This is a genomic window from Pseudomonas sp. HS6-2, assembly GCF_049325675.2.
Taxonomy (GTDB): Bacteria; Pseudomonadota; Gammaproteobacteria; order Pseudomonadales; family Pseudomonadaceae; genus Aquipseudomonas; species Aquipseudomonas putida_N.
Genome location: NZ_CM143906.1, coordinates 57,672 through 168,026, shown reverse-complemented (window position 1 = coordinate 168,026; position 110,355 = coordinate 57,672). Strand labels below are relative to the sequence as shown.

The window sequence follows — 110,355 nt, the reverse complement described above, 5'->3', positions numbered from 1 at the left end:
CAAGCGCTCGATGGCCAGCGGCTACGCCGGCCTGGACAACGAACTGTTCTACCTGGACAAGACCATGATGGTGTTCGGCGACGCGAAGAAAGTCATTGAAGACATGGTAAAAGCGGTAGAGTGATAACGGTCGCTGCAAACCCGCTGATATAAAGGAAGCCCCGGTCAGAATCTGCCGGGGCTTTTCTTTTGATGATCCAGATCAACGGCTCTATTTCAATGCTTCTCATACGACCATGGTCGTGGGACGGCAATGGGCGAAATCTCTAGACTGCGCTGCAGTAGTTTCAGTAGCCCGAGATAACAATCCATGTACCGTGATCGTATCCGCTTGTCCTCCCTGCACAGCAAGGTAATGAGTGCGGCAGATGCCGCTGGCCTGATCGAGGACGGCATGACCGTCGGCATGAGCGGCTTCACCCGCGCCGGCGAAGCCAAGGCTGTGCCGCATGCCCTGGCCGAACGCGCCAAGCAGTCGCCACTGAAAATCAGCCTGATGACCGGCGCCAGCCTGGGCAACGACCTCGACAAGCAGCTGACCGAAGCTGGTGTACTGGCTCGTCGCATGCCTTTCCAGGTCGACAGCACCCTTCGCAAGGCCATCAATGATGGCCAGGTGATGTTCATCGACCAGCACCTGTCGGAAACCGTCGAGCAGCTGCGCAACCAGCAGCTCAAGCTGCCGGATATCGCGGTCATCGAAGCCGTGGCCATCACCGAGCAGGGCCACATCGTGCCAACCACCTCGGTGGGCAACTCGGCCAGCTTCGCGATCTTTGCCAAACAAGTGATCGTCGAGATCAACCTGTCGCACAACGCCAACCTCGAAGGCCTGCACGACATCTATATCCCGACCTATCGCCCGACCCGCACGCCAATCCCGCTGGTCAAGGTCGACGACCGCATTGGCAGCACTGCAATCCCGATCGACCCGGCCAAGATCGTCGGCATCGTCATCAGCGACCAGCCGGATTCGCCATCCACCGTGCTGCCACCGGATGACGAAACTCAGGGCATCGCCGACCACCTGATCAACTTCCTTAAGCAGGAAGTGGAGGCTGGCCGCATGACCAACAAGCTCGGCCCGCTGCAGGCAGGTATCGGCAGCATCGCCAACGCGGTGATGTGTGGCCTGATCGAGTCGCCGTTCGAAGACCTGACCATGTACTCCGAAGTGCTGCAGGACTCGACCTTCGACCTGATCGACGCCGGCAAGCTGAGCTTTGCCTCGGGCAGCTCGATCACCCTGTCGACCCGTCGTAATGCTGACGTGTTCGGAAACCTGGAGCGCTACAAAGACAAGTTGGTCCTGCGCCCACAGGAAATCTCCAACCACCCCGAAGTGGTCCGCCGCCTGGGCATCATCGGCATCAACACGGCGCTGGAGTTCGACATCTACGGTAACGTCAACTCGACCCACGTCTGTGGCACCAGAATGATGAACGGCATCGGCGGTTCGGGTGACTTCGCCCGCAACGCCCACCTGGCGGTGTTCGTCACCAAGTCGATCGCCAAGGGCGGGGCGATTTCCAGCGTGGTACCGATGGTCAGCCACGTTGACCATACCGAGCACGATGTCGACATCCTGGTCACCGAGCAAGGCCTGGCCGACCTGCGTGGCCTGGCACCGCGTGAGCGGGCCCGGGCGATCATCGACAACTGTGTGCACCCGGACTACCGCGCAGCGCTGAACGATTACTTCGATCGCGCCTGCCAGCGTGGTGGCCATACCCCGCACATCCTGCGTGAAGCACTGAGCTGGCACGAAAACCTGGAAGAAACCGGGCGCATGCTCGCCAGCTGATCCAGCTGCCTCAACTGTTTTGGCCCTGTCGTCGCCACGCCGACGACAGGACCACAACAGTCAAACCACCCCCGCCTGAACACTTCGCTCACTTTCCTGATTAAAACTGTACTACTGTACTGCTATCTTCAGGCTTTCCTGGCTTGCAAATCCTCCGACCCATGCAGAAACGCACCACATCAGTGCAGACCAGTACAGTTACGCCTATTTCGAGTGCAACAGTAGGGTTAAACAGTTAACTGGCCCATCGCATTGCTGTTGAACTGTATCTACTGTTATGGACAGCAGAGGAGGATCATTGGCATCAGTTAAATCACTACCTAATCCCGCCATAAGCGGAAGGATGAAACATCATGGAACGTACCCTCAGTTCCGGTCTGGTTTTTGAAAGCAACGCCCAGCAGTCCCAGGCTTCCCTGCCACTGCGCGCTATCTCCACTCTGCTGCTGTGGCAGCGTCGCATGGCCAGCCGCCGTCAACTGGCTCGCCTGGATGCCCGCCTGCTGGCCGATGCCGGTATCAGCGAGTCGCAGCGTTACGAAGAGCTGAGCAAGCCGTTCTGGCGCTAAGCTCCGGTTCGCCGGCTTTGGCCGGCACCGCGAATTCCCCAACCCGTTGCAGGCGACTGCAGCGGGTTTTTTATTGCCCGCCAGGCGCGTCCCAGAGCAGTCCCTCGCGAAACCTGTACAGTTATGAATTATTCGAAATTAACCATAACAGTTGTCCACTTCCGCTCTCATTAACATCCAGAAACAGCACCGCGTGATACGCTTCGCTCAGCAGTCTGGTAGAACCCGTTGTCAAACACGTACCGTAACGAGCTGTACCAGCGTCCGATAAAGCAGAACCCTATCCAGGAGTCCAAGAACATGTCCCGTAAATACCTGATTGGTGCCGCCCTGCTGCTCGGCCTGGCCAGCACCGCCCAAGCCAGCAGTTTCGTTGTTACCACCGATGCCGTGGTACGCGCTTTCGCCGCCTCCACCGACGCCACCTCCGACCTGACCTCATCGTTCCGCGATGACAAGATCGTGCAGGCCGCCCGTGACGACGCCGCCAGCTTCGTCGGTACCGAAGGCGCCATTCGTGGTGCGCGGCTGGAAAGTGCCTTCCTGCACATCCGTTCGACCATGCCGCAGCTGCAAGCCAGTGATGCACAGCTGGCCAAGGCCATCCTCGCGATCTGATCAAGGCTATGCAAAGCAGGTGCGTTGGCTAGCGGCCTCGCACCTGGGGTAGCCTTCGCCGTTCACTTCTCCTGACGTCAAGAATGCTCATGCGTTATCTGTTGCCATTGCTCTTCAGTGCCACTGCCATGGCCAGTGCCCACGCCATGGACACCACCACACAAGGCCTGGTCATCACGGGCTACGTCACCAGCCAGGTCACCGCCGCCCCTTTCGACCGCAAACTGGTCAGGCAGGCCCGTGACGATGCTGCGGCATACGTTGCCAGCGATGGCCTGATCCGCGGTGCCCGCCTGGAAGCGGCACTCGATTCGCTGCGCCACAACTGCGCTCGGCACTCCGTCGGCGACCTTGAACTGGCAGAAGCAATTCTCGTCCAATAACTACACCTGACTCCCTGTATTTTTCGGAGATGCTCCATGCGTAAACCGCTGATTGCCGCTTCCCTCGGCATGTTGCTGCTGGCCGACCTGGCCCATGCACAGACCCTGGTGGCCACCAGCAACATCATCGTGCGCGCCTTTGGTCGCTCGATCGATTTCACCTCTGACACCACCACTTCGATCCGCGACGCCAAAGTGGTGCGCGAAGCCCATGACGACGCTGCCAGCTTCGTCGCCAGCAATGGCGATATCCGTGGCGCGCAACTGGAGGCCGCGTTCAGCACCCTGCGCGAGCGCGTACCTGAAGCGCGCGACGCCAGCGACCAAGTACTGGCCGAAGCCATCCTCGCGCTGTGAATCGCGTGCGTGCCTGGCTGCTCGGCTGCGCCCTGACGCTGCTGGGCACGCCCGCCCTGGCCGACCTGCAGCTCGAACTGCAGGAGACAGGCCTCGACCCGCAACAGACCCAAGCCAGCCAGGCCTTGCTCGATGAGGCCATGGCCAAGTTGCCGCCACTGTTCAAGCAACGGCTGGACCGGCGCGTAACGGTCAGCTGGAGCGACAGCATGCCGGCCGATGCCTATGGCCAGGCGTCGCTGGTCTCGACCCTCGAACTCAACCGCCGCCTGCTGCCCAGCCTGACTGACGGCAGTGCCGCCACCGAGCGTACCAACCGCCCCCATGGCACGGTGCGTGAAGAGCTGCTGGCCACCGTCCTGCATGAGCTCACCCATATTTATGATCGTGCCCGCCTGTGGCCCAGCGCCGAGCGTTCGCTGATCGCCCGCTGCGCGCGCCAGCAAGGCACGCTGGGCAAGATCGGCCAGGCGGAAGAATGCCGCGGTCAAGCCGAACGCCGCTTTACCCTCAGCGACGACCCGCGCCTGCTCGACCTGGCTGGGTGGCCGCAATATGTCGGCCGCCGCGGCGAACGTGAGCAGCACAACGCCCAGTTCATGCGCAGCCCCGACAGTTACGAGCTGAGCAGCCCCAAGGAATACATCGCGGTCAACATGGAGTACTTCCTCCTCGACCCGAGCTACGGCTGCCGTCGACCGGCGCTCAACCAATACCTGCGTGACCACTTCGGCTGGGCGCCACAGCAGAACACCTGCGCCAAAGGCCTGCCGTTCATCAATGCCGGCAGCGACTTCGCCCGCCAGCCGCTGGGCGAGATCGACCCAGAACGGGTCTACGAGGTCGACTTCCTGCTGGCTGAAGCCAACCAGAACCTGGTCAGCCGCTGGGGCCACAGCATGCTGCGCCTGGTGATCTGCAAACCCGGCCGCCCACGCGGCCCGGATTGCCGCCTGGACCTCGACCAGAGCCTGGTGCTGTCTTACCGGGCGTTCGTCAACGACGTGCAGCTGTCCAGCTGGGACGGCCTGGTCGGCGCCTACCCCTCACGGTTGTTCGTACTGCCGCTGGGCCAGGTGATCGATGAATACACCAAGACCGAACTGCGCAGCCTGGCCTCGGTACCGCTCAAGCTCAACCGCGACGAGATTGAAAACCTGGTGCGCCAGGCCGCCGAGATGCACTGGAGCTACGACGGCAACTATTGGTTCCTGTCCAACAACTGCGCGGTGGAATCGTTGAAACTGCTACGCAGCGGCACTGCCAACCCACGCCTCAATGACCTCGACAGCATCATGCCCAATGGCTTGCTGGCCGTGCTCAAGGGCAGGGGACTGGCTGATACCAGTGTGCTCGATGACCCGCGAGAGGCCCTGCGCCTGGGTTATCGCTTCGACTCCTATCGCGACCGTTACCAGGCCATGTTCGATGTGCTGAGGAAGCAACTGCCGATCAAGCAGACCGAGGTCGAAGACTGGCTGGCGCTGGATGCCGAGCAGAGGCGCCCCTGGTTCGACAAGGCCGACCTGCGCACCAGCGCAGCTTTGCTGTTGCTCGAGCAGGCCAGCCTGCGCCGGCAGTTGCTGCTGGCTCAGGACGAAGTGAAACAGCGTTACCTGAATGCAGCAGCGCTGAAGGACGGCAGTATCAATAAAGCCGATCAGACCCTGAAGCAGATGCTCGCCAACAGCGGCTTCCTCAGCCGCCCGGCCGAGTTGCTGGATGCCAAGGGTTACGGGTTGCCGCAGCCGCAAGAGCGCAAGCAGCTGGAGCAGGTCAGTAGCGAGCGGCAGGCCAAGCTGCTGCGCTTGAGTAGCGACCTGGACAAGGAGGTGAGGGCACTGCTGGAGCCGTCGCGGGCCAGGGAAATTGCTGCGGTCGAAGCCAATGTGAAGCAGATTGGCGAGCATTTGCGGGCGCTGCACAAGGCGGCTGGCGGCCTGCAGTTGCCTTGATAACCTGTGCCGGCCTGTTCGCGGCTTTAGCCGCGAACAGGCCGGCAAGACCAGCACAATACCTAGAGTTTTTCCTCAGATTCTTCTGGCAGCCCTTCATCCAGGTGCATCCAGGGCAAGCGGCTTGTCGTCCAGATATGTCGCTTGGCCGGCACTCGCTCCGGGTGATCCAGCGTCGCCACCGTCACATCGATGGATCCAGGGCTATGTTCGGTCACCAGTGCCACATGCGCCCCACATTCCCCGCAGAAATACCGCTTGCAACTGGCCGGCGCCACATAGCATTGAGGCCTTCCCGCCATCCAGCGGAAACCCGAGCGGGGCAGGGTGACCCAGGTCACCACCAGCCCGCCGCTGACCCGCCGGCAGATCGAACAATGGCAATGGGCGACATCCGTCAGGTCACCCTGCAGCCGATAGCGCAAGGCGCCGCAATGGCAGCCACCCTCGGTTACATCCTGCATTACCTACCTCCCGTCGCCGTTTTTCCAGCGAAAGCTGGCTGAAAGCTTGCCCCCCTAGGATAGCCGCCACTACCGGCACAAGACCGGTAAGCCAGGGCACCCGGAAATCTCCGCGCCCGGCCCATCAACAACAACAATGGTGATTCTGATGTATTCCTGCGCCCGCCTTCATGTTGCCCCCCGACCCATGCTTCCCGTGCAGCGCCACGCGCGCTGATCCGCCCGAATAGCCATTCCTTTCGCTGCGCCACACCTGGAGTATCGCCATGCTGACCTTCCTCGGCTTTGCCATGGTCATCACCTTCATGTACCTGATCATGACCAAGCGCCTGTCGGCCTTGATAGCGCTGATCCTGGTACCGATCCTGTTCGCCCTGTTCGGCGGTTTTTCCGCCAAGATCGGCCCGATGATGCTCGAAGGCATCAGCAAGCTCGCGCCCACCGGCGTGATGCTGATGTTCGCCATCCTCTACTTCGCCCTGATGATCGATTCCGGCCTGTTCGACCCGGCGGTGCGCAAGATCCTCAAGCTGGTCAAGGGCGACCCGCTGAAAGTCTCGGTCGGTACTGCGGTGCTGGCCCTGGTGGTCTCGCTCGACGGTGACGGCGCCACCACCTACATGATCTGCTGTGCCGCCATGCTGCCGCTGTACAGCCGCCTGGGCATGAGCCCGCGAATCATGGCCGGCCTGATCATCCTCGCCGGTGGGGTGATGAACATGACCCCGTGGGGTGGCCCGACCGCCCGCGCCGCCAGCGCCCTGCACGTGGATCCATCGGACATCTTCGTACCGATGATCCCGGCCATGGCCTTCGGCGTGCTGGCGATCCTCGCCATCGCTTACCTGTACGGCAAGCGCGAACGTGCCCGCCTGGGTGAACTGCACCTGCCCACCGACGACATCGACCACAGCGAAATCAGCGTGTCGCAGTTCCCAGAAGCACGCCGCCCCAAGCTGATCTACTTCAACGGTGCCCTGACCGCCGGCCTGATGGTCGCGCTGATTGCCGGTGTGCTGCCGCTGCCGGTACTGTTCATGATTGCCTTCAGCATCGCCATGATCGTCAACTACCCCTGCCTCCAGCAGCAGAAAGACCGAATCGCCGCCCACGCCGGCAGCGTGCTGGCCGTGACCGGGCTGATCTTCGCTGCGGGCATCTTCACCGGCATCCTGTCCGGTACCGGCATGGTCGAGGCCATGTCCAAGAGCTTGCTGGCGGTCATCCCTGAAGCATTGGGCCCGTACCTGGCGGTGATCACCGCGATCGTGAGCATGCCGTTCACCTTCTTCATGTCCAACGATGCCTTCTACTACGGCGTGCTACCGGTGCTATCGGAAGCGGCCAGCCATTACGGCATCAGCCCCGTGGAAATGGCCCGCGCCTCGATCGTCGGGCAGCCGGTACACCTGCTCAGCCCACTGGTGCCTTCGACCTACCTGCTGGTGGCCCTGGCCGGTATCGAGTTCGGCGATCACCAGCGTTTCACGCTCAAGTGGGCAGTGCTGGTATGCCTATGCATAATGTTCGCCGCGCTGCTGATGGGCATTTTCCCGCTGTTCAGTAGTCTTTAATTAACACGCATCGCCTATATCGTTTGAAGGAATACACATGGAATGGCTGACCAGCCCGGAAATCTGGGTTGCCTTTTTTACCCTCACAGCGCTTGAGATCGTCCTCGGGATCGACAACATCATCATGATCTCGATCCTGGTCAGCCGCATGCCCAAGCACATGCAGCCACGCACCCGGATTTTCGGTCTGGCCCTGGCCATGGTCACCCGCATCATGCTGCTGCTGTCGATCACCTGGGTCATGCGCCTGACCGCCGACCTGTTCGTGGTATTCGGCCAGGGTATCTCCGGTCGTGACCTGATCCTGTTCTGCGGCGGCCTGTTCCTGTTATGGAAAAGCTCGCAAGAGATCTACCACGGCCTGGAGGGCGAGGAAGAGAGCGCCGACGAGCCCAAGGGCGCTGGCGGCAAGTTCCTCTACACCATCATCCAGATCGCCATCATCGACATCGTGTTCTCGCTGGACTCGGTGATCACTGCCGTCGGCATGGTCTCGCACGTGCCGGTGATGATTGCCGCCATCGTCGTCGCAGTGCTGGTGATGATGGCCTGCGCCGGTGCCATCAGCGACTTCATCGACAAGCATCCATCGCTGAAGATGCTTGCACTTTCCTTCCTGATCGTCGTCGGTACCGTGCTGATCGCCGAATCTTTCGACGTGCACGTACCTAAGGGCTACGTGTACTTCGCCATGGCCTTCTCGCTGGCCGTGGAGGCGATCAACATCCGCATGCGCACCGCCATGGCGCGCAAGCAGGGCAAGGAGCACGACCCGGTGAAACTGCGCAAGGACATTCCAGGTCGGTAAGATCAGGACGCGCAGCAAAAAGGGCCCTTCGGGGCCCTTTTTCATGCACCGGTTTTCATGACACAAATATTTCAAATGCTTGCAGAGCGTGCCAAGCTGGCGCGAGGTCCGCAAAACAACTAAAGCTTGAGTAAGCACTGGATCAAAATACCCACCCCCGGGCCAGGCTTACGGCTTCACACAATTTGGCTCCGCTGCTGGAGCCCTAGAACAAAGGGGGGCTCGACCATGCTGACCCTGCTCGACCTGCTTTCCGCCGTGGCCTTGCTGGTGTGGGGCACACATATCGTCCGTACCGGCATCCTCAGGGTATTCGGTTCCAACTTGCGCCGCGTGCTCAGCCAGAACATGAACCGCCGGCCACTGGCGTTCATCGCCGGCATCGTAGTGACTGCCGTGGTGCAAAGCAGCAACGCCACCGCCATGCTGGTCACCTCCTTCGTCGGCCAGGGCCTGATGGCCATGACCCCGGCGCTGGCGATCATGCTCGGTGCCGACGTGGGTACTGCGCTGATGGCCAGGGTGCTGACCTTCGACCTGTCGTGGCTATCGCCACTGCTGGTGTTCCTCGGGGTTATCTTCTTCCTCTCGCGCAAACAGACCCGTGCCGGCCAGTTGGGCCGCGTGGGGATCGGCCTCGGCCTGATCATCCTGGCCCTGCAGCTGATCGTGCAGGCGGCAGCGCCAATCACCCACGCACAAGGCGTGAAGGTGCTGTTCGCGTCCTTGACCGGCGACATCATGCTCGATGCTCTGGTCGGTGCGCTGTTCGCCATGGTTTCGTATTCCAGCCTGGCAGCCGTGCTGCTCACCGCTACCCTGGCCGGCGCCGAAGTGATCAGCCTGCCGGTGGCCATCGGCCTGGTGGTTGGTGCCAACATCGGTAGCGGCCTGCTGGCCTTCATCAGCACCAGCATGCAGAACGCCGCAGGTCGCCGCGTGGCCCTGGGCAGCCTGCTGTACAAGCTGATCGGCCTGGTGCTGATCATCCCTGTGCTGCACCCACTGGTGGAGTGGATGGACAGCCTGAGCTTCAGCCCGCAGGAGCTGGTGATCGGCTTCCATCTGCTCTACAACACCCTGCGCTGCCTGATCATGTTGCCGACAGTCAAACCCATGGGCCGCCTGTGCAATGCGCTGTTGCCCGAACGCGAGACCAGCAATGGCCAGATACGCCCGCGCCATCTCGATGCCTCGGCATTGGCCACGCCCAGCCTGGCCCTGGCCAATGCCGCCCGCGAAACCCTGCGCCTGGGCGATATCGTCGACAGCCTGCTGGAGGCCATGCTCGGCGCCCTGCGTGGTACCCACACCGCCATGCCCCAGCAAGTGCGGGCCTTGAGCGAGGATGCCGAAGCGTTGTACAGCGCGATCAAGCTGTACCTGGCGCAGATCCCACGGGAAGACCTCAGCGACCAGGACAACCGGCGCTGGGCTGAAATCATCGAGCTGGCGATCAACCTGAAGCTGGCCTGCGACCTCATCGAACGCATGCTGCGCAAGGTACAACAGCAGAAAACCAGCCAACGCCGGGAGTTTTCCCAGGTCGGCCTGGAAGAACTCACCGGGCTGCAGGAGCAGCTGCTGGCCAACCTGCGCCTGGGGTTGTCGGTATTCCTCAGCGCCGATCCGGAAAGCGCGCGTCTGCTGCTGCGCGAAAAGCGTCGCTTCCGCGCCCAGGAACGGCGCCTGGCGCATGCCCATGTCAGCCGTTTGCAGCGTAAGGTGGTGCAAAGTATCGAGACGAGTTCGCTACACTTGGAGCTGATCGCCGACATGAAGCGGTTGAACTCTTTGTTCTGCAGCAGTGCCTATGTGGTACTGGGTGGCTCGGACACTGGCGGGCTGCTGCTCGACAGCGTCCCGGAAGATGCCCACCTGTCCTGATCTCGCACACCTGGAGACCGTCGCTCGCCCATGCGTTGCCTGATGTTCGTTTGCCTGCTGATCTGCAGCCTGCCCTCATTTGCCCTCGATCGCTCGCGGGTCGAAGGTTACCTGTTGCCCAACGGGCTGCAGGTGATCCTGAAGTCCGGTTATGAGCGCGACCATGTGGCCATCCGCCTGGTGGTGGGCGTTGGCCTGGATGACTTCGACTGCGAGCAGAAGGAGTTGCCGCACCTGCTCGAACACCTGCTGTTCACCGGGATCGACGAGACCGGCGAAGGCGGCCTGGAAGAACGCCTGCAGAGCCTCGGGGGCGAGTGGAACGCCTTCACCAGCAGCGCCGACACCACCTTCGTCATCGAGGCGCCGGCACGCAACCAGCGCAAGGTGCTCGACCTGTTGCTGGCAATCGTCCGCGACACACGCATCGACGCCAAGGCCTTGGCCACGGCCAAGCGCATCATCGAGCGCGAGGATGGCGGCCACTATGGCCACCTGCAGCGCTGGCTCGACCGCCAGGACATCGGCCACCCGGCCAGCGACCAGCTGGCAACCGAACTGGGCCTGAAATGCCCTGAGCGCTCCAACGTCGCGGACATGACCCTGGAGCAGGTGAAAACCCTGCGGGATCACTGGTACGCCGCCAATAACATGACCCTGATCGTGGTGGGCGGCCTGGATCGCCTTTTGCCGGCCTATCTGGAGCGCACCTTCGGCGAATTGCCTGCTACCGAGCCAGAAGAGCGGCGCACCCTCGAAAGTATCAGCCAACAAGCAGAACAGCGCCGCGACCTGACCCGCGGCCTGCTGGGCGACAGCGTCAAGTTGCACTGGCTGTTCATCGAGCCGGTGCTGGACAGTGACCATCAGCAGACCCTGGACCTGCTGTCGCGCTACCTCGACTGGGCCGTATACGACCAGCTGCGCCTGCGCAACGGCCTGTCGTATGGACCATCGGTACAGCGCGAAAGCTTTGGCGACAGCGGCATGCTCACCCTCAATGCCGACCTTGAGCGCGATGATATCGACCAAGCCGTAAAGCTGATGCAGCAACTGTTCGATCATTTGCGCAAGGACGGCCTCGACCCGGATACCTTCGCCCGCATCAAGGATGCCGCCGTGGCCAAGGAAAGCTGGAGCACCCAAGGCAACAGTGCGCTGGCCGATTATTACTGGGGGGCGCTGAACGACTACACCCACGGCCGCTTTGCCGACCCGGCGCGCAAGTTGCGCCAGGTGACGCTGGAAGAGGCCAACGCGGCCTTGAAGGAATTGCTCAAGGATCAGGGTTACCTGCGCATCGAAAAGCCGTTCCTGGGGTCTGACGAGCTTTATGGCCTGGTTGCCTTGCTGCTGGGGCTGATACTGGCGCTGGGGCTGCTGCGCTGGCGACGGCACAAACCGGAACGACCGAGTGGTGCTACACGGCAGTAGTGAATCGGCGGTATCCTTTTGCCAGTACCGGCCCTTTCGCGGGGCAAGCCCGCTCCTAGGGAAACGTGATTTCCTGTAGTTGCGGGCTTGCCCCGCGAAAGGGCCGGCACAGCCACCCAATACTTCCGTTGTAGACCCATGCCCCCAATACCCCACTTCGTCCAGCGCGTCATCGAGCTGCTCAAACGCTACCCCGGCGTCATCGCACTCGGTGGTTTCCTCTCCGGTATCGGCAGCTTCATCCTGGTCGACCGCCAGGCTAGCCTGGCCAGCTGGATCGCCATCATCATGCTGGTCAGCTGGGTCTGGCTGATGCTGGAAAACACCTTGACCGGCCTGTTCGCGCGCACCTTCAAGCGCGAAATTCCGCAGCCGCTGCTGCGCTATGCGACGCAGATGATCCACCAGGAAAGCCTGTTCTTCGTCTTGCCGTTCTTCTTCATCACCACCACCTGGAACAGCGGTCAGCTGGTGTTCACCGGCCTGCTTGGCGCCGCCGGGCTCATCTCGATCATCGACCCGCTGTACTACAAATGGCTGGCGCCACGGCGCTGGCTGTTCCTTGCGATGCACACCCTGACCCTGTTCGCCGCGCTGCTCACTGCACTGCCGATCATCCTGCACCTGACCACCGCACAAAGTTTCAAGCTGGCGTTGATTGCCGCCATGTTGCTGTCGTTCCCGAGCCTGCTCAGCAGCTTCCCGGTCACCACCTGGCGCCGCGGCGTGGCACTGGTGCTGGTGACCCTGGCGGTGGGCGGTAGTGGCTGGTTGCTGCGTTCGTGGGTGCCGCCGGCAACGCTGTGGATGACAGACGTGGCGGTGAGCACCGAAGTACTGAATCGCCAGCCCGGCGAATCGCTGGAGGAGATTGCCGCGAGCCGCATTCGCAGCAATGGCCTGTACGCCTACACCGCGATCAATGCACCACGGGGCCTGGACGAGCGCATCTACCACGTGTGGCAGAAAGACGGCCAGGAGGTCGATCGCATTGCCCTGGACATCCACGGCGGGCGCAAGGAAGGCTATCGTGCCTGGACCCACAAGCAGAACTTCCCGCCCAACCCGGTGGGCAAATGGCAAGTCCGGGTGCTGACCGAGGATGGCCAAGTGATCGGTGTGCTGCGCTTCAAGGTGGTGGACGACGCGCCCGCGCCGTGACAGTGGCGAAGGACAGCACATATTCAACAAACCGCTCCATGCCCGCTGCGCTATGATCAGCCTCTAGCCCAGCCGGATGCATGGAGCCTATGACCACCCCCAGCGCCACACTGGACACCAGCTGCCAGCCGGCCTGCCTGCGGATTGCCGGTGACTGGACCCTGGCCCACTACGCCAGCCTCAGGCGCGACAGCGAACGCCTGCGCACGCAGTACGGCGCCGATACCGCCGTCGACCTCAGCCAGCTGGGCCGCCTGGACACCGCCGGAGCCTCGCTGTTGGCCGAGCTGCTCGGCTCCGAGCGCCTCTCGCACTGCACCAACGGCCTGCCTGAAGCTAGCCGCGCGCTGCTCAAGAATGTCTACTGCTCGGTGCAGGACTACTGCATCCCGATCAAGGGGCCCGAGCGCAACGTGTTGCTGGTGCTGCTGGAGCGCATCGGTTGTGCGGTCGGCACGCTGTGGCAGGACACCATGCAGCTGCTCGGCTTCCTCGGCCTGATCATCGAGACCCTGCTGCGCCGCTTGCTGCAGCCACACCGCTGGCGCGTCACCCCGGTGATCGCGCACATCGAGCAGACCGGGCTGGATGCCGCCCCCATCATCGCCTTGCTGACCTTCCTGGTGGGCGCCGTGGTGGCCTTCCTCGGTGCCACGGTGCTGGCCAATTTTGGTGCAACGGTGTTCACCGTCGACCTGGTAGCCTTCTCGTTCCTGCGCGAATTCGCCGTGCTGCTGACCGCCATTCTCATGGCCGGGCGCACCGCCAGTGCCTTCACCGCACAGATCGGCTCGATGAAGGCCAATGAAGAGATCGACGCCATCCGCACCCTGGGCCTCAACCCGATCGAACTGCTGGTGGTGCCGCGAGTACTGGCGCTGCTGATCTCGCTGCCGTTGCTGACCTTCGTCGCGATGATCTGCGGCATCGTCGGGGGTGCGGTGGTCTGCGCCCTGTCACTGGGTATCTCGCCGGCCATGTTCCTGTCGCTGCTGCAAAGCGACATCGGCGTGCAGCACTTCCTGGTCGGCCTGGCCAAGGCACCGGTCTTCGCCTTCCTGATCGCAGCCATCGGCTGCCTCGAAGGCTTCAAGGTCAGCGGCAGCGCCGAATCGGTCGGTGCCCACACCACCTCCAGCGTGGTGCAATCGATTTTCGTGGTCATCGTGCTGGATGCGGTGGCGGCACTGTTCTGCATGGAGATGGGCTGGTGAGTGGCCGGGAAGCAGTGATCGAGGCGCGGGGTATCTGCAATCGCTTCGGCAGCCAGGTGGTACACCAAGGCCTCGACCTGGCCGTGTACCGCGGCGAAATCCTCGCGGTGGTCGGTGGCTCGGGGAGCGGCAAGTCGGTGCTGCTGCGTAGCATCATCGGCCTGCGACGCCCCAACGAAGGGCAGGTCAAGGTATTCGGCGAAGACCTGGCCGGGATGCGTGAGGAACAACGTTCGCTGGTCGAGCGCCGCTTTGGCGTACTGTTCCAGAAAGGCGCGCTGTTCTCGTCGTTGACCGTCACTGAAAACGTCGCCCTGCCGCTGATCGAGCATGCCGGCCTGTCGCGCGCCGATGCCGAGCACCTGGCCGGGGTCAAGCTGGCCTTGGCCGGCCTGCCCATCTCCGCCGCCGACAAGTACCCAGCCTCGCTCTCCGGCGGCATGATCAAGCGCGCAGCCCTGGCCCGTGCCCTGGCGCTGGACCCGGACATCCTGTTCCTCGACGAACCCACTGCGGGTCTCGACCCGATCGGTGCCGCCGCATTCGACCAGTTGATCCTGACCCTGCGCGATGCCCTCGGCCTGAGCGTGTTCCTGATCACTCACGATCTCGACACCCTCTACACCATCACCGATCGCGTCGCCGTGTTGTCACAGAAGAAGGTCCTGGTCGCCGGCCCCCTGGCTGAGGTCGAGCAGACCAACGACCCCTGGATCCACGAATACTTTCACGGCCCACGCGGGCGCGCAGCCGAACACGCCGCCGCCAGCGCCGGGCAGGAGCGCTGAACAATGGAAACCCGAGCTCATCACGTCCTGATTGGCCTGGTCACCGTCCTGGTGGTGACCGGCGCCATGCTGTTCGGCCTGTGGCTGACCAAGTCCAGCGTCGACGACGCCTTCAAGGATTACGAAGTGATCTTCAACGAAGCGGTCTCGGGCCTGTCCCGTGGCAGCCCGGTGCAATACAACGGCATCAAGGTCGGCGATGTCACCAGCCTGCGCCTGGACCCGAAGGACCCGCGCCGGGTACTGGCCCGTGTGCGCCTGAGCGGTGACACCCCAGTCAAGGAAGACACCCAGGCCAAGCTGACCCTGGCCGGGGTCACCGGCAACTCGTTCATCCAGCTCACCGGCGGCACGCCGCAGAGCCCGGAGCTCAAGGGCAAGGACGGCAAGCTGCCAGTGATAGTCGCCTCGCCGTCGCCGATCTCCCGCCTGCTCAACGACAGCAGCGATCTGGTGACCAACATCAACCTGCTGCTGCACAACGCCACGCAGATGTTCTCGGACAGCAACATCGAGCACCTGAGCAATACCCTGGCCAACCTAGACCAGACCACTGGCGCATTCGCCAACCAGAACGGCGGTGTCAGCCAGGCGATCGCCCAGCTGGCCCAGGTCGGCAAGCAGGCCAACGCCACCCTGGCTGAAACCCAAGCGCTGATACGCAACGCCAACGGCCTGCTCGGCACCCAGGGCAAACAGGCCATCGGCAGCGCCGAGCAGGCCATGCAGTCGCTGGCCGAAAGCGCCGCGACCCTCAACAGCCTGCTGCAGGACAACCGCCAGTCCATCGACGATGGCGCCCAGGGGCTCAACCAGCTGACCCCGGCCATCCGCGAGCTGCGCGAAACCCTGAACTCGCTCAAGGGCATTTCCCGGCGCCTGGAGGCCGACCCGAGCGGCTACCTGCTGGGCCGTGACAACAACAAGGAGTTCCAGCCATGACCCCATCGCTGCGCCTGCTGGCCCTGGCAGCCACCCTGAGCCTGGCCAGCGCCTGCTCGATCCTGCCGAAGAGCGAGCCGGTGGATACCTACCGCCTGCCAGTCAACCAAACTAGCCATATCGCCAGCCCGATCGACTGGTCGTTGCGCCTGAACAAGCCGCTGGCCAGCGAAGTGCTGAGCGGGCCACGTATCGCCGTGATTCCCCAAGGCAATGTGATCAGCAGCTACAAGGGCGCCCGTTGGAGCGACCCTGTGCCGTTGCTGGTGCGTAACCGTCTGCTCGATGGTTTCCAGCGGGACGGCCGAGTGCAGCGGCTGAGCGCTGACGACAGCAACCTGCAGGCCGACTACGAACTGAGCGGCGAGCTGCAGGCGTTCCAGAGCGAGTATCTGCCGGGGGGCAAGGTGGAAGTGGTGATCCGCTACGACGCACGCCTGGTGCAAGGCCGCAGCCAGCGCATCCTCAGCAGCAAGCGCTTCGAAGTGCGCCAGCCACTGGCTGATACCCAGGTGTCAGCCGTGGTCGCCGGCTTTGGCGCGGCCAGCGATCAGCTGGTCGGGCAGGTGGTGAACTGGACCGTGGCGCAAAGCGGCCAGGCTCAGGCGAAGAACCAGTAGCAGACGCAGATGGCGGCGATTACACCGGACAGCTCGGCCAGCAAGGCACAGCCGACAGCATGGCGCACCCGCTGGATGCCGACTGCGCCGAAATACACCGCCACCACGTAGAAGGTGGTTTCGGTGCTGCCCTGAATGGTCGCGGCCACCAAGGCAGGGAAGCTGTCGACGCCGTGGGTCTGCATGGTTTCGATCAACATGGCCCGCGCCGCGCTGCCAGAGAATGGCTTGACCAACGCGGTGGGCAGGCCCTCGACGAAGCGGGTGTCCAGGCCCATCCAGTTGACCATGTGGCGGATTCCGTCCAAAGCCAGTTCGAGTGCGCCAGAAGCGCGCAGCACGCCCACCGCGACCAGCATTGCCACCAGGTAGGGCAGCAGGCTCTTGGCCACATCGAAACCTTCCTTGGCACCTTCGACGAAGGTTTCGTACACCTGCACCCGCTTCAAAGCGCCAATCACCAGAAACAGGATGATCACCCCGAACAACGTCAGGTTGCCAAGGATCGACGACAGGCTGGCCAACGCTGCGGCCGACAAGGTGCCCAGGAAAGCCATGAAGCCGCCCAGCAGCAGTGCACCGGGGATCAGATAGGCGAGCACCACCGGGTCCCACAGGCGCAGGCGCTGCATCACTGCCACCGACAGCAGGCCGACCAGGGTCGAGGCACTGGTCGCCAGCAGGATCGGCAGGAACACCAGGGTGGGGTCGGTGGCGCCCTGCTGGGCGCGGTACATGAAGATGGTCACCGGCAACAGCGTCAGCGACGAGGCGTTGAGCACCAGGAACAGGATCTGCGCGTTGCTGGCCGTGGTGCTGCTGGGGTTGAGCTCCTGCAGCGCGCGCATGGCCTTGAGGCCGATCGGCGTGGCGGCGTTGTCCAGGCCCAGGCCATTGGCGGCGAAGTTCATGGTGATCAGGCCCAGCGCCGGGTGGCCGGGCGGTACTTCCGGCATCAGGCGGGCGAACAGCGGCCCGAGCACCTTGGCCAGCCATTCGACGATGCCGGCTTTTTCGGCGATCTTGAGGAACCCCAGCCACAGGGTCAGGGTGCCGAACAGCAGGACCATGACCTCCACCGACAGCTTGGCCATTGCGAAGATGCTCTCGACCATCGCGGCGAAGATGCCGGCATTGCCACCGATCAGCCATTGGGCCAGGGCGGAGACGGCCGCCACCAGGAAAAAGCCGAGCCAAAGGCCGTTGAGCATCCGCGTGTTCCCCCTGAGAAATGCCCGAATGATAGCGTATCGGGGCCCGTCACTGGCGACCGACATCCCTGTAGAAGCCGCTAAAAGCCTGGGCCATCCCACAAACAACAAAAAGCCCCGACAAGTCGGGGCTTTCTGGTTCAGCCGTTCAGGCTCAGCGTTTGGCGGCTTCGCCAACCAAGGCAGCTTCCTGCTTGTCCGCCATCAGCGAGGCGTAGTACTGCTCGCCCTTGGCGGCGTCGTACATGCCTTCCCAACGCGCGATCACCAGGGCCGCCAGGGCGTTGCCGATCACGTTCAGGGCAGTACGCGCCATGTCCATGATGCGGTCGACACCGGCGATGAAGGCCAGGCCTTCCAGCGGGATGCCCACACTGCCCAGGGTCGCCAGCAGCACCACGAAGGACACGCCCGGCACGCCGGCGATGCCTTTGGAGGTGACCATCAGGGTCAGCACCAGCAGCAGCTGCTGGCTCCAGGACAGGTCGATGCCGTAGAGCTGGGCGATGAAGATGGCCGCGATGCTCTGGTACAGGGTCGAACCGTCGAGGTTGAACGAGTAACCGGTCGGCACCACGAACGAGCAAATCGACTTCGGCGCACCGTACTTTTCCATCTTCTCGATCACGCGCGGCAGCACGGTCTCGGAGCTGGAAGTGGAGTAGGCGAGGATCAGCTCATCTTTCATGATGCGCATGATCTTGATCACCGAGAAGCCGAACAGGCGTGCTACCAGGCCCAGCACCATGAAGGCGAAGAAGGCGATGGCGAAGTACACCAGCAGCACCAGCTTGGCCAGCGGCAGCAGCGAGCTGAAGCCGAAGTTGGCAACGGTCACGGCGATCAGGGCGAACACGCCGATCGGGGCGTAGTTCATGATCATGTGGGTGACCTTGAACATGGTTTCCGACACGGCCTGGAAGGTCCGCACCAGCGGCTCGCGCAGGTCGGCCTGCAGGCTCGACAGGCCGAGGCCGAACATCACCGAGAAGAAGATGATCGGCAGCATTTCGCCACGCATCAGCGCTGCGAAGATATTCGACGGGATCAGGTTCAGCAGGGTCTCGATGAACGCGTGCTCATGCTGCACTTCGGCTGCGGTGGCCTGGTACTTGGAGATGTCGACGGTACCCAGGGTACTCATGTCGATGCCGGCGCCCGGGTGGAACAGGTTGGCCAACACCAGGCCGACGACGATGGCGATGGTGGTCACCACCTCGAAGTAGAGGATGGTCTTCAGGCCGATGCTGCCCAGTTTCTTCGCATCGCCAACCCCGGCGATACCCACGATCAGCGACGAAATCACGATCGGGACGACGATCATCTTGATCAGGCGAATGAAGATGTCACCGGCGGGCTGGAGGACGTTGCTGATCCACCAGGCCTTTTCCGCGCTGAAGTGGTTCAGCAGCGCGCCGACTGCAACGCCCAGGAGCAGACCGATGACGATCTGCCAGGCGAGGCTCAATTTTGCCTTCTTCATGTCTTTACCCTTTGTTCTAGTGGTCACGGGTACCGACCGGAAAAGCGCGTAACAGAGCCGTTGGCAACGTCACGGGGAGCTTTTGGCTTCCGTCCGGGGACCTCGTGTAAGGACACCGCGAGCGAGCGACAGGGCGCTCGGGCCAGCGAAAAAGGCGGCAACTATTGCGATGGGGAAGGCTGAAATCTAATGCCGGAAACGCATACCCCATGCCGATTCGGCATAGGCATTTAAGTCAAAATACGCCGCACGTAAGTCATTGATTTATAACGTTCGGAAATCCGAACAAGACCAAACCGCCATATTTCGGCAGTTTTGGCGGTATGCAGGGGAGGATGAAGACGGCCTGTTCGACAATCCGAATGGCCGAAATGCCACTTGGGCGACCGCCATACCGGGCGAAAAAAAAATGATGTACGGTCAAGACAAAATGTGTCTTGGAGGTGAGCACCTGAAAGGAATCAGCAAAAGGGGAGATGGCGCCTCGGAAGCCAGGCCCGGTTGCGGTGTTTGTCAGACACACCCGACCTGAAGCTTCCGATTCTGCCTTTTCCTGACCCGGCCCAATGCTGGAGGTACTCCCTGTACCCCTAGGCCACTCCGATCCTGCAACAATCAGAACAGCCCGGCCCCCTGGTCATGCGCTGCCCCTCCTCGGGGCGGCGCATCATAGAAGCGAGAAAGATAAAAAGGTTCCGCTTCCATTACATGACAGCGCGCGACCGCTGGTCAGTACCAATTCGGGTCACGCTTGAGTTGCTCCTGCAACATCGCCTTCATGCCGTCGTCCGGCTCACCCAGCCAGCGGTACTGCGCATGGCGGGTTGGCGATTTGTCACTCGGCAAGCCTTCGGGCACTTCCACCAGCATCCCGTAGGCGTCGTCCTTGTCCCAACTGAACGCGACGATCAGGCGCTTGTAAGTGCAGTTCTGCGGTGACTCGCACAACGGGCCGACCAGATACTTGTCGCCGTCTTCGGTCACTGCGGACATCTGCTCCTGGCCGCTGCCGCTCAGGTTGATCACCCAGTCAGGCAAGCGTTCCTCGCCCTTGATCGTGTCTTGCCAAGTTTCCCGGTATTCGGGGTCCGAGCCGAGCAACTGCTCGACACGGACCTGGCCATCATTGGCCGCCAGCACCGCTGCACTACCGCCCGACATCAAGGCAGCGGCAGCCAGGGCTGCATATAGCTTCCTGCTCATTTTCAACCTCGACCACGTCCAAAGAAGAAGGAAGCTACGAACAGGACCAGGAAGACAATGAACAGGATCTTCGCGATACCCGTAGCGGCGCCAGCGATACCACCGAAGCCGAGCACAGCGGCAACAATGGCGATGATGAGGAAAGTGACAGCCCAGCTAAGCATGATGCTTCTCCTTTCTTTTTTGAAATCGGTCAGGCCAGCGTCTCAGAACACCCAGCGCTGCTGGGGCGCGACGTTAACCACAGTGGCCGGAGAGTTATTGGCGGCAGGCCGCTGCCCTACAGGCTCGGCGGCTTTTACCAAAGTGTTGGCGCGGCTTGCCTGAATCTGCGTCAGCAGCGCGGTTTGCGCTGCCACCTGATCGGCCAGGCGCGCGGTCTGCCAGCTGTAATAGAAGAGGCCAGCGGCCAAGGTCAGCAGCAACGCCATGCCAAGGATCAAGAACTGGCGCACAGGCAGTGCGGCATTCAGCGAGCGGTTGACGGATTGGCGGTTCATGCCGGCTTCTCCTGCTGTAATTTTTCTGTTCAAACCTGAACAAGTATTTGCAGCCTGCATGCCAGCCCGGCAATTCAAATAAAATGCTTATAAATCAATCACTTAACCGTATTGCACAATGCCGTTGAGGACGTATCCTGCACGATGCCCCTGCTGGGGTCGTGCGAATTGCACGATTCAACCCTCGACCTTGATCGCCACTTTCAGCAGATCGGCGTCGACGCCCCGCACCCCGGTGATCTGGCTGGCGATATCCACTGCGATGGTCTTCTGCTCGCTGCTGACCACCTCACCGGTCAGCCGGACCATGCCTTGTTCGCTGGCCACCTTGATGTTCAGGCCGTCCAGATTGCGGCTGAAGCGCAAGCTGGTCTGAATCTTGTCGACCACCCAGCCGTCGCTCGGCTGCGGCCCGCTCGAAGCGTCAACGGGGGTTTCCCTTGCCTTCGCCATGGCTGCGGAGTCCATGCTGACGAGGTTGTTGACCAGGTGCACGCCGTCGGTGGTGCGCGCCACCACGCCCGCCAGCTCCTTGGCCTCGGCACTGTCGACTTTTCCACGCAATGTCACTACGCCGTTTTCGCTTTGCACCTCGATAGGTGATTTCTGCGTGGCCTTGCTCCACAGCAATCGGGCGCGGATCACCGCCGCCAAGGTCGCATCCTCCAACCGCTGGGCGTAGGCACGCAGCTCCAGCGGGTGCTCGACCAGTTCGGCGTTGACCCGCAACTGGTTATCGACCTGCTCGATACCCCGTGTGGCCAGGGCCACCTGCTCGGCCAGCTCACGCTCGACGCCGTTCTCGACTTCACCGGAAAGGCGAGCCCGCTGGCCATCGACCTGGACCTTGATGCGGAACGGGTTGAGCATCTGGTTGAGGGCCAACGCGGTTTGGAGCGAGCCCTCCAGGCGAGCGTCCTGAAAAGGGTCGGCTGACGCAGGCGTGCAAACGGACAGTAGGGTGACCGCCAACACGACCATTCGGATGGTAGGGGACACAGGAGTACCTCCTTTAAATGGCAAAAGCAGAAAATCGTCGCAACCAATGTGCCAGCGCGCAGCTCTAAGAAAATCATCGAGATATCCGGCATTACGGTACGGCTTGGCCATTAGCTAGCATGCAAAGGACAGATTCCTTCACAATTGACCGTGCAACTTGCCCGATTTTTCCCACACTAATTGAAGAACTATCCGAAGGAGCGCAGGAAATGGAATCAGCCCAGGACAACCAAGGCCGCATTCTGCTGGTGGATGACGAGTCCGCGATCCTGCGCACCTTCCGCTACTGCCTTGAAGACGAAGGCTACAGCGTGGCTACGGCCAACAGTGCTGCGCAGGCCGAGGCCTTGCTGCAGCGCCAAGTGTTCGACCTGTGCTTCCTCGACCTGCGCCTGGGCGAGGACAACGGTCTCGATGTGCTGGCGCAGATGCGTATTCAGGCACCCTGGATGCGCGTGGTGATCGTCACCGCCCATTCGGCGATCGACACTGCCGTCGATGCCATCCAGGCCGGTGCCGCCGATTACCTGGTCAAACCCTGCAGCCCCGACCAGCTTCGCCTGGCCACCGCCAAGCAGTTGGAAGTCCGTCAGCTCTCTGCGCGTCTTGAGGCCCTTGAAGGCGAAGTGCGCAAACCCAAGGACGGCCTCGACTCGCACAGCCCGGCGATGATGGCCGTGCTGGAAACCGCCCGCCAGGTGGCCACCACCGATGCCAACATCCTCATTCTCGGCGAGTCGGGTACCGGCAAGGGCGAGCTGGCCCGCGCCATCCACGGCTGGAGCAAGCGGGCCCGCAAGGCCTGCGTGACCATCAACTGCCCGTCGCTGAACGCCGAACTGATGGAGAGTGAATTGTTCGGCCATACCCGCGGGGCATTCACCGGCGCCAGCGAAAGCACCTTGGGTCGCGTCAACCAGGCGGACGGCGGCACGCTGTTCCTCGATGAAATCGGCGATTTCCCCCTGACCTTGCAGCCCAAGCTGCTGCGCTTCATCCAGGACAAGGAATACGAGCGGGTAGGCGACCCGGTCACCCGACGAGCCGACGTGCGCATTCTCGCCGCGACCAACCTCAACCTTGACGACATGGTGCGCGAGAACCGCTTTCGCGAAGACCTGCTGTACCGCCTGAATGTCATCACCCTGCACCTGCCGCCGCTGCGCGAGCGCAGCGAGGACATCCTGACCCTGGCAGACCGCTTCCTGGCCCGCTTCGTCAAGGAATACTCACGCCCGGCCCGTGGCTTCAGCGAAGAGGCGCGCAGCGCGCTGCTCAACTACCGCTGGCCGGGCAACATCCGCGAGCTGCGCAACGTGATTGAACGCGCCAGCATCATCTGCCCCCAGGAGCGCGTGGAAATCAGCCACCTGGGAATGGGCGAACAACCGGCAGGCAATGCGCCTCGGGTAGGCGCAGCCTTGAGCCTGGATGAGCTGGAACGCGCGCACATCGGCGCCGTGCTGGCTACCAGCGACACTCTCGATCAGGCTGCCAAGACCCTCGGTATCGACGCCTCCACGCTCTACCGCAAGCGCAAGCAGTACAACCTGTGAGGCTGCCGATGAAGCTGCGCACGCGGCTGTTCCTCAGTATCTCGGCCCTGGTGACCGTGGCCCTGCTGGGCTTGTTGCTGGGGTTGGTGAGCGTGCTGCAGATGGCCACGGTGCAGCAGCAGTCAGTGCGCGAAACCACCAGCGCGCTGGAAGTGGGCCTGAAGCTGCGGCAGAACCTCGGCGAACAACTGACCCTGCTACTGGACGAAAACACCGCTCGGGACAACCTGCGCCCCCTGCAGGACAATTTCCAGGAGCTGCTCAACCAGGGGCTGGCGCAAGGCGGTGAGCGCACCGGCTTCAGCAAGGCCAGCAGCAACTACCAGGCCTTCATCCAGGCTTACCGCGACAGCCCGGCGCCAGCCCGCAGCATGGGCGTTGAACAACCACTGGGCGCAGCATTCAACCAGGTGCGTACCGACCTGATCGACTCGCACAAACAAGCCCTCGACTTCATGACCCGCAGCGAAGAGCACACCCGTGACCGCGCCCTGCTGGTCAGCGGGATACTCAGCCTGGTGGGGCTGGTGGTGCTGGTGCTTGGTTTCGTCACTGCGCACAACATCGCCCGCCGCTTCGGCCAGCCGATCGAAGCCCTGGCCAAGGCCGCCGACCAGCTCGGCAAGGGTGATTTCGACATCACCTTGCCGGTCACCCAGGCCATCGAGCTGAACCAGCTGACCCGCCGCTTCGGGCTGATGGCCGACGCCCTGCGCAAGCACCAGGCAACCAATGTCGATGAACTGCTGGCTGGCCAGCAGCGTCTGCAGGCTGTGCTCGACAGCATTGACGATGGTTTGCTGATCATCGACCGCCAAGGGCAGCTGGAGCACCTCAACCCGGTCGCCCAGCGGCAGCTGGGCTGGAGCGACAGCCGGGTCGGCAGTGGCCTGGCCGAGGCCCTGCAGCGCCCGGAGCTGGAGCAACAGCTGCGCCAGGTACTGCGCGGTGGCAGCCTGGATCGGCCACCGGCAGACCTGAGCATCGAGGTTGATGAAGAATCTCGCCTGCTGACCTACAGCCTGACCCCCGTCAGTCACCCGCAAGGGCCGATTCTGGGCGCGGTAATGGTCTTGCACGATGTCACCGAGCAACGCGCCTTCGAACGTGTGCGCAGTGAGTTCGTGCTGCGTGCTTCCCATGAATTACGCACACCGGTCACAGGCATGCACATGGCATTCGGCCTGCTACGCGAGCGCTTGAAATTCCCGCCCGAGGCTCGCGAAAGCGATCTGCTGGAGACCATCGGCGAAGAAATGCAGCGCCTGACCCAACTGATCAACGACCTGCTCAACTTCTCGCGCTACCAGAGCGGCCTGCAGAAGCTCGAGCTTGCCCCATGCGCCATCGACGAACTGCTCGACAGGGCGCAGACGCGCTTCAGCGAACTGGCCGCCAACAAGCAGATCGAGCTGATCAAGGCCCTGGAACCACCACTGCCGCGTATCCAGGCCGACGTGGCGCAACTCGACCGGGTGCTGGACAACCTGCTGCACAACGCCATCCGCCATACCGCCAGTGGCGGGCGGATCCGCCTGCATGCGCGGCGGCACGCGGAGCGGGTGATCATCAGTGTCGAGGACAATGGTGAAGGCATTGCCTACGGGCAGCAGGGGCGGATCTTCGAACCGTTCGTACAGGTGGGGCGCAAGAAAGGCGGCGCCGGGTTGGGGCTGGCACTGTGCAAGGAGATCGTGCAGTTGCATGGCGGGCGCATGGGCGTGTTTTCCCGGCCAGGACAGGGCACGCAGTTCTACATGGCCCTGCCAGTCTGACTTTATCCGTGCTCAAGGCTCATCATCGATCCGCGCCCGCCGTGGTTGCCGGCCGCGGGTCACCAGCTCGGCGAACTGCCGGGCATTGAGCGGATGGGCAAACAACCAGCCCTGCCCGTAATTCACCCCCTCGCTGTTGAGCAGCACCGCCTGCGCCTCGCATTCGATGCCCTCGGCAATCACCCGCAGGTGCAGGTCATGGGCCATGCGAATGATATGCGGCGCCACACCGCTGCTGGCGGCGTCGTGGCCCAGGGCATCGATGAACGCTTTGTCGATCTTCAGGCAGTCCACCGGCAAGGTCTGCAGGTAGGCCAGGCTGCAATAGCCCGTGCCGAAGTCGTCGATCAGCACTTGATGCCCGACCGCACGCAGGGCTTGCAGATTATCCCGCGCCACCACCACGTCGATCAGCCCGCGCTCGGTGACTTCAAAGGCAATCTGGCTGGCAGCGACGCGGTGCAGTGCCAGCAGTCGCGCTGCCACCCGGCCAATGCGCGGCACCATCACATCGCAGGCCGCCAGGTTCACCGAGATGTAAAGATTGCGATGTGAGCGCAGCAGCTGACCCAGTTGCTCAAGCACGCGTTGCAGCACGAAATCGGTGATCTGGCGGATCTGCCCGGTGTTTTCCGCCAGTGGAATGAACAGATCCGGGCTGGTCAGCGAACCGTCCGGGCGGCGCCAGCGCACCAGGGCCTCGGCACCAACGCAGCGACGGCTGTCGAGCTCGATGATCGGTTGATACAGCACCTGCAGCTCGCCCCGGCGCAAGGCATTCTGCAGTTCCGAACTCATCGAACGCCGCTGCAGGATCAGCTGCAGCACCAGCCAGCCGATGCAGCAGGCCGCCAGCACACTGCCCGGGAACAGCAGCCAGAGCATGCCGTTCATGCGTAAAGGCAGGCTGGCCCGCGGTGCAATCAGCACCAGTTGGTAGTCCGGCGACTTGGTCGGCATGCGATAGACCAGCCGATCGCGCAGTTCGAACAAAGCCTTTTGGCTGGGCGGTGGCCAGCCACTGGTCGGCGGCCAGGCCTGGGGCGGGCCCAGCACAGGGATTGCACGGGTGCCATTATCCAGCACCACCAACAAGCTGCCACCCGGTGGCAGATCGACCACATCAGTCAGGTGCCCACGTGAGGTGGAAACCAGGAAGTTGCCCCGCGCCAGCATCAAGGCAGCAAGGTTTTCGTTGGGTTCAGTGGTGGTATTGAGCCAGTAGCTATAGGTCGGGCCCTGGATATCCGGCGCGCGCGTTGGCACGAAAGCCCTGGCCCCACCCCGGTTGGAGCAGGCGACATTGGCATCCACATAAGCTGCTTCATAAATGAAGCGCGAACCCAGGCCGACCTGCTGCAACACCGAGATCATCGCCGGGCTGCAGCCGCGCAGCGACTGCGCCTGCAGTTCGTCGACGCCCTCGCGCAACTGGCCGAACACCTGCTCAAGGCGGTCGAGAAAGCGCTCGCCCTGGGCGTTCATCTGCGCGCTCTCGCTTTCCTTCATCTGCTGCAGCGCAATACCGATGCTGGCGGTCAGCAATACTGCGGCGCTGGCCAACGCTGCCAGGGAGGCCAGCATCCAGGGGCGGTAAAAAAATTGGCGCAATGCAGAAATCAGGGCAGACATGGGCAGCATCCAGTTGATTAACAAGGTATAGCAACTGGAATGAGAATCGGCTTTGCCGTTTGGCGCCCGAATGCAACTCTCTTTAACGCATGCGGTTGAGCACCGATAACATGGCTGCGGTCTGCGCGTCCGGCATGCCGTCGAAACGCTGCGGACGGAAGTGCATCTGGAAAGCGGCGATGACGTTGCGCGTGGCGACATCGAGCTGCCCGGTCTGCTCGATGGCATAGCCAAAGCGCGCCAGTTCCTGCTGGTACCAACCGATGGTCGGTGGGTTGACGTTGAAATAGGCCTGCTGGCGCGCTACGGCATTGGCTTCGGGCCAGACGCCGAGGCCTGCATCCGCCAGACGCTTCCAGGGGAACAACGGGCCAGGGTCGAGCTTGCGTGCGGGGGCGATGTCGCTGTGCCCGATGATGTGCCGCGGCTCGATGTTGTTGCGCTTGACGATGTCCTTGAGCAAAGCGATCAACGACTGGATCTGCGCATCGCTGTAGGGGTACCAGACGCGGCCGTTGGCCGTATCGTCGAACCCTGGGTTGACGATCTCGATGCCGATGGAGCTGGAGTTCAGCCAGGTCCGCCCCTGCCACTGGCTGTCACCGGCATGCCAGGCGCGACGGTTCTCGTCGACCAGCTGGTAGACCGTGCCCGGGCCGTCGCCAATCAGATAGTGGGCGCTGACCTCGCCATGGGTCAGCAATGCCAGCGAACGCTCCAGCGAAGCATTGGTGTAATGCAGGACGACGAATTGGATACGGTTGTCCTGATTGGCGGAAGGGTGGCTGCGGTCGATGCGCAGGCCGGTAGAGCATCCGGCAAGAATTAGGAGCAGAAGCCCGGCAAAAAGCGTTTTCATGGCAGAGGAGCACATCGTTAGGGTCATTGACGACAGTGCTACAGTATAACGTGCTCCTCCGGTTTGCGTGCTTCCGCCGGCGAAATGTCAGAGGCTGCACATCACCAGGAACTCCAGCGAGTTGTCAGCGCTCGCCCCCTGCTTGTCGACCAGCTGGGTCATCACATCGACCTTCTCGGCCAGAGGCTTGCCAATCACCTTCGCTTGCCCATGCAATTGCCGCTCATAAGTGCTGGCATCGATTGGCGAAACACTGCAAAAGCCGGGGTCCTTTTGCACGATTCGCGTGTTCAGCTTCAGCTTGTACAGGCTGAAGTAATTATCCTGTGGCAGGTGATCGACTTCGGTTATCCACTGCGGCCACTGCCTGAGCACCTTGCCATCTGCCGACACATGGGCCGTTAACAGGTCATCATTGGCGAAGGCGGCACCCTGGAAAGCCGCGCCCAAGGCGAGCATCACGAGACCATTTCTCATCTTCATCTTTCTACTCCGGTCTGATCGACTTTGCCGGCCTGAAAATCAGGTAGGCGGGGTCTCATTGTCAGAATCAGGCAGGGATTGGATGGGGTATCTATTTACGCCGACAGTACGCGATTGCGGCCTTGGTCCTTCGCGCGGTACAACGCAGCATCGGCGCGCTTGAGCACCTGATCGCCACGTTCGCCGGAGCGGAAGGCGCTCAAGCCGATGGATGTGGTGATGACCACGCGTTCACCCTTGAAATGGAACGGGCAGGCCTCGATCGCCGCGCGTAGCGCTTCGGCGACTTGGGCAGCGGTTGCAGGAGACGTCTGCGGCAGCAGCAGCACGAACTCTTCGCCGCCGAACCGGGCGATGAAATCACGTGCGCGCAGGCGCTTGCGCAGCTGGTCGGCAACGATCTTCAGCACCTTGTCGCCGGCCAGGTGACCATAGCTGTCATTGATGCGCTTGAAATGGTCCAGGTCGAGGATGGCCATGGCCAGGTGACCGCCGCTTTCTTGCCAGTCGAGCATTTCGCGCTCCACCTGCTCGGTCCAGGCCGCGCGATTGGGCAAGCCCGTCAGCGGGTCGATCAACGCCTTCTGCCGCTGTTCCTCCAAGTGTTCACGATAGCCAAGCGCTTCCTGCTCCATGCTGGCGACCCGTTCGGCCAGGCCCTGCAGACGCCCGGCAAGCTCCTGCTCGCGGCGGTCACGCTCATGCTGGTGCTCGTCCATGGTGCCAAGCAGTGTTTCCAGGCGGTTTTCCAGGATGTGCTTGAGGCTGTCCACATCCACTGCACCCTGCACGCTGCTTTGCAGGCCATCGACCTGTTCACGCAACTGGCTGTCCAGCTCGCGCGCGGCGGAACTGTTGTCGGCATGGCCAGCGCTGGCTTCGTGCAGGTGGCTCTGGAAGCTGTCGAGGCGTTCGTTGAGCTGCTGCAGGTAAGTTTCGAATTCGTGCTGCCCGCTGTCGGTGATCGCCAGCATGAGCACGGCCAGGTCGTCGAGGACCGGGATCAGTTCGTACCAATTCAGCCCGCGTGCCACCCGCTCACGCATTGCCAGGGCCTGGGCCTTGTGGCGTTCCGGCAGACTGAGGTCGTCCAGCAGGCCGATCAGGGTCTGTTCGATGTGCGCTGCGACCTGGCTGTAGGGCGGTTCCACCGCATCGGGAAGCGAGTAGGGGCCATCCTCACCGAATACTTCTTCGAGTGTCGCTGGCATCGGGACTGCCGGCTGCTCAGGCTGTTCCTGCAGGTCGGGAGCTTCGTCTGCCTGCGGCTCAGCTTCAGACTTGACCACTACCGGTTGTTCAACGGTATGTGGCTCTGCAATCAACTCCGGTTGCGCAGCTTCCTCAGGCTCCGGGGCCGGTGCGGCGGCAGCCAGAGGTTTCAGCTCGTCCACATCAAGCGGCGGCAAGTCCACCAGTACAGGCCCATCCGGCTGCGGCTGGGCTTCGGCCGGCGCAATTTCAGGCGTAGGTTGCTCAGACTCAGCGGCCTCTGGCTGGGGCTCGTTGTCGCGGTTACCGAACAGGCGCTGCAGAAAGCCTGGCCGGGCCTCGTCATCCGGCTTGCTCAGGGATGAAAGGGCTCGACCTTGCAGGCCACTGAGTTCACCCAGCAGCGGCGGCAACTCACGTGACTGGGCGACCCCACCATCGAGCTTCTTAGCCAGCTTTTTCAGTGGCCGGGCAACTTCACCGGGCAGCGGCAAGCCTTGCAGCTGGGTAACCAGTGCGTTCAGGGCATCACTGACCTGGTTCATGCGGGTTTCCCGGCGCTGCTCGGAGTCCAGCACCGCCTTTTCCAGGCGCGGGATCAACCCGGCCAGGCCGGCGTCCATGTTGTCGCTGCGGATGACCTCGCGCATTTCCTTCATGTACTGGTCGACGACCTTGTCGCTGCCTTCGGCCGCCAAGGTGCTACGCACCAGGCCACGGCGCAGCAGGTCAAGGCGCGCGTTCCAGCGGCGTTCGAGCTTTTCCTGCTGTTCGATGCTTTTAAGGTATTTTTCTTTCCAGCGCTCGGCTTCTTCGGTCATGCCTGGATCCGCGACGGGTAATGCATCTGTGGGCTGTGTAATTACACGCTGTCGGCGCGCACCTCGAACACTTGAGGGCTTGCCGCGGTTTAGCTGATCTAGCTCAAGACCGGCAGCGTATCCACAGTCAGTGCATCAGGCAATCGGATCTCCACCGCAACGGGAAGATGGTCGGAGATCGGCTGCGCCAGCACCTCGACCCGCTCCAGGGTCAGGCTTGGGCTGAGCAGGATGTGGTCCAGGCAGCGCTGCGGGCGCCAGCTGGGGAAGGTGGCTTCGACCTGAGGTGCGATCAGGCCCAGATCGCGCAGGGGAGAATGCTCGAGCAGGTCGGTGGCATGGGTATTCATGTCGCCCATGAGAACCTGATGGCGGTAGCCGCCAATCAGCTCACGGATGTAGCCCAGTTGCAGGGCGCGAGTCTTGGCGCCCAGGGCCAGGTGCATCATGACCACGATCAGCGCATCCTCACCCTCACCAAAACGCACCAGAATCGCACCACGGCCGGCCGGGCCGGGCAGCGGGTGATCTTCGAGGAGTTGCGGCTTCAGACGGCTGAGCACGCCATTGCTGTGCTGGGCAAAACGCCCGAGGTTGCGGTTGAGTTGCTGGTACCAGTATGGGAAGGAGCCCAGCTGCGCCAGGTGCTCCACCTGGTTGATGTAGCCTGAGCGCAGACTGCCGCCATCGGCTTCCTGCAGGGCCACCAGGTCGAAGTCGTTGAGCAACTGACCGATTTTCTGCAGGTTGCCGGCCCGCCCGGTGTGCGGCAGCAGGTGCTGCCAGCTGCGGGTCAGGTAGTGCCGGTAGCGCTCAGTGCTGATACCGACCTGGATGTTGAAGCTGAGCAGCCGCAGACGACCATCCTCTGGCAGGCCAGGGGCCTGCAGGTGATGCTCGTTGACCTGCGGCTGGTGCAGGCCAATGCCACGCGCGGGTCTGGAGCGGCGCATGGGGTACGCCGCTTACTTAGCGGCGCGCTCCTTGGCGATCAATTGGTCGGCAACGTTCAGCACGCCTTCCGGCCCGCCAGCGGTGCCCAGGTCGAAGCGGTACTTGCCGTTGACCACCATGCTCGGTACGCCGGTAATCTCGTACTTCTTCGCCAGTTCCTTGGCCTGGTTGACCTGGCCCTTGATGGCGAACGAGTTGAAGGTGGCGAGGAACTTGTCCTTGTCGACGCCTTGGGTGGCGAGGAAGTCGGCCATGTCCTTCGGGTCGGTCAGGCGCTTGCGCTGGTTCTGGATGGCGTCGAAGACCGCGGCATGAACTTTTTGCTCCACGCCCATGGCTTCAAGGGTCAGGAACATCTGGCCGTGGGCGTCCCATGGGCCGCCGAACATGGCCGGTACGCGCTTGAAGTTGACGTCCTTGGGCAGCTTGTCTACCCATGGGTTGATGGTCGGCTCGAAGTGGTAGCAGTGAGGGCAGCCATACCAGAACAGCTCGACCACTTCGATCTTGCCTGGCTGGGATACCGGAACAGGGTTGCTCAGCTCGATGTATTCCTTGCCGGCAGTGGCAGGCTCTGCGGCCTGGACGGCAGTCATACCGAAGACGCTGGCAGCGACCAGCGCGGCGCTGAGAATCAGTTTACGCATGCTTTACTCCTGAGCATTCATTGGTCGCCTCGACGCGACCTGTGCTGTGACCGGTGGCGAAGGGCCCGAGTTCTGTAGTGTAACGGCTGCGGACAGAAAAAAGGGCGGTCTGCGCCGCCCTTTCATCTTTAGCGTTACAGCATTAACCGAATGTTAATGCAGGCCCTGGATGTAGCTGGCCAGCGCTTCGATCTCATGGTTGCTCAGCTTGCCGGCAATCGTGCGCATGGTCATCGCATCGCCGTCGTTGGTGCGGTTGCCTTCGCGGAAGTCGGTGAGCTGCTTGGTCACGTACTGTGAATGCTGGCCGCCCAGGTGCGGGAAGCCGGCGAGGGCGATACCCGCGCCATTGGGCGAGTGGCAACCGGTACAGGCAGGCATGCCTTTCTCAAGATTGCCGCCATTGAACAGCGCGCGGCCGCGCTCGACCAGCTTGGGATCGGCGGCACCAACGCTGCCTTTCTGGCTGGAGAACCAGGCGGCGATATCGGCCAGGTCCTGGTCACTGAAGTTGGCCAGCATGCCGGTCATCTCCAGCACGGTGCGCTTGCCCGACTTGATGTCGTGCAGTTGCTTTTCCAGATAGCGCTGGCCCTGGCCGGCCAGTTTCGGGAAGTTCGGCGCCAGGCTGTTGCCGTCCGGGTTGTGGCAGGCACCACACACGGCAGTCTTGGCCTGGCCAGCGGCGGCATCGCCTTTGATGGGTTGCGCAGCAGTGGCCGCACTTGCGACACCCAGGGTCAACAGCAGACTCACGACTAGTTTGTTCATCAGCTAATCCAACACGGCTAAGGGTGAAATGTTATGTATCGGGACTGCCGCTCATCCAAAGGATGACCAAACGGTAGTCCTCGGCACTGCAGTCCATGCACAATCCACGCGGCGGCATAGCCTTGAAACCCTGGGTAACATGCACCACCAGTTGCTCCATGCCTTGCGCCAGCCTTGGCTCCCAAGCTGCCGGGTCACCCTTCTTGGGAGCCTGTGGCAACTGCCCGGCGTGACAGGCCGCACACGTGCGGTTGTACAACGCCTCGGGATCCTGTGTAGCCTGTGCGCTGAAAAACGGCAGGAACATACCGACAGCTAGCAGCCATTTCGCCATGCGAAACGACCTGACAGGGTTGGGGGACGCGCTGCGTTCTGATGCGCGAGCTATTGTTCGACACCCCATGCACATTCCCCTTCGCTGGGAGAATGAGCACACAAAAACTGGGGCATTATATACTTCCGCCATCCAAACGGAAACGACACCGCTTGCCGGCCTAGGCTTTGGCAACACCCACATCGGATATCCCATGCAAGTCAATAACCCCATCCTCGGCCTCTGCCAGAGAGCCAAATTCGCCCTCAGCGCTGCCAAGGTCGAACAATGCCCGGACGACCAGGGTTACGAGGTGGCTTTTGCCGGCCGTTCCAACGCCGGCAAATCCAGCGCCCTCAATACCCTGACTCATGCCAGCCTGGCGCGTACCTCGAAAACCCCAGGGCGCACCCAGCTGTTGAATTTCTTCAGTCTGGACGATGAACGGCGTTTGGTCGACCTGCCGGGCTACGGATATGCAAAAGTCCCGATTCCGCTCAAGCAACACTGGCAGAAGCACCTGGAGGCCTATCTGGGAAGCCGTGATTGCCTGAAAGGCATCATTTTGATGATGGATGTGCGTCACCCGATGACCGACTTCGACAAGATGATGCTCGACTGGGCCAAGGCCAGCGGCATGCCGATGCACATCCTGCTGACCAAGGCCGACAAGCTGACCCACGGCGCGGGCAAGAACACCTTGCTCAAGGTGCAGTCGGAGATTCGCAAGGGGTGGGGTGACGCGGCGACCATCCAGCTGTTCTCGGCACCCAAGCGCCTGGGCCTGGAAGAGGCCTACCGGGTGCTGGCGGACTGGATGGAGCTGGAAGACAAGCCAGTAGCCTGACCTGTATCGGTCCTTGTGGGTGCCCACAGGGACCGGGACTCAAATTCCGGGCAAAAAAAACCCCGGACTTCGTATGGGGAGGGGGAAGTTCGGGGTTCAAGTCTGGACCGCTAGGGCGGGGTCCAGGTATCTGCCAACACTTAACACAACATAGGAGCATCGAAAGGCTTCACCAGCCATTCAGTTACTCTGAGTTCCACTTCACCGGTTTAGTTCCGGAGCCCTCAAAACTATTTGCGATAGTTTCATGAAACTCCCGAACCAATGGCATCGAGCCATGCCAGGATCCGCGTCACTACGCCGCAGATCCTACACATCTTTCCCAGCTCAATCAGTGAGCTTCGTCCCAATTCGAACCAACACCTGCTTCGACCACCAGCGGAACATCCAGTTGCGCGGCGTTGCTCATGTGCGTGCGGATTTCATCTTTCACCTGGTCGACCAGGTCTTCACGTACTTCCAGCACCAGTTCGTCGTGCACCTGCAGGATCACCCGTGCATCCAGGCCGCTCTCGCTCAGCCAGTTGTCAACGTTGACCATGGCGCGCTTGATGATGTCGGCGGCGGTGCCTTGCATCGGCGCGTTGATCGCCGTGCGCTCGGCGCCTTTGCGCAGGGCCGGGTTCTTGGCGTTGATATCCGGCAGGTACAGGCGGCGGCCGAACAGGGTTTCAACGAAGCCTTGCTCAGCTGCCTGGGCGCGGGTGCGCTCCATGTAGGCCAGCACGCCTGGGTAGCGCGCGAAGTAGCGGTCGATGTAATCCTGCGACTGCTTGCGGTCGACGCCAATCTGCTTGGCCAGGCCGAACGCACTCATGCCGTAGATCAGGCCGAAGTTGATGGCCTTGGCGCTGCGGCGCTGGTCGGTGGTGACGTCTTCCAGCGCCACGCTGAACACCTCCGCCGCCGTCGCGCGGTGCACGTCCAGGTCGTTGCGGAAGGCATGCAGCAGGCCTTCGTCCTTGGCCAGGTGGGCCATGATGCGCAGTTCGATCTGCGAATAGTCCGCCGCCAGCAGCTTGTAGCCGGGGCTGGCGACGAAGGCCTGGCGAATGCGCCGACCTTCGGCGGTGCGGATCGGGATGTTCTGCAGGTTCGGGTCGCTGGACGACAGGCGCCCGGTGGCGGCCACGGCCTGCTGGTAGGACGTGTGGATACGCCCGGTGCGCGGGTTGATCTGCCCGGGTAGCTTGTCGGTGTAGGTGCTCTTGAGCTTGCTCAGGCTGCGGTACTGCATCAGCACCTCGGGCAGCGGGTAGCCCTGCTCGGCCAGTTCGTCGAGCACCGCTTCGGCGGTGGAGGGCTGGCCCTTGGCGGTCTTGCTGAGTACCGGCATGCCCAGTTTGTCATAGAGAATCGCCCCCAGCTGCTTGGGCGAACCGAGGTTGAACTCCTCGCCGGCCAGCGCGTAGGCACGCTGCTCCAGTTCGGCCATCTTCACGCCCAGCTCGCCGCTTTGCACCTGCAGCAACGCGGCATCGACCAGCGCACCCTGACGTTCGATCTTGGCCAGCACCGGCACCAGCGGCATCTCGATGTCCATCAGTACTGGCTGCACGCTCGGCGTCTGTGCCAGGCGCGCCTGCAGCGCGTGGTGCAGGCGCAGAGTGATGTCGGCGTCCTCGGCGGCGTAAGGGCCTGCCTTGTCCAGGTTGATCTGGTTGAAAGTCAGCTGCTTGGCACCCTTGCCAGCGATGTCCTCGAAGGCGATGGTGGTGTGGTCGAGGTACTTCAGCGCCAGGCTGTCCATATCATGACGGGTGGCGGTGGAATTGAGCACGTACGACTCGAGCATGGTGTCGTAGGCCACGCCGCGCATCTCGATGGCTGGCGAGTTGTTGGCGAGGATGTTGATGTCGTACTTGGCGTTCTGCCCGACCTTGGCCTTGGCCGAGTCTTCCAGCAGCGGCTTCAGCGCCAGCAGCACGGCCTCGCGGTCCAGCTGGGCCGGGGCGCCTTCGTAGTCATGTGCCAGGGGTACATAGGCCGCTTCATGGGGCTCGACGGCGAACGACAGGCCCACCAGCTGAGCCTGTTGGGCATCCAGGCTGGTGGTCTCGGTGTCGAAGGCAAACAGCGGCGCCTGGCGCAGCTTCTCCAACCAGGCGTCGAAGCGGGCCTGGTCGAGGATGGTTTCGTACTTGGGCTCGACGTTGGCGACCGGCGCTTCGACCACAGGGGCGACATCGCCGGCCCTGGCCGCATCGCGCTGCACATCGGCGACCCAGCTCTTGAATTCCATTTCGGTGTACAGCGCCAGCAGCGCCTCGCGGTCAGGCTCGCCGCAAACCAGCGCCTCGACCTCGACATCCAGCGGCACGTCGCACTTGATGGTGGCCAGTTCGTATGACAGGAACGCCGAGTCGCGGTGCTCTTCGAGCTTGGCCGGCAGGGTCTTGGCCCCGCGGATGGCCAGGGTCGGGACCTTGTCCAGGTTGGCGTACAGGTCGCTGAGGCCACCGCCGATTCCGGTCAGCAGGCCAACAGCGGTTTTCTCGCCGACGCCGGGCACGCCCGGGATGTTGTCGACCTTGTCACCCATCAGGGCGAGGAAGTCGATGATGTGCTCCGGGCCGACACCGAACTTCTCGTGCACGCCAGCCACGTCCAGCACACTGCCGGTCATGGTGTTGACCAGGGTCACGTGGCCGTCCACCAGCTGCGCCATGTCCTTGTCGCCAGTCGAGATGATCACCGGGCGGCCCTGGGTGGCACTGCTACGGGCGAGGGTGCCGATCACGTCATCGGCTTCCACGCCTTCGACGCACAGCAATGGGTAGCCCAAGGCCCGGACACTGGCGTGCAACGGCTCGACCTGCACGCGCAGGTCATCAGGCATGCTCGGGCGGTTGGCCTTGTACTCGGCGAACATGGCATCGCGGAAGGTCCCGCCCTTGGCGTCGAAGACCACGGCGAACAGGCTGTCAGGGTATTGCTTGCGCAGGCTCTTGAGCATGTTCAGCACCCCCTTGACCGCGCCGGTCGGCATGCCCTTGGACGTGGTCAGCGGCGGCAGCGCATGGAAGGCGCGGTAGAGGTAGGAGGAACCGTCCACCAGGACGAGGGGCGCTTGGCTCATGAGCAGAATCAACCTTTTCGGCGGGTCCGGAGCTAGAATAGCCGGATCAATGACGACAAAGGGACTAGGTTATCATGCGTACACTCAATCGCCTGTTACTGCTCGGCCTGTTGGCAACCATGCCGGTCGTCACCCTGGCGGCGGAAGACGCCCCCTCGGCCGATCCCGAGGTGACCATTCGCACGGAAGGCGATAAAACCATCCAGGAATACCGGCAGAACGGCTTCCTGTATGCGATCAAGATCACGCCGAAAAACGGCAAGCCGTATTTCCTGGTCCGCGCCGATGGCACCGATGCCAATTTCATTCGTTCCGATCAACCGGACATGCTGATCCCGTCCTGGAAGATCTTCGAGTGGTAATCTGACGCGCGCACCGTTCACATCAACCCGGCACTTCCCGGCGGAAGTGCCCGTATGGGCATTTTTTCATCATGTCAGTCTTCACCCCCGTGACCCGGCCTGAGCTGGAAACCTTTCTGGCGCCGTACGAGCTGGGCCGTCTGCTCGACTTTCAGGGCATTGCCGCCGGTACCGAAAACAGCAACTTCTTCGTCAGCCTCGAACAGGGTGAGTTCGTCCTGACGCTGGTCGAGCGCGGCCCGGTCGAGGACATGCCGTTCTTCATCGACCTGCTCGACGTGCTGCACGATGCCGACATGCCGGTGCCCTACGCCCTGCGCGACCGTGACGGCAATGCCCTGCGCGAACTGTGCGGCAAGCCGGCCTTGCTGCAGCCGCGGCTGTCGGGCAAGCACATCAAGGCGCCAAACCCCCAGCACTGCGCCCAGGTGGGTGAGTTGCTGGCGCACATTCACCTGGCCACCCGCGAACGCATCATCGAGCGCCGTACCGACCGTGGCCTGGACTGGATGCTGGCATCGGGTGCCGAACTGCTGCCGCGCCTGAGCCCCGAGCAGGCTGCGCTGCTGCAACCGGCGCTGGACGAAATCACCGCGCACAAGGCGCAGATCCTGGCCTTGCCGCGTGCCAACCTGCATGCCGACCTGTTCCGCGACAACGTGATGTTCGAAGGCACCCACCTGACCGGCGTCATCGACTTCTACAATGCCTGTTCCGGACCAATGCTGTATGACATCGCCATCACCGTGAACGACTGGTGCCTGGATGACCACGGCGCGATCGATGTTCCGCGTGCTCAGGCACTGCTGGGGGCCTATGCGGCGCTGCGGCCGTTCACCGCTGCCGAAGCCGAGCTGTGGCCGGAGATGTTGCGGGTAGGCTGCGTGCGCTTCTGGCTGTCGCGCCTGATTGCCGCAGAATCATTTGCCGGGATGGATGTGATGATCCATGACCCGAGCGAGTTCGAGGTGCGTCTGGCGCAGCGCCAGCAGGTGGCCTTGCACCTGCCGTTCGCCCTCTAGACCGCATCTGCTTCTTCGCGGGCTTGCCCGCGAAGAAGCCGGTACAGGCTTACAACTGCTCCAGGCAGCCGGCAAGGTCACCACCAAGCTTTTCAAGCAGGCGCTCATAGCCCTTGGCATCCACTGGGTCGGTACCACCCAGGGCATCCAGCTCCGCCAACCGCACCGGCAGCCCGGCCGTCAGTGTCTCGGCCAGGCGCGGGCGCAGCGGTGGCTCGCTGAACACACAGGTCTTGCCCACTTCCTGCAAGCGCTTGCGCATCGCAGCCACATGCTGCGCGCCCGGCTGCACCTCGGACGCCACACTGAACACGCCTGTGTGCTCCAGGCCATAGGCCGACTCGAAGTAGTCGAACGCCTCATGGAACACGAAGTAGGGCTTGCCGGCGATCCCAGCCACCCGCGCCTTGATCCGCGCATCCATGCCATCCAGGCGCTCGGTAAAGGCTTTCAGGTTGCTCTGGTAGCGCGCCGCATTGGCGGGGTCCGCCGCCGCCAGGTCAGCCGCCATCTTCGCCGCGATCACCCGGGCGTTGACCGACGACAGCCACAGGTGCGCATCCAGGCTGCCTGGGCGGTGATCATGGTCATGGTCGTCCTGGTCCGCCTCCTCATGGGAATGGCTGTCCTCACCAAAGTGGCGCAGCTTCATGCCTGAAAGCGACTGCACGGCCACTGTCGGCTTGCTGCGGCTGCCCAGCACCCGCGGCAGGAAGTTCTCCATGTCCGGGCCGATCCAGTACAGCAGGTCGGCGTCGCCGACCTTGCGCACGTCGGACGGGCGCAGGGCGTAGTGGTGCGGCGAAGCGCCCGGCGGCAGCAGCACGTCCGGCTTGCCCACGCCATCCTGCACGGCGGCGGCAATCTGCTGCAGGGGTTTGATGCTGGTCAGCACGCGCACGTCGGCCTGCGCCGAACAGGCGATGAAAGCGACAAAAAGCACAAGGAATCGGGACACGATGAATACTCGACTCGTCAGAAACAGGTAACATAATAACGTCTCCATCCAGAACCGTCGCTGCCCATGTCCATCACGCCGCTGGCTCACCGTCCCCACGATCATTCCCATTGCGTGCACAGCGCCTTGTCCGAAGCAGATGCCTTGTGCGCGCGCCAGGGCCTGCGCCTGACTGCACTGCGCCGACGTGTGCTGGAGTTGGTGTGGCAGAGCCACAAGCCGCTGGGCGCCTACGACATTCTCGCCGTGCTCAGCGAGCAGGACGGCCGCCGTGCCGCGCCCCCCACGGTGTACCGCGCCCTGGACTTCCTGCTGGAAAACGGCCTGGTACACCGCATCGCCTCGCTCAACGCCTTCATCGGCTGCAGCCACCCGGAGCACGCGCACCAAGGCCAGTTCCTGATCTGCCGCGAGTGCCACGTTGCCATCGAGCTGGAGCAGGACAGCATCAGCGACGCCATCATCAACAGCGCCAAGGGCGTGGGCTTCAGCGTCGAAACCCAGACAGTGGAAATCGTCGGCCTGTGCGCCAACTGCCGGAGCGCAGCATGAGCGACGCCCTGATCCGCCTCGAGCAGGTCGGCGTCAGCTTTGGTGGCGAAGCGGTGCTCGACAGCATCGACCTGTCGGTGGCGCCCGGCCAGATCGTTACCCTGATCGGCCCCAACGGTGCCGGCAAGACCACCCTGGTGCGCGCCGTGCTCGGGCTGCTCAAGCCGCACCGCGGCAAGGTCTGGCGCAAACCGAAGCTGCGCATCGGCTACATGCCGCAAAAAATCCAGGTGGACGCCACGCTGCCGCTGTCGGTGCTGCGTTTCTTGCGCCTGGTGCCCGGGGTAGACCGCGCGGCTGCCTTGTCGGCACTGCAGGAAGTGGGCGCCGAACAGGTCATCGACAGCCCGATCCAGACCATTTCCGGCGGTGAGATGCAGCGCGTACTGCTGGCCCGGGCACTGCTGCGCGAGCCTCAGCTGCTGGTGCTCGACGAGCCGGTTCAAGGTGTCGACGTGGTCGGCCAGACCGAGCTGTACAACCTGATCACTCGCCTGCGCGACCGCCACGGCTGCGGCGTGCTGATGGTCTCCCACGACCTGCACCTGGTGATGAGCGCCACCGACCAGGTGGTCTGCCTGAACCGCCACGTGTGCTGCTCGGGCCACCCTGAGCAAGTCAGCAACGACCCGGCCTTTGTCGAGCTGTTTGGCCAAAACGCTCCGAGCCTGGCCGTCTACCACCACCACCACGACCACAGCCACGACCTGCACGGCTCGGTCGTCGCCCCTGGCGCCCATGTTCACGGAGAGCACTGCAAGCATGGCTGATTTTCTTCTTTACGCCTTGCTTGCGGGACTTTCCCTGGCAGTGGTAGCGGGCCCGCTCGGCTCGTTCGTGGTGTGGCGGCGCATGGCGTACTTCGGCGACACCCTGTCCCACGCCGCGCTGCTGGGCGTTGCCCTGGGCTTCGTGCTGGATGTCAGCCCGGCCTTGGCGGTAACCGTGGGCTGCCTGCTGCTGGCTATCCTGCTGGTAACCTTGCAGCAACGCCAGCCGCTGGCCTCCGATACCCTGCTCGGCATCCTGGCCCCCAGCACCCTCTCGCTGGGCCTGGTGGTACTGAGCTTCATGCATGACGTGCGCATCGACCTGATGGCCTACCTGTTCGGCGACCTGCTGGCCATCAGCACCACCGACCTGGCGTGGATCCTGGGCGGCAGTGCGCTGGTCCTACTGCTGCTCGCCGCCCTGTGGCGACCGTTGCTGGCCATCACCGTGCACGAAGAACTGGCCATGGTCGAAGGCCTGCCGGTAGCAGGCCTGCGCATGGCGCTGATGCTGCTGATTGCCGTGGTCATTGCCGTGGCCATGAAGATCGTCGGCGTGCTGCTGATCACCTCACTGCTGATCATTCCCGCCGCTGCGGCACAGCGCCACGCCCGCTCGCCAGAGCAGATGGCACTGGGCGCCAGCCTGCTCGGCATTACCGCCGTATGCGGCGGCCTGGCCATGTCCTGGTTCAAGGACACCCCGGCCGGGCCATCGATCGTGGTCTGCGCGGCAGTGCTATTCTTGCTGAGCCTGGCCCTGCCAAAACGCTGAAAACCGGGGTGCACAGAGTTGCACCCTGCAACCTTTTCACCGGTAAAGGGTCTGTAAGACTTATTTTCGAGCGTGCGCACCTGGGTGTAGACTTGCTCGCTTTTTGCGCAAATAGAGAGTCGCAGGAATGAAGCCGTTCGCATCCCGTTATCTGCTTGTTGCCGCGTTTTCCCTGTTTCTGGCTGCGTGTTCCAGCGCGCCGGTCGAGCAGGCCAATGCACCTGCCCAAGCTGATGCCTGGCAGCAGCTGCAACAGAGTATCGCCAGCAACGAGCTGGCCACCGCCGAAGACCAGCTGGCTGCCCTGCAGGCGCAGTCACCGGATGACGCACGCCTGGAGCAAAACCAGCGCCAGCTGGCCGAGGCCTACCTGAAACGCAGCCAGATCGTATTGCAGAAGGGCGACGTCAATGCCGCCGCCACCGCGCTGGCCAGGGCCCGGGCGCTGATGCCGCAAGCACCGGCCGTAACCGGCGGTGACGCCGTGACCCAGGCGCGCAAGGCCGAGCTGGAGAAGGCCGAAGCTGCCTTGAAGGCGGCTGAGGCCAAGCCGCAGGCGCGGGTAATCGATCCGACGGCGCCGAGCACGGTGATTGCGCTGAAGACCACCGACATCCGGGCGATGCGCCGCCAGCTCGATGAGATTGCCAAGGACGTGGTCAATTACCAGTGTGACGTGGTGTTCCAGGTGCCGCGTACTCAGGATGCACCTTGGCTGAAGACCCTGCTGGAGAAGCGCGTGCACAAGCTCGACAGTGGATTCCAGCTGAATCAGAAGCATGAGATTCAGCGGTCGATGCCGGTGCAGGTGGTCCTCGTCCCTCATCAGCGCTGAGAAGCCGGGGGCTGCTTTGCAGCCCCCTATACAAAGTAGCCCCTAGGCTGGGACAGCCTCGGCAGCTGCTTCCCGCTCCCAAACCCGATGCCCCTCGACCGCTTTGACAAAGGCATCCACAGCCTTTTTCTCATCCCCGAGCAGCAATCCCTTGTCTTCCTTGAGCCCAAGGCTATTCAACAGGTCCTTGGTCAACACCATCGCCTTGAGATGCTTGTAGCCCTCCAGCAGGAAGTGCTTGGCCAACCCACTTGAAGCCAAGGCCTTGTCCACACCCTTGGGCACTACAATCCCGTCGAACATGATCGACGGCATCCCCTCCATCGACGCATCCACCGCCAATGCCTTGCCATCCGCCGCCTTCACCGGCGCCGAAGTCGGCCCCAGCAGCATCGGCCTGGCGCTTTCGGCTTCCAGCGCCTTGACCAGTTTGTCGACGCTTGCGCCGTCTACGCCATCGGCTAACAGCACCGCGATCTTGCGTCCCTTGATGCCGACCACGCCAGGGTGGTTCATCTGGCTCAAGGCCGGCGATTTTGCCAGCTGGCTACCCTTGACCTGCACCGTACCGGCCTTGGGCGCCGGCAAGCCAAGGTTGGCAGCGACAGCAGCGGCCAGCTTCAGGTCGATGTTGGCAAGAATCTCATTCACCTGGCGCGCGCGAATGTGCTCCCGCTCCACCTTCCCCAGCTCAAAGCTGTAGGCCTTGATGATGTGCTGTTGCTCGGTCGGGCTCATGCTCTGGAAGAACAGCCGCGCCTGCGAGAAGTGATCACCGAACGACTCGCTGCGCTGGCGGATCTTGTGCGCGTCGATGCGCTCCTGGTAGCTCTCGAAGCCCCCATCCTGAGCAGCCGGTGGCGTTTCTTTCGGCCAGCCGCTGTCGATCGAATTGGGTTCATAGGAAGCTCGCCCCTTGTGCACCACATGCTGGTGCAGCGCATCGCGCTGATTGTTGTGGTTTGGCGCAACGGGCCGGTTGATGGGGATCTGGTGGAAATTCGGCCCGCCAAGGCGGCTGATCTGCGTGTCGGTGTAGGAGAACAGCCGGCCCTGCAGCAACGGATCATTGGTGAAATCGATCCCCGGCACGATATGGCCAGGGCAGAAAGCAACCTGCTCAACCTCGGCGAAGAAATTGTCCGGATTGCGGTTGAGCACCATTTTACCCAGTGGCGTAACCGGCACCAGCTCTTCGGGAATGATCTTGGTCGGGTCGAGCAGGTCGAAGTCGAACTTGTGTTCATCCGCCTCCGGTACGATCTGCACGCCCAGTTCCCATTCCGGATAATCGCCGGTTTCGATGGCTTCCCACAGGTCCCGGCGCTGGAAGTCGGTGTCTTTGCCTGCAAGTTTTTGGGCCTCGTCCCACAAAAGCGAGTGCACGCCCTGGCGCGGCTTCCAGTGGAACTTGACGAAACTCGCCACGCCTTGGGCATTGATAAGGCGGAAGGTATGCACGCCAAAGCCTTCCATCATCCGCAGGCTGCGCGGAATGGCGCGGTCAGACATGGCCCAGATAACCATGTGGGCGGATTCGGGCACCAGCGAGACGAAGTCCCAGAAGGTATCGTGGGCCGATCCACCGGTGGGGATTTCATTGTGTGGTTCCGGTTTTACCGCGTGCACGAAGTCTGGGAACTTGATGGCATCCTGGATGAAGAAGACCGGCATGTTGTTACCCACCAGGTCGAAATTGCCTTCATCGGTATAGAACTTCACGGCGAACCCGCGCACGTCGCGCACCGTGTCGCCCGACCCGCGCGGACCTTGCACGGTGGAAAAACGCACGAACACCGGGGTGATCTTTTCCGGGTTTTGCAGGAAGCCCGCCTTGGTCAGCTCGGCGTGATTGCCGTAGCTCTGGAAGAAGCCATGCGCGCCGGTGCCACGGGCATGCACGATACGTTCAGGGATGCGCTCGTGGTCAAAATGGGTGATCTTCTCGCGCATGATGAAGTCTTCGAGCAGCGACGGTCCGCGCGGGCCGGCCTTGAGCGTATTCTGGTTGTCGGCGATGCGTACGCCCTGGTTGGTCCGCAGGGCCTGGCCGGTGGCATCGCTGCGCGCCGCCTCCAGGGCCTGCAGTTTGCTGTTGGTATTGGCCCGGTCGGGGGTGTCGGTACCGGCGAGCTGGCTCTGTTTCGGCGAATCCGGTTTCTTGCTGGGCATCACGGCTCTCCTTATCAGTCTTCAGGCGTGCCCGTCTCGGGCTTGTGCAAGTAGTGACTGGAGGACTTTGTCGAGCGTTCAATCAGGATTACCGGTTGTCGCGATATGCCCGAAGGATTGGTGCATTACGAAATAAATGCTAAGAACAGCTATGGGAAAAGGCTAAAATGCGCGACCCCAGCTAACCGCTGCCCCAAATTCCATGCGCCCCACAAGGTTCGCTACGTGATCGAGTTCCAACAGGTACACAAGACCTACCGCGTTGCCGGTAGGGAAATCCCCGCACTGAATCCGACCAGCCTGACCATTGAAAATGGCCAGGTGTTCGGCCTGATCGGCCATTCCGGCGCCGGCAAGAGCACCATGCTGCGCCTGATCAACCGCCTCGAAGAGCCTTCCGGCGGCACGATCATCGTCGACGGCGAAGACGTTACCGCGTTCAACGCCAGCCAGCTGCGCGGCTTCCGCCAGCAGGTCGGGATGATCTTCCAGCACTTCAACCTGCTGGCGTCCAAGACTGTCGCCGACAACGTCGCCCTGCCGCTGACCCTGGCCGGCGAGCTGTCGCGCAATGAGATCGACAAGCGTGTCACCGAGCTGCTGGCCCGTGTCGGCCTGCAGGACCACGCCAGGAAGTACCCGGCGCAGCTTTCCGGCGGCCAAAAGCAGCGCGTCGGCATCGCCCGCGCTCTGTCGACCAACCCGAAGATCCTGCTGTGCGACGAAGCCACCAGCGCCCTCGACCCGCAGACCACCGCTTCGGTGCTGCAGCTGCTGGCCGAGATCAACCGTGAGCTGAAGCTGACCATCGTGCTGATCACCCATGAAATGGACGTGATCCGCCGGGTCTGCGACCGCGTGGCGGTGATGGATGCCGGTCAGATCGTCGAGCAAGGCCCGGTGGCCGATGTGTTCCTGCACCCGCAACATCCGACCACCAAGCGTTTCGTCCAGGAGGATGAACAGGTCGACGAAGGCGAGCAGCGCGATGACTTCGCCCACGTGCCAGGCCGTATCGTGCGCCTGACCTTCCAGGGCGATTCCACCTACGCCCCGCTGCTGGGCACCGTGGCCCGCGAAACCGGCGTGGACTACAGCATCCTCGCCGGGCGCATCGACCGCATCAAGGATGTCCCCTATGGCCAGCTCACCCTTGCCCTGATCGGCGGGGACATGGAAGCGGCGTTTGCCCGCTTCAAGGCAGCTGACGTACATATGGAGGTACTGCGTTGATGGACGCCCTGAATTTCTTCGCCAACGTCGACTGGGCCGAAATCTGGCTGGCCACCGTCGATACCATGATCATGCTGTTCGGCTCGCTGTTCTTCACCGTGCTGCTGGGCCTGCCACTGGGCGTGCTGCTGTTCCTCTGCGGGCCGAAGCAGATGTTCGAGCAGAAGGGCGTGTACGCGCTGCTGTCGCTGATCGTCAACATTCTGCGCTCGCTGCCGTTCATCATCCTGCTGATCGTGATGATTCCGTTCACCGTGCTGATCACCGGCACCTCGCTGGGTGTCGCTGGTGCCATCCCGCCGCTGGTGGTGGGTGCCACGCCGTTCTTCGCGCGCCTGGTGGAAACCGCCCTGCGTGAAGTGGACCGCGGCATCATCGAGGCCACCCAGTCGATGGGCGCCACCACCCGCCAGATCATCACCAGCGCGCTGCTGCCGGAGGCCCGCCCGGGCATCTTCGCGGCGATTACCGTCACCGCCATCACCCTGGTGTCTTACACCGCCATGGCCGGTGTGGTCGGCGCTGGCGGCCTGGGCGACCTGGCCATCCGCTTCGGTTACCAGCGCTTCCAGACCGACGTGATGGTGGTGACCGTGGTGCTGTTGCTGGTGCTGGTTCAAGTCCTGCAGAGCGTGGGCGACAAACTGGTCGTGCATTTTTCCCGTAAGTAACCCCAATGGGGTCGGCCCGGCCGACCCGTTCGGGGGCCGTCGCGGCCCTCACAAGGAGTGATTCATGAAGAAGCTGCTTGCTGTTGTCGCCGCTGTGGCGGCCCTCTCGGCCAACGCCGACGAAGCCAAATCCCAAAGCCTCACCGTAGCCGCCACCCCGGTGCCGCACGCCGAGATCCTCAACTTCGTCAAGCCTCAGCTGGCGAAAGAAGGCGTAGACCTGAAGGTCAAGGAATTCACCGACTACATCCAGCCGAACGTGCAGGTGGCCGAGAAGCGCCTGGACGCCAACTTCTTCCAGCACCAGCCATACCTGGATGAGTTCAACAAGGCCAAGGGCACCAACCTGGTCAGCGTTGCCGGCGTGCACATCGAGCCGCTGGGCGTGTACTCGACCAAGATCAAGAAGCTCGACGAACTGTCCTCCGGCGCCACCGTGGTCATCCCCAACGACGCCACCAACGGCGGCCGCGCCCTGCTGCTGCTGGACAAGGCCGGCGTGATCAAGCTGAAGGACAACACCAACATCCTGTCCACTGTGAAGGACGTTGCCGAAAACCCGAAAAGCGTGAAATTCCGTGAGCTGGAAGCGGCCACCATCCCGCGCGTGCTGACCCAGGTCGATATCGCCCTGATCAACACCAACTACGCGCTGGAAGCCAAGCTGAACCCGGAGAAAGACGCTCTGGCCATCGAAGGCAAAGACTCGCCTTACGTGAACATCCTGGTTGCCCGCCCGGACAACAAGGACTCGGACGCGATGAAGAAGCTGGCTGCTGCACTGCATTCGCCTGAGGTGAAGCAGTTCATCAACGAGAAGTACAAAGGCGCTGTGGTGCCGGCGTTCTAAGCCAAACAATCGCGCTGGACTCTTTGCGGGGCAAGCCCGCTCCTACAAGACTGCACAAGGCCATAAGCCAGCGCGGTACCTGTAGGAGCGGGCTTGCCCCGCGAAGCTTTTAAAGCCCCGTCAATCCCGCTTCACAAGCCCTGGCAGTTGCGCCACCAGCTTCTGGTTGTTGAACGGCGCACGAATGAACCCGCGCTGACGCCCATCGGGCCCAACGACTGCCAGGTTGCCGCTGTGATCCACGGTATACCCCGGCTTGCTGGTATCGGCCGGGATGAACGGAATGCTCAAGGCATTGGCCAGCTTCTGGGTATCTTCGATCGACCCCGCCACCCCGACGAAATCCTTGTCGAAATAGCCCAGGTACTGCTTCAGTTGGTTCGGCGTATCGCGGTTCGGGTCCACGCTCACCAAAACCACCTGCAGCCGGTCCACGGCCTCCTTGGGCAGCTCGCTCTTCACCTGACGCAGCTGGGCCAGGGTGGTCGGGCAGATGTCCGGGCAGTAGGTGTAGCCGAAGAACAGCAGCGACCATTTGCCCTTCAGGTCGTCCAGCTGCACCGGCTGGCCATCCTGGTTGGTCATGGTTACGTCGGCCACCGCGCGGCTCTGCGGCAACAGAATGATGCCGGCATCGATCAGCTCGGTCGGGTTGAGCTGGCCCCGTTCACTGAGCACCTTGTTGACGGTAAGGCCCAGGATCAGCGCGACCAGGGCGACGAGGATGAAGACGGTTTTCTGGGTTCGGGTCATAGATTCAGCAACAGGTAGTGGTCAACGAGCAACGCGATAAACAGCGCGAACAGGTAGCCGATAGAGTACTTGAAGGTGCCGATCGCCGCGTGCGGCCGGCTGCCACGGTACAACACCCATGCCCATTGCAGGAAGCGCAGGCCCAGTACCAGGGCGCAGGCCAGGTACAACAGGCCGCTCATGTGGATGGCAAACGGCAGCAGGCTGACTGCCAGCAATATCAGGCTGTACAGCAGGATATGCAGTTTGGTGTAACGCTCACCGTGGGTAACCGGCAGCATCGGGATATCGGCCTTGGCATATTCCTCCTTGCGGTGGATGGCCAGCGCCCAGAAGTGCGGTGGCGTCCAGGCGAAGATGATCAGCACCAGCAACAGGGGCTCGGCGCTGACATGGCCGCTCACTGCGACCCAGCCCAGCAGCGGCGGTGCGGCGCCTGCCAGGCCGCCAATGACGATGTTCTGAGGCGTGGCACGCTTGAGAAAGCCGGTGTAGAGCACCGCATAGCCGAGCAGGGAAGCCAGGGTCAGCCAGGCGGTGAGGGCGTTGGTAAAGACCAGCAGCAGGGCCATGCCAAGCAGCGCCAGAGCCAGGGCGAACAGCAACGCCGGCACAGGTTCGACCCGGCCTTGAGCCAATGGCCGCTTGTGGGTACGCGCCATCAATGCGTCGATGCGCCGGTCCACCACATGGTTGACCACTGCCGCGCTGCCCGCACACAGGGCGATACCCAGGTTGCCGAACAGCAGCACACTCCAGCTGACCCCAGCGCGGGTCGCCAGGAACATGCCCGCCAGCGAGGTGATCAACATCAAAACCACCACCTTGGGCTTGGTCAGCTCCAGGTAATCGCGCCAGCCGGCACGCCGTGCGCTCAGAAGCGTCGCCACGAATCGTTCCTCATGTGATGGTTGATGCTCACTCCGGCCACAGGCCGCAGGCGCCAGCCCTGCCCGACGCCGACGCGGACCTTGTCGACCACGCGGATGCGGTAGTTCACCAGTACCATGCTCAGCAGCAGCAACGCTCCGCCCGCGTTATGCGCGACGGCCACGGCCAGCGGCAGGTGGAACAGCACGTTGCTGATCCCCAGGCCGACCTGCACGGCCAGCGCCAGCAGCACCAGCCGCGACAGCCCAGTGAGGCCACAGCGGTAAAGCTTCCAGCTGAGCATCAGCAGCACACAGGTCACCAAAAGCGCGCCCAGACGGTGGCTGATGTGGATGGCCGTGCGTGCATCGCTGTCCAGCTGCCCACCCAAGTAGTTGGGGCCGACGTGCTGGCTGAGGTGGAAGCCGTTGCTGAAATCGGCCGCCGGCCACCACTGGCCATGGCAGGTGGGCAGATCGATGCAGGCGACCGCCGTATAGTTGGCACTCACCCAGCCGCCCAGGGCGATCTGGCCGATCACCACCAGCAAGGCCAACGCGGCTATCCGCCGTAGACTGAGCGGTAGCTTTGGCAACGGCGCAAAGGCCCGGGATAGACGCAGGGACAGCAGGAACAGCAGGCTCAAGGTGGTGAAGCCACCCAGCAGGTGCGCTGTGACCACTTGCGGCCACAGCTTGAGCGTGACGGTCCACATGCCGAACGCTGCCTGCGCCAGCACCACGCCCAGCAACAACAGGGGCAGGCGATAGGGCTGGCCATCGCTGGCATGTCGGCGCAGCGCCTGCAAGGCGAGCAGGGCGATCACCACGGCGAGGGTACCGGCAAAGTAGCGGTGGACCATCTCGGCCCAGCCCTTGGCCTCTTCCACCGGGTGGTCCGGGAAGTGCAGTCCGGCATGGGCCAGCTGCGCTTCGCTACTGGGCACGCTGATGAAACCATAGCAACCCGGCCAGTCGGGGCAGCCGAGCCCGGCGTGGGTCAGGCGGGTGTAGGCACCGAGCAGGACGACCAGCAGTGCCAGCAAGGTAGCGAACACAGCGATGCGGAATCCGGGTCTGGCCATGGCAGGCTCCTAGCCGATGTTGGACAGCTTGAGCAGGTGACGCAGGTCATCGAGCACGTGCTTGCCGTTGACCTTGCCGTCGTAGCGCAACACCAGGTTGCCGTGCGGGTCGACTATCCACAGTTGCGGACCGGTCTCGCCAACCTTCTGCAGGTAGCGCTGTGCATCAAGTGGATAGCGTTGCAGCTGTGGATACTCACGCCCCAGCAGCGCCTGATAGTCGCTGTCCAATGGCTGGGCGGCAGCCAAGGCGTGGCTGGCACGGCTGGCGTCGCGGCCCAGACCGACCTGAATCTGCCGCACCAGGTACACCAGGCGCTGGCACTCCTCGGTGCAGGCCTCGGGCGCGCTGACCAGCAGTTGCCAGCGTTCGTCCTCGCCGGCAATGCCGATATCGGCGCGGCTCTCGCCGTTGCCGATCATCACGCCGTGGTAGCTGCGGCCGTCCGGTACCCAGAACTGGAGCTTGTACATGCAGGTCGCCAGGATCATCGGCCCAAGCACTACCAGCAAAATCAGAATCAGCTGCAAACGCCCGCGGGCTGTGGGCTTGCCACGTTCAGGCACGTCCAGTCGAGTGGCGGTGGCCATGCTGTTTCTCCTTGTTGTTGTGCCAGCCGAAGTAGAGGTAGAGCAGCACCAGCGCAGTGGCCAGGGCGAACCACTGCACGGCGTAACCCAGGTGTTTTTCCGGACCCATGGCGACTACCGGCCAGTCCAGTCGATAAACAGCCGGGCCGGGCTCCAGGCGTAACTCATGGGCGAAGCCTTCACGACCGAGCTGCTGCCACACTTGCGCAGCGTCGACCGCGGTGAGCAGGTGCGGCCATTGCCCCCCGACCGGGTCGGGGTGCAGCTGGAAGGTGCTGCCCGGTGCCACATACACCGACGCGTTCAGCGTCAGTACCTGGTCGGGGGTATCGAAATGCACCGGCACGCGGCGGTCTGGCCAAGGTAACCAGCCGCGGTTGACCAGCAGCCACAGGCCACTGGCCTGGTCATGGAAGGCTTGCAGCAGCTCGACGCCGGCCTGGCCGTCACGCATGCGGTTGTCCAGCAACACGCTGTGCTCGGCGTCGAAGCGGCCATAGAGATGCACACGGCGGAAGGCAGTGTCCTGGGTCTGCAGCAACTGGGTGGTGGCCAGCGGGGCCTCGACCTCACGCTGGGCATAGGTCTCCAGCAATACGCGCTTCTCTTCGGCCCGGCCGAGTTGCCAGCAGCCAAGTGCGATCAGCCCCGGCAGCAGCGCAAGCACCACCAGGGTCGGTATCCAGCCTGGGCGAAACCGCCTCATCGCAGCCTCGCCGGGCCAATCGCTATACTTATCCACATCACCGCATCCCCCCGGAGTATCGCCATGCTCAAGGCCGCGATTGTCCTGATGCTGTTGGCCACGGTTGCCAGCCTGTTCAGTGGCCTGGTGTTTCTGGTCAAGGACGATGAAAACTCGACCCGCCTGCTTAAAGCCCTGACCGTGCGGGTGGCCCTTGCCACCCTGACCATCGGCCTGGTCGCCTGGGGTTTCATCAGTGGCCAGCTGGTGTCTCACGCACCGTTCTGATCACAGCACATACACAAAGATGAACAGCCCCACCCACACCACATCGACGAAGTGCCAATACCAGCTTGCCGCCTCGAACCCGAAGTGTTTTTCGGGGTTGAAGTGCCCGCGCAGGATGCGCACGAACATCACGATCAGGATGATCGTGCCCAAGGTCACGTGGGCCCCGTGGAAACCCGTGAGCATGAAGAACGTCGCGCCATAGATGCCCGAGCCCAGGGTCAGCCCCAGCTTGGTGTAGGCCTCGTGGTACTCGTAGGCCTGCAGCGTGATGAAGCTGATGCCCAGCAGGATGGTCAGCGCCATCCAGAATTTCAGCGGGCCTCGATGGTCACGGCGCAGGGCGTGGTGAGCGATGGTGATGGTCACGCTGGAGCTGACCAGCAAGATGGTGTTGATCAGCGGCAGGTGCCACGGGTCGATCACTTCCTTGGGCGGCGGGAACAGTTTCGGGTCGGGCGTGTGCAACAGCGGCCAGGTGAATTCGAACGTCGGCCAGAGCATGTGCGCAACACCTTTGGCCCCTTCACCGCCCAGCCACGGCCCGGCCAGCACACGCACGTAGAACAGCGCGCCGAAGAAGGCCATGAAGAACATCACTTCCGAGAAGATGAACCAGCTCATGCCCCAGCGGAACGAGCGGTCCAGCTGCGGGCTGTACAGCCCGGCACGGCTCTCGCGGACCACCGAGCCGAACCAGCCGAACAGCATGTAGGCCAGGAACAACGCGCCGACGAAGAAGATCAGCGGCCCGTGTGATGACGGGTGGCCGGCCTTCATGTCGTTGAACCAGGTACCTAGGCCGAACACCGTGATGAACATGCCAATGGTGGCGATGATCGGCCACTTGCTCTGCGCCGGAACGTAGTAGTGCTCATGACTTGCCATTGCTGTTCTCCTTCCCTCAGCGGGCGCCCTGGACGTCCTGTACCGCGGCATGGGCGACCGGCGGATGACGTGCAGTGATGTCGAACAAGGTGTAGGCCAGTGTCAGGTGCTTCACGCTTTCCGGCAGGTCGCGGTCGACGATGAAGCGCACCGGCATCTCGATGCGTTCGCCGGGCTGCAGCACCTGCTGGGTAAAGCAAAAGCACTCGGTCTTGTGGAAATACGCCGCGGCCTCGGCCGGGGTGATGCTGGGTATCGCTTGCGCACTCATCGGCCGGTTGGTCGGGTTGTGCGCGACGAAGATCATCTGGTTCACAGACCCCGGGTTGACCTCGAGTTCGTCGCCCTTGGAATAGAAGTCCCAGACCATGTCGGCGGCGTTGGTCGACATGAACTGCACCCGCACCGAACGCGTCGGGTCACTGACCTGGCTGCCCTCGTACTGCCCACCGGTCTTGCCGTTGATGCCGAAGGCCTTGCACATCACGTCATACATCGGCACCAGGGCAAACCCGAAGCCGAACATCACCACCGTCAGCAGCAGCAGGCGGGTGACCAGGCGCTTGAGCGACGAGCCTTTCATGGCGAGGCTCCTATTTCACTTCCGGCGGAGTCTGGAAGGTGTGATACGGCGCCGGCGAGGGGATCGACCATTCCAGGCCCTCGGCGCCATCCCAGGGCTTGGCCGGTGCCGGCGCGCCGCCACGAATGCACTTGATGACGATGAACAGGAAGAACAGCTGCGTGGTGCCGAACAGGAAAGCGCCAATCGACGAAACCATGTTGAAGTCGGCGAACTGCAGGTTGTAGTCGGGAATACGCCGTGGCATCCCGGCCAGGCCCACGAAGTGCATGGGGAAGAAGGCCATGTTCATGCCGACGAACGACAGCCAGAAGTGCAGCTTGCCGAGGGTTTCGTCATACATGTGGCCGGTCCATTTCGGCAGCCAGTAGTAGGCCGAGGCAAAGATGCCAAAGATCGCCCCGGGCACCAGCACATAGTGGAAGTGCGCCACCACGAAGTAGGTGTCGTGGTACTGGAAGTCCGCCGGGGCGATGGCCAGCATCAACCCGGAGAAACCACCGATGGTGAACAGGATGACGAAGGCGATGGCGAACAGCATCGGCGTCTCGAAGCTGAGCGAGCCTTCCCACATGGTGCTGACCCAGTTGAACACCTTCACCCCAGTGGGTACGGCGATGAGCATGGTGGCGTACATGAAGAACAGCTCGCCGACCACCGGGATACCGACCACGAACATGTGGTGGGCCCAGACGATGAACGACAGGAAGGCAATCGCGCCGGTGGCGTAGACCATCGAGGTGTAGCCGAACAGCGGCTTGCGCGAGAACGCCGGGATGATCGAGCTGACCGCGCCGAAGGCCGGCAGGATCATGATGTACACCTCGGGGTGGCCGAAGAACCAGAACACATGCTGGAACAGCACCGGGTCACCGCCACCGGCGGCGCTGAAGAAGCTGGTGCCGAAGTGGATATCCATCAGCATCATGGTCACCACGCCGGCCAGCACCGGCATCACCGCGATCAGCAGGAACGCGGTGATCAGCCAGGTCCAGACGAACAGCGGCATCTTCATCAGGGTCATGCCCGGGGCGCGCAGGTTGAGGATGGTGGCGATCACGTTGATCGCGCCCATGATCGAGCTGATACCCATCAGGTGGATGGCGAAGATGAAGAAGGTGACGCTGGCCGGGGCGTAGGTGGTCGACAGTGGGGCATAGAAGGTCCAGCCGAAGTTCGGCCCGCCGCCGGGGCTGAACAGGGTCGAGACCAGCAGCAGGAACGCCGCTGGCAGCAGCCAGAAGCTGAAGTTGTTCATCCGCGGCAGGGCCATGTCGGGTGCGCCAATCATCAGCGGGATCATCCAGTTGGCCAGGCCGACGAAGGCCGGCATCACCGCACCGAACACCATGATCAGGCCGTGCATTGTGGTCATCTGGTTGAAGAACGCCGGCTCGACGATCTGCAGCCCGGGCTGGAACAGCTCGGCGCGTATCACCATGGCGAACGAGCCGCCAAGCAGGAACATCATGAAGGCGAACCACAGGTACATCGTGCCGATGTCCTTGTGGTTGGTGGTCAGCACCCAGCGCATCAGGCCCTTGGCCGGGCCGTGTGCGTGGTCATGGCCTTGGGCGTGGTCGTCGATCACTGCACTCATGTCCTGTCTCCTGCAATCCGCTGATTGCCGCGCAAAACCCGGTTCACTTGGCTTCTGCCTGCTTGAGCGCCAGCACGTCCTTCGGCGTGACCATGTCGCCCTTGTTGTTGCCCCAGGCGTTGCGCTCGTAGGTGACCACGGCGGCGATGTCGACTTCCGAGAGCTGCTTGCCGAACGCGGCCATCGCCGTGCCCGGGCGGCCGTGGTACACCGTGCTCAGGTGCTCGTCCTTCGGCCCGGTGGCCACTTTCGAACCCTTGAGCGCAGGGAACATCGGTGGCAGGCCCTGGCCCTCGGCCTGGTGACAGGCCACACAGGTGGTGTGGTAGACCTTGTCGCCACGCTCGACCAGTTCTTCGAGCGTCCAGTCCTTGCTGGTCAGTTCCTTGAGCTTGGCCGCCTCGGCCTTGCGTTCGCCGAGCCAGGTGTCGTAATCGGCCTTGGACTTGACCTCGACCACCACCGGCATGAAGCCGTGGTCCTTGCCGCACAGCTCGGTGCACTGGCCGCGGTAGATGCCGGGCTTCTCGATACGGGTCCAGGCTTCGTTGACGAAGCCTGGGATGGCGTCGCGCTTGACCGCGAAGGCCGGCACCCACCAGGAGTGGATGACGTCGGCGGCGGTCACCAGGAAGCGCACCTTGGCACCGACCGGCAGCACCAGCGGCTGGTCGACTTCAAGCAGGTAGTGCTCGTCCTTGGGCGCCTTGTTGTGGATCTGATCGGCGGGGGTGGCCAGGTTGCTGAAGAACTCCACGTCCTGGCCCAGATATTTGTAGTGCCATTTCCACTGGTAGCCGGTGACCTGGATGTCGATGTCCGATTCGCTGGCGTCGTAGATGTCGATCAGGGTCTTGGTGGCCGGAATGGCCATGGCCACCAGAATCAGGAAGGGCACGATGGTCCAGAGGATTTCCACCCAGGTGTGCTCGTGAAAATGCGCTGGCTGCTGGCCGGTGGAACGGCGGTGAATGACCATGGACCAGAACATCGCACCGAAAACCACGATGCCGATGATCACGCAGATCCAGAAGATCGTCATGTGCAGGTCGAACACAGCGTTGGAGACTTCCGTCGCCCCCGGGTGCATGTTCACGGTCCAGGCAGCGTTGGCCTGACCAAAAACCGACCACAACAGGAGGCCCATCCAGACATGTGGATGTCGCATCATTGCGGGTTCCCCTTCTCGTTCTTGTAGTCCCGGAGGCGTGGCCTGCGGCAAGAGGGAACGGCGGTCAAGACTGCCTGGCTTCGACGACCGAGCCCCTGCAAAAGCAGTCGGGCCTCATCAACGAATCACGTTCAACGGGAGTATAGACAGCGACCAACGGCACGCAACGACGCTGGTGAAATGAACTTCAAGAAATGCGAAAGGCCGTGCAAAAGCCCGAGCTTGAGGGGTTATGGCAAAATAATGGCAATGCGATATGCCGAACTGCGCACACGTTTGCGAGGTTTATAACAAATGCGTCTTAGGTATTCTGTATACCGAGCTAATTTAGTGTCTTCCGTTTGAAACGTCTTGTCCCTGGAGTTGTCATGAACATCGCTGCTGTACGCGAGCAGATTAGCCAAGCCCACGACCACGAAGGCCGCACCGGCCAACTGAAAGAGCGTCTCGAGCTGCAACTGCCTCACCTGCACCCCTCGATCAAACTGCCTGAGCAGGACGCCCAGGGTACTTTGGCGCGCTTCGTCAGCGCTTACATCGATCAGGTCCCGGAGCTGCTGGATGCCGCCTACCACGTAGCCCGCGAAGCGGGGATCGAATCCCAGATAAAACCCGTACTGAAGATTGCCGAAGCCTATTTCCTGCGGCCGCCGAGCGTGATGCAGGGGCATGTGGGGCTCGATTGCCTGCTGGATGAGGCCTACCTGGCGCACCGCCTGGTGGAGGAGGTCAACGACCTGTACATCCGCCACTTTCAGCAACCACTGATTCCGGTCGACACCACGGTGGCCAACCTGATCGCCCACCAGCTGATCGGCGAAACCTTTGCCAATCAGCTGGATGAGGTAGTGCACCACTCGCTGGAAGAAATGCTCGATGACGACAGCTTTGCCGCAGAATCGGTGGAAGCCTATCGCGAAACCCTCCGCAGCCCGCAGACGGGTGAAGCCTGGAAGCGCTGGCCGTGCCTGTCGCGCCAGTTGAACGTGGAGTTTGGCAAGACCAACGCCTGACTCTACGAACCGGCTAGGGAAAGCGCTCCCGCTGCTGCCCCCCACCTCAGATCATTACTGTCATCCGGCCGCCTCTGGGCGGCCTTTTCCATTTAAAGGTGATGACAATGACGATCAGAAGAAACCGGATCTACACGGACCTGTTGCGGGGTACCTATCGCACAATATGGGGCAACTGGGGCCTCAATCCCTCCATCAAGCCCGGCGCAGTCGGCATAATCGATTCCGACTCCGGCGACTTCAAGCTTGTGGCCGATTGCCTGCCCGGCGTCCAGATCAGCAAGAACCAGCAAAGCCGGAAGTGGGATTTCAAATCCACTGGCGTGGCGTGCAGGAGCGTCAGCGCCAATGTCGGAGGGGTGATCTTTGACCCGAACACCGGTGCCGAAGTCAAACCTGATGCCGCACTGGAATGGACTTTCGACAAGGAGAACTCCATTACTTCGGAGTTCGCGATCGCCGGTGAGCACGCCATCAGCAACCTTTCCGTGCTGGACGACCAGTACGATTGGCTGCTCTCCCAGGCGCACAAGTTGAACATGGCGACCGCAGCCGGCATCTCCGAAGGTTTTGGCGTGGTGACCTCGGTCATCTACGCCAGCAGCGGGCTGAATGCAGTATCGAAGAAGAACAACGCCAGCTTCACCGTTTCAGGCAGCGCAAGCGGCCTCAACCGCCTGCTCGGTGAAGAAGGCATCAATGGCAAAGGCAAGGCGAGCTACGTATTCACCAGCAACTCCAGTGAAGTGGAGACGCATACCCTACCGGCAAAAAGCGGTGAAGTGGCAACTGACCCCCTGCCAATCGCTTATACCTTTGCCTCGTTTGCAGGCAGCCGGGTGCTGATTCCGAGTTGGGTCGGCAAGATCGGCGTTTTGAACCTGCTGATTGATAGCAAGGCTTCGTCCTTCACCACCTACACCACCAAGGTCACACTGACCTACCAGACACCCGCCGGCCCGGTCGAAGATTCCAGGACCGTAATCTGTGGAAGCTCAACCAGCTTCGGCGAAATTCCCCTCACTGCCACCGAGATGGTGTTGACTGCAGAGTTCATCAATATCGGCTCCAACACCCGCAAGTCGATGCGGTGGAACACGCCCGCCAGCGAGTGGCTGGGCGGCACCCGCACCGTGAACCTGACAGGTACATGGCCGGGTGCACCGGAGATGACCGAGCTCAAGCACTGACCTCAGGCGCCAGCAACGCTACGCAAACGGCCTTCCACCCTGCGCTTGAGCCCTCGCTGTTCGATACGCAGGCTGGAGCCGCTGGTCTTGCTCCAATCCTCCAGCAGTTCCAGGCATGAATGGTCGATGTAGGTCAAGTTGGCCAGCGGCACATGCAAGGTGGTACCGGCAGGTACGCTTTCGAGCACCTGAGTCAACGCTGGCACCTTGAGGAACGTTGCCGCCCCGCTCAGGCGCAGCTCCATATGACCACGGGGTTCCAGCTGGACAAGGCAGATCTTCAGGCGCGCTGCCTTGAATGCCAACTTCAGCAATGTCAGCGCGAAACCCAACAGTACACCGGTCAAAAGGTTAGTGAAGATGATCGCCATGGCTGTCGCCACATAGGTGAACATCGGCATCCGACCGTAGCGGCCCAAATTTCGCAGCGCCTTGAAATCGACCAGTTTGATACCGGTGTAGACCAGCACGCCTGCCAGGCTCGCCACCGGAATCTGCTGCAGTACCGTACTCAGCACCACCACGAACGCCAGTAACCACAACCCATGCAGGATCGCCGAGGCCCGGGTTTGTGCCCCGGCCTGGACATTGGCCGAGCTGCGAACGATCACGCCGGTCATCGGCAAGGCTCCCAGGAGCCCGCAGAGCATATTGCCGATCCCCTGGGCCGAAAGCTCACGATCAAAATCCGAGCGCTGGCCACTGTGCATGCGATCGACCGCAGCGGCCGACAACAAGGTTTCGGCACTGGCGATGAACGCTAGCGCAAAGGCGGCAACCAGCAATGTCGGGTCAGCCAGTTTCATGAGGTCATCGGGGCGAATCCAGTCGATGGCTTCGGTCAAGTCCGCTGGCACCTGCACACGGTTCACCGGCAGCGCCAGCCACATGGCGATAGCGGTCATCGCCGCCACGCCCAGCAAGGCGCCCGGAACGAACCTTAGCCGCTGTGGCCGCAACCGCTCCCAGGCCCACATGATGGCAATGGTACCCAGCCCTAGCGCACCGGCCATCCAGCCGGAACCTGCATTTTCCAACGGCAGGGCAGCACTCACGGTAGCGGGAAACTCCAGCAGGTTCTGCAGACCCGACGGCTGTGGCGCCGTGTCGAACATTACATGCACCTGCGACAATACGATCAGCACCCCGATGCCAGCGAGCATGCCGTACACCACTGCTGGCGCCGTGACACGGAACCAGCATCCCAGGCGCAAGCGCCCGGCCAGCAATTGCAGAATCCCCGCCAGCAGCAGGATGGGCCCAAGCATGGCCATGCCGTGCTGACGCACCAATTCGAATACCAGCACCGCCAGGCCCGCCGCCGGGCCGCTCACCTGCAACGGCGAGCCCGCCAGGAAGCCGACCACGATACCGCCGATGATACCGGTGATCAGGCCCTTGGCCGGCGGCATGCCCGAGGCGATCGCAATGCCCATGCACAACGGCAGGGCGACCAGGAAGACCACCACCGACGCCAGCAACTCACGCGGCAGGGCCGCTTTCAACTGTGTAATGTTCACCGTGTTTCTCCTTTCTCTGACGCACGGCCATTCCCCTGGCCGTGGGCACGTTTGGTCCCTGACGAACGCGCAGGCGCGGGCCGCCAGCGGGAATCGCCGGCAGGGTAGTCAGGGCATTTTCAAGGCAGCCGAAGGCCGCGCCGCACCCGCGTTGGGTGCAGCCGGCTATTCAAGATTCAGCTGTGGACGGGTCGCTTAGTAGCGGCCTCTCGGAGTGGCGCAGGGCACGGGCTCGCCTGCGGTCAGTGGCATGAAGCTGTCACTGGCTGCGTCGTAGGCTTCGATCTTGCTGGTCTCGATGTCGTAGATCCAACCGTGGATGAACAGCTCACCCGCTGCCAGGCGCGAAGCCACCGACGGGTGGGTGCGCAGGTGATGCAGCTGGGCGATGACGTTTTCCTTGGTCAACACCTGCATGGTTTCGTGCTCGCTGCCGCACGAGCAATTGTTCTCGACCACGGTGCGGGCCACTTCGGCGTGACGCAACCAGGCGGAAACGGTCGGCATCTTGGTCAGCGATTGCGGGTTCAGCACGGCACGCATGGCACCGCAGTCGGAGTGGCCGCACACAATGATGTGGTGCACCTTCAGCGCCAGCACCGCGTACTCGATCGCGCTGGAAACGCCGCCGTTCATCTGGCCATATGGCGGAACTACGTTACCGACGTTACGGGTCACGAACAGGTCGCCCGGCGAGCTCTGGGTAATCAGCTCGGGGACGATGCGTGAGTCGGCACAGGTGATGAACATGGCGCGCGGAGTTTGCGCAGTGGCGAGCTTCTTGAACAGCTCCTGCTGCTCGGGGAAGACGTCATGGTGAAAGCGCAGGAAGCCGTCGACGATGTGCTTCAGAGCGGCATCGGCGCTCTCCGCTGGAGCTGGCGGAACGACCTTGGATGGGTCCTTTACGGGCATGATTCATCCTCTTGACGGTGTGAAGGTAAATCCATTTTACCGGTGAAAGATTCTGGCTATGCGCAGATTTAGATGACGCGCACAGGCGATAGATCACAGTCGTCGCTGACTGGATTCCTACGCTAGCGGGTAAAACTTAACTGAAACTTAATTCGAAGGCTCTAGAACAGGCGTTCCAGATCGAAAAGGCGGGAGCTGAATAATAGCAAAAAAGCATCAGCTGCCAAGAGCCATTACTCAGATTATTTGCTTGAATGAGTGACACTGGGGATGCCGGCAGGCGCCACTTGCAGTCAGAACAACGCCATCTGACCACCGGGCGGGCAAAAGGCCGAGCAATCCAATGCCTGCGCTTCCCGCCCCTCGAAGTTCAGCCGCTTCATCGCCCTGGCAAAGCGCTGCGCCAGAAGCTCGGCAAACACCCCCTCACCACGCATCCGCGCACCGAAGCGGCTGTCGTAAAGTTCGCCGCCACGGCACTGGCGAATCAGGCTGAGCACATGGGCCGCCCGCTGCGGGTAATGTTCCTGAAGCCACTGCTCGAACAATGGTGCCACTTCCAACGGCAGGCGCAGCATCATGTAGGCAGCGCTCTGAGCACCCGCTTCCTTTGCAGCCTCCAGCAGGTGTTCCAGTTCACTGTCGTTGATCATCGGAATCATCGGCGAACACAACACGCCCACCGGTACCCCGGCTTCGCGCAACACACGAATGGCCCGCAACCTGGCATTGGGTGAAGCCGCGCGAGGCTCGAGCACCCGCTTGAGGTCGTTGTCCAAGGTTGTGAGGCTGATCATCACCCGCGCCAGACGCTGGCTGGCCATCTCGGCCAGCAGGTCCAGGTCGCGCAGTACCAGCGCGCCCTTGGTGACGATGGTCACCGGATGGCGAAAGCGCAAAAGGACTTCCAGCAACCGTCGCGTCAGCTGCTGCTCGCGCTCGATTGGCTGGTAAGGGTCGGTGTTGGAGCCCAGGTTGATCGGCGCGCAGACATAGCCCGGTTTGCTCAACTGCTGCGCAAGCACTTCGGCAGCATTAGCCTTGGCGATCAGCTTGGTCTCGAAATCCAGCCCTGGGGAAAGGTCCCAGTATGCATGTGAGGGACGGGCATAACAGTAGATGCAGCCATGCTCGCAGCCACGATAAGGATTGATCGAGCGGTCGAAGGGCAGATCGGGGGAGGTATTGCGACTGATGACGGACTTGGCTATCTCGACGCGCACCTCGGTGCCCTGGGTGAGTGGCACTTCCTGATACCAACCATCGTCCTCGACCACAGAGCGGGACGAAGCGAAACGGTTGTGTGGTTGCAGGACAGTGCCACGCCCTTTCTGCGACATGGGAATCATCATGGACGCCACCTAAACTGTATTTATATACAGTATAGTTTTCGCGCGGCGCACACCAGCGCCGCCGGTCACCGCAACGGCATCAGGCCAGCCCCGTCCACTTCAGGAATCGTGTCGTATCCGCCGGTCGGCCCAGGAACGATTCGATACCCTGCAAGAACGGCCGAGATACGGACGGTGCAAGAACCTCATCCAGCAATGCTCGACCGGTTGGCTGATCCAGCAAGCCTGCCGCTTCGAACCGACTGAACAGGTCCCACGCATGGACATCCGCCCAGAGGTAACCGAAAAAGCCGGCATCGTAACCCGTCACCAGATGAGTGAAACCGTGCAGCGGTTTCTCGAAACCTTTCAACGGCCATAGCCCGGTGCGCAGATGGCTGTCAGTCACGAGACGGGAAAGGTCCACTCCGTTGGTGGCCGATCGGTGCAAGCCCAGATCGAGAAGCGCCCGGCCCAGGAGCGTCGCGCTTGACCGGGCATTGTCGCCTTGCAGTTTGTCCAGCACGGGCTTCAGTTCAGCGCTGCTCAACTTTCGACCGTCCTGGTAGTGAGCAGAGATACTTGCCAGGTAGTCGGCATCCCAGACCCAGCACTCGAAGAGCTTCGATGGAACTTCCACCCCATCGCTACCCAGCCGACGCGTGTCGGAGAGCAGGTGATTGTTCGTGCTGACCAGCAGACTGTGCAGGGCGTGACCAAACTCATGGTAGAGCTTTCTGAGCGCCAGGTGGTCCAACAACGGAGGGCGACCATCAATACCCTGAGGTATGTCGCTGTACACGGCAACCACGACACGGTGATAACGCCCCTCGGCATCTACCCGTCGATGCCAATGGGTCACGGTCTTGACCGTGTCAGGTGCTTTGCCATCGTGCTGCAGGGCATCCAGATAAAGATGACCGATCGTTGCATGATCCTTGACCACCTCAAAGACGATTACGCTGGGATGCCAGGCGTTTGAGTCATTCAACTTCTGCAACTCAACGCCAAAGAGCCGCCTGGCCATCTCGCGCAGCGCCGCCACCACAACTTCGAACGTGAAGTATTCCTGCATGGTTGCCTCCGAAAGCAGGCTCTCGGAGCTAAGGGCATTGGCGTACAGATACTCGATATCCCAAGGTTCGAGGGTATCAATACCATGTGCTGCCGCATGCGGCTCTATTGTGCCTCTAGCAGCCGACATGGCCGGTTTCATCCGATCTTCCAGACTTTGCAGAAATGCCTCCAGCCGGGCAACAGTGCCGATGCTCTTGGTCTGCACACTCAGCTGCACATGGTCCTCGAACCCCAGCAAACGTGCCTTTTCATTTCTCAGTTCAACGAGTTCCCGAATCACTTCACCGTTGTCGAGCGCAGGGTCGTCGCTGACGCCCTGTAAATGGTAGGCACGATAAACCTGTTCACGCAGCGACCGATCTTTTGCAAATTTGAGGACGTGGGTGAAATTTGCTTCGTCGCAGGCGATCACCCAACCGGAAAGCTTTGCGGCCTGCGCAACCGAGCGCATCTGCCCCTGTTGTTGGCCGGCAATCCCTTCAAGTCGGTTTTCATCCGTAACGTGCACGGCAAGGGATGCAACGGCGGAGTCGACGTTGGTCAGGAATCGTGTCGTAAGCTCGCCTATTCGCTTTTCCAGTTGTTGCAGGCGGGCTTTGTCTTCCGTGCCCAGGTGTACGCCGCCGTTCTTGTATTCCTGAAGGATCAGCGCCAGCGTCGCTTGCTTGCGCGAATCCAGATGCTGGCCCACTGCGCTGTTGGCCAAACGAACATAAAGTTGATACAGCTCGACATTTCGCAGCTTCTCTTTGAAGCACCCATCGGCCTCGAGATAGGTCTTCTGGAACACCTGCCGCCACTCATCACTATGGTTGGCCATGGGCGCAAAGTCATAGAAAGTGCCTTGCAGATCGGCGTCGAGCGCATCGACGGCAAGGACGAGATCGTCCCAGGTGGGTAATGCGGCCTGATGCTCGACAACCGCTTCGATGCCCAGACGATAGTTGGCAATGCTGGTTTCAATAGCGTGCAGGGCCTGATCGGGAGTGACCTGCCGGTAATCCAGTAAATTTGCAGCGTGCAACAGTGCCATGACAGTACCTGACGGGATGCGGAAGAAGAGCAGAACTATCCGCCCTCCCTCCGCTGCCGCGGCTGGCATTATCTAACACCCGTCGACCCGGATTACTCGCTCGGCTTTTTCAGCTTCGGATTCGGGAAGAACTGCACGGTCTGCACCTTGGCCGGTGCCGCTTTCGGCGCCAGCTGGTTGACCCGGGTACCGAGCTCCTTGGGCACCGACAGGCCCTGTTCATTAAGGGTGTCCGTGAAGCCGCAGGCCACGCACTCGCGGTGCGGGACGTCGTCTTCACTCCACATCATCAGCTTGTCGGGCTCGCTGCACGCCGGGCAGACCGCCCCGGCGATAAAGCGTTTCTTGGTTTTGTTCACTGCAACCTCGCTCATGCCGCAGCGTCCTCGGTGAGACCACTGTGGCGCAGCAATGCATCGATGGAAGGCTCACGCCCCCGGAAGTCCACGAACAGCTCCATCGGTTCGCGCGAGCCGCCGCGGGCCAGGATCGCTTCACGGAACGCGCGACCGGTCTCGGCATTCAGCACGCCTTCTTCCTCGAAGCGCGAGAAGGCGTCGGCCGACAGCACTTCAGCCCACTTGTAGCTGTAGTAGCCCGCCGCATATCCGCCAGCAAAAATGTGCGCGAAGCTGTTGGGGAAACGGTTGTACGCCGGTGGGCGCATCACCGAAACCTCATCGCGTACGCCTTCGAGTACCTGCAGCACGCTGCGGCCATCACCGTGGCTGGCGTGCAGCTCGAAGTCGAACAGCGAGAACTCCAGCTGGCGCACCATCATCATGCCCGACTGGAAGTTTTTCGCTGCAAGCATCTTGTCCAGCAGGTCCTGGGGCAGGGCCGCGCCGGTTTCGTAGTGGCTGGAGATCAAGGCCAGGCCTTCCGGCTCCCAGCACCAGTTTTCCATGAACTGGCTCGGCAGCTCGACCGCGTCCCATGCCACGCCATTGATGCCGGACACACCGGCATGCTCGATGCGGGTCAGCATGTGGTGCAGGCCGTGGCCGAATTCGTGGAACAAGGTAGTGACTTCATCGTGGGTCAGCAGCGCAGGCTTGCCAGGCGCGGCCGGGGTGAAGTTGCACACCAGGTTGGCCACCGGGCTCTGCAGTTCGCCGCCAGCCGTGCGACGACGGTCGCGGGCGCCGTCCATCCAGGCACCGCCACGCTTGTTGGCACGGGCGTAGAGGTCGAAGAAGAAGCGGCCGACGTGCTGGCCGTTTTCCTTGATCTCGAACAGGCGCACGTCCGGGTGCCAGCTGTCGAAGCCTTTGAGTTCGGCGATCTCGATGCCGTACAGGCGCTGGACGATGCTGAACAGGCCGGTGAGCACCTTGTCGATCGGGAAGTAGGCGCGCAGGGTTTCCTGCGACACGCTGTAACGCTGCTCGCGCAGCTTCTCGCCGAAGTAACCGGCATCCCAGCTGGCCAGCTCAGGGCAGCCCTGCTCGGCGGCGTAGGCCTTGAGCTGCTCCAGGTCCTGGGCGGCAAACGGCTTGGAACGCTTGGCCAGGTCGCGCAGGAAGCTCAGCACCTGATCGCTGGACTCGGCCATCTTGGTCGCCAGGCTCAGCTCGGCGTAATTCTTGTAGCCCAGCAGCCCGGCCAGTTCCTGGCGCAGGTCGAGGATCTGCTGCATCACCGGGCCGTTGTCGAACTGTCCGGCATTCGGGCCCTGGTCCGAGGCACGGGTGCAGTAGGCGGCATACAGCTCTTCACGCAGGGCGCGGTCGCTGGCGTAAGTCATCACCGCGTAGTAGCTGGGGAATTCCAGGGTGATCAGCCAGCCGTCCAGGCCCTTGGCCTGTGCAGCAGCGGCCATCTGCGCCTTGGCCGAATCGGTCAGGCCGGCCAGTGCGGCTTCGTCGGTAACGTGCTTGGTCCAGGCTTGAGTGGCGTCGAGCAGCTGGTTGGAGAAGCGGCTGCCCAGCTCGCTCAGCTTGCTCTGCACTTCGGCATAACGCTGCTGCTGGTCGGCCGGCAGGTCGATGCCCGACAGGCGGAAGTCACGCAGGGCGTGGTCGAGGATAGTCTTCTGCGCCACGTCGAAGCCCGCGGCTTCCGGGCTGTTGGCCAGTGCCTCATAGGCTTCGAACAGCGCGCGGTTCTGGCCCAGTTCGGTAGAGTAGGCACTCAGCGCTGGCAGGCAGGACTCATAAGCCTCGCGCAGTTCCTGGCTGTTGCACACCGCGTTAAGGTGGCTGACCGGGCTCCAGGCAGCACCCAGGCGGTCGTTCAGTTCGTCCATGGCCAGCACCAGGCCGGCCCAGGTTGGGGTCTTGCCCTGCTGTTCGAGGATCTCGGCAATGGCTTTACGGTTGTCGGCCAGGATCGCTTCGATCGCCGGCAACACGTGTTCGGCACGGATTTGCGAGAAGGGCGGCAGATCGTAGGACTGCAGAAGTGGGTTGTTCGCACTCACGGTTCGGATACCTTGGCAGGAGAAACACTGCCCCATCTTAATTACAATCGACGCCGACCGCAGCAGGCAGCCTGCCTATCGGCAAAGATGAGAGACGCTATCATGGCCATCCGCAGCTTCCAGCAACACACTCCGAAAGTGGGACTCAGGGCATTTGTCGACCGTTCGGCGGTGGTCCTGGGCGATGTGGAAATCGGCGAGGACAGCTCTGTCTGGCCGCTGACGGTGATCCGCGGTGACATGCACCGCATCCGCATCGGCGCACGCACCAGCGTGCAGGACGCCAGCGTGCTGCACATCACCCACGCCGGTCCCTTCAACCCCGACGGTTATCCGTTGATCATCGGTGACGAGGTGACCATCGGCCACAAGGTCATGCTGCATGGCTGCACCCTGGGCAACCGCATCCTGGTCGGCATGGGCAGCACCATCATGGACGGCGCCATCGTCGAAGACGAAGTGATCATCGGTGCCGGCAGCCTGGTGCCGCCCGGCAAGCGCCTGGTCAGTGGCTACCTGTACATGGGCAGCCCGGTGAAACAGGTCAGGCCGCTCAACGACCAGGAACATGCCTTCTTCCCTTACAGCGCCGGCAACTACGTCAAGCTCAAGGACCAGCACCTGGCCGAAGGCTACGACCAACCGGAATGAACCAGACTACCGAGACGAACATGCACCAGCAGAACATCCTCTTCGACCTCGACGGTACCTTGACCGACCCGCGCCTGGGCATCACCCGCTCGATCCAGTATGCCCTGGCCAAGCTGGGCATCGACGAGCCCGACCTGACCCGCCTCGAACACTTCATCGGCCCACCGCTGCTGCAGGCCTTCATGCAGTTCTACAGCTTCGATGAAGCCAAGGCGTGGGAAGCGGTGAACTTCTACCGCGAACGCTTCCGTGTCACTGGCTTGTACGAGAACCTGGTGTTCGAAGGCGTGCCGGAGCTGCTCGAAGCCCTGAATGGCCAAGGCCGGACGCTGTATATCGCCACGTCCAAGCCGTGGGAGTTCGCCCGGGAAATTGCCCGGCATTTTGCGTTCGATCACCACTTCAAGGTGATCTACGGGAGCGAGCTGGATGGAACGCGGACCAACAAGGTCGAGCTGATCCGTCATCTGCTGGATGAGGAAGGGCTGGATCCAGCGCAGACGCTGATGATTGGCGACCGCAAGCATGACCTGATCGGGGCTCGCAGCAATGGCTTGCAGGCGGTGGCGGTAGGGTATGGGTTTGGTAGCCATGAAGAGCTGGTGGCCGAGGCACCGGCCTACCATTTCGCGAGTGTGGCAGATTTGCATCAGGCCTTTATCCAGGGCTGAGGGCCATGGGGCTGCTTTGCAGCCCCAAAATCTCACAGGCTCACATCAACCGCTGCAACTCCGCTTTCCTCTCGACAGCCGGCAACCGCCCAAGCTGCTCGACCCGTTCATAAAACCGCGCCCAATCCCCACCCACCTCTCGGAATACAGCCGCAAACGCCGGCACCCACTGGTCATAAAGCCCGAACGGCAACAACTTGGCATTGCTCAGCGGCGCATAGATCCAGGCGTCATAGCGCTTGTCCCCGTTCCACTGGCTGTCTCGCACCTGCTTGTATTCACTGCGCAAGCGCTCGAACTCTGCCTGCTTCGCCGCCCGCTTGTGCGCATCGTCCAAGGGCCCCGCATAAATCGCCTGCAACCGCTCACGGCTGGCCAGGACCAACCGGGTGAACTGGTCGCGCTGCTGCGACTGATCCTCCCCTATCGCCGTAAGCCCTCGGGCGGCGCGCCATTGCCGCGTGCCTTCCTGCTCGACGAAGGTGGCAAACGACTCGTTGAACTCGGTGTCGTCCTGCACATAAAAGCGCTGATGAGCCAGCTCATGGAAGATCAGCGTGGCCAGCCGCTCATCCCCCCAAGCGACCATGGAAGACAGGATCGGATCATCGAACCAGCCCAGCGTCGAGTACGCTTCGACGCCGCTCACGTACACATCCAGGCCTTGCTGACGCATCAACGCCGCCTCACCACGCGCGGCACCCTGGCGGTAATACCCACGGTAGGCGACGCAGCCGGCAATGGGGAAGCAGTGCGTGACCGGTTGCAACGACAGCTCAGGTGTGGCGAACACGTTCCACACCACGTAGGGGCGCTGCAGATCGGCGTAGAGCCGATAGCTTCGGTTGTCCGGCAGCTTGAGCTGTTCGCTGGCAAACACCCGCGCCGCTTCGGCATGTTCAAGGCGAGCGCGCAAGCGCGGGCTGCTGGCCGGGTCGGCGATCACCTTGTCCACCGGCTGGTGCGCCCGCAACAGCTGCCATTGCCCCTCGGCCAACTGGCCGTAATAGCCCACGGTGCTGCAACCGTTCAGCAGAAAGACAGCCAGCAGGGGAACCAAACGCCTGAAAACGCAGTCGAGTGGCCCAGGGCCTGAGCGCTTGAAAAGAACAATGAGATCCATCTGGGGCTATCCAACTCGCTCATGGCCAATGCGCTCCAAGACTATCTCGCCAAGGGGGAGTTTCGCCATGCGTGCACTGTTGGTCACCGGCACACTGGTACTGGTTTCTGCCTGTTCAACCCTGCCCGACCCGGACCCGAATCTGGCCTGGGTAGACCTCACTCCCTATGACGAAGCGTCGCTGGACGCGAAGCAGGTGGATGAGCGCGACTGGGCTGACACGCGCTATTTCGAAGTGCCTCCCGGCAGCCATGAGCTGACCGTGCGCTATCAATTCCCGGTCACGCCGAGCAATATCGGCCCGGTCGACGAGCCATTGTGGCGCGATTGCCAGGTCAAGCTGACCTTCAAGGACTTCAACGCCGGGCAGCGCTACCAGCTGCAGGCCGGCAGTATCGGCTTCCGACCATGGATCAAGCTGTACGACCACCAGCAGAAACTGGTCGGGCAGGGCCTGCCAGCAGGTTGCCAGCGCACCTGAAGCGCACAAACGGCGCTATGCTTGTAACTCGTGTATCGCGAGTGGGAGTTTTGCCATGCGCCAGCCCATGATGCTGATCGCCCTCAGTGCACTGGGGGCTTGCGCCAGCCCCTTGCCGCCCGTCGACCCCGCCAAGGCCTGGGTCGATCTCTACACCGTTACCCCTGGCCGCCTGCTCATGGCCGATCGCCTTGACGGCCAGCGTCTGGACGATGGCCGTTACTTCCAGCTGACCCCTGGCAAGCATGAACTGGTGGTGCGATTCGACTATGAAATCTATGCCGGCGGCATGCTTACCAGCCCCAAGGATCGGACCTGCTACCTGACCGTGCGCTTCGACGACTTCAAGGCCGGCGAGCGCTATCGCCTGGAGGCGCGGGCACCGGTGATGGACCCGCAGGTGCTGCTGTACGACGCCAGCCGCAAGGTGCTGGTGAACGAGCCGAGCGACGTGTTCTGCATTCCGTAAAGCAATGGGGCCGCAGTGCGGCCCCATTCACTTATCGGTCGTTCTTCTGGTAAATGATCTTCTTAGTCCCGCCATCACAGGTGCCGACGATCATGTTCTGATCCTTGACCTCACTGTTAGGCACGATTTCCAGGGTGTAGGACGTCACACCCTGGGCTTGGATCTTGGCTTCGATCTCAGCCTTGAGTTCTTCGCACGGTTTCACCGCCGCCAATGCAGAAGTGGCCACAAGCGAAGCCAGCACGGCGATTGCTACGCGAATCATGGAGCGGCTCCTGGCAAGGCAGCTGTGCTGCCGACGCTGTTTAGACTACAGCAAACCGGCACCGTTGCGCCGCCTAGCCCACCAATGCGGCGTCCAGACTGATCTTCGCGTTGAGCACCTTCGACACCGGGCAACCGGCCTTGGCCTTGTTGGCGATTTCGAGGAACTGCGCCTCGCTGGCCCCCGGCACCTTGGCCTTGAGGATAAGGTGCACGGCGGTGATGGCAAAGCCGTCGGGTTGTTTGTCCAGCGTGACTTCGGCAATGGTATCGATACGGTCTGCGGTGAACCCAGCTTCACCGAGCATCATCGACAGCGCCATCGAGAAGCAGCCGGCATGGGCCGCCCCGATCAACTCTTCCGGGTTGGTCCCGGGCGATCCCTCGAAACGGGTGTTGAAACCGTAGGGGTTCTGCTTGAGTGCGCCGCTTTCGGTGGAAAGCAGGCCTTTGCCGTCCTTCAGGCCACCTTGCCAGATCGCCGATGCTGTCTTTTTCATGATGCCTCCTGGTCGTAGGGTTACTTACTCACATTTTCGAGGTCAGCGTCCTGCGGCAAGTTCAGAGCAATCGCACAGTGAGCATTGAATCCTTCGAATCTGCCCATACAAAGTTCAAAAGGCCTCCGGGCCAACCACCCTTGCGGAGGCTCCGATGACGCAGCTGCGTGACCTGAAGATATCCACCCTCGACCTGGTGCCAGTGCGCGCCGACAAAGGCCCGGCGCAATCGCTGCACAACTCGCTGGACCTGGCCCGGCATGTCGAGCGGTTTGGCTACAACCGCTTCTGGGTGGCCGAACACCACAACATGGACGGCATCGCCAGCTCGGCGACTTCGGTACTGATCGGCTACCTGGCCGGCGGCACTTCGACCATTCGCGTCGGCTCCGGCGGCATCATGCTGCCCAACCATGCGCCACTGGTGATCGCCGAGCAGTTCGGCACATTGGCCAGTCTCTACCCAGGGCGGATCGACCTGGGCCTGGGCCGTGCGCCAGGCTCCGACCAGATGACCGCCTACGCCCTGCGCCGTGACCGTGCTGGCAGCGCCGATGACTTCCCGGATGATGTCGAGGAGTTGTCGCGTTACCTTGGCCCACGCACTGATGATCAAAAAGTGATCGCCGTGCCCGGTCACGATACCGACGTGCCCCTGTGGCTGCTCGGCTCCAGCTTGTTCAGCGCTCAGCTGGCCGGCATGCGCGGCATGCCGTACGCCTTTGCCTCGCACTTCGCCCCGCGCTACATGCATGAGGCGATCCGCATCTATCGCGACCATTTCAAGCCGTCGACCACGCTGGACAAGCCCTATGTGATGCTGGGGATTCCGATGGTGGTAGCGGAAACCGACGAAAAGGCCGAATACCTGGCGACCTCGGTATACCAGCGCATTCTGGCGCTGATCCGTGGCCAGAGCCTGATGCAGAAACCGCCTGTACCAAGCATGGACGGGCTATGGCTGCCCCATGAGCGCGATGCCGTGGGGAGTTTCCTGGGCTTGGCGATGATCGGCAGCCCGCAGAAGGTACGGGCCAAGGTGGAAGTGCTGCTGGAGCAGACCGGGGCGGATGAGCTGATCTTTACCTGTGACCTGTATGAGCATGCGGACCGGATTCGGTCCTATGAGCTGATGGCGCAGGCCCTCAAGGCCGAGTGAGCTTCTTCGCGGGCTTGCCCGCGAAGAATCCAGCACCTTAGCCGCGGCGGTAGACAATCTCCTTGCGACCCGCCTCACAGCTGCCAACCACCTTGCCAGCTGGCTCGCCTTTCTTGACGATTTCCAGCTTGTAGCCCTTCACGCCCTTGGCATCGAGCTTCGAGGCAATCTCGGCCTTGAGCTCTTCACAGGGTTTGCCGGCAGCCATCGCCCCACCGGCCACCACCATCAAACCCACCGCCAGCAACAGTTTCTTCATCGATCGCATTCCTTGTACAGATGAGAAAAGACCAGAAGGGCGCCGCCAAGGCGCCCTCCGGTGTTATAACGCCATCACGCCAGGCTATTCCAGCCTGGGAATGTTTCAGCTGTTGGCGATGCGGAAGCCAACCTTCAGCGTGACCTGGAAGTGTGCCGCCTTGTTGTCGCGAATATGGCCACGGGTATCGACCACTTCGAACCACTCCAGGTGCTTGATGCTCTTGCCGGCTTCGGCCAAGGCATTGTTGATCGCCTCTTCGATACTGGTGTGGGACGAACCCACCAGCTCGATCTTCTTGTACGTGTGATGATCGGTCATGAGCGCTCTCCTTGGATGACAGTGAGATTGAGCCTAGCAGCGCAAGCCCGGTTTACCTGCGAGCCGCCGCCCTTCGGTAAAGTTCGATCGCACTTTCCCGCAGCCCGGGGGTCGCAATCCTTACAGTCCATACTGCAAAGGAGAGTCAACATGCCCCGCAACTCGCTGCGTAAAACGTCCCTGGAAAGCATGGAAGCGGAGATCGAAAGCCTCCTGAAAAGCCTGGAGAACCTGAAGCACGATGCCTCCGAGGAAACCCAGAAGTCAGTGAAGGCGATGCGCAGCAACGCCGAAAGCGCGCTGCGCCATTCGCGCAGCCTGATCAGCGACGCCTACGAGGAAGTCAAAGAGCGCACCCGCCAGACCGGCATCGCCACCCGCGACTACGCCCAGGAGCACCCGTATACCACCGCAGGCGTTGCCATTGGCGCGCTGGGCCTGCTGGCGGCGTACCTGCTGTGCAAGCGCAACTAAGCAGTTTGCCTGGCCAATTCGGCGCGTAGCCACTGCGCCAACTGCTCGGCGCGCCCATCCGCGGCGCGCCGAGGCACCCATAACGCCAGTGCTGCAGGGGTCGGCGAAAAGCCCCACGGCGCACTCAGGCGCCCCGCTCGCAAATCGTCGGCAACCAGGGGTTGTGGCGCGATTGCGACACCCAGGCCGGCAACTGCGGCCTCCAACAAGTAATACAGATGCTCGAACGCCTGGCCGTACTGCAATGAGCCTGCCTCCAACCCTTGTTCTGTCGCCCAGGTTGGCCAAGCCTGCGGGCGTGAGGTGGTGTGCAACAGCGCTTCTTCCAGGAGAGCCTTGGCGGGTGCCGCCTGCAAGCGGTCGAAGCCGGCGAAATGCGGGCTCAGCACCGGGCCGATACGCTCTTGCGCCAGCACGTGGACCTGCATGTCCGCAGGCCATGGCGGTTCGGCATACACCAGCAACGCATCCAGCCCGGGCCGGCGTGGGTCGAGGTCGCCTTCACCCGCCGACAGGTGCAGGCGCAATTCCGGCAGGTCAGCCTTCAAGCGCCCTAACCGGGGGATGAACCAACGCGCCAGCAAGCTGCCCGAACAACCCAGCACGAACGGCGCCTCGCTCACATCCCGGCTCAACTCGGCGCACACGCTGCGCAGGCGGTCGAACGCCTCGCCGCTGGCGTCACGCAGGCGCATGCCGGCATCTGTGAGTTTGATGCCACGCCCGTCCTTGACGAACAGGGCCACGCCCAAGTGCTCTTCAAGCACCTTGATCTGCCTGCTGACGGCGCCATGGGTGACGTGCAGCGCTTCGGCGGCCTGGCTGACGCTGTTGAGCCTGGCAGTGGCCTCGAAGGTCCGCAGGGCATTGAGGGGAGGGAGGTCGTGAGCCATTTTACCTGTGAGTTTTTCTGACAAGTTTGCGCAATCTTATCGGTTTTCAGCCGGCCTTGCCGTGGTTAGAGTAAAGCCCATCACTCATCGATTACGCCCTGGAGCGCCCCATGACCCAGTCCCAATACCGTCCCGGCCCCGACGCCAACGGCCTGTTCGGCTCGTTCGGCGGCCGCTACGTGGCCGAAACCCTGATGCCGCTGGTGCTGGACCTGGCCCGCGAATACGAAGCGGCCAAGGCCGACCCCAAGTTCCTCGAAGAACTGGCCTACTTCCAGCGCGACTACATCGGCCGCCCGAACCCGCTGTACTTCGCCGAGCGCCTGACCGAACACTGCGGCGGCGCGAAGATTTTCTTCAAGCGTGAAGAGCTGAACCACACCGGCGCGCACAAGGTGAATAACTGCATCGGCCAGGTGCTGCTGGCCAAGCGCATGGGCAAAAAGCGCCTGATTGCCGAAACCGGCGCCGGCATGCACGGCGTGGCCACCGCCACTGTCGCTGCGCGCTTCGGCCTGCCTTGCGTGATCTATATGGGCGCCACCGACATCGAACGCCAGCAGGCCAACGTGTTCCGCATGAAGCTGCTGGGCGCCGAGATCGTCCCGGTCACCGCTGGCACCGGCACCCTTAAAGACGCCATGAACGAAGCCCTGCGCGACTGGGTCACCAATGTCGACGACACCTTCTACCTGATCGGCACCGTGGCCGGCCCGCACCCGTACCCGGCGATGGTCCGCGACTTCCAGTCGATCATCGGCAAGGAAACCCGCGCCCAGTTGCAAGAGAAGGAAGGCCGCCTGCCGGACAGCCTGATCGCCTGCGTCGGCGGTGGCTCCAATGCCATGGGCCTGTTCCATGAGTTCCTCGAAGAACCGAGCGTGCAGATCATCGGCGTCGAAGCCGGCGGCCACGGCGTGCACACCGACAAGCACGCCGCCAGCCTGAACGGCGGCGTACCGGGCGTGCTGCACGGCAACCGCACCTACTTGCTGCAGGACGAAGACGGCCAGATTACCGACGCCCACTCGATTTCTGCCGGCCTCGACTACCCGGGCATCGGCCCGGAACACGCCTACCTGCATGAAGTGAAGCGCGTCGAGTACGTCAGCATCACCGACGACGAAGCACTGGATGCGTTCCATGCTACCTGCCGTCTGGAAGGCATCATTCCGGCCCTGGAAAGCTCCCACGCCCTGGCCGAAGCGATCAAGCGCGCACCGAACCTGCCCAAGGACCACCTGATGGTGATCTGCCTGTCCGGCCGCGGCGACAAAGACATGCAAACCGTGATGAACCACATGGCAGCCCAGGAGAAACAGGCATGAGCCGTCTTGAACAACGCTTCGCCGAACTGAAGGCCCAAGGCCGCTCCGCGCTGGTCACCTTCGTCACTGCTGGCGACCCGGGCTATGACGCTTCGCTGCAGATCCTCAAGGGCCTGCCGGCAGCTGGCGCCGATGTGATCGAACTGGGCATGCCGTTCACCGACCCGATGGCCGATGGCGTGGCCATCCAGCTCGCCACCCTGCGCGCCCTGGAAGCCGGCCAGACCCTGGCCAAGACCCTGCAGATGGTTCGCGAATTCCGTGTGGATAACCACACCACGCCAATCGTGCTGATGGGTTACTACAACCCGATCCACCGCTTCGGTGTGGATAAGTTCGTTGCCGAAGCCAAGCAAGCAGGCGTCGATGGCCTGATCATCGTCGACCTGCCGCCAGAGCACGACGCCGAGCTGGCCACCCCGGCCCAGGCCGCAGGCATCGACTTCATCCGCCTGACCACCCCGACCACCGACGATGCGCGCCTGCCACGCGTGCTGGAACGCAGTTCCGGGTTCGTCTACTACGTCTCGGTTGCGGGCGTGACCGGTGCTGGTTCCGCGACTACCGAACACGTGACCGAGGCAATTGCCCGCCTGCGTCGGCATACCGACCTGCCGATCAGCGTTGGTTTTGGTATTCGTACACCGGAGCAGGCCGCCGCGATCGCCCGCTTGGCCGATGGTGTGGTAGTGGGTTCGGCGCTGGTCGACAAGATTGCCCAGGCCAAGGATGCCGGTCAGGCGGTGAGCGATGTATTGAGCCTGTGCTCGGCACTGGCTGAAGGCGTGCGCGGCGCTCGTCGCTAAACCGCGTCGCCCGCTTCTACAGGTACAGCGCTGCATTCGGGCCCTGTGCTACCCCTGTAGGAGCGGGCTTGCCCCGCGAAGAGCCCAGCACAGGCTAGTACGGTCTACCCACCAAAGATCGACAGATTCAGAGGCCTCACGGCCCCCATCCAGATTGCATGATCCCGGTGATCCGCCAGCTCATCCCCGGTCAGAGGATGCAGAAACACCACCAAGCCCTTCCGATACAGCGCCAACCAAGGCAACACCACCCCCACGAACTCCGGCTCGAAAGCCAGCTGACAGCTCCAGTCCGGGTGCGGTCCGACCGGTTTCTGGTGCATGCGCCCCATGGTCACGGGGAACAGCCGCGCCGCTTCCTCGCAAAGCTCACGGGCCTGCTCGATAGTGGATGCGTCGTAGTACACATGGGCGTGGTAACCCTTGATCCTCTGCACGATAACTCCTGATTGCGGTCCAACGATCACCCCACCTGCAAAGGGAGTGATGCGGTGAAAAATGCCGAAACCCCAGTGTTCAAACTGGTGTTGTTCGGGGCTGAAAGCAGCCTGGGCAATGCCCTGATGATCGAGCTGCTGGCGCGCCAGCACGAGGTCATTGCGGTAGTCGACGACCTCAACCGTCATACGCCACGCCCTGGACTGCATTTCAAGATAGGTGCGCTGGGCGATGCCGACCAGGTGGAGCAGGGCGCGGCAGGGGGCTCGGCGGTGATTGCGCTGCTGGCGCCGGGTGATCTGGCGACGCAAGCACGGGCGAGCGGAGCGCTGCTGGCCGGACTGGCCCGCACGACTATACGCCGGCTGCTGCTGGTGGGCGATTTTGAAGTGCTCGATGAGCCCGTCAAGTACAGCGAGGCGGAGCGCGTATGCGTTGATCAGGTGGTCGATGGGCTACAGCGCAGTTCGTTGCGCTGGACGCTGATCAACATGCCAGCAGCACTTTCGGAAGAGGGCTTGGCACGTATAGCGGCGGGGATGGTGGACATGCTGGAGCTGGACTTGCACCGGGGCGAGCATTTGAACTTCGTGCTCTAGATTGCCGGGGCTGCTGCGCAGCCCCAGGGATCTCACAGACTGCGCTCTTGCTCCAGCCAATCGACGAACCGCTCAATCAAGGCCCCGCGCCGTTTGCGCGGCGGCAGCACCACGTAATACCCCCGCGCCGAGCGCAAACTCCCTTCCAGCGGCCGGCACAGCAATCCTTGCTCCACCAGCCCATCCACCAGGTGCCCCCAGCCGATCGCCACCCCCTGACCGGCAATCGCCGCCTGGATCAGCAAGGTGTAGTTATCAAACCGCAACTGCCCGGGCGGCGGCGGGCTGGCCACGCCAAACCCACGAAACACCCCCGCCCAATCAAACCAGCGGCTGGCCTGCTCACCGCGCAAATGGAGCAATGGCAACCGTTGCAAAGCCTCGGCTGACAAGGGTTTGCCATGAATCAGCCGCGGGCTGCAAACCGGGAAAACCTCCTCGTCGAACAGCCAACGGCTCTCGCCCTGATGGAAGCGCCCATCACCAAACAGCACTGCCACATCGATATCCGGGCGCAGCATCCCCTGGCTGCGCTCACCGGTCACCAGGCTCACATCGACCTGTGGATAAGTCTCGTGAAAGCGCTGCAGCCGTGGCATCAGCCAGAACGCCGCGAAGGCAAAGTCGGTGGCCACCTGCAGCACTTCACGCTGGCCGCGCCCACTGGCCTGGGCAATGCCGTCATCCATCGCCTGCAGGCCTTGGTGCACCTGCTCGAACAGCAGCTGGCCCGCCTCGGTCAGCTCGATGCCACGGTATATACGGTCGAACAGGCGGGTGCCTAGCTGCGCCTCCAGGCGCTTCACCTGCTGGCTCACCGCTGGTTGCGTAGTGCCCAACTCCAGCGCCGCTGCGGTAAAGCCACGCAAGCGGGCCGCAGACTCGAATACGCGCAAAGCATCCAGCGATAACTCGGCAAGGTGATCAAACATAAGCTCAGCTAATCCCAGACATTGCCCGCCATGGGCTTTACCCATGTTATTCACAGTCGCATCTTGGTAGGCAAGCGGTTCGCATAACCCTCAACGATGGAAGCCACCATGACGCGCCCGAATATCCTGTTCATCATGGCCGACCAGATGGCCGCGCCTTTGCTGCCAATCCATGGCCCTTCGCCTATCCAGATGCCCCACCTGAGCCGCCTCGCCGAGCAAGCGGTGGTGTTCGATTCGGCCTACTGCAACAGCCCACTGTGTGCACCGTCACGCTTCACCCTGGTCAGCGGACAACTGCCAAGCCGTATCGGCGCCTACGACAACGCAGCCGATTTCCCCGCCGACGTACCGACTTATGCACACTACTTGCGCCGCCTGGGCTACCGCACCGCGCTGTCGGGCAAGATGCACTTCTGCGGGCCGGACCAGCTGCACGGCTATGAAGAGCGCCTGACCAGCGACATCTACCCCGCTGATTACGGTTGGGCGGTGAACTGGGATGAGCCGGACGTGCGCCCGAGCTGGTACCACAACATGTCCTCGGTGCTGCAGGCCGGTCCTTGCGTGCGCACCAACCAGCTGGACTTCGACGAGGAGGTCGTGTTCAAGGCGCGCCAGTACCTCTACGACCACGTGCGCGAAAACGATGGCCGGCCGTTCTGCCTGACCGTGTCCATGACGCACCCGCACGACCCGTACACTATCCCCAAACGCTACTGGGATCGCTACGAGGCTGTGGATATCCCCATGCCCCGCGCTGAATTCAGCCAGGCAGAGCTCGACCCTCATTCACAACGCCTGCTCAAGGTCTACGACCTGTGGAACAAGCCGCTGCCTGTGGACAAGATCCGCGACGCCCGCCGCGCCTACTTCGGCGCCTGCAGCTACATCGATGACAACATCGGCCAACTGCTGGAGACCCTGGAGGAATGCAACCTGGCCGACGATACCCTGATCGTGTTCTCCGGCGACCACGGCGACATGCTGGGCGAGCGCGGCCTCTGGTACAAGATGCACTGGTTCGAGATGTCGGCACGCGTCCCCCTGCTGGTACACGCGCCCAAACGCTTCTGCGCAAGCCGCATCAGCGCCTCGGTGTCGACCTGCGACCTGCTGCCGACCCTGGTCGAACTGGCCGGCGGCGCTGTGGATAACCATCTGCACCTGGACGGCCGCTCACTGCTCGGCCACCTGCAAGGGCAGGGCGGCCACGACGAAGTGATCGGCGAATACATGGCCGAAGGTACCGTCGGCCCGCTGATGATGATTCGCCGTGGGCCATACAAATTCGTGTACAGCGAAGACGACCCTTGCCTACTCTATGACCTGAACCGCGACCCGCACGAGCGGGAGAACCTCACCGGCAGCCCGGACCACCAGGCGCTGCTGCAGGCATTTGTCGAGGAAGCACAGCACCGCTGGGATATCCCCGGCCTGCGCCAGCAAGTCCTGGCCAGCCAACGCCGCCGCCGCCTGGTGGCCGAGGCGCTGGCAATCGGCAAGCTGAAAAGCTGGGACCACCAACCGCTGGTGGAGGCCAGCCAACAGTACATGCGCAACCATATCGATCTCGACGACCTCGAGCGCAAGGCACGTTATCCACAGCCCGCCCCCATGGATTGAGAAGAGAGGCCGCCATGCACAAGTTCTCCACCGCCGTATTCGCCCTGGCTCTGCCTCTGGCTCTAGCCACCGCCACGGCCCACGCCGCCGACAGCAACGCACAATGCAACACCGTGAAGATGGCCGACCCCGGCTGGAGCGACATCGCCTCGACCAACGCCGTCGCCCGGCTGCTGCTGGAAAGCCTCGGCTACCAGGTGAAGATCGACAGCCTGGCGGTACCGATCATATACGGCGGCCTCAAGGACGGCCGGGTCGACGCCTTCCTCGGCAACTGGATGCCGGCGCATCAGGGCTTCCATGACAAGTTCATCGCCAATGGCGATGTGCAGCAGCTGTCGCGCAACCTGGAAGGCACCCAGTTCACCCTGGCGGTACCGGATTACGTATGGAATGCCGGGGTGAAGGATTTTGCCGACCTGCAAAAGCACGCTGACCAGTTCGACAAGAAGCTGTATGGCATCGGCTCCGGTGCGCCAGCGAACCTGTCGCTGAAGGAAATCATTGATAAGAACGAATTCAACCTGGGCCAGTGGAAGCTGGTGGAGTCCAGCGAGCAGGCGATGCTGGCGCAGGTGGACAGGGCGGTGAAGAAACAGCAGTTCATCACCTTCCTCGGCTGGACGCCGCACCCGATGAACGTGAAGCTGAAGATGCACTACCTGACGGGCGGGGAGAAGTGGTTCGGCAGCCAGGGCGAGGTGTTCACACTGACCCGCAAGGGTTATCCACAAGCCTGCCCGAATGCGGCGAAGCTGCTGGGCAATCTGAGTTTCACCCTGGACATGGAAAACACAATCATGGCGGAGGTTGTGGATAAGAAGATCAGCTTTGATGAGGCGGCCAAGGCTTGGGTGAAACAGCACCCCGAGCTATTGGAAGGGTGGTTGGCGGGGGTGACCACCAAGGCTGATGGCGATGCCTTGGAGGCCGTCAAAGCCAAGCTCTAATACTCGCTCCGGCATAGATCCCTGTAGGAGCGGGCTTGTCCCGCGAAGAAGGCAACACGGTACATGGCACCGGCTTCGCCGGTGTTCGCGGGGCAAGCCCGCTCCTACATGGGTAATGTGCAGGCTCGCAAATATCAGCCCCGAGCCAACTGGCGGCGCAGTTCAGCAAGCACCGGCGCCGTATCCGGTCGTACCCCACGCCAGATAAAGAAGGCTTCCGCCGCCTGCTCAGCCAACATCCCCAACCCATCCAGAACCTTGTCCGCCCCCAGCTGGGTAGCCCACTGGCAGAACGGCGTCGGTTCCTTGCCATACATCATGTCGTAGCACACCGTGCGCCCCGCCTCGACCAGGCTGTCGGCAATCGGCGGCAATTCACCGGCCAGGCTCGCCGAGGTGGCGTTGATGATCACGTCCACCGGCTCCTGCAACCAGGCAAACCCACTGGCCACCACCGGCCCCAGTTCATCGAACTCCCGCGCCAGCTGCTCGGCCTTCTCCACGGTGCGGTTGGCAATCACCAGCGACTGCGGCTGGTGTGCCAGGATCGGCTCCAGCACGCCGCGCACGGCGCCACCGGCCCCGAGGATGAGGATGCGCTTGCCGGCCAGTTCGACTCCGGCGTTCACCGTCAGGTCGCGCACCAGGCCGGCACCGTCGGTGTTGTCGCCCTGCAATGTGCCGTCAGCCAGCTTGCTCAGCGTGTTCACCGCTCCCGCGCGCTGGGCACGTGGAGTGAGGCTGTCGCACAGACGGTAGGCCTCTTCCTTGAACGGTACGGTGACGTTGCCGCCGCTGCCTTGCTTGAAGAAGCCGCGCGCGCAATCGCTGAACTCGTCCAGCGGCGCCAGCAAGGTGGCATATTCCAGGTCCTGGCCGGTCTGCTCGGCGAACAGGCGGTGGATCAGCGGCGACTTGCTGTGGCCGATGGGGTTACCGAAAACAACATACTGGTCCATGGCGATTCCTTGTTTATCCACAGGCTTACTGGCCGAGCCAGTCGCGGTCCTGCAGGAAGTATTCGGTCAGGCGTGCCTCCTCGCTGCCGGGCGCGGCCTTCCAATCGTAACCCCAGCGCACTTGTGGCGGCAGCGACATGAGGATCGACTCGGTGCGGCCACCAGACTGCAGGCCGAACAGGGTGCCACGGTCGTAGACCAGGTTGAACTCTACGTAGCGGCCGCGGCGGTATTCCTGGAATTCGCGCTGCTGCGGGGTGAAGGGGGTGTTCTTGCGGCGCTGGACGATCGGCAGGTAGGCCTCGACGTAGGCATCACCGATGGCACGCAGGAACGCAAAGCAGGTGTCGAAGTCCCACTCGTTCAGGTCATCGAAGAACAGGCCGCCGATGCCACGCGGCTCGCCGCGGTGCTTGAGGTGGAAGTAGCGGTCGCACCAAGCCTTGTAGCGCGGGTACACCTCAGCACCGAACGGTGCGCAGGCCTGCTCGGCGACGCGGTGCCAGTGAATGCAGTCTTCCTCGTTGCCGTAGTACGGGGTCAGGTCGAAGCCGCCGCCGAACCACCACACCGCTTCTTCACCTTCCTTTTCGGCAATGAAGAAACGCACGTTGGCATGGGACGTCGGCACATGCGGGTTGTGCGGGTGGATCACCAGCGACACGCCCAGGGCTTCGAAGCCACGGCCTGCCAGCTCGGGGCGGTGGGCGCTGGCCGATGGTGGCAGGCCGGCGCCGAACACGTGGGAGAAGTTGACCCCGCCTTTCTCGATCAGCTTGCCATCCCCGATCACCCGCGTGCGGCCCCCGCCACCGGCTTCGCGCACCCAGGCGTCCTCGACGAAGCGGGCGCCGCCGTCTTCGGCTTCGAGGGCAGAGCAGATGCGGTCTTGCAGGTCGAGCAGGTAGGCTTTCACGGCCTCGGTGCGGCTAGTCATCGGGTCACCAGGAACGGGCAGGGAAGAATTCGCCGCGTAGCATACCACCGCCGGCGCGCGCGCCGCAGTTGACGGCGATCAAGCAAAGGCGTCCGATAGAAGGCCTTTTCCCGATCCCGACAACAGGAGTGCGAGATGGCCAAGCGTATCCAGTTCAGCCAGCACGGCGGCCCGGAAGTGCTGCAGCTTGTGGAATTCGAACCCGCCCCACCCGGGCCGCAGCAGGTGCGTGTGCGCAACCATGCGATCGGCCTGAACTTCATCGACACGTACTTCCGCAGCGGGCTGTACGCGCCGCCATCCTTGCCCTCTGGCCTGGGTACCGAGGCGGCAGGCGTGGTCGAGGCAGTGGGCGAGGGCGTGACCCGGTTGAAGGTCGGTGACCGTGTGGCCCATGCCGGCGGCCCGCTGGGCGCCTACAGCGAAGTGCATACGCTGCCGGAGGCCAACCTGGTCAAGCTGCCGGACAACATCAGCTTCGAGCAGGCGGCAGCGGTGATGCTCAAGGGGCTGACCGTGCAGTACCTGTTGAAGCAGACCTATGAGGTGAAGCCGGGCGACGTGATCCTGTTCCACGCCGCAGCGGGTGGCGTCGGTTCGCTGGCCTGCCAGTGGGCCAAGGCCCTGGGCGCCAAGCTGATCGGCACCGTCAGCTCCGCCGAAAAGGCCGAGCGGGCCAAGGCGCTGGGGGCGTGGGCGACCATCGACTACAGCCGCGAGGACGTGGCCAAGCGGGTGCTGGAGCTGACCGATGGCAAGAAGTGCCCGGTGGTGTATGACGGCGTCGGTGCCGACACCTGGCTGACCTCGCTGGACTGCCTGCAGCCGCGCGGGTTGATGGTGAGCTTTGGCAATGCCTCGGGGGCGGTGAGCGGGGTGAACCTGGGGATCCTGTCGCAGAAGGGCTCGCTGTATGTGACCCGGCCGACCTTGGCGACCTATGCCAACAATGCCGAGAACACCCAGGCCATGGCTGATGACCTGTTTGCGATGATTGCCAGTGGGAAGCTGGTTGTGGATATCCAGCAGCGGTATCCGTTGAGTGAGGCGGCGAAGGCGCAAGAGGAGTTGTCGGCGCGCAGGACTGTCGGCTCTACCGTTCTGCTACCTTGAGCCGAACACTGCACTTGAGCCTGTAGACACTCGCCGATGGAGCGTCTTCGCCTATCAGACCGAGCGCCGCCCACGCGGCGCATCGCGAGCTGTCGCTCGCTCCTACGTTTGTTTCTGGCCAGTTACGCCTGTGCCAGTCGTGCGCGACCGCCTTGTTGGTACGACGCAATATCGAGCCAGGCACCAAAGGCGTTCGCGCGCAAAGCGCATAGAATTGACTGGCACGAAACAAACGTAGGAGCGAGCAACAGCTCGCGATGCGCCGCGTGGGCGGCGCTCGATCTCACAGGCGCTGAAAATTCAAAGGCAGGCACCTGTCAGCCCTTACACTTTCTTTTTCAGCTTACAGAGCCGCTTGAGGTACAACCGCCAGCGGTATCAGCCCGGCCGCACGACCTCACCAGTAGCCAGATTCCGAATCACACTCGGATTCTTCCGTCCGCCCAGCGCTCCCCCAAGCACCAGGTCCAGCTGGCCATGGAAATACTGCTCCACCCGCAAGCGGGTCTTGGCCGCCGGGCGCCCGCCCGGGTTGCAGGAGGTGGAAATCAACGGCCCGACCAAGGCACACAGCTCGCGCACCACCGGGTGATCACTGACCCGCAGCGCCACAGTGTCATGCTGCCCGGTCACCCACTCGGGCAACAGGTCCTGGTGCGGTACCAGCCAGGTGTTCGGCCCCGGCCAGGTGCTGCCCATGCGGTCAATCCAGTCCTCAGGGAAGTCCTCGAACAGGAAGTCGAACTGGCGGATGTTGTCGGCGATCAGAATCAGCCCTTTATCCACAGGCCGCGACTTCAGCGCCAGCAGGCGATACACCGCGTCCTCGTTCCATGGGTCGCAGCCCAGGCCCCAGACCGCTTCCGTCGGGTAGGCGATCACTGCGCCCGCCCGGATCTCACGTGCGGCTTGTTGCACACGAAAACTGCTCACCATTTGCGTCTCTCCGCCTTTTAACCTTGCTTGCGCGCAGTGTACTTAGCCGGCGCGGGCAAACCAACGCCCGGCGACATTGCTGACCCGGCCTTCAAGCTCCAGTTCCGTCAGCTGCGCCAGCACCTCGGCCAGCGGCCGGCCACTGAAATGGGCCAGGTTCTCGCTAGTCTGTGGCGCGGCATGCAGCAGGGCAAGCAGCGGATGGGCCGGCTTATCCACAACCGCTGGCGGCAGGTTCTGCCAGCCACGCAGGCTTTCCACAATCTGCTCCACGCTTTCCACCAGCAGTGCGCCATCGCGGATCAGCTGGTGGCAGCCCTTGGCCGCCGGATGGTGGATGGAACCTGGAATCGCGTACACCTCGCGGCCTTGCTCAGCCGCCAGGCGGGCAGTGATCAGCGAGCCGCTGGCAAGGCTGGCTTCGACCACCAGCACGCCGAGCGACAGGCCACTGATGATGCGGTTGCGCCGCGGGAAGTTGCCCGGCAACGGCCCGGCATCGAGCGGGTACTCGGATACCAGTGCCCCGCCCATGTCGATCATCATCCGCGCAAGGTCGCGGTGGCGTTGTGGATAAAGTTTTTGCAAGCCTGTTCCCAGTACACCAATGGTGCTCCCGCCCACCTCTAGCGCCGCCCGATGAGCGGCACCATCGATGCCCAGGGCAAGCCCGCTGGTGATGGTAAAACCGGCCTGCGCCAGGTAGCGGGAAAATGCCCTGGCCGTGTCGAGTGCCGGGGGTGTGGCACGCCTGCTGCCCACAATGGCCAGCTGAGGCCGGTCGAGCAGTGTTGTATTGCCAGCCACGAAAAGCAGCGGTGGAGCATCGTCGATTTCTCCAAGCAGTGCAGGGTAGTCAGGGCCGTCCCACATCAGTAAATGCTGGCCCGGGCGCTCTAGCCAGGCCATTGCAGCAAGTGCACCATCACGTACTTCGGCACTGCGCCGCGCATCGATGGTGGCTTGTGGAATACCCAGCGCGCGCCAGGCGGGGCCGGGTGCGCTGAGCGCCGAAGAAGCACTGCCAAAGGCCTCCAGCAAAGTGCGAAAGCGTCGCAATCCCGTCTCGGGCAGGCGATGCAAGCGTAATCGCGCCTCCAGTTCGGCAGGCGCACAAGGCGACGAATGGTAACTCGGCATGGGGATCATCCTTGATCAAAGCAGGGCCATCTACGTGGCACAACCTGTGGATAAGTTTGTGGGTAACACTTTGAAAAGCTGTCCATCGTTTGGCGACTATCAGGCCTATAAAGACCCTAGACGAGCTTTCACAGGTGCTGAAATCCCCGTTTCCCTTTATTATGTGTGCTCAGTTTTCAACCGACCGCACAGTGACTGCCTGACCTTATGGCCATCTTGAACATTCTCGAATTCCCGGACCCGCGCCTGCGCACCATTGCCAAACCGGTAACGGTGTTCGACGACGCCCTGCGTCAGCTGATCGACGACATGTTTGAAACCATGTACGAAGCCCCCGGCATCGGCCTGGCTGCCACCCAGGTCAATGTGCACCAGCAGGTCGTGGTCATGGACCTCAGCGAAGACCGCAGCGAGCCGCGCGTCTTCATCAACCCGACGGTCGAAGAGCTGACCCACGACATGGGCCAGTACCAGGAAGGCTGCCTGTCGGTCCCGGGCTTCTACGAGAACGTCGACCGCCCGCTGCGTGTGCGGGTCAAGGCCCAGGACCGCGACGGCAAACCGTACGAGCTGGAATGCGAAGGCCTGCTGGCAGTGTGCGTGCAGCACGAGTTCGACCACCTCAACGGCAAGCTTTTCGTCGACTACCTGTCGCAGCTCAAGCGCGACCGGATCAAGAAGAAGCTGGAAAAGCAGCACCGCCAGCAAGCCTGATCCCCACCTCCCAGAAGGCTTGCTCCGGCAAGCCTTTTTCTTTTTGGAAGCGAGAACTCCATGCGCATCGTCTTTGCAGGCACTCCAGAGTTTGCCGCCGAACACCTCAAAGCCCTGCTCGACAGCCCGTACGAGATCGTGGCCGTCTACACCCAGCCAGACCGCCCTGCCGGCCGTGGCCAGAAGCTCATGCCGAGCCCGGTCAAGCAGTTGGCCGTGGCCCATGACATCCCTGTGTTCCAGCCGCCAACCCTGCGCAATGCCGAAGCACAGGCCGAACTGGCCGCGCTCAAGCCAGACCTGATGGTGGTGGTCGCCTACGGCCTGATCCTGCCGCAAGTGGTCCTCGACATCCCACGCCTGGGTTGCATCAACAGCCACGCCTCCTTGCTGCCACGCTGGCGCGGTGCGGCGCCGATCCAGCGCGCCGTGGAAGCCGGCGATGCCGAGAGCGGCGTGACGGTTATGCGCATGGAAGCCGGCCTGGATACCGGGCCGATGCTGCTCAAGGTGGTTACCCCGATCAGCGACGACGATACTGGCGGCAGCCTGCACGACCGCCTCGCCGAAATGGGCCCGCCGGCTGTGGTCCAGGCCATCGCCGGCCTGGCAGACGGTTCGCTGCAGGGTGAGGTCCAGGACGATGCCCTGGCTACTTATGCACACAAGCTGAACAAGGATGAAGCCCGCATCGACTGGAGCCGCCCGGCCGTCGAGCTGGAACGCCTGATCCGTGCCTTCAACCCTTGGCCGGTGTGCCACAGCACCCTGGACGGGGAAAGCGTGAAGGTGCTGGCTGCCAACTTGTCCACAGGCAAAGGTGCCCCAGGCGAGATCCTCTCTGCCAGCAAGGACGGCCTCGTCGTCGCCTGCGGTGACCAGGCCCTGAGCCTGACCCGCCTGCAGTTGCCTGGTGGCAAGGCGCTGAACTTCAGCGACCTGTTCAACAGCCGCCGTGAGAAGTTCGCTGCCGGCAAGGTGCTGGGCCAATGAACCCGCGCCTCGCCGCCGCCCGTGCCCTTGCCGCTGTGCTCAGCGGCAAGGCCTCGCTGAACAGCTCGCTGCCAGCACAGCTGGACAAGGTCGAAGAACGCGACCGGGGCCTGACCCAGGATCTGGCGTTCGGTACCGCCCGCTGGCAGCCACGCCTTGATCTGCTGGCCGCGCAACTGCTGCAGAAGCCGTTCAAAGCTGCCGATGCCGATGTGCAGGCACTGCTGCTGGTGGGCCTGTACCAGCTGTTCTACACCCGTATTCCGGCCCACGCCGCCATCGGTGAGACTGTCGGCTGCGCAGACAAGCTGAAGAAGCCGTGGGCCAAGGGTCTGCTCAATGCCGTGCTACGACGCGCCCAGCGCGAAGGCGAGGAACTGCTCGCCGGCATGGAGCATGACCCGGTGGTGCGCACCGCCCACCCGCGCTGGCTGCAGAAGTCGCTGAAAGCCTTCTGGCCCGAGCAGTGGGAGGCCATCTGCGCCGCCAACAACGCCCACCCGCCGATGATCCTGCGGGTCAACCGCCGCCATCACAGCCGTGACGCCTACCTGGCGTTGCTGGCTGAAGCCGGCGTAGGCGCCAGCGCCTGCCAGTACAGCCGTGACGGCATCGTGCTGGCCGAAGCCTGCGACGTGCGCGGCCTGCCAGGCTTCGCCGAAGGCTGGGTCAGCGTGCAGGACGAAGCCGCGCAGCTGTCCGCCGACCTGCTCGAACTGGCCCCCGGCCAGCGCGTGCTGGACGCCTGCTGCGCCCCCGGCGGCAAGACCTGCCACCTGCTCGAAGCCGAACCGGACCTGGCCCACATGACGGCCATCGACCTTGAAGCCAAGCGCCTGACCCGGGTTCGCGAGAACCTCGACCGCCTGCAGCTCGATGCCGAGCTGATCGCCTGCGATGCCCGTGACACCGCCAGCTGGTGGGACGGCAAGCCGTTCCAGCGCATCCTGCTCGATGCGCCATGCTCGGCCACTGGTGTGATCCGTCGCCACCCGGACATCAAGCTGACCCGCCAGGCCGAGGACATTCCGGCCCTGGCCGCGCTGCAAGGCGAGCTGCTCGATGCCCTGTGGCCGACCCTGGAAGTGGGAGGCATGCTGCTGTACGCCACCTGCTCCAGCCTGCCGACCGAGAACACCGAAGTGATCGATGCCTTCCTCGCCCGCACCCCAGGCGCCCGTGAGCTGGACCTGGCCACCGAAGCCGGCCTGCGCCAGCCCCACGGCCGCCAGCTGCTGGCCCAGGATGGCGGCCACGACGGGTTCTACTATGCCAAGCTGATCAAGATCGCCGCCTCGCGCGGGTAAGTACAACGGTTAGGGAGTAGCGGATGAAGATCATCATCCTCGGCGCAGGGCAGGTAGGCGGTACGCTGGCGGAACACCTGGCCAGTGAAGCCAACGACATCACCGTGGTCGATACCGATGGCGACCGCCTGCGCGACCTCGGCGACCGTCTGGACATCCGTACCGTGCAGGGCCGCGGCTCGCTGCCGACGGTGCTGCGCCAGGCCGGTGCCGACGACGCCGACATGCTGGTGGCGGTGACCAACAGCGACGAAACCAACATGGTCGCCTGCCAGGTGGCCTATACGCTTTTCCACACCCCGACCAAGATCGCCCGGGTGCGCGAATCGGCCTACCTGACCCGCGAAGAGCTGTTCGACAACGACCACATCCCGGTCGATGTGCTGATCAGCCCCGAGCAGGTGGTGACCAACTACATCAAGCGCCTGATCGAACACCCAGGCTCGCTGCAGGTGATCGATTTTGCCGAGGGCAAGGCCCAGCTGGTGGCGGTGAAGGCCTACTACGGCGGCCCGCTGGTGGGCCAGCAGCTGCGCCAGATCCGCGCGCACATGCCCAACGTCGATACCCGCGTCGCAGCGATCTTCCGCCGCGACCGGCCGATCACCCCACGCGGCGACACAGTGATCGAAGCCGATGACGAAGTGTTCTTCATCGCGGCGAAGAAGGACATCCGCGCCGTGATGGGCGAGCTGCGCCGCATCGACGAGACCAACAAACGCATTGTCATCGCCGGGGGCGGGCAGATTGGCGAGCGCTTGGCCGAAGCCATCGAGAGCCGCTACCAGGTGAAGATCATCGAGATGAGCGCGGCACGCTGCCGGCACCTCTCCGATACCCTGGAAAGCACCGTAGTGCTGCAGGGCAGCGCCTCGGACAAGGACCTGATGCTCGAAGAGAACATCGCCGACGCCGACATCTTCCTGGCCCTGACCAACGACGACGAAGCCAACATCATGTCGTCGCTGCTGGCCAAGCGCCTTGGCGCGGGCAAGGTCATGACCATCATCAACAACCCGGCCTATGTCGACCTGGTGCAGGGCGGCGAAATCGACATCGCCATCAGCCCGCAGCTGGCCACCATCGGCACCTTGCTGGCGCACGTGCGTCGCGGCGATATCGTCAGCGTGCACTCGCTGCGCCGCGGTGCGGCCGAGGCCATCGAGGCGGTGGCGCACGGCGATTCGAAGTCGAGCAAGGTGGTCGGCAAGGCTGTGGAAAACATCGCCTTGCCACCGGGCACCACCATCGGCGCGATCATCCGCGACGAGGAAGTTCTGATCGCCCACGACGACACGGTGATCGAGTCGGGCGACCATGTGATCCTGTTCGTTGTGGATAAAAAGCACATTCGCGATGTGGAGAAGCTGTTCCACGTCGGCTTGAGTTTCTTCTAGGAGAAGACGGCATGCGTGAATCGCTGGAGAAAATGCTGGCCAAGGGTGTGGATAACCCGCTGCTGAGGTTTGGCCTGGGCAAAGCCTGGCTGGACGAGGGCAATGGCGCAGAAGCGGCGGTGCACCTGGTGGTGTGTGTGGAGCAGGATCCGAAGTACTCGGCGGCCTGGAAGCTGTTGGGGAAGGCGTATCAGCTGGTCGGTGACCTGGCGGCGGCGCGCAAGGCGTGGGAAGACGGGATTGTTGCGGCTCAAGCCCATGGGGACAAGCAGGCTGAGAAAGAGATGACCGTGTTCCTGAAGAAATTGAACAAGGTCTGAGATCGCCGGGGCTGCTTTGCAGCCCATTCGCGGGGCAAGCCCGCTCCTACAGGAGACCGCGATTCCTTGTAGGAGCGGGCTTGTCCCGCGAATGGGGCACAAAGTGCCCCCAGGGACTCAATACCAGCGCGGCTCGCCTGCCGGGCGCTTCTTGAAGCGCTTCATGCTCCACATGTATTGGCTCGGGTACTCGCGCACATAGCGCTCGACCACCTTGCTCATGGCCGCTGCCGATACGTTCACGTCGGTGCTGTACATCTCTTCCGGCGCCGCCTCCAGGAACACCTTGAAGCCCGACCCGTCCGGCAGCCGCAGCGCGTGCAGGAACACCCCCACCGCCTTGCCACCGGCCAGCATGTTCGGCACGAACTTGCTGGTCAGCGCCTGCGTGCCCAGAAACGGCACGAACACCCCCGCCGATTCCGCCGGCTCCGGGTCGGCAGGAATACCCACCTGCCCGCCGCGGCGCACTTCCTTGATCACGCTAAGGATGCCTTCCTTGGTCGAAGGCGCCACGCGGTTGCCCATTTGCACTCGCTGCTCGCGCAGCAGGTCGTCCACTGCCTTGAGCTTCGGCGGGCGGTAGAAGATGATCGGTTTGCACTGGTTGCAGTAGAAGTGGTTGAGCACTTCCCAGTTGCCCAGGTGGCTGGTGATACCAACCACGCCCTTGCCCGAAGCCAGGGCCTGCTCCAGCACTTCCAGGCCGTGCACTTCCTTGACCAGCTCCAGCGAACGCTGCGGCGGCCAGATCCAGGCACAGGCGCTTTCGACGAAGGATTTACCGATATCCTTCAGTGCACGGCCGACCAGTTGCTCGCGTTCGACCGGATCCATCTCCGGGAAGCACTTGGCCAGGTTGATGCGCACGACATTGCGCGAGCCGTTGGGGACTTTCCACATCAGCCAGCCGATACCGGCGCCGACGCGCTGCACAGCGCCCCAGGGCAGCTTGGCAAACAGACGCAGCACCCCGACCATCAGGGCGCCCTTGAACTTTTCCACAGGCAATTCCTTATTTCAGCAAGGCGCGCATTGTAACCCCTCAGCGCAACAAGGCGGCGTAGCGATCGCAATCGGTGGTGTGGTCCATGACCATGCCGGTCGCCTGCATGAAGGCGTAGCAGATGGTCGGGCCGACGAAGGTGAAGCCAGCTTTCTGCAGGGCCTTGCTCATGGCCTTGGCTTCGTCGGTGACCGCCGGCACGTCGCCACGGCCCTGGAAGTGGTTGATCTTCGGCTCGCCGCCCACGAACGACCAGAGCCAATCGGCGGGGTTATCCACAGCCAGCCAGGCCTGCGCGTTGCGCCGGGCAGCCTTGAGCTTGAGGCGGTTGCGGATGATGCCCGCATCCAGCATAAGCTCCTCGATTCGTTCGTCGCTCATGGCCGCCAGTTTCACGGGGTCGAAGCCATGCATCACCTCGCGATAACGCTCGCGTTTGCGCAAAACGGTGATCCACGAAAGCCCCGCCTGGAACCCTTCGAGCAAAAGCATCTCGAACAGCAACGCCGGGTCACGCTGTGGCGTTCCCCATTCCTGGTCGTGGTAGGCCTGGTACAACGGATCGTCGGTACACCAAAAGCAGCGTGGCATAAGGCTCCAATGAGTAGAGGGCGAGGCGAATCAGGTTATACTCCCGCTCTTTACATCCGCATCCCCAGATACAGGTGAATTTCGTGAGCCAGCCTACGCCAGCCGTGCGTACCTTCCAAGACCTGATCCTCGCCCTGCAAAACTACTGGGCAGCTCAAGGTTGTGTGGTACTTCAGCCCTACGATATGGAAGTAGGCGCCGGCACTTTCCACACCGCTACATTCCTGCGCGCCGTGGGTCCAGAAACCTGGAACGCCGCCTATGTGCAGCCTAGCCGTCGCCCTGCCGACGGGCGGTATGGCGAAAACCCCAACCGCCTGCAGCACTACTACCAGTTCCAGGTGGTCCTGAAGCCGAACCCGGCCAACTTCCAGGAGCTGTACCTCGGCTCGCTGAAGGCCATCGGCCTGGACCCGCTGGTCCACGACATCCGCTTCGTCGAAGACAACTGGGAGTCGCCGACCCTGGGCGCCTGGGGCCTGGGCTGGGAAATCTGGCTGAACGGCATGGAAGTCACCCAGTTCACCTACTTCCAGCAGGTCGGTGGCATCGAGTGCTACCCGGTCACCGGTGAAATCACCTACGGCCTCGAGCGCCTGGCCATGTACATCCAGGGCGTGGACTCGGTCTACGACCTGGTGTGGGCCGACGGCCCGTTCGGCAAGGTTACCTACGGCGACGTGTTCCACCAGAACGAGGTGGAACAGTCGACCTACAACTTCGAGCACGCCAACGTCGAGAAGCTGTTCGAACTGTTCGACTTCTATGAAAGCGAAGCCAACCGCCTGATCAAGCTGGAGCTGCCGCTGCCGACCTATGAAATGGTCCTGAAGGCCTCGCACACCTTCAACCTGCTGGACGCCCGCCGCGCCATCTCGGTAACCGAGCGCCAGCGTTACATCCTGCGCGTACGTACCCTGGCCCGGGACGTGGCGCAAAGCTATCTGCAAGCCCGTGCACGCCTGGGCTTCCCGATGGCCACCCCTGAACTGCGTGACGAAGTGTTGGCGAAGCTGGAGGCTGCACAATGAGTGCTCAAGATTTCCTGGTAGAACTGGGCACCGAAGAGCTGCCACCCAAAGCCCTGGCCAGCCTCGGCGACGCCTTCCTGGCCGGCATCGAGAAGGGCCTGCAGGCCGCTGGCCTGAACTACACCAGCAAACAGGTGTACGCAGCGCCACGCCGTTTGGCCGTACTGATCCGCCAGCTCGACGTGCAGCAGCCCGATCGCAGCATCAACGTCGACGGCCCGCCCATGCAGGCGGCCTTCAAAGACGGCGAGCCGACCCAGGCTGCCCTGGGCTTTGCCAAGAAGTGCGGCGTAGAGCTGGCCGAAATCGACCAGAGCGGCGCCAAGCTGCGCTTCTCCCAGCACATCCCGGGCAAGGCCACCGCCAGCCTGTTGCCGACCATCGTCGAGGATTCGCTCAACGACCTGCCGATCCCCAAGCGCATGCGCTGGGCCGCCAGCCGTGAAGAGTTCGTGCGCCCAACCCAGTGGCTGGTGATGCTGCTTGGCGACCAGGTGGTCGACTGCACCATCCTGTCGCAGAAGGCCGGCCGTGAATCCCGTGGCCACCGCTTCCACCACCCGGAGAACGTGGTCATCACCACCCCGGCCAACTATGTTGAAGACCTGCGCAAGGCCTACGTGCTGGCCGACTTCGCCGAGCGTCGCGAGCTGATCAGCAAGCGTACCGCCGAGCTGGCCATGCAGCAGGAAGGCAGCGCCATCGTGCCGCCGGCACTGCTGGACGAAGTGACTGCCCTGGTCGAATGGCCGGTGCCGCTGGTGTGCTCGTTCGAGGAGCGTTTCCTCGAAGTGCCTCAGGAAGCCCTGATCACCACCATGCAGGACAACCAGAAGTACTTCTGCCTGCTGGACAGCGAAGGCAAGCTGCTGCCGCGCTTCATCACAGTGGCCAACGTCGAGAGCCGTGACCCCAAGCAAATCGTGCAGGGTAACGAGAAGGTCGTGCGCCCGCGCCTGACCGACGCCGAGTTCTTCTTCAAGCAGGACAAGAAGCAGCCGCTGGAAACCTTCAACGAGCGCCTGAAGAACGTGGTGTTCCAGGCCCAGCTGGGCACTGTCTACGACAAGGCCGAGCGCGTTTCCAAACTGGCTGCCTTCATTGCCCCGCTGATCGGCGGTAACGCCCAACGCGCTGGCCGTGCCGGCCTGCTGTCGAAGTGCGACCTGGCTACCGAGATGGTCGGCGAATTCCCTGAAATGCAGGGTGTTGCCGGCTACTACTACGCGCTCAACGACGGTGAGCCGGAAGACGTCGCCCTGGCCCTGAACGAGCAGTACATGCCGCGCGGTGCTGGCGCCGAGCTGCCGCAGACCCTCACCGGTGCTGCCGTGGCCATCGCAGACAAGCTCGACACCTTGGTCGGCATCTTTGGCATCGGCATGCTGCCCACCGGCAGCAAGGACCCGTATGCCCTGCGTCGTGCCGCCCTGGGCGTGCTGCGCATCCTGATCGAGAAGCAACTGGACCTGGACTTGAGCGCTGCGGTCGAGTTCGCGGTCAAGCAGTTCGGTGCCAAGGTCAAGGCCGCAGGCCTGGCCGAGCAGGTGCTGGAGTTCATCTTCGACCGCCTGCGTGCACGCTACGAAGACGAAGGCATCGACGTTGCCACCTACCTGTCGGTACGTGCCCTGAAGCCGGCTTCTGCCCTGGACTTCGACCAGCGCGTGCAGGCAGTGCAGGCCTTCCGCAAACTGCCGGAAGCCGAAGCCCTGGCCGCGGTGAACAAGCGTGTGTCGAACCTGCTGAGCAAGGCCGAAGGCGCCATCGCCGACCAGGTCGAGCCGAAGTACTTCGACAACGCCAACGAGTTCTCTCTGTACTCGGCCATCCAGCAGGCCGACCAGGCCGTGCAACCGATGGCAGCCGCTCGTCAGTACAGCGAATCGCTGGCCCGCCTGGCGGCCCTGCGTGACCCGGTCGACGCCTTCTTCGAGGCGGTGATGGTCAACGCCGAAGACGCCAAGGTCCGTGCCAACCGTTATGCCCTGCTCAGCCGCCTGCGCGGCCTGTTCCTGGGCGTGGCCGACATTTCGCTGCTGGGGTAAGCCTTGAAACTGCTGATTCTCGATCGTGACGGGGTGATCAACCAAGACTCCGACGCCTACATCAAGACGCTGGAAGAGTGGATCCCGATCCCTGGCTCGGTCGAGGCCATCGCGCAGTTGAGCAAGGCGGGCTGGACGGTGGCAGTTGCCACCAACCAGTCCGGCATCGCCCGTGGCTATTACTCGCTGGCAACCCTCGAGGCCATGCACGCGCGCCTGCGCGCGCTGGTGGCCGAGCAGGGCGGCGAGGTGGGCCATATCGTGTATTGCCCGCACGGGCCGGACGAAGGCTGCGAATGCCGCAAGCCCAAGCCTGGCATGCTGCGGGCGATCGCCGAGCATTACCAGGTGGGCCTGGAAGGCGTCTGGTTTGTCGGCGACAGCAAAGGTGACCTGGAGGCCGCCCTGGCCGTCGGTGCACAACCCGTGTTGGTGAAAACCGGCAAGGGTGAGCGGACCCTGGAAAAAGGCGTCCCGGAAACTACACTGATTTTCGACGATCTGGCAGCCATCGCCAGAGAAATTATTTAAACAACAATGCGCCCTCGGGCGCATTTCTCCCAGGCGGGCACGCCCCGCAACGGTACTTGCCACTATGTCGATCCTGCAGGCGATCAGAATCTTTCTTTTTTACCTGCTGCTGGGCACCAGCTCGCTGCTGTGGTGCTCGCTGAGCTTCTTCGTCGCGCCGTTCTTGTCGTTCCCCAAGCGCTACAAGTTCATCAACGTGTACTGGTGCCGTTGCGCACTGTTCCTGGTGCGCACCATCCTCGGTATCAACTACAAGGTCACCGGTGCCGAGAACGTGCCAGATGAGCCCTGCGTGATCCTGTCCAACCACCAGAGCACCTGGGAAACCTTCTTCCTTTCCCAGTACTTCTCGCCGCTGAGCCAGGTGCTCAAGCGTGAGCTGCTGTATGTGCCGTTCTTTGGTTGGGCCATGGCCATGCTGAGGCCGATCGCGATCAACCGCGACAACCCCAAGGAAGCTCTGCGCCAGGTGGCCAGCAAGGGTGACGAGTTGCTCAAGCAGAAAACCTGGGTGCTGATCTTCCCGGAAGGCACCCGTGTGCCGTTCGGTACTATGGGTAAATTCTCCCGGGGCGGTACCGCACTGGCCGTGAATGCCGGGTTGCCAGTGCTGCCAATTGCCCACAACGCTGGCAAGTTCTGGCCCAAGACGGGTTGGGGCAAGCGCTCGGGCACCATCGAGGTTGTGATCGGCAAGCCGATGTACGCTGAGGGCAGCGGGCCACGGGCCATTGCCGAGCTCAACGACCGTGCTGCGACGTGGAACGAAGCGACCCAGCGGGCCATGGGCTCGCTGCCGCCAGTGGACGAAAAACCGCAGGAGCAGATGGCCTGATCATCTGTGGATAACTTGTGAACAGTTTGTTCATGAAGCGCCTGGATACGAAGCTAAGTGTATGAATTAGCTGTTTATTTCTCGGTGTGACATTTTTCTGAAAAACGTGCATAAGTTTTTTGGAGGCATAAGAAAACCGGCTTTTACAGCCGGTTTTTTTATGGCGTGGTGATGGCGTCAGACTTTGTCGATATCCACGTCCTTGGTTTCTTTCAGGCAGAAGATTCCCACCACCAGGCTGATGCCGGTCACCAGCACTGGGTACCACAGGCCGTAGAAGATATCCCCGGTATACACCACCAGCGCGAACGACACCGTTGGCAGGAAACCGCCGAACCAGCCGTTGCCGATGTGGTAGGGCAGCGACATCGAGGTGTAGCGGATGCGGGTCGGGAACAGCTCGACCATCACCGCTGCCAGCGGCCCGTAGGTCATGGTCGCGATCAGGATCATTGCCACGATCAGCACCACCACCATCACCTGGTTGACCTGCCCCGGGTCTGCCTTGGCCGGGTAACCCGCCTGATCGATCGCCGTGCGCATGGCCGCTTCATCGAAGCCGTTGATGGTCTTGTCGCCAATGTTCACCACCACATCACTGCCGGCCACGTTCACCGAGCTGTACGGCAAGCCCTGCTTGACCAGGAAGGTCTTGACCTTGTCGCACGGGCTGTCGAAACGCGCCTTGCCAACCGGGTCGAACTGGAAGGTGCAGCCTTGCGGGTCTGCGGTGACCACGATTGGCGCCTGGCGGCTGGCCGCATCGATCTGCGGGTTGGCGTAGTGGCTCAGGGCCTTGAACATCGGGAAGTACAGCACGGTGGCCAGCAGCAGGCCGAGCATCAGGATCGGCTTGCGCCCAATGCGATCGGACAGCCACCCGAAGAACACGAAGAACGGCGCACCGATGACCACGCTGATGATCAGCAAGGTGTTGGCCTGCGCTGGGTCCATCTTGAGCATCTGGGTCAGGAAGAACAGCACGTAGAACTGCGCCGTGTAGAAGGTCACGGCTTGCCCGGCATTGATACTGAACAGCGCGGTGAGCACGACCTTCAGGTTGGGCCAGGAGGTAAACGATTCGCGGATTGGCGACTTGCTGACCTTGCCCTGGGCTTTCATTTTCACAAAGGCCGGCGACTCGTGCATGCTCATGCGGATCCAAGTGGAGATCGCCAACAGGAAAATCGACAGCAGGAACGGCAGGCGCCAGCCCCAGGTTTCGAACTGATCACCACTGATGTAGCGACTGCCCAGTACCACCAGCAATGACAGCAGCAGGCCCAGGGTCGCAGTGGACTGGATGAAACCGGTGTGGAAGCCACGCTTGCCGGGTGGCGCGTGCTCAGCCACGTAGGTGGCAGCACCGCCGTATTCACCGCCCAGTGCCAGCCCCTGGAGCATGCGCAGAATCACCAGAATGATCGGTGCCGCGATGCCGATGCTGGCGTAGGTGGGTAGCAGGCCGACGGCGAATGTCGACAGGCCCATCAGCACGATGGTCACCAGGAAGGTGTACTTGCGCCCGATCATGTCGCCCAGGCGGCCAAACACCAGCGCACCGAACGGCCGCACCAGGAAGCCGGCGGCAAAGGCCATGAGGGCGAAGATGAAGGCCGTGGTGTCATTCACCCCGGCGAAGAACTGCTTGCTGATGACAGCAGCCAGCGCCCCATAGAGAAAAAAGTCATACCACTCGAACACAGTCCCGAGGGATGACGCGAAAATGATCTTGCGTTCTTCACGACGGCTGGAGGTACTCGCCGTCGCACCCTGCTCTTGGATGTAATCCGACATCGTTGCTGTCCTCGGCCCGCAGGCCACAGTGATTATTCTTGTTGTTCCACTGTCGGCAGCTTGTGACCGCGAGCTGCCGGTGTTGCACGCTCCCGGGTCAGGGGGTCGGTACTGCGTCTTCGTTCAGGTAGGTCTGGGTCGCGGCTCCTTTGAGGATCAGTTGCGCCGCCTTCTCGGCGATCATCAGGGTGGGGGAACAGGTATTGCCGGAGGTGATCCGCGGCATGATCGAGGCATCGGCCACACGCAGGCCAGGGATGCCGTGCACGCGCAGCTGGTTATCCACAACGTCCAGCTCGCCGTTGCCCATGCGGCAGGTACCGACCGGGTGGAAGATGGTGGTGCCGATCTTGCCGGCCGCGTCGAACAGTTCTTCCTCGGTTTGCAGGGACGGGCCTGGCAGATACTCTTGGGGATTGAAAGCGGCGAGGGCAGGGGCCTGGACGATGCGCCGGGTCAGACGGATGGCATCGGCGGCAACGCGCAGGTCCTCGGGGTCGCTCAAATAGTTGGGATCGATCAGCGGTGTGCTGTTCATGTTCGCGCTGCGGATATCGATGCGCCCACGGCTGGCCGGGCGCAGGTTGCACACCGAGGCGGTGAAGGCCGGGAACGGGTGCAGCGGCTCGCCGAAGCGCTCCAGTGACAATGGCTGCACGTGATACTGCAGGTTGGCTGTGGCCTGCTCCGGGCTCGACCGCACGAAGGCGCCCAACTGGCTCGGAGCCATTGCCAGCGGGCCACTGCGGTTGTAAAGATAGCGCAGGCCCATGCCCAGCTTGCCCCACAGGCTGTTGGCCATCTGGTTGAGGGTGCGGGTGTTGCGAATCTGATAGATCAGCCGCAGTTGCAGGTGATCCTGCAGGTTGCCGCCAACGCCAGGCATGTCGTGGCGCACACCGATACCCAGGCTTTCGAGCAGCTTGCGCGGGCCGATGCCCGAGCGCTGGAGGATGCCGGGCGAACCCACGGCGCCAGCACAGAGGATGATCTCGCGACGCGCAGCAAACTCGTGCCAGGCACCTTGCCACTGCGCCTTGACCGCACGGGCACGGGTGTTGTTCAACAGCACCTGGTCAACCTCCACGCCGGTCAGCACGGTGAGGTTGGGACGGTCCTTGATTGGCCGCAGGAAAGCCTTGGAGGCGTTCCAGCGCACGCCGCTGCGCTGATTGACCTGAAAGTATCCACAGCCCTGGTTGTCGCCGGTATTGAAGTCGTCGACCTTGCCGATGCCACTCTGCTCGGCGGCGTCACGGAAGGCATCGAGGATCGGCCAGCTGTAACGCTGGCGCTCGACCCGCCATTCACCCTCACCGCCATGGTGTTCGCTGGCGCCGGCAAAATGGTTCTCGCTGGCCTTGAACAGCGGCAGTACATCCTTCCAAGCCCAGCCCTCGTTGCCTTGCTCGGCCCAATGGTCGTAGTCGGCGGCCTGGCCACGCATGTAGATCATGCCGTTGATGGACGAACAACCACCCAGCACCTTGCCCCGTGGATATCCCAAGGCGCGACCGAGGAGGCCGGGCTGTGCTTCGGTCTTGAAGCACCAGTCGGTGCGGGGGTTACCGATGCAGTACAGGTAACCGACGGGAATGTGAATCCAGGGATAGTTGTCGCGGCCGCCAGCTTCGAGCAGCAGGACGCGGCAGGAAGGGTCGGCGGACAAACGATTGGCCAGCAGGCAGCCGGCGGGACCAGCGCCTACGACCACGTAGTCGAAGACAGAATCGGCTGATGGCATGTGCAACCTCGCGCCTGATTATTATTCTTGTCCCGATCCATCTTAGTGAGTAATTTCGCCAAGGAAACACGAGATTTCACGCAGCCGTTGTGCGTTTTAGCACAGCCCTAAGGATCAACATGTTCGACTGGAACGATCTGCGGTTTTTCCTCGAGTTGCAGCGCAGCGGCCGTCTGCTCACGGCAGCCAAGCGCCTCAATACCACCCACAGCACGGTCGCCCGGCATATCGAGAGCATCGAGAAGAGCCTGGGCACGCCACTATTCGTGCAGCACGCCCAGGGCTATGAACTGACCCCCTCGGGCCAGGCGCTGCTCAAACACGCCGAAGCCATGGAGAACGTTGCCCTGCTGGCGCAGGAAGAAATCACCCAGGCCATTACCCCGCTGGGCAAGATTCGCCTGGGCGTCACCGAAGGCATCGGCATCATGTTCTTCACCCCGCGGATGAGCGAGCTGTTCACCCGCTATCCGGGGCTTGAGGTGGAGCTGGTGGCGGTACCGCGCTTCGTCAGCATCCTCAACCGCGAAGCGGAGATCAGCATTCATCTGGAGCGGCCAAACGCCGACCTGCTGATCACCCGCAAGCTCACCGACTACCGCCTGGCACTGTACGCCAGCCAGGACTACCTGGACCGGGCGCCCCCACTGCGCAACCGCGAGGACCTGGCCCGGCACAGCTGGATCGGCTACGTCGATGACCTGCTGTTCAGCCAGGAACTGCTGTTTCTCAACAGCTTCTGCCGCGCGCCGAACGTGGCCTTCCGCAGTACCAGTGTGATTGCACAGCAAACCGCCGCACGCGCAGGGCTGGGCATCGCCGTGCTGCCGAACTACATGGCTCGCCATGACCCAACGCTGGTGCGCGTGCTGCCCAGCGAGACCATCCAGCGCAGCTACTGGATCTGTACCCGTCGCGAGTTGCACAAGTCGGTGCGCCTGCGGGTGGTGTGGGACTACCTGCTGGCGCTGTGCGCGGCGGAACAGGACGAGCTGCTAGCCGAATAGCGCCTTGCCGACCAGCAGCACGGCCGCCAGCCAACCGGCGACAGCGAACATCTGCTGCAGGCGAGGCCCGGCGATTTTTGCCGCCAGTGGTCGGGCCAGCAACAGGCCGATCACCGCACCGATGGCAAAAGGTGCGCCGATCCGCCAGTGCATCACACCAGCAAGGCTGGCGCTGACCACGCTCCCCGTGGAAACCAGCGCGATCACGGCCAGTGAGGTCGAGACGATGCTCTTCATGCGCAGGTTGGTGTAGCGGTTCAAGGCGGGGATGATCACAAAGCCGCCGCCAACCCCCAGCAGGCCGGAGAGCAAGCCAGACATGGCCCCGGTAAATGCCAGGGCGCGTGCGCAGGGTAACGTCCAGCGCAAGCGCCCCTGCAATGGGTTCAACACGCAGGGCTCGATGTAGCGATGGGCTTCGCTGCCTTCGCCGCGCAGCTCTTTGACCGCCTTGCGCCAGATGCGCAGGCAGGCATAGATCAGCACCGCAGCGAACACCAGCGCCAAGGGTGTATTGGGCAAGCGGTGAGCCAGCATCAGGCCGAACGGTGCCGCCGCGATACCGATCAAGGCGATGAAGAGGGCGGCGCGATAACGCACCAGCCCCTCGCGCAAGCCGAGTACCGCACCCACCGCCGCAGCAAGCCCCACGGCGAGAAGCCCGATGGGGGCCGCTTCGACCATCGACAGGCCCAACCCGAACACCAGCAGCGGCACCGCCAGGATGCCACCACCGGCGCCGGTCAGCGCCAGCACTGCACCGATGATCGCGCCCAAGCCAGCGCCCAGCAGTTGATGTTCGATCACTGTGCGGCCTCGGTGTCCAACGGTTGCGGGCGCGCCAGCCACTCACGGCCTTTGAGCATCCCCTGCCAGTACAACGGCGGCAACACCCGTGCCTTGAGCAGCCAGGCCAGGCGTGTCGGCTGGCGTCCATCGAGCAACCAGCGAGGGAAGCTCGGTGCGACCTTACCGCCATAGGTGAACTCGGCCAGGACGATCTTGCCGCGCTCGACGGTCAGTGGGCAGGAGCCATAGCCGTCGTATTGGGCCAGGGTCGGGAGGCGGCCCAGTGCTACCAGCACGTTGTTGGCGACCACTGGCGCCTGCTTGCGCGCAGCCGCAGCAGTCTTGGCATTGCTGGTGTTGGCCACATCGCCCAGTGCGTGGACGTTGCCGAACTGACGGTGGCGCAAGGTATGCGGATCGACGTCGACCCAACCGGCTGCATCGGCCAAAGGGCTCTGACGGATGAAGTCCGGGGCAACCTGTGGCGGCACCACGTGCAGCATGTCGAAGACTTCGGTACGGGTTTCACTGCTGCCGTCGGGTAGCGTACGAACGAAAGTGGCACGCTGGTTGGGCCCATCCACGGCCACCAGTCGATGGCTGTAATTGAGGTTCACGCCGTACTTGTCGATGTAGGCCATCAAGGCTGGCACGTAGTCGGGAACGCCGAACAGCACGGCACCGGCATTGAAGAAACTGGCTTTCACGTCGCCCAGCCGACCACTGCGCAGCCAATGGTCGCAGGACAGGTACAGTGCCTTTTGCGGCGCGCCAGCGCACTTGATCGGCATCGGCGGCTGGGTAAACAGGGCATGCCCTTGCTTGAGCGTTTGCACCAGCTCCCAGGTGTAAGGTGCCAGGTCGTAGCGGTAGTTGGAGGTGACACCGTTGCGGCCAAGGGTTTCGCTGAGCCCGTCGATCGCGTCCCAGTCGAGCTTGAGGCCGGGGCAGACCACCAGCTGTTCATAACTGATGGCGCGACCTCCCTCCAGGGTGACCAGCTGGGCAGCGGGGTCGAAGCCGTGGACACGTGCCTTGATCCAACGCACGCCGCGCGGGATGGCGGAGGCCATGGTGCGGGCGGTGCTCGGCGCTTTGAAAACGCCGGCGCCGACCATGGTCCAGCCTGGCTGGTAGTAGTGCACGTCGGCAGGGTCGATCAGGGCGATATCCAGTGAAGGGTCGCGGGCAATCAGGCTGGAAGCAGTGGCGATACCGGCGGCACCGGCACCGATGATGACCACCTTGTGGTGGTCGTTATTGGCAGGCATGGCAGTCAATCCTGGAATTTCTGGTAATGGGGCAGGGCAGTCAAAGTTTATTCAGCGGGATCTTCAGGTAGCTCACGCCGTTTTCTTCAGGCTCGGGGAGCTGGCCGCTGCGCATGTTCACCTGCACCGATGGCAGGATCAGCACGGGCATGTCGAGGGTCTTGTCGCGGGCTTCGCGCATGGCCACGAAGCTGTCCTCGTCGATACCTTGATGGATGTGGATATTGCTGGCGCGCTGCTCGGCCACCGTGGTGACGTACTGCATCTCGCGCCCGCCTGGCAGGTAGTCGTGGCACATGAACAACTGGGTCTGGTCGGAGAATGCCAGCAGCCGGCGGATCGAGCGGTACAGCGTTCGGGCATCGGCGCCGGGGAAGTCGCAGCGAGCGGTGCCGTAATCAGGCATGAACAGGGTATCGCCGACGAACACCGCCGTCTCGCCAGCGTCCACGACCATGTAGCTGATACACGCGGGCGTATGCCCCGGTGTATGCAACGCACGGGCATGCAGGTTGCCGATGCTGAAACCCTCTTCATCTTCGAAGAGCACATCGAACTGACTGCCATCCCGGGCGAAGCCTGGCTCGGCATTGAACAACGTGCCGAAGACTTTCTGGACCTGCGTAATGTGCGCGCCGATGGCCGTGTGGCCACCGAGCTTGGCCTTGAGGTAGGCCGCTGCCGAGAGGTGGTCAGCGTGCACATGGGTTTCCAGCACCCACTGCACCTTGGCGTGCAGCTCAGTCACGCGCTCGATCAGACGATCCGCGGACGCGGTGCAGGTGCGACCGGACTTGGGGTCGTAGTCCAGCACGCTGTCGATCAATGCGCACTGAAGAGTTTCACGGTCCATGACCAGGTAGCTGATGGTCGAGGTCGCCTTGTCGTAGAAGGCGTCCACGTGAAGGTTGTTGCCGATGATCATCACGTTCTCCAAATTGTCTGCCTCGCCTTGTACAGGCGTAGGCAGTGGATGGAGATTTATCAAGATGCATGCCAGGCATTTTCAGACGCCATGAGCAGTAAAAGCAGCACCTGATACCAACAATTTCCGACATTGGCAGTAGATTTGGCAGTCGACTGTCAGCCAATGGCAGTGTTTGGCAGTCCTTGTTACCCTGCGCCAGGTTATCCAAACGGTGTCGTCATGCCTGAATCTCATTCACTCATCCTAGCTCTGGTTTCCTACCTTGAGCACGATGCCCTGCCTACCATCGTGCTGGACACCGACTACAACATCCTCGCGGCCAATGCGGCATATCGCCGGCAGTTCGGTCGAGACGAACAGGCCCCTCTGGGTGAGAAATGCCATCGAGTGTCACATCACTACGCCGTCCCCTGCGATCAGGCAGGTGAGCAGTGCCCGATGCGCAAGGCGTGGGACAGCAAAGTGCCGGAGCGTGTGCTGCATATTCATCACACGCCGCGTGGCCCTGAGCATGTGGATGTCGAACTGCGGCCGATCCTGGATGAGCAGGGCAGGGTGGTGGCCTTCGTAGAGCGGCTTACCAGCATTACTCTGGCTTCCGCGCAACCTCAAGAACAAGGGCTGGTCGGGCGAGCGCCTGCTTTCAAGACCGCGTTGGCCAGCCTGCAGCGTGCGGCACCCGCGCAAATTCCTGTACTACTCCAGGGCGAATCGGGTACTGGCAAAGAACTGTTCGCCCGCGCTATTCACATGGGTAGCCCACGGGCCAATGGCCCGCTGGTCGTCGTCGACTGCACCGGCCTGACCGAGTCGCTGTTCGAGAGCGAGCTGTTCGGCTACGAGAAAGGTGCTTTCACCGGCGCCAACCAACGCAAGATCGGCTTGGCCGAGGCTGCCCATGGCGGCACGCTGTTCCTCGACGAAATCGGCGAAGTGCCGTTGGCGATGCAAGTCAAGCTGCTGCGCCTGATCGAGTCCGGGAGCTTCCGCCCGGTTGGCAGCCTGCGCACCGTGCATTCGGATTTCCGCCTGGTTTCGGCGACCCATAAACCACTGAAGAAAATGGTGGCAGAAGGGACGTTCCGAGAAGATCTGTATTACCGCATCAGTGGCTTCCCGATCCGTCTGCCGGCTTTGCGCGAGCGCGTGGCGGATCTGCCATTGCTGGCCGAGAGCCTGCTTCAGCGCATGGCTGGCAAGCCGACGCCCAGTCTGACCGAGGAAGCGCTGAAGCAACTGACGCTGCATGCGTTCCCCGGGAACATTCGCGAGTTGCGCAACATCCTGGAAAGGGCTCGGCTGTTTGCCGATGACGGGCTGATCCGGCCTGAGCATCTGCCGGAAGAGGTTGGGCCACAACAGGCACTCGGCATGAGCAGAGGACGAAACGACCTAGGTGATCTGGCGCAGGCGCTGGAGCAATTCCAAGGATCACGCAGCGAGCTGGCCCGCCATCTTGGCCTGAGTGAGCGCACCTTGTATCGCCGCTTGAAAGCGCTGGGTTTGTAGTCCGCTGACCTTTACCTGACCTTTACCTCTGCCCTTACATTGTGGGGAAAAGTTTGTGGTCTGATCAGTTAACCGCACCAGGCAGACGTATTACCTGCCGGGCGTTAACAGGCAGAGGATCCGCAAATGAAGAAAGCCCTAACCGTACTCTGCGCCGCGCTTGTGCTCAGCACACCCTTGGCCAGCTTCGCTCAACCGGGCCCGGACCGCTACGACGACGGCCCATCCCATCAGGGCTACCCGTCACACGGTAAACCCGAGCGACATGACCGCCATGACGGCGAGCGCTACCCGGCCTACCACAACCCGAACTTCCGCCCTGAAGCGGGCATGCCGATGCCACATCAGCAGTGGCATCGAGGCTATGTGGTGGAACCGCGTTACCGCGCCGACCGCTACTGGGTAACCGACTGGCGCGCGCGCCATCTGTACGCACCACCACATGATCATCGCTGGTTGTACGTGAACGGTGACTATGTGCTGGTGGCAATTGCCACTGGCGTGGTCGTCAACGTGCTCTCCGGTTACTGATTCCGACAGCCACAAGAAAGCCCGCGTCAGCGGGCTTTCTTGTTTCACGTGGAACATGGCGCCCCGAAGTAAAAAAAAGGCCCGCTTGAGCGGGCCTTAGTTCTTGAACGGCTGCTGTAGGTTCACAAAATAGGTGATAGGCCAGACCCCGTGAAATTGGAATCTTCGCCATTTTTTTTGTGAAATGAAGGGGTGCTTTTCACAGAAAAGCCGAGAAATCCCTACTCACCAATCACAAAAGTTGATTGGCCTGGAAAGGGCCGTTTACGACCGACGCGTGACTTTTCGGTAAGGGATGAGGAGTAGTCGCAGCGATCCTTTAGCTCCTAGTCTGGCGACCTTGGGTTCAGAATCCGACTGGCAATGCCCGCCGTCACTACTTCAGAGGAACCAGCTTCCTCTGCTGCCAAAATTGCGGGGGGCTCATGCTGGTACCCAGGCCCGACAAATGCGCAGTTGCAGCCCTCAATTGCAAGGCTATCCAAAGCGGCACGCGTGTCAATCAAGATCTGATGCATGACGATGGCCGGCCTCACGGTGAATCGCCCCTGGTTTTCTAGACACTCTCCAAGCTCAGGAAATAGCGTTTCTCATACTCTACTGGAGACAGCTGCATAGCACTGCTGTGTCGGCGTTTAGGGTTATAGAACATCTCGATGTAATCGAAAATATCACTTCGGGCTTCTTCACGGGTTGTGTAGATCTTTCGTCGGATTCGCTCTCGCTTCAAAAGCTGGAAAAAGCTCTCGGCTACGGCATTGTCGTGGCAGTTTCCCCGCCGGCTCATGCTGCTGATTACATTGTTGGCCTTCAAAAAGCTTTTCCAATCCGAGCTACTGAACTGACTGCCTTGATCTGAGTGAATCATAACTTGCTGCTGAGGCTTGCGTCGCCAAACAGCCATCAACATCGCGTCGATAGCCAGGTCGCTGCACATCCTTGGCTTCATTGACCAACCAATTACTTGGCGTGAGAACAGATCCAGCACTACCGCGAGGTAGAGCCACCCTTCATAGGTGCGGATGTAAGTGATATCTGTCACCCAGACCTTGTTCGGCTCACTTACCTTGAACTGCCGCGCGAGGTGGTTGGGCGAGGCCACTGTTGGTTTTCCACCATAGAACCCTGGACGCCGCCGATAGCCCGTTTGAGAACGCAGTCCCTCCGCCTGCATCAAGCGCCTGACTCGATTTCGGCCGCATTCCTCTCCCAGCTCACGCAGGTCATCGTGAATTTTGCGGTAGCCGTATACACCTCCGCTTTCCAGCCAAGCGTGTTTGATCAAGCCAAGCAGACGTTGATCTTCTTTTGCTCGGGCAGATTGAGGCTCGGCCAGCCAGGCGTAATAGCCGCTGGGGTGCACCTTGAGGGTTTGGCAAAGGCGCCGCACCGGGTAATCAGTCGAGTGCTTCTTGATGAAGGCGTACTTCAGCCGCACTCCTTGGCAAAGTACGCGGCGGCCTTTTTTAAGATGTCTCGCTCTTCCGTCACGCGCTTGAGTTCAGCGCGTAGCTTGCGCAGTTCGGCCTGCTGATCGTCGTCTTGCTGACGCTGCTCTTGGGGCTTGCTGTAGACCTTGATCCAGGCGTAAAGACTGTGCACGGACATGCCCAGGCGCTGGGCGACATCGGCGACAGGTTTGCCTTTCTCGGTCACTTGCTTGACCGCTTCGATCTTGAATTCTTCGGGGTAACGCTGACGACTCATGGCACCTCCTATTTGGGCCTCATTATGAGGCTTGGAGGTGTCTACGAAACCAGGGGCGATTCAGGTTCCGTCACTCGATGAGTTGCTGACAGCAGCCAGTCCTCCAGAGCTCTGACGGCGGCGGGGTGGCCGCATCGTTGCCACGCAGGTAGATGAGAATTTCTCAGCAAGCTACCCAGCCAGGGGAAGGACATGAGATCCCCTGCGCAATTCAGGACCGTTGAAGCGTCACCTCTCTTCGGGTAAAAGCATGACCGTCATACAACGCTACAACAGCGTCATACCCGAGAGCATAGGAAGAAAAATGTCGATCCAAGGACTAAAACGATACTTTGGAAACAAGATTCACGCAGTGATAATGATGGCCCCGCTTAAGCGGGAAATGATACGCCTCGGCATATGCACCCTTATGGCGATTATTCTGAATATCATCTTGTATACCGGCGTTGAAGTAGACGGCACCATCAAGCCGTGGGCAGAAACCCCGATAAAACTGTTTGCATCGTCGATGTTATTCGCCTTCATGATCAAGGCTTTTCTGCCAGTTCTCGGCTGGACGATACTGAAAGCAATGCTGTTGAGTGCGAACAATGCCTTCAGCGGCATACTGAGTTTTTTGGGCAATCAGTTCACAGGCGTCATGTACTGTACCGGAATTATTATGGGTTCTATCACGATTAAATTGTATATGGTTTCCGGGGTTTTAGACTCTGAGTTTGCTTATCTGTCCGCAATCGTATTTGCTTCCGGGGTTTTATATTTCTATGTGCTGCAATGCGCCATTCAAAAAACAATGAGTCCGGCCCTGCGTACACCAGCAGTACCGCGTTAAACCACTAGGCTGTGACTATTCATCTCTGGTGCTCAGTAGGCGCTCGCTCTGCTGAACCCTCACCCATACACAACCATTAATGGACTGGCCCGCCTTCGACTTTATGAAGAAGGCGAGCGAGCACGTGACTGATTGCGCATGTATTCCGAGATGAGACTTTCGAAATTGATGTCCGCCTCCTCAACGAGAATATTGACGTGACAGTACAGCTCTTCAGGACCTCTGAGATAATTGAAAATCCTTGATCTAACGATGCCGCAAACCCCTTCTTTGACCGCCGTAGAGGGGAGGTTGATAACATCGCCAACGCACGGGATAAGAGCTAGGCCATGGTCGCTGTTGAAGACAATGTCAGCTGGACAGGCATCAATGCTGGCATCGGATTGTCCTTGCGAAACCTGCTGATAATCAATGCTATACCTCATGTACAGCCTACCTCATTTGTTGAGTGAGGAATCAGCGCCGCGGATCGTAAACAGAAACCTCAAGTTCGCAAGCGACGGGAGCATGTAGCGGATTTTCGGTACTAGAGAGCTTGGCAACTATCGTTTTTCAAGCACATACCCTACGCCCCGAAGCGTATGTATCAGTTTGGTCTCGAAAGGGTCATCTATCTTGGCTCTGAGTCTTCGAATCGACACCTCTACAACGTTTGTGTCGCAGTCAAAATTCATATCCCAAACCTGCGAAATAATTTGGGTGCGGCTCAGCACCACACCGGTATTACGCATCAGGTAATGCAGTAACGCGAATTCTTTCGTGGTCAGGTCAATGCGCTGACCGTCCCTGAATGCCCTGTGCCGGCTCTGATCAAGCTCCAGGTCAGCGACGCGAATGACCTCTACGGATGCAGGGTGATCTGACCTGCGCATCAAGGCGCGAACCCGGGCCAGCAGCTCAGGGAACTCAAATGGCTTGATCAGGTAGTCATCTGCTCCGTTCTCCAGCCCCCGGACCTTATCCGCCAGCCGGCTTCTCGCCGTCAGCATCATGATACGGGAAGGGCAGTTTTTACGACGCAACAACTCAAGGACCTGCCAACCGTCCATCTCTGGCAGATTTATATCCAGGATAATCAGCTCATATTCGTGCTGCTTAGCCAAGAATAATCCATCTGACCCGGTGTGGACGCAATCTACGACATAGCCACATTCCGTCAGACCTTGACGCACATACTCCGCAGTTTTTACTTCATCCTCAATTACCAGAATTCGCATGGGATTTTGTCTCGATATCACTGAGCAATTAACCGCGCACGCGCGCCGGCATTATTGAAAGGGATGGTAAATCAAAATGAGCGTGCCGGGGCTCAAATGACGGATTTGTAATTTCTAGGTAATACAGTTGATAGTCTGGCGGTATATCTTGTCGCGGTTTGGGTTTGACAGTTGCGGGCCCTCTCTCCAGCAGGTGATTTGACCTTATGAAGTATTGGGTTATTTTCTTCTTTGTGCTGGCTTCGTTCCGCTCAGATGACGGCGAGGTCGCTCACATTGAAGAGACTGGTCATTGGTGTAGTCATGAACTTCACCGGCATGCGATGCGTACAATCGAACGCCTACTTGAATTTTAGGCAAAAAAAGGCGCCCAATGGGCGCCAAATATCCACCTTTTACCAAAGGAGCACTTAAGCCACTCAAGGTGAATTCGTAATGCTCGTTTTACTAATAGGACCAGTTAATGAATAACTGGTCCAGTTAGCGAATTACAGAATCGAAAGCGGGTACTCAATGATCACACGGGTTTCATCCAGATCCGATTCGAATGCAGTGGCACGTGTGGTTGCCTGGCGCAACCGGAAGGACAGATCTTTTGCTGGACCGGTTTGGACAACGTATTTGACTTCGACGTCACGCTCCCAACGCTTCTGATTGTCGAGCGGGTTGCCGTTGTCATCAGTGCGCATGTAGAACTGGTTAGCGTTCGAGTAATCCGCGCCCGAGCCTCTGGCGTAGCGGGTCATGAACGTCAGGCCTGGAATGCCGTAGCTGGTGAAGTTCAGGTCATAGCGCAGCATCCAGGAACGCTCTTTCGGCGAGTTGAAGTCGCTGTACTGGATGGAGTTGTCGACGAAAATCGAGTCCGACTGACGCAGGTAGTCAAAATCGTCGTCGCCGTTGTTGCGCTGGTGCGACAGGGCTAGGGTATGGGCACCGTAACGCACGCCGACCTTGGCACTCCAGATGTTGTTGTCGAATTCACCCAGGCGCTTCTTACCTTCATCTACGGCTTTGTAGTAGTTGAAGCCACCGATCAGCGCCAGATCGTCGCTCAGCGGGTAAACCACGCTGGTGCCGGCGT

At 62.1% G+C, this 110,355-nt stretch carries 112 protein-coding genes (2 of these 112 running past the window's edge); 56 read left to right on the top strand and 56 right to left on the bottom strand.

Annotated elements, in window-relative coordinates:
* The 7 genes from ACOKS3_RS00800 to ACOKS3_RS00770 form a co-directional block, all read left to right on the top strand.
* Positions 1-124, top strand: the final stretch of a protein-coding gene (locus ACOKS3_RS00800) for an NAD(P)(+) transhydrogenase (Re/Si-specific) subunit beta (protein ID WP_422764307.1). It extends 1,313 nt beyond the left edge of the window; only the last 124 of its 1,437 coding nucleotides appear in the window; its start codon lies off the left edge, out of view; it ends in the stop codon at positions 122-124.
* A 186-nt stretch (positions 125-310) separates the two neighbouring features.
* Positions 311-1,804, top strand: a complete 1,494-nt coding sequence (locus ACOKS3_RS00795) for an acetyl-CoA hydrolase/transferase family protein (protein ID WP_103448297.1) — start codon at positions 311-313, stop codon at positions 1,802-1,804.
* Positions 1,805-2,157: 353 nt separating this feature from the next.
* Positions 2,158-2,373, top strand: coding sequence for a DUF1127 domain-containing protein (locus ACOKS3_RS00790; RefSeq protein ID WP_054884336.1), 216 nt, complete (start codon positions 2,158-2,160; stop codon positions 2,371-2,373).
* A gap of 300 nt (positions 2,374-2,673) precedes the next feature.
* On the top strand, positions 2,674-2,991 hold the full coding sequence (locus ACOKS3_RS00785) for a DUF2388 domain-containing protein (RefSeq protein WP_103448298.1): 318 nt from the start codon (positions 2,674-2,676) through the stop codon (positions 2,989-2,991).
* An 89-nt stretch (positions 2,992-3,080) separates the two neighbouring features.
* Positions 3,081-3,374 carry a DUF2388 domain-containing protein gene (locus ACOKS3_RS00780; RefSeq protein WP_103448299.1) on the top strand — a complete coding sequence of 98 codons (294 nt, stop codon included), beginning with the start codon at positions 3,081-3,083 and terminating at the stop codon, positions 3,372-3,374.
* 36 nt (positions 3,375-3,410) lie between these two features.
* Positions 3,411-3,731 (top strand): DUF2388 domain-containing protein, encoded by a 321-nt coding sequence (locus ACOKS3_RS00775; protein ID WP_103448300.1) that lies wholly within the window; start codon positions 3,411-3,413, stop codon positions 3,729-3,731.
* On the top strand, positions 3,728-5,686 hold the full coding sequence (locus ACOKS3_RS00770) for a DUF7844 domain-containing protein (protein ID WP_422764308.1): 1,959 nt from the start codon (positions 3,728-3,730) through the stop codon (positions 5,684-5,686). The genes ACOKS3_RS00775 and ACOKS3_RS00770 overlap by 4 nt, the downstream gene beginning before the upstream one ends.
* 62 nt (positions 5,687-5,748) lie before the next feature.
* Here the strand turns inward: ACOKS3_RS00770 and ACOKS3_RS00765 are convergent, their stop codons facing one another.
* The gene (locus ACOKS3_RS00765) at positions 5,749-6,150 is read right to left on the bottom strand and encodes a GFA family protein (protein WP_103448302.1); all 402 of its coding nucleotides are present in this window, start codon (positions 6,148-6,150) and stop codon (positions 5,749-5,751) included.
* Between the two features lie 266 nt (positions 6,151-6,416).
* On the opposite strand from ACOKS3_RS00765, the gene ACOKS3_RS00760 reads away from it, so the two are divergent.
* The 9 genes from ACOKS3_RS00760 to ACOKS3_RS00720 all read left to right on the top strand — a co-directional run bounded on the left by ACOKS3_RS00760 (position 6,417) and on the right by ACOKS3_RS00720 (position 16,578).
* On the top strand, positions 6,417-7,724 hold the full coding sequence (locus ACOKS3_RS00760) for a CitMHS family transporter (RefSeq protein ID WP_103448303.1): 1,308 nt from the start codon (positions 6,417-6,419) through the stop codon (positions 7,722-7,724).
* Positions 7,725-7,761: 37 nt separating this feature from the next.
* On the top strand, positions 7,762-8,532 hold the full coding sequence (locus ACOKS3_RS00755; protein WP_422764309.1) for a TerC family protein: 771 nt from the start codon (positions 7,762-7,764) through the stop codon (positions 8,530-8,532).
* A 228-nt stretch (positions 8,533-8,760) separates the two neighbouring features.
* Positions 8,761-10,419 (top strand): Na/Pi cotransporter family protein, encoded by a 1,659-nt coding sequence (locus ACOKS3_RS00750; RefSeq protein ID WP_103448305.1) that lies wholly within the window; start codon positions 8,761-8,763, stop codon positions 10,417-10,419.
* Positions 10,420-10,449: 30 nt separating this feature from the next.
* The gene (locus ACOKS3_RS00745) at positions 10,450-11,853 is read left to right on the top strand and encodes a M16 family metallopeptidase (RefSeq protein ID WP_103448306.1); all 1,404 of its coding nucleotides are present in this window, start codon (positions 10,450-10,452) and stop codon (positions 11,851-11,853) included.
* A gap of 138 nt (positions 11,854-11,991) precedes the next feature.
* On the top strand, positions 11,992-13,014 hold the full coding sequence (locus tag ACOKS3_RS00740) for a DUF5924 family protein (RefSeq protein ID WP_422764310.1): 1,023 nt from the start codon (positions 11,992-11,994) through the stop codon (positions 13,012-13,014).
* 80 nt (positions 13,015-13,094) lie between these two features.
* Positions 13,095-14,228: an ABC transporter permease gene (locus tag ACOKS3_RS00735; protein ID WP_103448308.1), complete on the top strand. Its 1,134-nt coding sequence runs from the start codon at positions 13,095-13,097 to the stop codon at positions 14,226-14,228.
* A complete protein-coding gene (locus ACOKS3_RS00730; RefSeq protein WP_422764311.1) occupies positions 14,225-15,016 on the top strand; it encodes an ABC transporter ATP-binding protein in 792 nt (263 codons plus the stop codon). Before ACOKS3_RS00735 ends, ACOKS3_RS00730 begins: the two co-directional genes overlap by 4 nt.
* 3 nt (positions 15,017-15,019) lie before the next feature.
* Entirely contained in the window at positions 15,020-15,958 is a 939-nt protein-coding gene (locus ACOKS3_RS00725; protein WP_103448310.1) for an MlaD family protein, read from the top strand.
* Positions 15,955-16,578, top strand: coding sequence for an ABC-type transport auxiliary lipoprotein family protein (locus ACOKS3_RS00720; RefSeq protein WP_103448311.1), 624 nt, complete (start codon positions 15,955-15,957; stop codon positions 16,576-16,578). The genes ACOKS3_RS00725 and ACOKS3_RS00720 overlap by 4 nt, the downstream gene beginning before the upstream one ends.
* Here the strand turns inward: ACOKS3_RS00720 and ACOKS3_RS00715 are convergent.
* The 6 genes from ACOKS3_RS00715 to ACOKS3_RS00690 form a co-directional block, all read right to left on the bottom strand.
* The gene (locus ACOKS3_RS00715; RefSeq protein ID WP_103448312.1) at positions 16,560-17,789 is read right to left on the bottom strand and encodes a nucleoside recognition domain-containing protein; all 1,230 of its coding nucleotides are present in this window, start codon (positions 17,787-17,789) and stop codon (positions 16,560-16,562) included. The two genes, ACOKS3_RS00720 and ACOKS3_RS00715, sit on opposite strands and share 19 nt — an antisense overlap.
* A 154-nt stretch (positions 17,790-17,943) precedes the next feature.
* Positions 17,944-19,272, bottom strand: coding sequence for a glutamate/aspartate:proton symporter GltP (gltP, locus tag ACOKS3_RS00710; protein WP_103448313.1), 1,329 nt, complete (start codon positions 19,270-19,272; stop codon positions 17,944-17,946).
* Between the two features lie 729 nt (positions 19,273-20,001).
* Complete coding sequence (locus ACOKS3_RS00705) at positions 20,002-20,475, bottom strand: inhibitor of vertebrate lysozyme family protein (RefSeq protein ID WP_103448314.1); 474 nt, start codon at positions 20,473-20,475, stop codon at positions 20,002-20,004.
* A 2-nt stretch (positions 20,476-20,477) separates the two neighbouring features.
* Entirely contained in the window at positions 20,478-20,639 is a 162-nt protein-coding gene (locus ACOKS3_RS00700) for a DUF1328 domain-containing protein (RefSeq protein WP_103448315.1), read from the bottom strand.
* A gap of 42 nt (positions 20,640-20,681) precedes the next feature.
* Positions 20,682-20,975 (bottom strand): hypothetical protein, encoded by a 294-nt coding sequence (locus ACOKS3_RS00695; protein ID WP_422764312.1) that lies wholly within the window; start codon positions 20,973-20,975, stop codon positions 20,682-20,684.
* A gap of 177 nt (positions 20,976-21,152) precedes the next feature.
* Positions 21,153-21,956 (bottom strand): BON domain-containing protein, encoded by an 804-nt coding sequence (locus ACOKS3_RS00690; protein WP_422764334.1) that lies wholly within the window; start codon positions 21,954-21,956, stop codon positions 21,153-21,155.
* Positions 21,957-22,183: 227 nt separating this feature from the next.
* Between ACOKS3_RS00690 and algB the strand changes: the two genes are divergently transcribed.
* Both algB and ACOKS3_RS00680 read left to right on the top strand, forming a co-directional pair.
* Positions 22,184-23,530, top strand: coding sequence for a sigma-54-dependent response regulator transcription factor AlgB (gene algB, locus ACOKS3_RS00685; protein ID WP_103448318.1), 1,347 nt, complete (start codon positions 22,184-22,186; stop codon positions 23,528-23,530).
* Between the two features lie 8 nt (positions 23,531-23,538).
* Complete coding sequence (locus tag ACOKS3_RS00680; protein ID WP_422764313.1) at positions 23,539-25,305, top strand: KinB sensor domain-containing domain; 1,767 nt, start codon at positions 23,539-23,541, stop codon at positions 25,303-25,305.
* Positions 25,306-25,317: 12 nt separating this feature from the next.
* On the opposite strand, the gene ACOKS3_RS00675 is transcribed toward ACOKS3_RS00680, so the two are convergent.
* The 8 genes from ACOKS3_RS00675 to ACOKS3_RS00640 all read right to left on the bottom strand — a co-directional run bounded on the left by ACOKS3_RS00675 (position 25,318) and on the right by ACOKS3_RS00640 (position 33,018).
* Entirely contained in the window at positions 25,318-26,937 is a 1,620-nt protein-coding gene (locus tag ACOKS3_RS00675; RefSeq protein WP_159412628.1) for an EAL domain-containing protein, read from the bottom strand.
* Between the two features lie 82 nt (positions 26,938-27,019).
* Positions 27,020-27,811, bottom strand: coding sequence for an N-acetylmuramoyl-L-alanine amidase (locus tag ACOKS3_RS00670; protein WP_422764314.1), 792 nt, complete (start codon positions 27,809-27,811; stop codon positions 27,020-27,022).
* 72 nt (positions 27,812-27,883) lie between these two features.
* Positions 27,884-28,279 (bottom strand): hypothetical protein, encoded by a 396-nt coding sequence (locus ACOKS3_RS00665; protein ID WP_103448321.1) that lies wholly within the window; start codon positions 28,277-28,279, stop codon positions 27,884-27,886.
* A gap of 95 nt (positions 28,280-28,374) precedes the next feature.
* Complete coding sequence (locus ACOKS3_RS00660) at positions 28,375-30,312, bottom strand: GGDEF domain-containing protein (protein WP_422764315.1); 1,938 nt, start codon at positions 30,310-30,312, stop codon at positions 28,375-28,377.
* A gap of 98 nt (positions 30,313-30,410) precedes the next feature.
* On the bottom strand, positions 30,411-31,265 hold the full coding sequence (locus tag ACOKS3_RS00655) for an endonuclease/exonuclease/phosphatase family protein (RefSeq protein ID WP_103448323.1): 855 nt from the start codon (positions 31,263-31,265) through the stop codon (positions 30,411-30,413).
* 12 nt (positions 31,266-31,277) lie between these two features.
* Positions 31,278-31,913, bottom strand: coding sequence for a thiol:disulfide interchange protein DsbA (gene dsbA, locus ACOKS3_RS00650; RefSeq protein ID WP_027917191.1), 636 nt, complete (start codon positions 31,911-31,913; stop codon positions 31,278-31,280).
* Between the two features lie 153 nt (positions 31,914-32,066).
* The gene (locus ACOKS3_RS00645) at positions 32,067-32,684 is read right to left on the bottom strand and encodes a c-type cytochrome (RefSeq protein ID WP_103448324.1); all 618 of its coding nucleotides are present in this window, start codon (positions 32,682-32,684) and stop codon (positions 32,067-32,069) included.
* A 31-nt stretch (positions 32,685-32,715) separates the two neighbouring features.
* The gene (locus tag ACOKS3_RS00640; protein ID WP_027917189.1) at positions 32,716-33,018 is read right to left on the bottom strand and encodes a c-type cytochrome; all 303 of its coding nucleotides are present in this window, start codon (positions 33,016-33,018) and stop codon (positions 32,716-32,718) included.
* 193 nt (positions 33,019-33,211) lie between these two features.
* Between ACOKS3_RS00640 and yihA the strand changes: the two genes are divergently transcribed.
* Positions 33,212-33,844, top strand: a complete 633-nt coding sequence (yihA, locus tag ACOKS3_RS00635) for a ribosome biogenesis GTP-binding protein YihA/YsxC (RefSeq protein ID WP_103448325.1) — start codon at positions 33,212-33,214, stop codon at positions 33,842-33,844.
* A 331-nt stretch (positions 33,845-34,175) separates the two neighbouring features.
* On the opposite strand, the gene polA is transcribed toward yihA, so the two are convergent.
* The gene (polA, locus tag ACOKS3_RS00630) at positions 34,176-36,923 is read right to left on the bottom strand and encodes a DNA polymerase I (protein ID WP_103448326.1); all 2,748 of its coding nucleotides are present in this window, start codon (positions 36,921-36,923) and stop codon (positions 34,176-34,178) included.
* Positions 36,924-36,997: 74 nt separating this feature from the next.
* Here polA and ACOKS3_RS00625 point away from each other — a divergent pair, with 74 nt between their 5' ends.
* Both ACOKS3_RS00625 and ACOKS3_RS00620 read left to right on the top strand, forming a co-directional pair.
* The gene (locus tag ACOKS3_RS00625; RefSeq protein WP_027917186.1) at positions 36,998-37,285 is read left to right on the top strand and encodes a DUF2782 domain-containing protein; all 288 of its coding nucleotides are present in this window, start codon (positions 36,998-37,000) and stop codon (positions 37,283-37,285) included.
* Between the two features lie 71 nt (positions 37,286-37,356).
* Positions 37,357-38,307 carry a homoserine kinase gene (locus tag ACOKS3_RS00620; protein WP_103448327.1) on the top strand — a complete coding sequence of 317 codons (951 nt, stop codon included), beginning with the start codon at positions 37,357-37,359 and terminating at the stop codon, positions 38,305-38,307.
* A 49-nt stretch (positions 38,308-38,356) separates the two neighbouring features.
* On the opposite strand, the gene ACOKS3_RS00615 is transcribed toward ACOKS3_RS00620, so the two are convergent.
* Positions 38,357-39,313, bottom strand: a complete 957-nt coding sequence (locus tag ACOKS3_RS00615) for a zinc ABC transporter substrate-binding protein (protein ID WP_103448328.1) — start codon at positions 39,311-39,313, stop codon at positions 38,357-38,359.
* An 18-nt stretch (positions 39,314-39,331) separates the two neighbouring features.
* On the opposite strand from ACOKS3_RS00615, the gene zur reads away from it, so the two are divergent.
* The 4 genes from zur (at position 39,332) to ACOKS3_RS00595 (ending at position 42,197) form a co-directional block, all read left to right on the top strand.
* A complete protein-coding gene (gene zur / locus ACOKS3_RS00610; protein ID WP_422764316.1) occupies positions 39,332-39,817 on the top strand; it encodes a zinc uptake transcriptional repressor Zur in 486 nt (161 codons plus the stop codon).
* Entirely contained in the window at positions 39,814-40,587 is a 774-nt protein-coding gene (gene znuC / locus ACOKS3_RS00605) for a zinc ABC transporter ATP-binding protein ZnuC (RefSeq protein ID WP_060483860.1), read from the top strand. Before zur ends, znuC begins: the two co-directional genes overlap by 4 nt.
* A complete protein-coding gene (znuB, locus tag ACOKS3_RS00600) occupies positions 40,580-41,362 on the top strand; it encodes a zinc ABC transporter permease subunit ZnuB (RefSeq protein ID WP_103448330.1) in 783 nt (260 codons plus the stop codon). Before znuC ends, znuB begins: the two co-directional genes overlap by 8 nt.
* Positions 41,363-41,489: 127 nt before the next feature.
* Positions 41,490-42,197: a PA5502 family lipoprotein gene (locus tag ACOKS3_RS00595; protein WP_422764317.1), complete on the top strand. Its 708-nt coding sequence runs from the start codon at positions 41,490-41,492 to the stop codon at positions 42,195-42,197.
* A gap of 42 nt (positions 42,198-42,239) precedes the next feature.
* Here the strand turns inward: ACOKS3_RS00595 and katE are convergent, their stop codons facing one another.
* Positions 42,240-44,369 (bottom strand): catalase HPII, encoded by a 2,130-nt coding sequence (gene katE, locus ACOKS3_RS00590; protein ID WP_103448332.1) that lies wholly within the window; start codon positions 44,367-44,369, stop codon positions 42,240-42,242.
* Positions 44,370-44,594: 225 nt separating this feature from the next.
* Between katE and ACOKS3_RS00585 the strand changes: the two genes are divergently transcribed.
* The 3 genes from ACOKS3_RS00585 (at position 44,595) to ACOKS3_RS00575 (ending at position 47,123) form a co-directional block, all read left to right on the top strand.
* A complete protein-coding gene (locus tag ACOKS3_RS00585) occupies positions 44,595-45,602 on the top strand; it encodes a methionine ABC transporter ATP-binding protein (RefSeq protein WP_103448333.1) in 1,008 nt (335 codons plus the stop codon).
* Positions 45,602-46,273, top strand: a complete 672-nt coding sequence (locus tag ACOKS3_RS00580) for a methionine ABC transporter permease (protein WP_103448334.1) — start codon at positions 45,602-45,604, stop codon at positions 46,271-46,273. The genes ACOKS3_RS00585 and ACOKS3_RS00580 overlap by 1 nt, the downstream gene beginning before the upstream one ends.
* 64 nt (positions 46,274-46,337) lie before the next feature.
* Complete coding sequence (locus ACOKS3_RS00575) at positions 46,338-47,123, top strand: MetQ/NlpA family ABC transporter substrate-binding protein (RefSeq protein WP_103448335.1); 786 nt, start codon at positions 46,338-46,340, stop codon at positions 47,121-47,123.
* Positions 47,124-47,243: 120 nt separating this feature from the next.
* On the opposite strand, the gene ACOKS3_RS00570 is transcribed toward ACOKS3_RS00575, so the two are convergent.
* From ACOKS3_RS00570 to ACOKS3_RS00550, 5 genes are read right to left on the bottom strand one after another with little or no spacing between them, the layout of a single operon-like run.
* Entirely contained in the window at positions 47,244-47,876 is a 633-nt protein-coding gene (locus ACOKS3_RS00570) for an SCO family protein (RefSeq protein ID WP_103448336.1), read from the bottom strand.
* A complete protein-coding gene (gene cyoE / locus ACOKS3_RS00565; protein ID WP_103448337.1) occupies positions 47,873-48,766 on the bottom strand; it encodes a heme o synthase in 894 nt (297 codons plus the stop codon). The genes ACOKS3_RS00570 and cyoE overlap by 4 nt, the downstream gene beginning before the upstream one ends.
* Positions 48,751-49,830 carry a COX15/CtaA family protein gene (locus ACOKS3_RS00560; protein WP_422764318.1) on the bottom strand — a complete coding sequence of 360 codons (1,080 nt, stop codon included), beginning with the start codon at positions 49,828-49,830 and terminating at the stop codon, positions 48,751-48,753. Before ACOKS3_RS00560 ends, cyoE begins: the two co-directional genes overlap by 16 nt.
* Positions 49,831-49,839: 9 nt before the next feature.
* Positions 49,840-50,421, bottom strand: coding sequence for a hypothetical protein (locus ACOKS3_RS00555; RefSeq protein WP_422764319.1), 582 nt, complete (start codon positions 50,419-50,421; stop codon positions 49,840-49,842).
* Positions 50,390-51,127, bottom strand: coding sequence for an SURF1 family protein (locus ACOKS3_RS00550; RefSeq protein ID WP_103448340.1), 738 nt, complete (start codon positions 51,125-51,127; stop codon positions 50,390-50,392). The genes ACOKS3_RS00555 and ACOKS3_RS00550 overlap by 32 nt, the downstream gene beginning before the upstream one ends.
* 63 nt (positions 51,128-51,190) lie before the next feature.
* Between ACOKS3_RS00550 and ACOKS3_RS00545 the strand changes: the two genes are divergently transcribed.
* Positions 51,191-51,394, top strand: coding sequence for a twin transmembrane helix small protein (locus ACOKS3_RS00545; RefSeq protein ID WP_060507818.1), 204 nt, complete (start codon positions 51,191-51,193; stop codon positions 51,392-51,394).
* Here the strand turns inward: ACOKS3_RS00545 and ACOKS3_RS00540 are convergent, their stop codons facing one another.
* Genes ACOKS3_RS00540 through coxB form a run of 4 tightly spaced genes read right to left on the bottom strand, consistent with a single transcriptional unit; the run spans position 51,395 to position 55,636 of the window.
* Positions 51,395-52,282, bottom strand: coding sequence for a cytochrome c oxidase subunit 3 (locus ACOKS3_RS00540; RefSeq protein ID WP_103448341.1), 888 nt, complete (start codon positions 52,280-52,282; stop codon positions 51,395-51,397).
* Between the two features lie 16 nt (positions 52,283-52,298).
* On the bottom strand, positions 52,299-52,865 hold the full coding sequence (locus ACOKS3_RS00535) for a cytochrome c oxidase assembly protein (protein WP_103448342.1): 567 nt from the start codon (positions 52,863-52,865) through the stop codon (positions 52,299-52,301).
* 10 nt (positions 52,866-52,875) lie between these two features.
* The gene (ctaD, locus tag ACOKS3_RS00530; RefSeq protein ID WP_060483857.1) at positions 52,876-54,465 is read right to left on the bottom strand and encodes a cytochrome c oxidase subunit I; all 1,590 of its coding nucleotides are present in this window, start codon (positions 54,463-54,465) and stop codon (positions 52,876-52,878) included.
* A gap of 43 nt (positions 54,466-54,508) precedes the next feature.
* Complete coding sequence (coxB, locus tag ACOKS3_RS00525) at positions 54,509-55,636, bottom strand: cytochrome c oxidase subunit II (protein ID WP_103448343.1); 1,128 nt, start codon at positions 55,634-55,636, stop codon at positions 54,509-54,511.
* Between the two features lie 368 nt (positions 55,637-56,004).
* Between coxB and ACOKS3_RS00520 the strand changes: the two genes are divergently transcribed.
* Both ACOKS3_RS00520 and ACOKS3_RS00515 read left to right on the top strand, forming a co-directional pair.
* The gene (locus ACOKS3_RS00520) at positions 56,005-56,649 is read left to right on the top strand and encodes a hypothetical protein (protein WP_103448344.1); all 645 of its coding nucleotides are present in this window, start codon (positions 56,005-56,007) and stop codon (positions 56,647-56,649) included.
* A 107-nt stretch (positions 56,650-56,756) separates the two neighbouring features.
* Entirely contained in the window at positions 56,757-57,839 is a 1,083-nt protein-coding gene (locus tag ACOKS3_RS00515; RefSeq protein ID WP_103448345.1) for a hypothetical protein, read from the top strand.
* Between the two features lie 2 nt (positions 57,840-57,841).
* On the opposite strand, the gene ACOKS3_RS00510 is transcribed toward ACOKS3_RS00515, so the two are convergent.
* From ACOKS3_RS00510 to prlC, 6 genes are all read right to left on the bottom strand, one after another.
* Positions 57,842-59,359, bottom strand: coding sequence for a SulP family inorganic anion transporter (locus tag ACOKS3_RS00510; protein WP_103448346.1), 1,518 nt, complete (start codon positions 59,357-59,359; stop codon positions 57,842-57,844).
* A gap of 195 nt (positions 59,360-59,554) precedes the next feature.
* Positions 59,555-60,274, bottom strand: coding sequence for a carbonic anhydrase (locus tag ACOKS3_RS00505; RefSeq protein WP_103448347.1), 720 nt, complete (start codon positions 60,272-60,274; stop codon positions 59,555-59,557).
* Positions 60,275-60,567: 293 nt separating this feature from the next.
* Positions 60,568-61,626 carry a PA0069 family radical SAM protein gene (locus tag ACOKS3_RS00500; RefSeq protein WP_103448348.1) on the bottom strand — a complete coding sequence of 353 codons (1,059 nt, stop codon included), beginning with the start codon at positions 61,624-61,626 and terminating at the stop codon, positions 60,568-60,570.
* Between the two features lie 79 nt (positions 61,627-61,705).
* Positions 61,706-63,715, bottom strand: coding sequence for a M3 family metallopeptidase (locus tag ACOKS3_RS00495; RefSeq protein WP_422764320.1), 2,010 nt, complete (start codon positions 63,713-63,715; stop codon positions 61,706-61,708).
* 92 nt (positions 63,716-63,807) lie between these two features.
* Positions 63,808-64,089 (bottom strand): YheV family putative zinc ribbon protein, encoded by a 282-nt coding sequence (locus ACOKS3_RS00490; RefSeq protein WP_103448350.1) that lies wholly within the window; start codon positions 64,087-64,089, stop codon positions 63,808-63,810.
* Positions 64,086-66,173, bottom strand: a complete 2,088-nt coding sequence (gene prlC / locus ACOKS3_RS00485; RefSeq protein ID WP_103448351.1) for an oligopeptidase A — start codon at positions 66,171-66,173, stop codon at positions 64,086-64,088. Before prlC ends, ACOKS3_RS00490 begins: the two co-directional genes overlap by 4 nt.
* A 66-nt stretch (positions 66,174-66,239) precedes the next feature.
* On the opposite strand from prlC, the gene ACOKS3_RS00480 reads away from it, so the two are divergent.
* On the top strand, positions 66,240-66,788 hold the full coding sequence (locus ACOKS3_RS00480; protein WP_103448352.1) for a gamma carbonic anhydrase family protein: 549 nt from the start codon (positions 66,240-66,242) through the stop codon (positions 66,786-66,788).
* Between the two features lie 20 nt (positions 66,789-66,808).
* Positions 66,809-67,459: an HAD family hydrolase gene (locus tag ACOKS3_RS00475; protein ID WP_103449857.1), complete on the top strand. Its 651-nt coding sequence runs from the start codon at positions 66,809-66,811 to the stop codon at positions 67,457-67,459.
* Positions 67,460-67,499: 40 nt separating this feature from the next.
* On the opposite strand, the gene ACOKS3_RS00470 is transcribed toward ACOKS3_RS00475, so the two are convergent.
* A complete protein-coding gene (locus ACOKS3_RS00470; RefSeq protein WP_422764321.1) occupies positions 67,500-68,582 on the bottom strand; it encodes an aminopeptidase in 1,083 nt (360 codons plus the stop codon).
* A gap of 67 nt (positions 68,583-68,649) precedes the next feature.
* On the opposite strand from ACOKS3_RS00470, the gene ACOKS3_RS00465 reads away from it, so the two are divergent.
* Both ACOKS3_RS00465 and ACOKS3_RS00460 read left to right on the top strand, forming a co-directional pair.
* Positions 68,650-69,063, top strand: coding sequence for a PA0061/PA0062 family lipoprotein (locus tag ACOKS3_RS00465; protein ID WP_103448354.1), 414 nt, complete (start codon positions 68,650-68,652; stop codon positions 69,061-69,063).
* A 55-nt stretch (positions 69,064-69,118) separates the two neighbouring features.
* Positions 69,119-69,532 (top strand): PA0061/PA0062 family lipoprotein, encoded by a 414-nt coding sequence (locus tag ACOKS3_RS00460; RefSeq protein WP_103448355.1) that lies wholly within the window; start codon positions 69,119-69,121, stop codon positions 69,530-69,532.
* A gap of 31 nt (positions 69,533-69,563) precedes the next feature.
* On the opposite strand, the gene ACOKS3_RS00455 is transcribed toward ACOKS3_RS00460, so the two are convergent.
* Together ACOKS3_RS00455 and ACOKS3_RS00450 are read right to left on the bottom strand one after the other, a co-directional pair.
* Complete coding sequence (locus tag ACOKS3_RS00455) at positions 69,564-69,797, bottom strand: DUF1161 domain-containing protein (protein WP_027917153.1); 234 nt, start codon at positions 69,795-69,797, stop codon at positions 69,564-69,566.
* A 73-nt stretch (positions 69,798-69,870) separates the two neighbouring features.
* Positions 69,871-70,296: an OsmC family protein gene (locus ACOKS3_RS00450; protein ID WP_103448356.1), complete on the bottom strand. Its 426-nt coding sequence runs from the start codon at positions 70,294-70,296 to the stop codon at positions 69,871-69,873.
* Positions 70,297-70,450: 154 nt separating this feature from the next.
* On the opposite strand from ACOKS3_RS00450, the gene ACOKS3_RS00445 reads away from it, so the two are divergent.
* Positions 70,451-71,455, top strand: coding sequence for an LLM class flavin-dependent oxidoreductase (locus tag ACOKS3_RS00445; RefSeq protein WP_103448357.1), 1,005 nt, complete (start codon positions 70,451-70,453; stop codon positions 71,453-71,455).
* Positions 71,456-71,492: 37 nt separating this feature from the next.
* On the opposite strand, the gene ACOKS3_RS00440 is transcribed toward ACOKS3_RS00445, so the two are convergent.
* The gene (locus ACOKS3_RS00440) at positions 71,493-71,714 is read right to left on the bottom strand and encodes a DUF1161 domain-containing protein (protein WP_103448358.1); all 222 of its coding nucleotides are present in this window, start codon (positions 71,712-71,714) and stop codon (positions 71,493-71,495) included.
* Between the two features lie 105 nt (positions 71,715-71,819).
* Positions 71,820-72,035, bottom strand: a complete 216-nt coding sequence (locus ACOKS3_RS00435; RefSeq protein WP_103448359.1) for a dodecin — start codon at positions 72,033-72,035, stop codon at positions 71,820-71,822.
* Positions 72,036-72,185: 150 nt separating this feature from the next.
* Here ACOKS3_RS00435 and ACOKS3_RS00430 point away from each other — a divergent pair, with 150 nt between their 5' ends.
* Entirely contained in the window at positions 72,186-72,509 is a 324-nt protein-coding gene (locus ACOKS3_RS00430; RefSeq protein WP_054884402.1) for an ElaB/YgaM/YqjD family protein, read from the top strand.
* Here the strand turns inward: ACOKS3_RS00430 and ACOKS3_RS00425 are convergent.
* Positions 72,506-73,402: a LysR family transcriptional regulator gene (locus tag ACOKS3_RS00425; RefSeq protein ID WP_422764322.1), complete on the bottom strand. Its 897-nt coding sequence runs from the start codon at positions 73,400-73,402 to the stop codon at positions 72,506-72,508. The genes ACOKS3_RS00430 and ACOKS3_RS00425 overlap by 4 nt on opposite strands.
* Before the next feature lie 110 nt (positions 73,403-73,512).
* Here ACOKS3_RS00425 and trpB point away from each other — a divergent pair, with 110 nt between their 5' ends.
* Positions 73,513-74,730 (top strand): tryptophan synthase subunit beta, encoded by a 1,218-nt coding sequence (gene trpB / locus ACOKS3_RS00420; protein WP_085676592.1) that lies wholly within the window; start codon positions 73,513-73,515, stop codon positions 74,728-74,730.
* Positions 74,727-75,536 (top strand): tryptophan synthase subunit alpha, encoded by an 810-nt coding sequence (gene trpA, locus ACOKS3_RS00415; protein ID WP_103448361.1) that lies wholly within the window; start codon positions 74,727-74,729, stop codon positions 75,534-75,536. Before trpB ends, trpA begins: the two co-directional genes overlap by 4 nt.
* A 104-nt stretch (positions 75,537-75,640) precedes the next feature.
* Here trpA and ACOKS3_RS00410 read toward each other — a convergent pair whose 3' ends face one another.
* The gene (locus ACOKS3_RS00410) at positions 75,641-75,973 is read right to left on the bottom strand and encodes a DOPA 4,5-dioxygenase family protein (protein WP_103448362.1); all 333 of its coding nucleotides are present in this window, start codon (positions 75,971-75,973) and stop codon (positions 75,641-75,643) included.
* A gap of 54 nt (positions 75,974-76,027) precedes the next feature.
* Here ACOKS3_RS00410 and ACOKS3_RS00405 point away from each other — a divergent pair, with 54 nt between their 5' ends.
* Entirely contained in the window at positions 76,028-76,573 is a 546-nt protein-coding gene (locus ACOKS3_RS00405) for an NAD(P)H-binding protein (RefSeq protein ID WP_103448363.1), read from the top strand.
* A 32-nt stretch (positions 76,574-76,605) separates the two neighbouring features.
* Here the strand turns inward: ACOKS3_RS00405 and ACOKS3_RS00400 are convergent, their stop codons facing one another.
* Positions 76,606-77,505, bottom strand: coding sequence for a choline sulfate utilization transcriptional regulator (locus ACOKS3_RS00400; protein WP_103448364.1), 900 nt, complete (start codon positions 77,503-77,505; stop codon positions 76,606-76,608).
* Between the two features lie 108 nt (positions 77,506-77,613).
* On the opposite strand from ACOKS3_RS00400, the gene betC reads away from it, so the two are divergent.
* Both betC and choX read left to right on the top strand, forming a co-directional pair.
* Complete coding sequence (gene betC / locus ACOKS3_RS00395; RefSeq protein ID WP_422764323.1) at positions 77,614-79,131, top strand: choline-sulfatase; 1,518 nt, start codon at positions 77,614-77,616, stop codon at positions 79,129-79,131.
* A 14-nt stretch (positions 79,132-79,145) separates the two neighbouring features.
* On the top strand, positions 79,146-80,081 hold the full coding sequence (gene choX, locus ACOKS3_RS00390) for a choline ABC transporter substrate-binding protein (protein ID WP_422764324.1): 936 nt from the start codon (positions 79,146-79,148) through the stop codon (positions 80,079-80,081).
* 134 nt (positions 80,082-80,215) lie between these two features.
* On the opposite strand, the gene aroE is transcribed toward choX, so the two are convergent.
* Complete coding sequence (aroE, locus tag ACOKS3_RS00385) at positions 80,216-81,040, bottom strand: shikimate dehydrogenase (RefSeq protein WP_422764325.1); 825 nt, start codon at positions 81,038-81,040, stop codon at positions 80,216-80,218.
* 25 nt (positions 81,041-81,065) lie between these two features.
* Entirely contained in the window at positions 81,066-81,977 is a 912-nt protein-coding gene (gene hemF, locus ACOKS3_RS00380) for an oxygen-dependent coproporphyrinogen oxidase (RefSeq protein ID WP_422764326.1), read from the bottom strand.
* A 135-nt stretch (positions 81,978-82,112) separates the two neighbouring features.
* Here hemF and ACOKS3_RS00375 point away from each other — a divergent pair, with 135 nt between their 5' ends.
* On the top strand, positions 82,113-83,090 hold the full coding sequence (locus ACOKS3_RS00375) for an NADPH:quinone reductase (protein ID WP_103448369.1): 978 nt from the start codon (positions 82,113-82,115) through the stop codon (positions 83,088-83,090).
* Between the two features lie 378 nt (positions 83,091-83,468).
* Here ACOKS3_RS00375 and tsaC read toward each other — a convergent pair whose 3' ends face one another.
* Together tsaC and dprA are read right to left on the bottom strand one after the other, a co-directional pair.
* Positions 83,469-84,026: an L-threonylcarbamoyladenylate synthase type 1 TsaC gene (tsaC, locus tag ACOKS3_RS00370; RefSeq protein ID WP_011953122.1), complete on the bottom strand. Its 558-nt coding sequence runs from the start codon at positions 84,024-84,026 to the stop codon at positions 83,469-83,471.
* Positions 84,027-84,068: 42 nt separating this feature from the next.
* Positions 84,069-85,166, bottom strand: a complete 1,098-nt coding sequence (dprA, locus tag ACOKS3_RS00365) for a DNA-processing protein DprA (protein ID WP_422764327.1) — start codon at positions 85,164-85,166, stop codon at positions 84,069-84,071.
* Between the two features lie 207 nt (positions 85,167-85,373).
* On the opposite strand from dprA, the gene def reads away from it, so the two are divergent.
* The 5 genes from def to ACOKS3_RS00340 are packed head-to-tail and all read left to right on the top strand — an operon-like array spanning position 85,374 to position 89,897.
* Positions 85,374-85,880, top strand: coding sequence for a peptide deformylase (def, locus tag ACOKS3_RS00360; RefSeq protein WP_003260000.1), 507 nt, complete (start codon positions 85,374-85,376; stop codon positions 85,878-85,880).
* Between the two features lie 60 nt (positions 85,881-85,940).
* The gene (fmt, locus tag ACOKS3_RS00355; protein WP_103448370.1) at positions 85,941-86,873 is read left to right on the top strand and encodes a methionyl-tRNA formyltransferase; all 933 of its coding nucleotides are present in this window, start codon (positions 85,941-85,943) and stop codon (positions 86,871-86,873) included.
* Positions 86,870-88,180, top strand: a complete 1,311-nt coding sequence (gene rsmB, locus ACOKS3_RS00350) for a 16S rRNA (cytosine(967)-C(5))-methyltransferase RsmB (RefSeq protein WP_422764328.1) — start codon at positions 86,870-86,872, stop codon at positions 88,178-88,180. Before fmt ends, rsmB begins: the two co-directional genes overlap by 4 nt.
* A gap of 23 nt (positions 88,181-88,203) precedes the next feature.
* Complete coding sequence (gene trkA, locus ACOKS3_RS00345) at positions 88,204-89,577, top strand: Trk system potassium transporter TrkA (RefSeq protein ID WP_099816075.1); 1,374 nt, start codon at positions 88,204-88,206, stop codon at positions 89,575-89,577.
* Positions 89,578-89,588: 11 nt separating this feature from the next.
* Positions 89,589-89,897, top strand: a complete 309-nt coding sequence (locus ACOKS3_RS00340) for a hypothetical protein (protein WP_422764329.1) — start codon at positions 89,589-89,591, stop codon at positions 89,895-89,897.
* Between the two features lie 117 nt (positions 89,898-90,014).
* Here the strand turns inward: ACOKS3_RS00340 and ACOKS3_RS00335 are convergent, their stop codons facing one another.
* Positions 90,015-90,902: a lysophospholipid acyltransferase gene (locus ACOKS3_RS00335; protein WP_085676573.1), complete on the bottom strand. Its 888-nt coding sequence runs from the start codon at positions 90,900-90,902 to the stop codon at positions 90,015-90,017.
* Positions 90,903-90,942: 40 nt separating this feature from the next.
* Positions 90,943-91,494 (bottom strand): DNA-3-methyladenine glycosylase I, encoded by a 552-nt coding sequence (locus ACOKS3_RS00330; protein ID WP_103448375.1) that lies wholly within the window; start codon positions 91,492-91,494, stop codon positions 90,943-90,945.
* A gap of 83 nt (positions 91,495-91,577) precedes the next feature.
* Between ACOKS3_RS00330 and glyQ the strand changes: the two genes are divergently transcribed.
* The 4 genes from glyQ to ACOKS3_RS00310 all read left to right on the top strand — a co-directional run bounded on the left by glyQ (position 91,578) and on the right by ACOKS3_RS00310 (position 95,939).
* Positions 91,578-92,525 (top strand): glycine--tRNA ligase subunit alpha, encoded by a 948-nt coding sequence (gene glyQ, locus ACOKS3_RS00325; protein WP_027592054.1) that lies wholly within the window; start codon positions 91,578-91,580, stop codon positions 92,523-92,525.
* A complete protein-coding gene (glyS, locus tag ACOKS3_RS00320) occupies positions 92,522-94,573 on the top strand; it encodes a glycine--tRNA ligase subunit beta (protein WP_103448376.1) in 2,052 nt (683 codons plus the stop codon). The genes glyQ and glyS overlap by 4 nt, the downstream gene beginning before the upstream one ends.
* A gap of 3 nt (positions 94,574-94,576) precedes the next feature.
* Positions 94,577-95,104 (top strand): D-glycero-beta-D-manno-heptose 1,7-bisphosphate 7-phosphatase, encoded by a 528-nt coding sequence (gene gmhB / locus ACOKS3_RS00315; protein ID WP_103448377.1) that lies wholly within the window; start codon positions 94,577-94,579, stop codon positions 95,102-95,104.
* 64 nt (positions 95,105-95,168) lie between these two features.
* Positions 95,169-95,939: a lysophospholipid acyltransferase family protein gene (locus ACOKS3_RS00310; protein ID WP_103448378.1), complete on the top strand. Its 771-nt coding sequence runs from the start codon at positions 95,169-95,171 to the stop codon at positions 95,937-95,939.
* A gap of 177 nt (positions 95,940-96,116) precedes the next feature.
* Here ACOKS3_RS00310 and ACOKS3_RS00305 read toward each other — a convergent pair whose 3' ends face one another.
* Both ACOKS3_RS00305 and ACOKS3_RS00300 read right to left on the bottom strand, forming a co-directional pair.
* Entirely contained in the window at positions 96,117-97,736 is a 1,620-nt protein-coding gene (locus ACOKS3_RS00305) for an MFS transporter (protein WP_103448379.1), read from the bottom strand.
* 97 nt (positions 97,737-97,833) lie between these two features.
* Complete coding sequence (locus tag ACOKS3_RS00300) at positions 97,834-99,480, bottom strand: GMC family oxidoreductase (RefSeq protein ID WP_103448380.1); 1,647 nt, start codon at positions 99,478-99,480, stop codon at positions 97,834-97,836.
* A gap of 119 nt (positions 99,481-99,599) precedes the next feature.
* Here ACOKS3_RS00300 and ACOKS3_RS00295 point away from each other — a divergent pair, with 119 nt between their 5' ends.
* Positions 99,600-100,487: a LysR family transcriptional regulator gene (locus ACOKS3_RS00295; protein WP_103448381.1), complete on the top strand. Its 888-nt coding sequence runs from the start codon at positions 99,600-99,602 to the stop codon at positions 100,485-100,487.
* Here the strand turns inward: ACOKS3_RS00295 and ACOKS3_RS00290 are convergent.
* From ACOKS3_RS00290 to ACOKS3_RS00280, 3 genes are read right to left on the bottom strand one after another with little or no spacing between them, the layout of a single operon-like run.
* On the bottom strand, positions 100,476-101,294 hold the full coding sequence (locus tag ACOKS3_RS00290; RefSeq protein WP_422764330.1) for a sulfite exporter TauE/SafE family protein: 819 nt from the start codon (positions 101,292-101,294) through the stop codon (positions 100,476-100,478). The two genes, ACOKS3_RS00295 and ACOKS3_RS00290, sit on opposite strands and share 12 nt — an antisense overlap.
* Positions 101,291-102,547 carry an NAD(P)/FAD-dependent oxidoreductase gene (locus ACOKS3_RS00285; RefSeq protein ID WP_422764331.1) on the bottom strand — a complete coding sequence of 419 codons (1,257 nt, stop codon included), beginning with the start codon at positions 102,545-102,547 and terminating at the stop codon, positions 101,291-101,293. Before ACOKS3_RS00285 ends, ACOKS3_RS00290 begins: the two co-directional genes overlap by 4 nt.
* A gap of 40 nt (positions 102,548-102,587) precedes the next feature.
* Positions 102,588-103,472 carry an MBL fold metallo-hydrolase gene (locus ACOKS3_RS00280; RefSeq protein ID WP_422764332.1) on the bottom strand — a complete coding sequence of 295 codons (885 nt, stop codon included), beginning with the start codon at positions 103,470-103,472 and terminating at the stop codon, positions 102,588-102,590.
* A gap of 222 nt (positions 103,473-103,694) precedes the next feature.
* Here ACOKS3_RS00280 and ACOKS3_RS00275 point away from each other — a divergent pair, with 222 nt between their 5' ends.
* Positions 103,695-104,984, top strand: a complete 1,290-nt coding sequence (locus ACOKS3_RS00275) for a sigma-54 interaction domain-containing protein (RefSeq protein ID WP_422764333.1) — start codon at positions 103,695-103,697, stop codon at positions 104,982-104,984.
* Between the two features lie 126 nt (positions 104,985-105,110).
* A complete protein-coding gene (locus ACOKS3_RS00270; protein ID WP_103448386.1) occupies positions 105,111-105,515 on the top strand; it encodes an RcnB family protein in 405 nt (134 codons plus the stop codon).
* Between the two features lie 556 nt (positions 105,516-106,071).
* On the opposite strand, the gene ACOKS3_RS00265 is transcribed toward ACOKS3_RS00270, so the two are convergent.
* Positions 106,072-107,222, bottom strand: a protein-coding gene (locus tag ACOKS3_RS00265) for an IS3 family transposase (RefSeq protein ID WP_087535084.1) whose coding sequence is annotated in 2 segments (ribosomal slippage) — positions 106,072-106,988 and positions 106,988-107,222 — 1,152 coding nt in all. Because the reading frame shifts where the segments join, the coding sequence is not laid out codon by codon here.
* Positions 107,223-107,526: 304 nt separating this feature from the next.
* On the opposite strand from ACOKS3_RS00265, the gene ACOKS3_RS00260 reads away from it, so the two are divergent.
* On the top strand, positions 107,527-108,054 hold the full coding sequence (locus ACOKS3_RS00260) for a hypothetical protein (RefSeq protein ID WP_012269855.1): 528 nt from the start codon (positions 107,527-107,529) through the stop codon (positions 108,052-108,054).
* Positions 108,055-108,155: 101 nt separating this feature from the next.
* Here the strand turns inward: ACOKS3_RS00260 and ACOKS3_RS00255 are convergent, their stop codons facing one another.
* The 3 genes from ACOKS3_RS00255 to ACOKS3_RS00245 all read right to left on the bottom strand — a co-directional run.
* Positions 108,156-108,479, bottom strand: coding sequence for a hypothetical protein (locus tag ACOKS3_RS00255; protein ID WP_010951457.1), 324 nt, complete (start codon positions 108,477-108,479; stop codon positions 108,156-108,158).
* Positions 108,480-108,596: 117 nt separating this feature from the next.
* Positions 108,597-109,271 (bottom strand): heavy metal response regulator transcription factor, encoded by a 675-nt coding sequence (locus tag ACOKS3_RS00250; RefSeq protein ID WP_003253420.1) that lies wholly within the window; start codon positions 109,269-109,271, stop codon positions 108,597-108,599.
* Positions 109,272-109,759: 488 nt separating this feature from the next.
* A protein-coding gene (locus ACOKS3_RS00245; RefSeq protein ID WP_003253422.1) for an OprD family porin crosses the window boundary here: on the bottom strand, positions 109,760-110,355 show its final stretch. Its footprint extends 748 nt past the window's final position; 596 of the gene's 1,344 nt are visible here — the last part of the coding sequence; its start codon lies off the right edge, out of view; it ends in the stop codon at positions 109,760-109,762.

Excerpts from the sequence above, each read along its gene's own strand:
- ACOKS3_RS00795 (WP_103448297.1), top strand. The coding sequence starts at position 311 with ATGTACCGTGATCGTATCCGCTTGTCCTCCCTGCACAGCAAGGTAATG.
- ACOKS3_RS00790 (WP_054884336.1), top strand. The coding sequence starts at position 2,158 with ATGGAACGTACCCTCAGTTCCGGTCTGGTTTTTGAAAGCAACGCCCAG.
- ACOKS3_RS00785 (WP_103448298.1), top strand. The coding sequence starts at position 2,674 with ATGTCCCGTAAATACCTGATTGGTGCCGCCCTGCTGCTCGGCCTGGCC.
- ACOKS3_RS00780 (WP_103448299.1), top strand. The coding sequence starts at position 3,081 with ATGCGTTATCTGTTGCCATTGCTCTTCAGTGCCACTGCCATGGCCAGT.
- ACOKS3_RS00775 (WP_103448300.1), top strand. The coding sequence starts at position 3,411 with ATGCGTAAACCGCTGATTGCCGCTTCCCTCGGCATGTTGCTGCTGGCC.
- ACOKS3_RS00765 (WP_103448302.1), bottom strand. The coding sequence starts at position 6,150 with ATGCAGGATGTAACCGAGGGTGGCTGCCATTGCGGCGCCTTGCGCTAT.
- ACOKS3_RS00760 (WP_103448303.1), top strand. The coding sequence starts at position 6,417 with ATGCTGACCTTCCTCGGCTTTGCCATGGTCATCACCTTCATGTACCTG.
- ACOKS3_RS00755 (WP_422764309.1), top strand. The coding sequence starts at position 7,762 with ATGGAATGGCTGACCAGCCCGGAAATCTGGGTTGCCTTTTTTACCCTC.
- ACOKS3_RS00750 (WP_103448305.1), top strand. The coding sequence starts at position 8,761 with ATGCTGACCCTGCTCGACCTGCTTTCCGCCGTGGCCTTGCTGGTGTGG.
- ACOKS3_RS00745 (WP_103448306.1), top strand. The coding sequence starts at position 10,450 with ATGCGTTGCCTGATGTTCGTTTGCCTGCTGATCTGCAGCCTGCCCTCA.
- ACOKS3_RS00740 (WP_422764310.1), top strand. The coding sequence starts at position 11,992 with ATGCCCCCAATACCCCACTTCGTCCAGCGCGTCATCGAGCTGCTCAAA.
- ACOKS3_RS00735 (WP_103448308.1), top strand. The coding sequence starts at position 13,095 with ATGGAGCCTATGACCACCCCCAGCGCCACACTGGACACCAGCTGCCAG.
- ACOKS3_RS00725 (WP_103448310.1), top strand. The coding sequence starts at position 15,020 with ATGGAAACCCGAGCTCATCACGTCCTGATTGGCCTGGTCACCGTCCTG.
- ACOKS3_RS00720 (WP_103448311.1), top strand. The coding sequence starts at position 15,955 with ATGACCCCATCGCTGCGCCTGCTGGCCCTGGCAGCCACCCTGAGCCTG.
- ACOKS3_RS00715 (WP_103448312.1), bottom strand. The coding sequence starts at position 17,789 with ATGCTCAACGGCCTTTGGCTCGGCTTTTTCCTGGTGGCGGCCGTCTCC.
- gltP (WP_103448313.1), bottom strand. The coding sequence starts at position 19,272 with ATGAAGAAGGCAAAATTGAGCCTCGCCTGGCAGATCGTCATCGGTCTG.
- ACOKS3_RS00705 (WP_103448314.1), bottom strand. The coding sequence starts at position 20,475 with ATGAGCAGGAAGCTATATGCAGCCCTGGCTGCCGCTGCCTTGATGTCG.
- ACOKS3_RS00700 (WP_103448315.1), bottom strand. The coding sequence starts at position 20,639 with ATGCTTAGCTGGGCTGTCACTTTCCTCATCATCGCCATTGTTGCCGCT.
- ACOKS3_RS00695 (WP_422764312.1), bottom strand. The coding sequence starts at position 20,975 with ATGAACCGCCAATCCGTCAACCGCTCGCTGAATGCCGCACTGCCTGTG.
- ACOKS3_RS00690 (WP_422764334.1), bottom strand. The coding sequence starts at position 21,956 with ATGGTCGTGTTGGCGGTCACCCTACTGTCCGTTTGCACGCCTGCGTCA.
- algB (WP_103448318.1), top strand. The coding sequence starts at position 22,184 with ATGGAATCAGCCCAGGACAACCAAGGCCGCATTCTGCTGGTGGATGAC.
- ACOKS3_RS00680 (WP_422764313.1), top strand. The coding sequence starts at position 23,539 with ATGAAGCTGCGCACGCGGCTGTTCCTCAGTATCTCGGCCCTGGTGACC.
- ACOKS3_RS00675 (WP_159412628.1), bottom strand. The coding sequence starts at position 26,937 with ATGTCTGCCCTGATTTCTGCATTGCGCCAATTTTTTTACCGCCCCTGG.
- ACOKS3_RS00670 (WP_422764314.1), bottom strand. The coding sequence starts at position 27,811 with ATGTGCTCCTCTGCCATGAAAACGCTTTTTGCCGGGCTTCTGCTCCTA.
- ACOKS3_RS00665 (WP_103448321.1), bottom strand. The coding sequence starts at position 28,279 with ATGAAGATGAGAAATGGTCTCGTGATGCTCGCCTTGGGCGCGGCTTTC.
- ACOKS3_RS00660 (WP_422764315.1), bottom strand. The coding sequence starts at position 30,312 with ATGACCGAAGAAGCCGAGCGCTGGAAAGAAAAATACCTTAAAAGCATC.
- ACOKS3_RS00655 (WP_103448323.1), bottom strand. The coding sequence starts at position 31,265 with ATGCGCCGCTCCAGACCCGCGCGTGGCATTGGCCTGCACCAGCCGCAG.
- dsbA (WP_027917191.1), bottom strand. The coding sequence starts at position 31,913 with ATGCGTAAACTGATTCTCAGCGCCGCGCTGGTCGCTGCCAGCGTCTTC.
- ACOKS3_RS00645 (WP_103448324.1), bottom strand. The coding sequence starts at position 32,684 with ATGAACAAACTAGTCGTGAGTCTGCTGTTGACCCTGGGTGTCGCAAGT.
- ACOKS3_RS00640 (WP_027917189.1), bottom strand. The coding sequence starts at position 33,018 with ATGGCGAAATGGCTGCTAGCTGTCGGTATGTTCCTGCCGTTTTTCAGC.
- yihA (WP_103448325.1), top strand. The coding sequence starts at position 33,212 with ATGCAAGTCAATAACCCCATCCTCGGCCTCTGCCAGAGAGCCAAATTC.
- polA (WP_103448326.1), bottom strand. The coding sequence starts at position 36,923 with ATGAGCCAAGCGCCCCTCGTCCTGGTGGACGGTTCCTCCTACCTCTAC.
- ACOKS3_RS00625 (WP_027917186.1), top strand. The coding sequence starts at position 36,998 with ATGCGTACACTCAATCGCCTGTTACTGCTCGGCCTGTTGGCAACCATG.
- ACOKS3_RS00620 (WP_103448327.1), top strand. The coding sequence starts at position 37,357 with ATGTCAGTCTTCACCCCCGTGACCCGGCCTGAGCTGGAAACCTTTCTG.
- ACOKS3_RS00615 (WP_103448328.1), bottom strand. The coding sequence starts at position 39,313 with ATGGAGACGTTATTATGTTACCTGTTTCTGACGAGTCGAGTATTCATC.
- zur (WP_422764316.1), top strand. The coding sequence starts at position 39,332 with ATGTCCATCACGCCGCTGGCTCACCGTCCCCACGATCATTCCCATTGC.
- znuC (WP_060483860.1), top strand. The coding sequence starts at position 39,814 with ATGAGCGACGCCCTGATCCGCCTCGAGCAGGTCGGCGTCAGCTTTGGT.
- znuB (WP_103448330.1), top strand. The coding sequence starts at position 40,580 with ATGGCTGATTTTCTTCTTTACGCCTTGCTTGCGGGACTTTCCCTGGCA.
- ACOKS3_RS00595 (WP_422764317.1), top strand. The coding sequence starts at position 41,490 with ATGAAGCCGTTCGCATCCCGTTATCTGCTTGTTGCCGCGTTTTCCCTG.
- katE (WP_103448332.1), bottom strand. The coding sequence starts at position 44,369 with ATGCCCAGCAAGAAACCGGATTCGCCGAAACAGAGCCAGCTCGCCGGT.
- ACOKS3_RS00580 (WP_103448334.1), top strand. The coding sequence starts at position 45,602 with ATGGACGCCCTGAATTTCTTCGCCAACGTCGACTGGGCCGAAATCTGG.
- ACOKS3_RS00575 (WP_103448335.1), top strand. The coding sequence starts at position 46,338 with ATGAAGAAGCTGCTTGCTGTTGTCGCCGCTGTGGCGGCCCTCTCGGCC.
- ACOKS3_RS00570 (WP_103448336.1), bottom strand. The coding sequence starts at position 47,876 with ATGACCCGAACCCAGAAAACCGTCTTCATCCTCGTCGCCCTGGTCGCG.
- ACOKS3_RS00560 (WP_422764318.1), bottom strand. The coding sequence starts at position 49,830 with ATGGCCAGACCCGGATTCCGCATCGCTGTGTTCGCTACCTTGCTGGCA.
- ACOKS3_RS00555 (WP_422764319.1), bottom strand. The coding sequence starts at position 50,421 with ATGGCCACCGCCACTCGACTGGACGTGCCTGAACGTGGCAAGCCCACA.
- ACOKS3_RS00550 (WP_103448340.1), bottom strand. The coding sequence starts at position 51,127 with ATGAGGCGGTTTCGCCCAGGCTGGATACCGACCCTGGTGGTGCTTGCG.
- ACOKS3_RS00545 (WP_060507818.1), top strand. The coding sequence starts at position 51,191 with ATGCTCAAGGCCGCGATTGTCCTGATGCTGTTGGCCACGGTTGCCAGC.
- ACOKS3_RS00540 (WP_103448341.1), bottom strand. The coding sequence starts at position 52,282 with ATGGCAAGTCATGAGCACTACTACGTTCCGGCGCAGAGCAAGTGGCCG.
- ACOKS3_RS00535 (WP_103448342.1), bottom strand. The coding sequence starts at position 52,865 with ATGAAAGGCTCGTCGCTCAAGCGCCTGGTCACCCGCCTGCTGCTGCTG.
- ctaD (WP_060483857.1), bottom strand. The coding sequence starts at position 54,465 with ATGAGTGCAGTGATCGACGACCACGCCCAAGGCCATGACCACGCACAC.
- coxB (WP_103448343.1), bottom strand. The coding sequence starts at position 55,636 with ATGATGCGACATCCACATGTCTGGATGGGCCTCCTGTTGTGGTCGGTT.
- ACOKS3_RS00520 (WP_103448344.1), top strand. The coding sequence starts at position 56,005 with ATGAACATCGCTGCTGTACGCGAGCAGATTAGCCAAGCCCACGACCAC.
- ACOKS3_RS00515 (WP_103448345.1), top strand. The coding sequence starts at position 56,757 with ATGACGATCAGAAGAAACCGGATCTACACGGACCTGTTGCGGGGTACC.
- ACOKS3_RS00505 (WP_103448347.1), bottom strand. The coding sequence starts at position 60,274 with ATGCCCGTAAAGGACCCATCCAAGGTCGTTCCGCCAGCTCCAGCGGAG.
- ACOKS3_RS00500 (WP_103448348.1), bottom strand. The coding sequence starts at position 61,626 with ATGATGATTCCCATGTCGCAGAAAGGGCGTGGCACTGTCCTGCAACCA.
- ACOKS3_RS00495 (WP_422764320.1), bottom strand. The coding sequence starts at position 63,715 with ATGGCACTGTTGCACGCTGCAAATTTACTGGATTACCGGCAGGTCACT.
- ACOKS3_RS00490 (WP_103448350.1), bottom strand. The coding sequence starts at position 64,089 with ATGAGCGAGGTTGCAGTGAACAAAACCAAGAAACGCTTTATCGCCGGG.
- prlC (WP_103448351.1), bottom strand. The coding sequence starts at position 66,173 with ATGGGGCAGTGTTTCTCCTGCCAAGGTATCCGAACCGTGAGTGCGAAC.
- ACOKS3_RS00480 (WP_103448352.1), top strand. The coding sequence starts at position 66,240 with ATGGCCATCCGCAGCTTCCAGCAACACACTCCGAAAGTGGGACTCAGG.
- ACOKS3_RS00475 (WP_103449857.1), top strand. The coding sequence starts at position 66,809 with ATGCACCAGCAGAACATCCTCTTCGACCTCGACGGTACCTTGACCGAC.
- ACOKS3_RS00470 (WP_422764321.1), bottom strand. The coding sequence starts at position 68,582 with ATGGATCTCATTGTTCTTTTCAAGCGCTCAGGCCCTGGGCCACTCGAC.
- ACOKS3_RS00465 (WP_103448354.1), top strand. The coding sequence starts at position 68,650 with ATGCGTGCACTGTTGGTCACCGGCACACTGGTACTGGTTTCTGCCTGT.
- ACOKS3_RS00460 (WP_103448355.1), top strand. The coding sequence starts at position 69,119 with ATGCGCCAGCCCATGATGCTGATCGCCCTCAGTGCACTGGGGGCTTGC.
- ACOKS3_RS00455 (WP_027917153.1), bottom strand. The coding sequence starts at position 69,797 with ATGATTCGCGTAGCAATCGCCGTGCTGGCTTCGCTTGTGGCCACTTCT.
- ACOKS3_RS00450 (WP_103448356.1), bottom strand. The coding sequence starts at position 70,296 with ATGAAAAAGACAGCATCGGCGATCTGGCAAGGTGGCCTGAAGGACGGC.
- ACOKS3_RS00445 (WP_103448357.1), top strand. The coding sequence starts at position 70,451 with ATGACGCAGCTGCGTGACCTGAAGATATCCACCCTCGACCTGGTGCCA.
- ACOKS3_RS00440 (WP_103448358.1), bottom strand. The coding sequence starts at position 71,714 with ATGAAGAAACTGTTGCTGGCGGTGGGTTTGATGGTGGTGGCCGGTGGG.
- ACOKS3_RS00435 (WP_103448359.1), bottom strand. The coding sequence starts at position 72,035 with ATGACCGATCATCACACGTACAAGAAGATCGAGCTGGTGGGTTCGTCC.
- ACOKS3_RS00430 (WP_054884402.1), top strand. The coding sequence starts at position 72,186 with ATGCCCCGCAACTCGCTGCGTAAAACGTCCCTGGAAAGCATGGAAGCG.
- ACOKS3_RS00425 (WP_422764322.1), bottom strand. The coding sequence starts at position 73,402 with ATGGCTCACGACCTCCCTCCCCTCAATGCCCTGCGGACCTTCGAGGCC.
- trpB (WP_085676592.1), top strand. The coding sequence starts at position 73,513 with ATGACCCAGTCCCAATACCGTCCCGGCCCCGACGCCAACGGCCTGTTC.
- trpA (WP_103448361.1), top strand. The coding sequence starts at position 74,727 with ATGAGCCGTCTTGAACAACGCTTCGCCGAACTGAAGGCCCAAGGCCGC.
- ACOKS3_RS00400 (WP_103448364.1), bottom strand. The coding sequence starts at position 77,505 with ATGTTTGATCACCTTGCCGAGTTATCGCTGGATGCTTTGCGCGTATTC.
- betC (WP_422764323.1), top strand. The coding sequence starts at position 77,614 with ATGACGCGCCCGAATATCCTGTTCATCATGGCCGACCAGATGGCCGCG.
- choX (WP_422764324.1), top strand. The coding sequence starts at position 79,146 with ATGCACAAGTTCTCCACCGCCGTATTCGCCCTGGCTCTGCCTCTGGCT.
- aroE (WP_422764325.1), bottom strand. The coding sequence starts at position 81,040 with ATGGACCAGTATGTTGTTTTCGGTAACCCCATCGGCCACAGCAAGTCG.
- hemF (WP_422764326.1), bottom strand. The coding sequence starts at position 81,977 with ATGACTAGCCGCACCGAGGCCGTGAAAGCCTACCTGCTCGACCTGCAA.
- ACOKS3_RS00375 (WP_103448369.1), top strand. The coding sequence starts at position 82,113 with ATGGCCAAGCGTATCCAGTTCAGCCAGCACGGCGGCCCGGAAGTGCTG.
- tsaC (WP_011953122.1), bottom strand. The coding sequence starts at position 84,026 with ATGGTGAGCAGTTTTCGTGTGCAACAAGCCGCACGTGAGATCCGGGCG.
- dprA (WP_422764327.1), bottom strand. The coding sequence starts at position 85,166 with ATGCCGAGTTACCATTCGTCGCCTTGTGCGCCTGCCGAACTGGAGGCG.
- def (WP_003260000.1), top strand. The coding sequence starts at position 85,374 with ATGGCCATCTTGAACATTCTCGAATTCCCGGACCCGCGCCTGCGCACC.
- fmt (WP_103448370.1), top strand. The coding sequence starts at position 85,941 with ATGCGCATCGTCTTTGCAGGCACTCCAGAGTTTGCCGCCGAACACCTC.
- rsmB (WP_422764328.1), top strand. The coding sequence starts at position 86,870 with ATGAACCCGCGCCTCGCCGCCGCCCGTGCCCTTGCCGCTGTGCTCAGC.
- trkA (WP_099816075.1), top strand. The coding sequence starts at position 88,204 with ATGAAGATCATCATCCTCGGCGCAGGGCAGGTAGGCGGTACGCTGGCG.
- ACOKS3_RS00340 (WP_422764329.1), top strand. The coding sequence starts at position 89,589 with ATGCGTGAATCGCTGGAGAAAATGCTGGCCAAGGGTGTGGATAACCCG.
- ACOKS3_RS00330 (WP_103448375.1), bottom strand. The coding sequence starts at position 91,494 with ATGCCACGCTGCTTTTGGTGTACCGACGATCCGTTGTACCAGGCCTAC.
- glyS (WP_103448376.1), top strand. The coding sequence starts at position 92,522 with ATGAGTGCTCAAGATTTCCTGGTAGAACTGGGCACCGAAGAGCTGCCA.
- ACOKS3_RS00310 (WP_103448378.1), top strand. The coding sequence starts at position 95,169 with ATGTCGATCCTGCAGGCGATCAGAATCTTTCTTTTTTACCTGCTGCTG.
- ACOKS3_RS00305 (WP_103448379.1), bottom strand. The coding sequence starts at position 97,736 with ATGTCGGATTACATCCAAGAGCAGGGTGCGACGGCGAGTACCTCCAGC.
- ACOKS3_RS00300 (WP_103448380.1), bottom strand. The coding sequence starts at position 99,480 with ATGCCATCAGCCGATTCTGTCTTCGACTACGTGGTCGTAGGCGCTGGT.
- ACOKS3_RS00295 (WP_103448381.1), top strand. The coding sequence starts at position 99,600 with ATGTTCGACTGGAACGATCTGCGGTTTTTCCTCGAGTTGCAGCGCAGC.
- ACOKS3_RS00285 (WP_422764331.1), bottom strand. The coding sequence starts at position 102,547 with ATGCCTGCCAATAACGACCACCACAAGGTGGTCATCATCGGTGCCGGT.
- ACOKS3_RS00280 (WP_422764332.1), bottom strand. The coding sequence starts at position 103,472 with ATGATCATCGGCAACAACCTTCACGTGGACGCCTTCTACGACAAGGCG.
- ACOKS3_RS00275 (WP_422764333.1), top strand. The coding sequence starts at position 103,695 with ATGCCTGAATCTCATTCACTCATCCTAGCTCTGGTTTCCTACCTTGAG.
- ACOKS3_RS00270 (WP_103448386.1), top strand. The coding sequence starts at position 105,111 with ATGAAGAAAGCCCTAACCGTACTCTGCGCCGCGCTTGTGCTCAGCACA.
- ACOKS3_RS00260 (WP_012269855.1), top strand. The coding sequence starts at position 107,527 with ATGTCGATCCAAGGACTAAAACGATACTTTGGAAACAAGATTCACGCA.
- ACOKS3_RS00255 (WP_010951457.1), bottom strand. The coding sequence starts at position 108,479 with ATGAGGTATAGCATTGATTATCAGCAGGTTTCGCAAGGACAATCCGAT.
- ACOKS3_RS00250 (WP_003253420.1), bottom strand. The coding sequence starts at position 109,271 with ATGCGAATTCTGGTAATTGAGGATGAAGTAAAAACTGCGGAGTATGTG.